Origin of the sequence: Caulobacter segnis (genome assembly GCF_023935105.1) — a bacterium.
Taxonomy (GTDB): domain Bacteria; phylum Pseudomonadota; class Alphaproteobacteria; order Caulobacterales; family Caulobacteraceae; genus Caulobacter; species Caulobacter segnis_B.
The window spans coordinates 1,787,213-1,896,130 of sequence record NZ_CP096040.1; the positions used below are offsets into that span (position 1 = coordinate 1,787,213).

Annotated in this window: 113 protein-coding genes, 1 other RNA gene and 4 pseudogenes (2 of these 118 only partly in view); 60 read left to right on the top strand and 58 right to left on the bottom strand. The window is 67.9% G+C overall.

Annotation, left to right across the window (positions count from 1 at the left end; translation table 11 throughout):
• Positions 1-108: the 5' portion of an electron transfer flavoprotein subunit alpha/FixB family protein gene (locus tag MZV50_RS08660; RefSeq protein ID WP_252634003.1), read on the bottom strand. Its footprint begins 834 nt before the window's first position; only the first 108 of its 942 coding nucleotides appear in the window; the start codon lies at positions 106-108; its stop codon lies off the left edge, out of view.
• Positions 108-854 carry an electron transfer flavoprotein subunit beta/FixA family protein gene (locus tag MZV50_RS08665; RefSeq protein ID WP_252634004.1) on the bottom strand — a complete coding sequence of 249 codons (747 nt, stop codon included), beginning with the start codon at positions 852-854 and terminating at the stop codon, positions 108-110. Before MZV50_RS08665 ends, MZV50_RS08660 begins: the two co-directional genes overlap by 1 nt.
• A 218-nt stretch (positions 855-1,072) precedes the next feature.
• Here MZV50_RS08665 and MZV50_RS08670 point away from each other — a divergent pair, with 218 nt between their 5' ends.
• Positions 1,073-1,384 (top strand): hypothetical protein, encoded by a 312-nt coding sequence (locus tag MZV50_RS08670; protein WP_252634005.1) that lies wholly within the window; start codon positions 1,073-1,075, stop codon positions 1,382-1,384.
• A gap of 69 nt (positions 1,385-1,453) precedes the next feature.
• Here the strand turns inward: MZV50_RS08670 and MZV50_RS08675 are convergent, their stop codons facing one another.
• Both MZV50_RS08675 and MZV50_RS08680 read right to left on the bottom strand, forming a co-directional pair.
• A complete protein-coding gene (locus tag MZV50_RS08675; protein ID WP_252634006.1) occupies positions 1,454-2,032 on the bottom strand; it encodes a cob(I)yrinic acid a,c-diamide adenosyltransferase in 579 nt (192 codons plus the stop codon).
• Positions 2,033-2,071: 39 nt separating this feature from the next.
• Positions 2,072-2,275 (bottom strand): twin transmembrane helix small protein, encoded by a 204-nt coding sequence (locus MZV50_RS08680; protein WP_252634007.1) that lies wholly within the window; start codon positions 2,273-2,275, stop codon positions 2,072-2,074.
• A gap of 398 nt (positions 2,276-2,673) precedes the next feature.
• On the opposite strand from MZV50_RS08680, the gene MZV50_RS08685 reads away from it, so the two are divergent.
• The 3 genes from MZV50_RS08685 (at position 2,674) to MZV50_RS08695 (ending at position 4,233) form a co-directional block, all read left to right on the top strand.
• On the top strand, positions 2,674-2,898 hold the full coding sequence (locus MZV50_RS08685) for a hypothetical protein (RefSeq protein WP_252634008.1): 225 nt from the start codon (positions 2,674-2,676) through the stop codon (positions 2,896-2,898).
• Positions 2,895-3,542: a TetR/AcrR family transcriptional regulator gene (locus MZV50_RS08690; RefSeq protein ID WP_252634009.1), complete on the top strand. Its 648-nt coding sequence runs from the start codon at positions 2,895-2,897 to the stop codon at positions 3,540-3,542. Before MZV50_RS08685 ends, MZV50_RS08690 begins: the two co-directional genes overlap by 4 nt.
• Positions 3,543-3,624: 82 nt before the next feature.
• Positions 3,625-4,233: a TetR/AcrR family transcriptional regulator gene (locus MZV50_RS08695; RefSeq protein WP_252634010.1), complete on the top strand. Its 609-nt coding sequence runs from the start codon at positions 3,625-3,627 to the stop codon at positions 4,231-4,233.
• A gap of 37 nt (positions 4,234-4,270) precedes the next feature.
• On the opposite strand, the gene MZV50_RS08700 is transcribed toward MZV50_RS08695, so the two are convergent.
• Positions 4,271-5,314, bottom strand: coding sequence for an NAD(P)-dependent alcohol dehydrogenase (locus MZV50_RS08700; protein WP_252634011.1), 1,044 nt, complete (start codon positions 5,312-5,314; stop codon positions 4,271-4,273).
• 198 nt (positions 5,315-5,512) lie between these two features.
• On the opposite strand from MZV50_RS08700, the gene MZV50_RS08705 reads away from it, so the two are divergent.
• Positions 5,513-6,421, top strand: coding sequence for an AraC family transcriptional regulator (locus MZV50_RS08705; RefSeq protein ID WP_252634012.1), 909 nt, complete (start codon positions 5,513-5,515; stop codon positions 6,419-6,421).
• A gap of 20 nt (positions 6,422-6,441) precedes the next feature.
• Here the strand turns inward: MZV50_RS08705 and MZV50_RS08710 are convergent, their stop codons facing one another.
• The 6 genes from MZV50_RS08710 to MZV50_RS08735 form a co-directional block, all read right to left on the bottom strand.
• Positions 6,442-6,648, bottom strand: coding sequence for a hypothetical protein (locus MZV50_RS08710; protein WP_252634013.1), 207 nt, complete (start codon positions 6,646-6,648; stop codon positions 6,442-6,444).
• Between the two features lie 109 nt (positions 6,649-6,757).
• Positions 6,758-8,974 (bottom strand): S9 family peptidase, encoded by a 2,217-nt coding sequence (locus MZV50_RS08715; RefSeq protein WP_252634014.1) that lies wholly within the window; start codon positions 8,972-8,974, stop codon positions 6,758-6,760.
• A 65-nt stretch (positions 8,975-9,039) separates the two neighbouring features.
• Positions 9,040-9,948: a polysaccharide deacetylase family protein gene (locus tag MZV50_RS08720; RefSeq protein WP_443984422.1), complete on the bottom strand. Its 909-nt coding sequence runs from the start codon at positions 9,946-9,948 to the stop codon at positions 9,040-9,042.
• Positions 9,949-10,086: 138 nt separating this feature from the next.
• Positions 10,087-11,325: an SGNH/GDSL hydrolase family protein gene (locus MZV50_RS08725; protein ID WP_252634015.1), complete on the bottom strand. Its 1,239-nt coding sequence runs from the start codon at positions 11,323-11,325 to the stop codon at positions 10,087-10,089.
• 256 nt (positions 11,326-11,581) lie between these two features.
• Positions 11,582-12,796 (bottom strand): MFS transporter, encoded by a 1,215-nt coding sequence (locus MZV50_RS08730; protein ID WP_252634016.1) that lies wholly within the window; start codon positions 12,794-12,796, stop codon positions 11,582-11,584.
• Positions 12,797-12,838: 42 nt separating this feature from the next.
• Entirely contained in the window at positions 12,839-13,405 is a 567-nt protein-coding gene (locus tag MZV50_RS08735; RefSeq protein WP_252634017.1) for a helix-turn-helix transcriptional regulator, read from the bottom strand.
• Between the two features lie 118 nt (positions 13,406-13,523).
• Here MZV50_RS08735 and MZV50_RS08740 point away from each other — a divergent pair, with 118 nt between their 5' ends.
• Both MZV50_RS08740 and MZV50_RS08745 read left to right on the top strand, forming a co-directional pair.
• On the top strand, positions 13,524-15,683 hold the full coding sequence (locus tag MZV50_RS08740) for a TonB-dependent receptor (protein ID WP_252634018.1): 2,160 nt from the start codon (positions 13,524-13,526) through the stop codon (positions 15,681-15,683).
• Positions 15,683-16,783 (top strand): PepSY-associated TM helix domain-containing protein, encoded by a 1,101-nt coding sequence (locus MZV50_RS08745; protein ID WP_252634019.1) that lies wholly within the window; start codon positions 15,683-15,685, stop codon positions 16,781-16,783. Before MZV50_RS08740 ends, MZV50_RS08745 begins: the two co-directional genes overlap by 1 nt.
• Positions 16,784-16,789: 6 nt before the next feature.
• On the opposite strand, the pseudogene MZV50_RS08750 reads toward MZV50_RS08745, so the two are convergent.
• Together MZV50_RS08750 and MZV50_RS08755 are read right to left on the bottom strand one after the other, a co-directional pair.
• Positions 16,790-16,885, bottom strand: a pseudogene (locus MZV50_RS08750) (hypothetical protein); the annotation flags it as partial.
• Positions 16,886-16,979: 94 nt separating this feature from the next.
• Positions 16,980-19,289: a TonB-dependent receptor gene (locus MZV50_RS08755; protein WP_252634020.1), complete on the bottom strand. Its 2,310-nt coding sequence runs from the start codon at positions 19,287-19,289 to the stop codon at positions 16,980-16,982.
• A gap of 228 nt (positions 19,290-19,517) precedes the next feature.
• Here MZV50_RS08755 and ettA point away from each other — a divergent pair, with 228 nt between their 5' ends.
• The 3 genes from ettA to MZV50_RS08785 all read left to right on the top strand — a co-directional run bounded on the left by ettA (position 19,518) and on the right by MZV50_RS08785 (position 26,595).
• Positions 19,518-21,185 carry an energy-dependent translational throttle protein EttA gene (gene ettA / locus MZV50_RS08760; protein ID WP_252634021.1) on the top strand — a complete coding sequence of 556 codons (1,668 nt, stop codon included), beginning with the start codon at positions 19,518-19,520 and terminating at the stop codon, positions 21,183-21,185.
• Positions 21,186-21,359: 174 nt separating this feature from the next.
• Positions 21,360-22,967, top strand: coding sequence for a hypothetical protein (locus MZV50_RS26495; protein ID WP_289781910.1), 1,608 nt, complete (start codon positions 21,360-21,362; stop codon positions 22,965-22,967).
• Between the two features lie 49 nt (positions 22,968-23,016).
• Positions 23,017-26,595 (top strand): hypothetical protein, encoded by a 3,579-nt coding sequence (locus MZV50_RS08785; protein ID WP_252634022.1) that lies wholly within the window; start codon positions 23,017-23,019, stop codon positions 26,593-26,595.
• A gap of 40 nt (positions 26,596-26,635) precedes the next feature.
• Here the strand turns inward: MZV50_RS08785 and MZV50_RS08790 are convergent, their stop codons facing one another.
• On the bottom strand, positions 26,636-27,043 hold the full coding sequence (locus MZV50_RS08790; protein WP_252634023.1) for a hypothetical protein: 408 nt from the start codon (positions 27,041-27,043) through the stop codon (positions 26,636-26,638).
• A 287-nt stretch (positions 27,044-27,330) separates the two neighbouring features.
• On the opposite strand from MZV50_RS08790, the gene MZV50_RS08795 reads away from it, so the two are divergent.
• Positions 27,331-28,293 (top strand): 2-hydroxyacid dehydrogenase, encoded by a 963-nt coding sequence (locus tag MZV50_RS08795; RefSeq protein ID WP_252634024.1) that lies wholly within the window; start codon positions 27,331-27,333, stop codon positions 28,291-28,293.
• Here the strand turns inward: MZV50_RS08795 and MZV50_RS08800 are convergent.
• Together MZV50_RS08800 and MZV50_RS08805 are read right to left on the bottom strand one after the other, a co-directional pair.
• Positions 28,290-28,531, bottom strand: a pseudogene (locus tag MZV50_RS08800) (hypothetical protein); the annotation flags it as partial. The gene MZV50_RS08795 and the pseudogene MZV50_RS08800 overlap by 4 nt on opposite strands.
• A gap of 10 nt (positions 28,532-28,541) precedes the next feature.
• Positions 28,542-28,832 (bottom strand): annotated as a pseudogene (locus tag MZV50_RS08805) (carboxymuconolactone decarboxylase family protein); the annotation flags it as partial.
• Between the two features lie 115 nt (positions 28,833-28,947).
• Between MZV50_RS08805 and MZV50_RS08810 the strand changes: the two are divergent.
• Positions 28,948-29,217, top strand: coding sequence for a winged helix-turn-helix transcriptional regulator (locus MZV50_RS08810; RefSeq protein ID WP_252634025.1), 270 nt, complete (start codon positions 28,948-28,950; stop codon positions 29,215-29,217).
• A gap of 46 nt (positions 29,218-29,263) precedes the next feature.
• On the opposite strand, the gene MZV50_RS08815 is transcribed toward MZV50_RS08810, so the two are convergent.
• A complete protein-coding gene (locus MZV50_RS08815; protein ID WP_252634026.1) occupies positions 29,264-29,647 on the bottom strand; it encodes a DUF4431 domain-containing protein in 384 nt (127 codons plus the stop codon).
• A 57-nt stretch (positions 29,648-29,704) separates the two neighbouring features.
• Here MZV50_RS08815 and MZV50_RS08820 point away from each other — a divergent pair, with 57 nt between their 5' ends.
• The 10 genes from MZV50_RS08820 (at position 29,705) to MZV50_RS08865 (ending at position 42,873) form a co-directional block, all read left to right on the top strand.
• The gene (locus tag MZV50_RS08820) at positions 29,705-30,079 is read left to right on the top strand and encodes a VOC family protein (protein ID WP_252634027.1); all 375 of its coding nucleotides are present in this window, start codon (positions 29,705-29,707) and stop codon (positions 30,077-30,079) included.
• A 43-nt stretch (positions 30,080-30,122) separates the two neighbouring features.
• Positions 30,123-31,115 (top strand): ArsR/SmtB family transcription factor, encoded by a 993-nt coding sequence (locus MZV50_RS08825; protein ID WP_252634028.1) that lies wholly within the window; start codon positions 30,123-30,125, stop codon positions 31,113-31,115.
• Positions 31,112-32,056, top strand: a complete 945-nt coding sequence (gene metF, locus MZV50_RS08830) for a methylenetetrahydrofolate reductase [NAD(P)H] (protein WP_252634029.1) — start codon at positions 31,112-31,114, stop codon at positions 32,054-32,056. The genes MZV50_RS08825 and metF overlap by 4 nt, the downstream gene beginning before the upstream one ends.
• Positions 32,053-32,925 (top strand): CAU/MBL1b family subclass B3 metallo-beta-lactamase, encoded by an 873-nt coding sequence (gene blaCAU / locus MZV50_RS08835; protein WP_252634030.1) that lies wholly within the window; start codon positions 32,053-32,055, stop codon positions 32,923-32,925. Before metF ends, blaCAU begins: the two co-directional genes overlap by 4 nt.
• Complete coding sequence (locus MZV50_RS08840) at positions 32,922-33,998, top strand: homocysteine S-methyltransferase family protein (protein WP_252634031.1); 1,077 nt, start codon at positions 32,922-32,924, stop codon at positions 33,996-33,998. The genes blaCAU and MZV50_RS08840 overlap by 4 nt, the downstream gene beginning before the upstream one ends.
• Positions 33,999-34,146: 148 nt before the next feature.
• Positions 34,147-36,819 (top strand): methionine synthase, encoded by a 2,673-nt coding sequence (metH, locus tag MZV50_RS08845; protein WP_436792214.1) that lies wholly within the window; start codon positions 34,147-34,149, stop codon positions 36,817-36,819.
• 91 nt (positions 36,820-36,910) lie between these two features.
• Positions 36,911-37,996: a YjgN family protein gene (locus tag MZV50_RS08850; RefSeq protein WP_252634033.1), complete on the top strand. Its 1,086-nt coding sequence runs from the start codon at positions 36,911-36,913 to the stop codon at positions 37,994-37,996.
• 10 nt (positions 37,997-38,006) lie between these two features.
• On the top strand, positions 38,007-39,107 hold the full coding sequence (locus MZV50_RS08855; RefSeq protein WP_252634034.1) for a M48 family metallopeptidase: 1,101 nt from the start codon (positions 38,007-38,009) through the stop codon (positions 39,105-39,107).
• Between the two features lie 64 nt (positions 39,108-39,171).
• Positions 39,172-41,343, top strand: coding sequence for a bifunctional diguanylate cyclase/phosphodiesterase (locus tag MZV50_RS08860; RefSeq protein ID WP_252634035.1), 2,172 nt, complete (start codon positions 39,172-39,174; stop codon positions 41,341-41,343).
• A gap of 66 nt (positions 41,344-41,409) precedes the next feature.
• Positions 41,410-42,873 (top strand): GH1 family beta-glucosidase, encoded by a 1,464-nt coding sequence (locus tag MZV50_RS08865; RefSeq protein WP_252634036.1) that lies wholly within the window; start codon positions 41,410-41,412, stop codon positions 42,871-42,873.
• A gap of 116 nt (positions 42,874-42,989) precedes the next feature.
• Here MZV50_RS08865 and MZV50_RS08870 read toward each other — a convergent pair whose 3' ends face one another.
• Positions 42,990-43,808 carry a hypothetical protein gene (locus MZV50_RS08870; protein WP_252634037.1) on the bottom strand — a complete coding sequence of 273 codons (819 nt, stop codon included), beginning with the start codon at positions 43,806-43,808 and terminating at the stop codon, positions 42,990-42,992.
• A gap of 269 nt (positions 43,809-44,077) precedes the next feature.
• Between MZV50_RS08870 and MZV50_RS08875 the strand changes: the two genes are divergently transcribed.
• The 5 genes from MZV50_RS08875 (at position 44,078) to MZV50_RS08895 (ending at position 48,019) form a co-directional block, all read left to right on the top strand.
• Positions 44,078-44,773: a J domain-containing protein gene (locus tag MZV50_RS08875; protein WP_252634038.1), complete on the top strand. Its 696-nt coding sequence runs from the start codon at positions 44,078-44,080 to the stop codon at positions 44,771-44,773.
• Between the two features lie 105 nt (positions 44,774-44,878).
• A complete protein-coding gene (locus MZV50_RS08880; RefSeq protein WP_252634039.1) occupies positions 44,879-45,178 on the top strand; it encodes a hypothetical protein in 300 nt (99 codons plus the stop codon).
• 102 nt (positions 45,179-45,280) lie between these two features.
• Positions 45,281-45,571, top strand: a complete 291-nt coding sequence (locus MZV50_RS08885) for a putative quinol monooxygenase (RefSeq protein WP_252634040.1) — start codon at positions 45,281-45,283, stop codon at positions 45,569-45,571.
• Positions 45,572-45,576: 5 nt separating this feature from the next.
• Positions 45,577-46,788 (top strand): acyl-CoA dehydrogenase family protein, encoded by a 1,212-nt coding sequence (locus tag MZV50_RS08890; RefSeq protein WP_252634041.1) that lies wholly within the window; start codon positions 45,577-45,579, stop codon positions 46,786-46,788.
• Between the two features lie 139 nt (positions 46,789-46,927).
• Entirely contained in the window at positions 46,928-48,019 is a 1,092-nt protein-coding gene (locus tag MZV50_RS08895) for an NADH:flavin oxidoreductase (RefSeq protein ID WP_252634042.1), read from the top strand.
• A 52-nt stretch (positions 48,020-48,071) separates the two neighbouring features.
• Here MZV50_RS08895 and MZV50_RS08900 read toward each other — a convergent pair whose 3' ends face one another.
• On the bottom strand, positions 48,072-48,869 hold the full coding sequence (locus MZV50_RS08900) for an SDR family NAD(P)-dependent oxidoreductase (protein WP_252634043.1): 798 nt from the start codon (positions 48,867-48,869) through the stop codon (positions 48,072-48,074).
• A gap of 109 nt (positions 48,870-48,978) precedes the next feature.
• Positions 48,979-49,890, bottom strand: a complete 912-nt coding sequence (locus MZV50_RS08905) for an SMP-30/gluconolactonase/LRE family protein (protein ID WP_252634044.1) — start codon at positions 49,888-49,890, stop codon at positions 48,979-48,981.
• A 351-nt stretch (positions 49,891-50,241) separates the two neighbouring features.
• Between MZV50_RS08905 and MZV50_RS08910 the strand changes: the two genes are divergently transcribed.
• Together MZV50_RS08910 and MZV50_RS08915 are read left to right on the top strand one after the other, a co-directional pair.
• Positions 50,242-51,261 carry a hypothetical protein gene (locus tag MZV50_RS08910; protein WP_252634045.1) on the top strand — a complete coding sequence of 340 codons (1,020 nt, stop codon included), beginning with the start codon at positions 50,242-50,244 and terminating at the stop codon, positions 51,259-51,261.
• Between the two features lie 65 nt (positions 51,262-51,326).
• Positions 51,327-51,809: a hypothetical protein gene (locus MZV50_RS08915; protein WP_252634046.1), complete on the top strand. Its 483-nt coding sequence runs from the start codon at positions 51,327-51,329 to the stop codon at positions 51,807-51,809.
• Positions 51,810-51,819: 10 nt separating this feature from the next.
• Here MZV50_RS08915 and MZV50_RS08920 read toward each other — a convergent pair whose 3' ends face one another.
• The 4 genes from MZV50_RS08920 to MZV50_RS08940 form a co-directional block, all read right to left on the bottom strand.
• On the bottom strand, positions 51,820-52,329 hold the full coding sequence (locus tag MZV50_RS08920; RefSeq protein WP_252634047.1) for a dihydrofolate reductase: 510 nt from the start codon (positions 52,327-52,329) through the stop codon (positions 51,820-51,822).
• Entirely contained in the window at positions 52,326-53,165 is an 840-nt protein-coding gene (locus MZV50_RS08925) for a thymidylate synthase (protein ID WP_252634048.1), read from the bottom strand. The genes MZV50_RS08920 and MZV50_RS08925 overlap by 4 nt, the downstream gene beginning before the upstream one ends.
• Before the next feature lie 201 nt (positions 53,166-53,366).
• Entirely contained in the window at positions 53,367-54,317 is a 951-nt protein-coding gene (locus MZV50_RS08935; RefSeq protein ID WP_252634049.1) for an SH3 domain-containing protein, read from the bottom strand.
• Positions 54,318-54,401: 84 nt separating this feature from the next.
• Positions 54,402-54,962 (bottom strand): DUF924 family protein, encoded by a 561-nt coding sequence (locus MZV50_RS08940; protein WP_252634050.1) that lies wholly within the window; start codon positions 54,960-54,962, stop codon positions 54,402-54,404.
• Positions 54,963-55,075: 113 nt separating this feature from the next.
• Here MZV50_RS08940 and MZV50_RS08945 point away from each other — a divergent pair, with 113 nt between their 5' ends.
• Together MZV50_RS08945 and ilvC are read left to right on the top strand one after the other, a co-directional pair.
• The gene (locus tag MZV50_RS08945) at positions 55,076-56,065 is read left to right on the top strand and encodes an RcnB family protein (protein WP_252634051.1); all 990 of its coding nucleotides are present in this window, start codon (positions 55,076-55,078) and stop codon (positions 56,063-56,065) included.
• A gap of 224 nt (positions 56,066-56,289) precedes the next feature.
• Positions 56,290-57,351 carry a ketol-acid reductoisomerase gene (gene ilvC / locus MZV50_RS08950; protein ID WP_289781911.1) on the top strand — a complete coding sequence of 354 codons (1,062 nt, stop codon included), beginning with the start codon at positions 56,290-56,292 and terminating at the stop codon, positions 57,349-57,351.
• Between the two features lie 85 nt (positions 57,352-57,436).
• On the opposite strand, the gene MZV50_RS08955 is transcribed toward ilvC, so the two are convergent.
• Positions 57,437-58,246, bottom strand: coding sequence for a CAP domain-containing protein (locus MZV50_RS08955; protein WP_252634053.1), 810 nt, complete (start codon positions 58,244-58,246; stop codon positions 57,437-57,439).
• 54 nt (positions 58,247-58,300) lie between these two features.
• On the opposite strand from MZV50_RS08955, the gene MZV50_RS08960 reads away from it, so the two are divergent.
• The 3 genes from MZV50_RS08960 (at position 58,301) to MZV50_RS08970 (ending at position 60,066) form a co-directional block, all read left to right on the top strand.
• A complete protein-coding gene (locus tag MZV50_RS08960) occupies positions 58,301-58,861 on the top strand; it encodes a nucleoside 2-deoxyribosyltransferase (RefSeq protein WP_252634054.1) in 561 nt (186 codons plus the stop codon).
• Positions 58,862-58,883: 22 nt separating this feature from the next.
• Entirely contained in the window at positions 58,884-59,234 is a 351-nt protein-coding gene (locus MZV50_RS08965) for a DUF2200 domain-containing protein (protein WP_252634055.1), read from the top strand.
• A 157-nt stretch (positions 59,235-59,391) separates the two neighbouring features.
• Complete coding sequence (locus tag MZV50_RS08970; RefSeq protein WP_252634056.1) at positions 59,392-60,066, top strand: hypothetical protein; 675 nt, start codon at positions 59,392-59,394, stop codon at positions 60,064-60,066.
• Between the two features lie 151 nt (positions 60,067-60,217).
• Here MZV50_RS08970 and MZV50_RS08975 read toward each other — a convergent pair whose 3' ends face one another.
• Positions 60,218-60,709, bottom strand: coding sequence for a hypothetical protein (locus MZV50_RS08975; RefSeq protein ID WP_252631528.1), 492 nt, complete (start codon positions 60,707-60,709; stop codon positions 60,218-60,220).
• 300 nt (positions 60,710-61,009) lie between these two features.
• Here MZV50_RS08975 and MZV50_RS08980 point away from each other — a divergent pair, with 300 nt between their 5' ends.
• Positions 61,010-61,525 (top strand): hypothetical protein, encoded by a 516-nt coding sequence (locus MZV50_RS08980; RefSeq protein WP_252634057.1) that lies wholly within the window; start codon positions 61,010-61,012, stop codon positions 61,523-61,525.
• A gap of 620 nt (positions 61,526-62,145) precedes the next feature.
• On the opposite strand, the gene MZV50_RS08985 is transcribed toward MZV50_RS08980, so the two are convergent.
• Positions 62,146-62,889, bottom strand: a complete 744-nt coding sequence (locus MZV50_RS08985; RefSeq protein ID WP_252634058.1) for a tRNA1(Val) (adenine(37)-N6)-methyltransferase — start codon at positions 62,887-62,889, stop codon at positions 62,146-62,148.
• A 98-nt stretch (positions 62,890-62,987) separates the two neighbouring features.
• Here MZV50_RS08985 and MZV50_RS08990 point away from each other — a divergent pair, with 98 nt between their 5' ends.
• Both MZV50_RS08990 and MZV50_RS08995 read left to right on the top strand, forming a co-directional pair.
• On the top strand, positions 62,988-64,013 hold the full coding sequence (locus tag MZV50_RS08990) for a polyprenyl synthetase family protein (RefSeq protein WP_252635213.1): 1,026 nt from the start codon (positions 62,988-62,990) through the stop codon (positions 64,011-64,013).
• A gap of 121 nt (positions 64,014-64,134) precedes the next feature.
• Positions 64,135-64,530 (top strand): YccF domain-containing protein, encoded by a 396-nt coding sequence (locus MZV50_RS08995; protein WP_252634059.1) that lies wholly within the window; start codon positions 64,135-64,137, stop codon positions 64,528-64,530.
• Here MZV50_RS08995 and MZV50_RS09000 read toward each other — a convergent pair.
• The 4 genes from MZV50_RS09000 to fumC form a co-directional block, all read right to left on the bottom strand.
• Positions 64,527-64,835 (bottom strand): CcdB family protein, encoded by a 309-nt coding sequence (locus MZV50_RS09000; protein WP_252634060.1) that lies wholly within the window; start codon positions 64,833-64,835, stop codon positions 64,527-64,529. The two genes, MZV50_RS08995 and MZV50_RS09000, sit on opposite strands and share 4 nt — an antisense overlap.
• 1 nt (position 64,836) lies before the next feature.
• A complete protein-coding gene (locus tag MZV50_RS09005; RefSeq protein WP_252634061.1) occupies positions 64,837-65,067 on the bottom strand; it encodes a type II toxin-antitoxin system CcdA family antitoxin in 231 nt (76 codons plus the stop codon).
• A 76-nt stretch (positions 65,068-65,143) separates the two neighbouring features.
• The gene (locus tag MZV50_RS09010; RefSeq protein WP_252634062.1) at positions 65,144-65,599 is read right to left on the bottom strand and encodes a GNAT family N-acetyltransferase; all 456 of its coding nucleotides are present in this window, start codon (positions 65,597-65,599) and stop codon (positions 65,144-65,146) included.
• A gap of 6 nt (positions 65,600-65,605) precedes the next feature.
• Positions 65,606-66,997 (bottom strand): class II fumarate hydratase, encoded by a 1,392-nt coding sequence (gene fumC / locus MZV50_RS09015; protein ID WP_252634063.1) that lies wholly within the window; start codon positions 66,995-66,997, stop codon positions 65,606-65,608.
• Between the two features lie 130 nt (positions 66,998-67,127).
• Between fumC and MZV50_RS09020 the strand changes: the two genes are divergently transcribed.
• The 3 genes from MZV50_RS09020 to MZV50_RS09030 are packed head-to-tail and all read left to right on the top strand — an operon-like array spanning position 67,128 to position 68,386.
• Complete coding sequence (locus MZV50_RS09020) at positions 67,128-67,448, top strand: YbjQ family protein (RefSeq protein ID WP_252634064.1); 321 nt, start codon at positions 67,128-67,130, stop codon at positions 67,446-67,448.
• A complete protein-coding gene (locus MZV50_RS09025; protein ID WP_252634066.1) occupies positions 67,449-67,988 on the top strand; it encodes a DUF1697 domain-containing protein in 540 nt (179 codons plus the stop codon).
• Positions 67,946-68,386: a RusA family crossover junction endodeoxyribonuclease gene (locus MZV50_RS09030; protein ID WP_252635214.1), complete on the top strand. Its 441-nt coding sequence runs from the start codon at positions 67,946-67,948 to the stop codon at positions 68,384-68,386. Before MZV50_RS09025 ends, MZV50_RS09030 begins: the two co-directional genes overlap by 43 nt.
• 15 nt (positions 68,387-68,401) lie before the next feature.
• Here the strand turns inward: MZV50_RS09030 and MZV50_RS09035 are convergent, their stop codons facing one another.
• The 7 genes from MZV50_RS09035 to MZV50_RS09065 form a co-directional block, all read right to left on the bottom strand.
• The gene (locus tag MZV50_RS09035; protein ID WP_252634068.1) at positions 68,402-70,564 is read right to left on the bottom strand and encodes a serine hydrolase domain-containing protein; all 2,163 of its coding nucleotides are present in this window, start codon (positions 70,562-70,564) and stop codon (positions 68,402-68,404) included.
• A 79-nt stretch (positions 70,565-70,643) separates the two neighbouring features.
• Entirely contained in the window at positions 70,644-71,417 is a 774-nt protein-coding gene (locus tag MZV50_RS09040) for a C13 family peptidase (protein ID WP_252634070.1), read from the bottom strand.
• An 8-nt stretch (positions 71,418-71,425) separates the two neighbouring features.
• Positions 71,426-71,896 carry a PaaI family thioesterase gene (locus MZV50_RS09045; RefSeq protein WP_252634072.1) on the bottom strand — a complete coding sequence of 157 codons (471 nt, stop codon included), beginning with the start codon at positions 71,894-71,896 and terminating at the stop codon, positions 71,426-71,428.
• A complete protein-coding gene (locus MZV50_RS09050; RefSeq protein WP_252634074.1) occupies positions 71,893-72,378 on the bottom strand; it encodes an SspB family protein in 486 nt (161 codons plus the stop codon). Before MZV50_RS09050 ends, MZV50_RS09045 begins: the two co-directional genes overlap by 4 nt.
• Positions 72,379-72,654: 276 nt before the next feature.
• Positions 72,655-73,019: a transfer-messenger RNA gene (ssrA, locus tag MZV50_RS09055) on the bottom strand.
• Positions 72,983-73,264: an Atu4866 domain-containing protein gene (locus MZV50_RS09060; RefSeq protein WP_252634075.1), complete on the bottom strand. Its 282-nt coding sequence runs from the start codon at positions 73,262-73,264 to the stop codon at positions 72,983-72,985. The genes ssrA and MZV50_RS09060 overlap by 37 nt, the downstream gene beginning before the upstream one ends.
• Positions 73,261-73,443 carry a hypothetical protein gene (locus tag MZV50_RS09065; RefSeq protein ID WP_252634077.1) on the bottom strand — a complete coding sequence of 61 codons (183 nt, stop codon included), beginning with the start codon at positions 73,441-73,443 and terminating at the stop codon, positions 73,261-73,263. Before MZV50_RS09065 ends, MZV50_RS09060 begins: the two co-directional genes overlap by 4 nt.
• A 186-nt stretch (positions 73,444-73,629) precedes the next feature.
• On the opposite strand from MZV50_RS09065, the gene MZV50_RS09070 reads away from it, so the two are divergent.
• The gene (locus tag MZV50_RS09070; RefSeq protein WP_252634078.1) at positions 73,630-74,538 is read left to right on the top strand and encodes an AraC family transcriptional regulator; all 909 of its coding nucleotides are present in this window, start codon (positions 73,630-73,632) and stop codon (positions 74,536-74,538) included.
• Positions 74,539-74,541: 3 nt separating this feature from the next.
• Here MZV50_RS09070 and MZV50_RS09075 read toward each other — a convergent pair whose 3' ends face one another.
• The 5 genes from MZV50_RS09075 to MZV50_RS09095 form a co-directional block, all read right to left on the bottom strand.
• Complete coding sequence (locus MZV50_RS09075; RefSeq protein WP_252634080.1) at positions 74,542-75,318, bottom strand: hypothetical protein; 777 nt, start codon at positions 75,316-75,318, stop codon at positions 74,542-74,544.
• 76 nt (positions 75,319-75,394) lie between these two features.
• Positions 75,395-76,234 (bottom strand): hypothetical protein, encoded by an 840-nt coding sequence (locus MZV50_RS09080; protein ID WP_252634081.1) that lies wholly within the window; start codon positions 76,232-76,234, stop codon positions 75,395-75,397.
• 3 nt (positions 76,235-76,237) lie between these two features.
• Positions 76,238-76,795 (bottom strand): acetolactate synthase small subunit, encoded by a 558-nt coding sequence (gene ilvN, locus MZV50_RS09085; RefSeq protein ID WP_252634083.1) that lies wholly within the window; start codon positions 76,793-76,795, stop codon positions 76,238-76,240.
• A 42-nt stretch (positions 76,796-76,837) separates the two neighbouring features.
• Positions 76,838-78,643, bottom strand: a complete 1,806-nt coding sequence (locus MZV50_RS09090) for an acetolactate synthase 3 large subunit (protein WP_252634085.1) — start codon at positions 78,641-78,643, stop codon at positions 76,838-76,840.
• A gap of 110 nt (positions 78,644-78,753) precedes the next feature.
• Positions 78,754-78,801 carry a hypothetical protein gene (locus MZV50_RS09095; protein WP_024265762.1) on the bottom strand — a complete coding sequence of 16 codons (48 nt, stop codon included), beginning with the start codon at positions 78,799-78,801 and terminating at the stop codon, positions 78,754-78,756.
• 174 nt (positions 78,802-78,975) lie between these two features.
• Here MZV50_RS09095 and MZV50_RS09100 point away from each other — a divergent pair, with 174 nt between their 5' ends.
• Entirely contained in the window at positions 78,976-80,064 is a 1,089-nt protein-coding gene (locus MZV50_RS09100) for a serine hydrolase domain-containing protein (protein WP_252634087.1), read from the top strand.
• 3 nt (positions 80,065-80,067) lie between these two features.
• Here the strand turns inward: MZV50_RS09100 and MZV50_RS09105 are convergent, their stop codons facing one another.
• Positions 80,068-80,553, bottom strand: a complete 486-nt coding sequence (locus MZV50_RS09105) for a CinA family protein (protein WP_252634088.1) — start codon at positions 80,551-80,553, stop codon at positions 80,068-80,070.
• Positions 80,554-80,645: 92 nt separating this feature from the next.
• Between MZV50_RS09105 and MZV50_RS09110 the strand changes: the two genes are divergently transcribed.
• Positions 80,646-81,191: a hypothetical protein gene (locus tag MZV50_RS09110; RefSeq protein ID WP_252634089.1), complete on the top strand. Its 546-nt coding sequence runs from the start codon at positions 80,646-80,648 to the stop codon at positions 81,189-81,191.
• On the opposite strand, the gene miaA is transcribed toward MZV50_RS09110, so the two are convergent.
• Positions 81,178-82,086, bottom strand: a complete 909-nt coding sequence (gene miaA / locus MZV50_RS09115) for a tRNA (adenosine(37)-N6)-dimethylallyltransferase MiaA (RefSeq protein ID WP_252634091.1) — start codon at positions 82,084-82,086, stop codon at positions 81,178-81,180. The genes MZV50_RS09110 and miaA overlap by 14 nt on opposite strands.
• Between miaA and serB the strand changes: the two genes are divergently transcribed.
• From serB to MZV50_RS09130, 3 genes are all read left to right on the top strand, one after another.
• Positions 82,067-82,945, top strand: a complete 879-nt coding sequence (serB, locus tag MZV50_RS09120; RefSeq protein ID WP_252634093.1) for a phosphoserine phosphatase SerB — start codon at positions 82,067-82,069, stop codon at positions 82,943-82,945. The genes miaA and serB overlap by 20 nt on opposite strands.
• On the top strand, positions 82,942-83,607 hold the full coding sequence (locus MZV50_RS09125; RefSeq protein WP_252634095.1) for an HAD family hydrolase: 666 nt from the start codon (positions 82,942-82,944) through the stop codon (positions 83,605-83,607). The genes serB and MZV50_RS09125 overlap by 4 nt, the downstream gene beginning before the upstream one ends.
• 94 nt (positions 83,608-83,701) lie before the next feature.
• The gene (locus MZV50_RS09130) at positions 83,702-84,814 is read left to right on the top strand and encodes an Mrp/NBP35 family ATP-binding protein (protein WP_252634096.1); all 1,113 of its coding nucleotides are present in this window, start codon (positions 83,702-83,704) and stop codon (positions 84,812-84,814) included.
• A 60-nt stretch (positions 84,815-84,874) separates the two neighbouring features.
• On the opposite strand, the gene MZV50_RS09135 is transcribed toward MZV50_RS09130, so the two are convergent.
• From MZV50_RS09135 to MZV50_RS09160, 6 genes are all read right to left on the bottom strand, one after another.
• The gene (locus MZV50_RS09135; protein WP_252634098.1) at positions 84,875-86,173 is read right to left on the bottom strand and encodes an outer membrane protein transport protein; all 1,299 of its coding nucleotides are present in this window, start codon (positions 86,171-86,173) and stop codon (positions 84,875-84,877) included.
• 229 nt (positions 86,174-86,402) lie between these two features.
• On the bottom strand, positions 86,403-87,308 hold the full coding sequence (locus tag MZV50_RS09140) for an SDR family NAD(P)-dependent oxidoreductase (RefSeq protein ID WP_252634100.1): 906 nt from the start codon (positions 87,306-87,308) through the stop codon (positions 86,403-86,405).
• Positions 87,309-87,518: 210 nt separating this feature from the next.
• Positions 87,519-89,198, bottom strand: a complete 1,680-nt coding sequence (locus MZV50_RS09145; protein WP_252634102.1) for an HWE histidine kinase domain-containing protein — start codon at positions 89,196-89,198, stop codon at positions 87,519-87,521.
• A gap of 158 nt (positions 89,199-89,356) precedes the next feature.
• Positions 89,357-90,364: an HlyD family secretion protein gene (locus MZV50_RS09150; protein ID WP_252634103.1), complete on the bottom strand. Its 1,008-nt coding sequence runs from the start codon at positions 90,362-90,364 to the stop codon at positions 89,357-89,359.
• 18 nt (positions 90,365-90,382) lie between these two features.
• Positions 90,383-91,150 carry an ABC transporter ATP-binding protein gene (locus MZV50_RS09155; protein ID WP_252634105.1) on the bottom strand — a complete coding sequence of 256 codons (768 nt, stop codon included), beginning with the start codon at positions 91,148-91,150 and terminating at the stop codon, positions 90,383-90,385.
• Complete coding sequence (locus tag MZV50_RS09160) at positions 91,147-92,343, bottom strand: ABC transporter permease (protein WP_252634107.1); 1,197 nt, start codon at positions 92,341-92,343, stop codon at positions 91,147-91,149. The genes MZV50_RS09155 and MZV50_RS09160 overlap by 4 nt, the downstream gene beginning before the upstream one ends.
• 260 nt (positions 92,344-92,603) lie before the next feature.
• Between MZV50_RS09160 and MZV50_RS09165 the strand changes: the two genes are divergently transcribed.
• The 6 genes and pseudogenes from MZV50_RS09165 to MZV50_RS09190 all read left to right on the top strand — a co-directional run bounded on the left by MZV50_RS09165 (position 92,604) and on the right by MZV50_RS09190 (position 98,226).
• Positions 92,604-94,589: a S46 family peptidase gene (locus MZV50_RS09165; RefSeq protein WP_252634109.1), complete on the top strand. Its 1,986-nt coding sequence runs from the start codon at positions 92,604-92,606 to the stop codon at positions 94,587-94,589.
• Between the two features lie 147 nt (positions 94,590-94,736).
• Positions 94,737-94,799, top strand: a pseudogene (locus MZV50_RS26565) (hypothetical protein); the annotation flags it as partial.
• A 278-nt stretch (positions 94,800-95,077) separates the two neighbouring features.
• Positions 95,078-95,599, top strand: coding sequence for an EF-hand domain-containing protein (locus MZV50_RS09175; protein ID WP_252634113.1), 522 nt, complete (start codon positions 95,078-95,080; stop codon positions 95,597-95,599).
• Positions 95,600-95,808: 209 nt separating this feature from the next.
• A complete protein-coding gene (locus MZV50_RS09180; RefSeq protein WP_252634115.1) occupies positions 95,809-97,089 on the top strand; it encodes a NupC/NupG family nucleoside CNT transporter in 1,281 nt (426 codons plus the stop codon).
• 38 nt (positions 97,090-97,127) lie between these two features.
• Positions 97,128-97,571 carry an endonuclease domain-containing protein gene (locus tag MZV50_RS09185; RefSeq protein ID WP_289781924.1) on the top strand — a complete coding sequence of 148 codons (444 nt, stop codon included), beginning with the start codon at positions 97,128-97,130 and terminating at the stop codon, positions 97,569-97,571.
• A gap of 37 nt (positions 97,572-97,608) precedes the next feature.
• A complete protein-coding gene (locus MZV50_RS09190; protein ID WP_252634119.1) occupies positions 97,609-98,226 on the top strand; it encodes a glutathione S-transferase family protein in 618 nt (205 codons plus the stop codon).
• 37 nt (positions 98,227-98,263) lie between these two features.
• Here the strand turns inward: MZV50_RS09190 and MZV50_RS09195 are convergent, their stop codons facing one another.
• Positions 98,264-98,716, bottom strand: a complete 453-nt coding sequence (locus tag MZV50_RS09195) for a PaaI family thioesterase (RefSeq protein WP_252634121.1) — start codon at positions 98,714-98,716, stop codon at positions 98,264-98,266.
• A 109-nt stretch (positions 98,717-98,825) separates the two neighbouring features.
• Here MZV50_RS09195 and MZV50_RS09200 point away from each other — a divergent pair, with 109 nt between their 5' ends.
• The 5 genes from MZV50_RS09200 to MZV50_RS09220 all read left to right on the top strand — a co-directional run bounded on the left by MZV50_RS09200 (position 98,826) and on the right by MZV50_RS09220 (position 102,255).
• On the top strand, positions 98,826-99,116 hold the full coding sequence (locus MZV50_RS09200; protein ID WP_252634123.1) for a DUF3253 domain-containing protein: 291 nt from the start codon (positions 98,826-98,828) through the stop codon (positions 99,114-99,116).
• Between the two features lie 40 nt (positions 99,117-99,156).
• Complete coding sequence (locus MZV50_RS09205) at positions 99,157-99,741, top strand: uracil-DNA glycosylase family protein (RefSeq protein WP_252634124.1); 585 nt, start codon at positions 99,157-99,159, stop codon at positions 99,739-99,741.
• On the top strand, positions 99,738-100,796 hold the full coding sequence (locus MZV50_RS09210; protein WP_252634126.1) for an alpha/beta hydrolase: 1,059 nt from the start codon (positions 99,738-99,740) through the stop codon (positions 100,794-100,796). The genes MZV50_RS09205 and MZV50_RS09210 overlap by 4 nt, the downstream gene beginning before the upstream one ends.
• Before the next feature lie 62 nt (positions 100,797-100,858).
• Positions 100,859-101,920, top strand: coding sequence for a Leu/Phe/Val dehydrogenase (locus tag MZV50_RS09215; RefSeq protein ID WP_252634127.1), 1,062 nt, complete (start codon positions 100,859-100,861; stop codon positions 101,918-101,920).
• A gap of 47 nt (positions 101,921-101,967) precedes the next feature.
• Entirely contained in the window at positions 101,968-102,255 is a 288-nt protein-coding gene (locus MZV50_RS09220; RefSeq protein ID WP_252634129.1) for a UvrB/UvrC motif-containing protein, read from the top strand.
• Here the strand turns inward: MZV50_RS09220 and MZV50_RS09225 are convergent.
• From MZV50_RS09225 to MZV50_RS09240, 4 genes are all read right to left on the bottom strand, one after another.
• Complete coding sequence (locus tag MZV50_RS09225; RefSeq protein ID WP_289781912.1) at positions 102,252-103,670, bottom strand: MFS transporter; 1,419 nt, start codon at positions 103,668-103,670, stop codon at positions 102,252-102,254. The genes MZV50_RS09220 and MZV50_RS09225 overlap by 4 nt on opposite strands.
• Positions 103,671-103,860: 190 nt before the next feature.
• A complete protein-coding gene (locus MZV50_RS09230; RefSeq protein ID WP_252634132.1) occupies positions 103,861-104,007 on the bottom strand; it encodes a hypothetical protein in 147 nt (48 codons plus the stop codon).
• A 27-nt stretch (positions 104,008-104,034) separates the two neighbouring features.
• On the bottom strand, positions 104,035-104,910 hold the full coding sequence (locus tag MZV50_RS09235; protein WP_252634134.1) for a transglutaminase family protein: 876 nt from the start codon (positions 104,908-104,910) through the stop codon (positions 104,035-104,037).
• A gap of 42 nt (positions 104,911-104,952) precedes the next feature.
• Entirely contained in the window at positions 104,953-105,621 is a 669-nt protein-coding gene (locus MZV50_RS09240) for a TetR/AcrR family transcriptional regulator (RefSeq protein ID WP_252634136.1), read from the bottom strand.
• Between the two features lie 132 nt (positions 105,622-105,753).
• On the opposite strand from MZV50_RS09240, the gene MZV50_RS09245 reads away from it, so the two are divergent.
• A complete protein-coding gene (locus MZV50_RS09245; protein WP_252634138.1) occupies positions 105,754-106,263 on the top strand; it encodes a surface-adhesin E family protein in 510 nt (169 codons plus the stop codon).
• Between the two features lie 4 nt (positions 106,264-106,267).
• Here MZV50_RS09245 and MZV50_RS09250 read toward each other — a convergent pair whose 3' ends face one another.
• Both MZV50_RS09250 and MZV50_RS09255 read right to left on the bottom strand, forming a co-directional pair.
• On the bottom strand, positions 106,268-106,783 hold the full coding sequence (locus tag MZV50_RS09250) for a hypothetical protein (RefSeq protein ID WP_252634140.1): 516 nt from the start codon (positions 106,781-106,783) through the stop codon (positions 106,268-106,270).
• Positions 106,784-106,833: 50 nt separating this feature from the next.
• Positions 106,834-107,814, bottom strand: a complete 981-nt coding sequence (locus tag MZV50_RS09255) for a glycosyltransferase (RefSeq protein ID WP_252634142.1) — start codon at positions 107,812-107,814, stop codon at positions 106,834-106,836.
• 156 nt (positions 107,815-107,970) lie between these two features.
• Between MZV50_RS09255 and MZV50_RS09260 the strand changes: the two genes are divergently transcribed.
• Both MZV50_RS09260 and MZV50_RS09265 read left to right on the top strand, forming a co-directional pair.
• Positions 107,971-108,318: a helix-turn-helix domain-containing protein gene (locus tag MZV50_RS09260; RefSeq protein ID WP_252634143.1), complete on the top strand. Its 348-nt coding sequence runs from the start codon at positions 107,971-107,973 to the stop codon at positions 108,316-108,318.
• 11 nt (positions 108,319-108,329) lie between these two features.
• On the top strand, positions 108,330-108,918 hold the 5' portion of the coding sequence (locus MZV50_RS09265) for a calcium-binding protein (RefSeq protein WP_252634144.1). The gene runs 842 nt beyond the window's last position; only the first 589 of its 1,431 coding nucleotides appear in the window; the start codon lies at positions 108,330-108,332; its stop codon lies beyond the right edge, outside the window.

The window sequence follows — 108,918 nt, forward strand, 5'->3', positions numbered from 1 at the left end:
GACCAGCACGTCCACGTCGCCCGAGATCTTCAGGGCGGCGGTGACGACCTTGTGGGTGCCGTCGCGCAGGTGCGCGTTGTCGTTATCGGCGACGACGAGAACAGCCATTACAGCACCCCCGCGGTGTTGAGCTTGGAAACCAGGTCAGCGGCGGTCTCGACCTTGATGCCGGCCGAGCGCTTGGCCGGTTCGGTGACCTTCAGGACCTTCAGGCGCGGCGCGACGTCCACGCCGTAGTCGGCGACCGTCTTGCTGACGATCTCCTTCTTCTTGGCCTTCATGATGTTGGGTAGAGACGCATAGCGCGGCTCGTTCAGGCGCAGGTCGGCCGTGACGATGGCCGGCAGGTCGACGTCCAGGGTCTGGAGGCCGCCGTCGACTTCGCGGGTGACCTTGGCGCTGGAGCCCGACACCTCGATGGCCGAGGCATAGGTGGCCTGCGGCCAGCCCAGCAGGGCTGACAGCATCTGGCCGACGGCGTTGTTGTCGCCGTCGATCGCCTGCTTGCCCATCAGGACCAGGTTCGGGTTTTCCTCGGCCACCACGGCCGCGAGCAGCTTGGCCACGGCCAGCGGCTCGGGATCGGCGTCGGTGGTGATCAGGACGCCGCGGTCGCCGCCCATGGCCAGGGCGGTGCGGATCGTCTCCTGGGCTTGCGCCGGGCCGATGCTGACGATGACGACCTCGGTCGCCACGCCCTTCTCCTTGAGACGCACGGCTTCTTCGACCGCGATCTCACAGAAGGGATTCATCGACATCTTGACGTTCGCAAGGTCGACACCGGTCTGGTCCGCCTTCACGCGGGCCTTGACGTTGTAATCGATAACCCGTTTGACCGGGACTAGGACCTTCATCGGTTTCCACCGCCTCCAGGCTGCTTTTTATCCTGCTTGGCATCCGACTTACCGCTTCGGCGCCGCAATGCAAGTTTCCCTTTGCGTAAGCGTAATGCGATAACGCGCGTATGGTTCAAACGGTTGTACGATTTTCTTGCGCGCGTGGTCCGGCCGTCTCGCGAAAGTGGCCTCGGGTCCCAATTCCCTTAAGGACGGAAAGGCGGTAAGGGGCCGCCATGAACAAGACTTTCACCCGCTTGAAGTACATCTTCCTGGGCCTGTTCCTGCTCGGCAGCGCCGGCGTCCTAGCCTATCACGGCCTGTGGGTCTGGCCGAAGGAACGCTGCGAGGCGCGGGGCGGGGCCTGGGCCGGCAAATGGCTGAAGTGCGGGACGGTCTATTCAATCGAAACCCTGACGCGCCGCCCGAAGGGGCTGCCGCCGATCAACGGGGAAAAGCCGGAAGCGGCCACCGCTTCCTCCACTTCCTCGGCGAAAGCCGGGGCCCAGGTCGAGCCCTCCGCTGTTGCGGATAAGCCGAAGCCGTAAGGCGCGATCACTTCAAACTCACCGGATGGATCTGGGTCCCGGCTTTCGCTGGGGAAGCGGAGTTTGGATCTACCGCGTCGCACCCGGCTTCCACAGCACGTCCGCCTTGCCCTTGTCGTTGCTCCAGCGGGCGGCGACGAACAGTAGGTCCGACAGACGGTTCAGATACTTGATCGCCGGCTTGCCGACGATCTCGCCCTCGGTCCCCGACAGCGCCACGCAGGTCCGTTCGGCCCGGCGGCAGACCGTGCGCGCCTGGTGCAGGGACGCCGCCGCCGACGACCCAGCGGGGAGGACGAAGGAGGTGAGGGGCGCCATCTCGCCGTTCAGCAGATCGATCTCGCGCTCCAGCCGCTCGACCTGGCTGTCCAGGATGCGCAGCGGCTCCCACTCGGGCTTGCCATGCTGTTCGGGCGTGGCGAGATCCGCGCCCAGGTCGAACAGATCGTTCTGGATCCGCTCCAGGATCGGGTCGAGCACGCTGTCGTCCGCCGTGTGCTGGCGCGCCAGGCCCACGGCGGCGTTGGTCTCGTCGACCCCGCCATAGGCCTCGACCCGCAGCGACGCCTTGCTGACCGGCGCGCCGGTGGCCAGGCGCGTCGAGCCGCCGTCGCCCGTGCGGGTATAGATGCGGTTCAGCGTGACCATGCGGTGTGGATCCTCGTTGCGCGAACAGGCCCGCGACGCTTAAGCGCCCTTGCGCCACCAGAAGGCGGCCGCGACCAGCACGATGATGGCAATGAACTGCAGCAGCACGCGCAGCCGCATCAATTTGTTCGAATAGGAGCGACCGAAGTCGCCGCCCCGGAAAAGCGCGTAGAGACCCGCCGCCAGGGCGACCAGGACCGCGAGCAGCGCGGCGGGGACGAGGAAGTCGAAGACGTGGTTCATGGGCGCGGAAGATAGGCCGGGCGGACGGCCCGCGCCATAGAGGCCGGAGCCGTAAGGGGCTGTTCCGGCGATGAAAATTGTCACCGGTTTCCTAGCGTCGGCGCGCCCTAGCCTTAAGGGCGCGACTCAGTTCGCTGACCACCGTCCGTTGAGTCAATTCGCCGAACCTGTTCGGTGAGCGCATTTGTCACAGTGACGCTCCGACAACGCTCTCATATGTACAAACAACGCCATTGTTCGGCGATTTTAGTTCGATTTCGCGGTTGCAATAGCCTCCCCCTAGCGTTATTGCGCCCGCTTCCTATTTCTTAGTGTGCGTTCGTTGAACACGATCAACCTCCCCCACCGCGGATCGGTTCGACGCTTTTCCACCCCAGCGGGGAGCAGGAGATAACCGCATGAGCGCTCGCCTAGCGAACGCCGCCGCGCTCTCCGCGTCCGATCGCGAAGAAGCCATGGCTGAAGTCCGCCAGCTGATCACCGACCTGCGCGACGCCGCGCAGGATGGCCGTCACCTGGCCCGCCGCTACGCCGACGTCCTTCAGAACGTCGTCGATGAATATTGCACTGAATTCGAGAAGCGCGCCGAAGCCGCTCTCGCCCGCCTGGAGGCCGCCGCATGAGCTTTGTGTCCGTCAATATCGAGTCCGCCACCGACTCGCCGGTGAAGCTGACCCGCCGGGCCCTCGCCAAGCAGCGCACCCGTGAGCGTGTCCTGGCCGCCGCCCGTCGCCTGTTCAGCGAGCGCGGCTACGAAGGCGCCACCATCCGTGACATCGCCCAGGCCGCCGGCATGTCGACCGGCGCCGTGTTCGCCAGCTTCGCCGACAAGTCGGAGCTGTTCGAGGAAATCCTGACCGCCGACTACGAAGTCATCTACGCCCAGATGACCCAGGCCGCGCGCAACGCCAAGACCGTCGACGAAGCCCTGATGGGCCTGTTCGGCGTCGCCTACGGCTTCCACGTCGAGCAACTGCCACTGCTGCGCGCCAGCATCGCGGTGTCGTGGACCCGTTCAGAAGCCGCCGAGCGCCGCGCCCGTACGGACCTGAAGCACATCTTCCGCCTGATCGGCGAAGCTCTGCAGCGCGGCGTCGACGAAGGTCAGTTGAAGAAGGATATCGACGCTAAGCTCTTGGCTGAGATCACCTGGGACGTGTATGTCGCCAACTATCGCCGCGCCGTCTATGACGGTTGGTCGGTGGAGGCTCTGCTGGCGCGGCTTTCGGAACAACTGAAAGTCATCTTCGCGGGCGCTCGCGCTTAACCAAGTCCGGAGACCGCTCCGTTCGGGGGAACGGAGCGGCTTCGATTCAACAATGACGCTGGCGTGTTCGAGGGGGACGTGCGTGGGCGTAAGAGATGATCAGAAGGCCGCGACGCGCGAGAAGGTTCTCGACGCCGCGCGTGACCTGTTCAACGAGGTTGGCTACGACGAGACCACCATCCGCGCCATCGCGGAGCGGGCGAGGGTCTCGGTCGGCAGCGTGTTCACCACCTTCGCCTCCAAGGCGGAGGTGCTGAGCCATGTCATGGATCATCGCCTGACCGAGCTCTACGCGGAGTTCGACCGGGTGGTGCCGTTCCTGCGGGGCAGCACGGCCGATCGCCTGTGCTCGATCTTCGCCATCCACTACGAGTTCGAGACCCGGCGGGTGAAGTTGTTCCTCGCCCACGTGGCGTCTTCGTACAATCCCAACAACGACCCGGGCGTCACGCCCTACGGCCGCAATCCGCGCCTGACCCAGATGCTGCTGGACGTCCTGGAAGAGGGCGTGCGCAAGGGCGAGGTGCGGGACGACCTGGACCTGCGCCTGATCGTCGACACCCTGAAGGCCGCCTACGCCTGGAACTACCGCATGACCGCGGCGGCCGGCGGAACCGTGCCGGCCGCGGAGATGTCGGCGGTGATGGACAAGCAGATCGCCGTGATCGCCGAGGGCTGGAAGCCGCTGTAGCCCCCTCTCCCGCGAGGGGAGAGGGGAGGCGACGTCCCTACAGCGTCGCCATGTCGATCACGAAGCGGTAGCGCACGTCGCTCTTGTGCATGCGCTTGTAGGCCTCGTTGATCTTGTCGATCGCGATGACCTCGATGTCGGCGACGATGTTCTTCTCGCCGCAGAAATCCAGCATCTCCTGGGTCTCCTTGATCGAGCCGATCATCGAGCCGGCCAGGGTGCGGCGGCCGGGGATCAGGGCGAAGGCGTTCAGCGTCGCCGGCTCTTCCGGCGCGCCGACCAGAACCATGGTCCCGTCGACCTTCAGCAGGCCCAGATACGCGCCCCAGTCCAATGGGGCCGAGACGGTGCAGATGATCAGGTCGAACGTGTCGGCGAGGGTCTCGAAGGTCTTAGGGTCGTTGGTGGCGTAGTAGTGCGACGCGCCCAGCTTCAGACCGTCGGCCTGCTTGGACAGGGTCTGGCTCAGGACCGTGACCTCGGCGCCCATGGCGTGGGCCAGCTTGACGCCCATGTGGCCCAGGCCGCCCATGCCCAGGATCGCGACCTTCTTGCCGGGGCCGGCGTTCCAGTGGCGCAGGGGCGAGTACAGCGTGATGCCGGCGCACAGCAGCGGGGCGGCGGCGTCCAGAGCCAGGTTGCCCGGGATCGACAGCACGTAGTCTTCCTTGACCACGATGTGATCGGAATAGCCGCCATAGGTCGGGGTGTCCGAGCCGGGTTCGAAGCCGCTGTAGGTCAGGACGAGGCCCGGCTGGTACTGCTCGCGGTCCAGGTCGCGGGCGGCCTTGCAGGTGACGCAGCTGTCGACGAAACAGCCGACGCCGACGGGGTCGCCTTCCTTGAACTTGGTGACATTGGCGCCGACGGCGGTGACCACGCCGGCGATCTCGTGGCCGGGGACGATCGGATAGACGCTCTGGCCCCAGCCGTTGTCGACCATGTGGATGTCGGAGTGACAGACGCCGCAGTACTTGATCGAGATAACGACGTCGTCGGGATTGGGGTCGCGGCGTTCGAACGAGAACGGCGCCAGGGGCGCGCCAGCGGCGGGCGCCGCATAGCCTTTAGCGGTGGCCATTCGGAGTATTCCTTGGATCTTTGGAAGGACGATCGGGGAGGATCGAACGGCCGGAGACATGCCACGTGTCGCGACGACCGCGTTACGCCGATCCTGCAAAGCTCATGCACGATCCTGCAAAAGGTGGCGAAGACGGTTTTCCCGCCTCTGGCGCGGGCGTAGAACGACGACGTTCCGAACAGCTGGAAAACCAAGCCCTTGAGCGCATCCGACACCGCCGACGTCTATGCCGAGATCGCCCAGCTGGTCGCCCGTTACGCCAAGGACGACGACCCGGTCTCGGTGATCGACGGCCTCTATCTGACGCGGCGCTGCTCGCCCAGCGGCACGCTGCACGTCGACCAGCGTCCCTCGTTCTGGCTGGTGGCCGGCGGGCGCAAGTGCCTGACCGTCGGGGACGAGGAGATGCACTACGGGGCCGGCGACTGCCTGCTGGTGGCCTTGGACATTCCGGCGACCGCGCGGATCACCCAGGCCAGCGAGGCCGATCCGCACCTGTGCGTGGGCGTGGCGATCAACCCGGCTCGGCTGGCCGAACTGATCGGCCGCCTGCCGGAGCAGGCGTCGAAGACGCAGGGCGGCATGCGCGGCGTGGCGGTCACGCCCGCCTCGCGAGAGCTGCTGGACGCCACCCTGCGGCTGTTGCGGCTGCTGGAGCGGCCACACGACATCGCCGCCATGGCCCCCTTGATCGAGCAGGAGATCCTCTATCGCCTGCTCAGCGGACCCTGCGGCGCGCGTCTGTTACACATCGCCATGGCCGAGGGCCAGGGCCAGCGCGTCACCCGCGCGGTGGCCTGGCTGCGCGAGCATTTCGCCCAGCCGCTGCGCATCGAGGCCCTGGCCGAGCACGTGGGCATGAGCGAGAGCTCGCTGCACCATCACTTCAAGGCGGTCACCAACATGACGCCCATGCAGTACCAGAAGCAGTTGCGGCTGTATGAGGCCCGTCGCCTGATGCTGGCCGAAGGGCTGGACGTCGGCGCGGCCGGCTACAGCGTCGGCTATCAGAGCCCGTCGCAGTTCAGTCGCGAGTATCGCCGCCTCTATGGCCTATCGCCGGCCCGCGACGTGGAGGCCCTTCGCTCACCGCTGGCGGCGGAGTAGGGCGTGTCGGGCTCTGCGATCTAGTGCAGCGTGGCGCCGGGCGGCATCCAGTTGGTGAAGGCCCGCGCCTCCTGGGCGTCTCGCGCCTCGGCGTGGGCCATGTCTTCCAGCGCCATCGCCGCCAGCAGCCAGTCCTCGAGTTCGGCGGCCGTGGCGTGGCCTTGCTCGATCGCTTGCTGCATGACGTCGATCAGCCAGTCGACGGTTTCGTCGGTCGTCTTGGTCATGGCGCTATCCTCGTTAACCCTGAAGATAGCCACGGCCTGGCTTGAAGGCTCTGCGACATAAGGTCGGAGGCTGGCGCGCCCTTCGCGGGGCGAAGGGCGCCCGCGCGGACTACTGGCCCTTCAGCTTGCGGTCGAAGAACTCCAGGTGCGTCTTCAGCACGCTGAGGCCCTTGGTCTTGCTGCGCGGCGCGCTGTGGCGCTCGCCGGGATACAGCGCCATCTCGAATGGGATGGCCTTGGCCTGGAGGGCCGAGATCAGCCGGGTGCTGTTCTCGAAGATCACGTTGTCGTCGGCCATGCCGTGCAGCAGCAGCAGGCTGCCAGGCTTCAGCTTGTCGATCCGGGTGTTGAGGTCGGAATAGGCGTAGCCGGCCTTGTTCTCGTCCGGCTTGCCCATGTAGCGCTCGGTATAGGCGGTGTCGTACAGGCTCCACTCGGTGGGCGGAGCGCCGGCCGCGCCGGCCTTGAAGGGGGTGTTGTCGGCGGTCATCAGCATCAGGGTCATGAACCCGCCGTACGACCAGCCCATCACGCCCATCTTGCCCGCGTCGACATAGGGCAGGCCGGCCAGGAACTTGGCGCCCAGCAACTGGTCCTCGACCTCGACCGTGCCGAGGTTGCGGTCCAGGGCGCGCATAAACTTGGCCGAGCGGTTGCCGCTGCCGCGGTTGTCCACGCGGAAGATAACGTAGCCGGCTTCCAGATAGGTGCGCTCGGACGGGCTCTGCCAGTTGCGCTTCACCTGCTGGGCGTGGGGGCCGCCATAGACCGCGAGGATGGCCGGATACTTCTTGGCCGGGTCGAAGCCCTGCGGCTTGAGGATCTCGTAGTGCAGGGTCTCGCCATCCGAGGCCTTCAGCGTCCCGTATTCCGGAACCGGCAAGGTCGAGGCGTAGGGCCAGTAGGGATGGCCTTCAGCCAGCCGGTTTTCCTCGATCCAGCGCACGCGCTTGCCGGCGTTGTCGTAGAGCGCGGTCTGGGGCGGGGTCTTGGGGTCCTCGTAGGTGCCGGCGAAGGCGCCGCCGCTGGCCGCTACCTTGGCCGACCACCAGCCGCCGGCCGGGGTCAGGGCCTTGGGCCTGCCTGGCTTCGCATAGCTCACTTCGTAGAGGCGGCGTTCCAGTGGGGTGTCCATCGAGGCGGTGAAGATCGCCACCTTGCGCGCCTCGTCGACGCCTTCGAGGGCCGACACCGGCCAGTCGCCCTTGGTCAACTGCGCGATCAGCTTGCCGTCGGCGGCGTGGCGATAGAGGTGGTTGTTCCCGTCCTTCTCGGACGACCACAGGAACGTGCCGTCCTTCAGGGGCGTGAAGTCGTCGCGCGCCTCGACCCAGTGCGGATCGGTGTCGCTCAGGATGGTCTTGCCCGCGCCGGTGGCGGCGTCGAAGGCGATCAGGTCCAAGGTCTTCTGGTCGCGCGACAGGCGCTGGGCGTAGACGGTCTTGCCGTCGGCCGACCAGTCGACGCGGGCCAGGTAGATGTCCTGGTTCGCGCCCAGGTCCAGCTTGCGGATCTGGCCCGAGGCCAGGTCACGGACATAGAGCTCGACCACGGCGTTGGGGCGGCCGGCGCGCGGATAGCGTTGCTCGACCACGGTGGCGCCGCGCGGGCCGATGTCGGCGCGCGGCACGATGTCGACGGTGCTCTCGTCGACGCGGGTGTAGACGATGCGGCTCTCGTCCGGGCTCCACCAGTAGCCGGTGAAACGATCCAGCTCCTCCTGCACGACGAACTCGGCCGTCCCGAACGACAGGGCGTCCTTGCCCTCGGTGGTCAGGGCCGTTTCGGCCCCGCCCGACAAGGGCTTGATGTAGAGGTTCTGGTCGCGGACGTAAGACACGTAGCCGCCCTTGGGCGAGACCTTGGCGTCGACCTCGTCACCCGGGGTCTGGGTCAGGCGCGTGACCTTGCCGTCGGCGACGCTGTCCAGATAGAGGTCGCCGTCCAGCGGCACCAGGACAAAGCGGCCCTGCTTGTCCCAGCTGTACTCGACGATGCCGCGGGCCGAGACGCGGGCCCGTTCGCGGCGAGCCTTCTCGGCTTCCGATAGCTCCTTGGCGCCCGACGACAGGGCCGCGCTGTCGATCAGGCGATAGGGCTCGCCGCCCTTCACGTCGGCCGCCCACAGGTCCTGGACGTTGGCCGCCTCGGGCTTGGCCTTCAGATAGGTGACGCGCTTGCCGTCCGGCGACAGCGCCACGCCCTTGGCGGTCGGGCCCGACAGCGCCGGATCGGCGAAGATGCGTTCCGGGGTGAGTTTTTCCGCCAGGGCAGGGGTCGACAGGGCGAGGACGGCCGCGAGCGCCGTCAGCGAGGGGCTTTTCATGGCGCGGGACGCTATGCGCGAGCGGGGCCGTTGTCAGCAGGGAAGTTGTTTCAGCGTTGCAACGCCTACCGGCACATTTCCGAGACGGTCTTCAGGTCGATCGGCAGCGGCGGGACGGGCAGGCCCTTGGCCTTCAGCGCGTCCTCCAGCGTCGTCGGCTCGGGCGGCAGGCTGGGATCGATGTCCGTCCGATAGAACGGATGGCTTTCGGCCTTCTCCAGGGTCGTGAAGCCGAAACCCTTGTCCTGGTACAGCTGAAACAAGCGGTCGGCCATGCGGGCTTCGAAGGCGCCGCCGTGCATCAGCAGGACATAGGGAATGTCCTTGCCGTACAGGGTCTTGGCCATGTCCCGCGAGCGGTCGGCGACGGCGGCCGCGCCGTCCAGATAGATCTTCTCCAATTGTGCGATGGCGGCCTGGTCGCCCTTGGCCACGCACCGGGCGTAGGGATCGCTGAACGCCCAGTCGCCGAAGCTCATCGTCACGCTGGCGATCTTGTAGTGGTTGGCCGCCAGCCAGCCGCGCACGGCCAGACGCTTCTCGGGCGTGTCGCCCTCGGACAGGAACGGATAGCGCAGCCAGCGCCAATCCTGGTCGCCCATCAGGGCCTGCAGCATCGGCTCATTGCGGGCGATCTCGGCCGTGAACTGTTCGGGTGTCAGGCTGGCGAGGTTCGGGTGTGACCAGGTGTGGTTGCCCAGCGGCTGACGGGCTTGTCGCCACAGCGTCAGGGCCGCGCCGGAGCCGGGCTCGCGTTCGGTCTGGACGCCGTTGATGAAGCCGAACGCCGGCGCCTTGGCCTTGGCCGAGGCCCTCAACAGGTCAGTGGCGACCTGGGTGCGGGTGACCCCGGGCGGCAGCGCCGCGTGAGCCGGCAGGTCGTCCCAGGTGAAGGCGATGACGGGCCTGTCGGCGGCCCATGCCTGAGAGAGGGGGGCGGTGGCGCCCAGCACGGCCATACTCGCCACGATCACCCCAGTTCCCGTCTTCCCGGCGAAAGCCGGGACCCAGATCGAACCCAGAGTATTGGCGAGTTTGGCTGAGGTCTTGGGCGCGAACACGTCTGACTCCCTGGATGGATCTGGGCCCCGGCTTTCGCCGGGGAAATCGGACTACCTGTTGGTCTTGTCCGTATCGAACAGGCTCAGCGGAATCGCGTCCGCCATGGCCTTGTAGCCGGCCAGGTTGGGATGCAGGCCGTCATTGTCATAGGCCGGCAGCAGGAAGGTCGGGCGGGCCGGGTCGCGCAAGGCCTTGTCCCAGTCGACGACGCCATCGAAGTTTCCGGGCGCGCGGATGAAGGCGTTGATCGCCTGGCGGTCGGCCTCGCTCTCGGGGGCGGGGTGGTAATAGGCCGAGCCGGAATAGGGCAGGATGGTCGCGCCGATCACCTTGATCCCCCGCGCATGGGCGCGATCGATCATCTGGCGGTAGGCGGCGACGACCTGCTCGACCAGGGCTTTGTGCGCCTCCGCCGTGGCGGGTGCGTCGCGGGTCAGGACGCCCAGGTCGTTGACGCCTTCCAGCAGGATCACGTGGGTGACGCCAGACTGCGAGAGGACATCGCGCTCGAACCGGGCCAGGGCGTTGGGGCCCAGGCCGTCCAGCAGGACGCGATTGCCGCCGATGCCTAGGTTCAGGACGCCGATGTTCCGGCCCTTCAGCCGGTCGACGAGGCCGTCGGTCCAGCGCAGGTTGGTGTCGGGCTGCACGCCATAGCCGTCGGTGATGCTGTCGCCGAACGCGACGACGGCCCGCGCCTTCCTGTCCGGGACGACGTCGACGCTGGAGATCTGGAACCAGCGGTCGGCGGTCTTGGCCCCTGGCAGGTCGGCGTCGGCCGTGTGGTCGCCGGCCAGGACATAGGAAGTCGCCCGCGAGCCGGGGTGGCCGGTCTGGACGCTGGGCGCGGCGGCGTAGTGCAGGCTGATGGCCAGCGAGGTCAGCGGCGCGACCTTCAGCATGACCGGGTCGGACCAGTAGTCGGCGCCGGCGGGAATGGTCACCTCGCCGCGACCCGAGAAGGTGAGCGCGCGGTCGGTGGCCGGGTCGATGCGGGCGGAGTTCAGCGCCGCCGACACCGCGACGCGGGCGGCCTTGATCGTCAGCGGCTGGGTCCCGAAGGCGTTGGACAGGCGCACGCGGATCTTGTCGCCGCCGATCGACAGCCGAACGACCTGGCGCAGGGTGGCGTCGGGATAGTCCTGCGGATCGAGGCTGTTCTTGGCGTCGGGGGCCAGCTGGGCGCTGGCCCAGGCGCCGACCCACTTGGGGGTCTGGGCATGCGCGGGCAGGGTAAGCGCCAGGGCCAGGCCGAGGGCGGCGAAAGCAGGCCGCGCGAGCATCTTCATCGACGTTTTCTCCCGCTCCGACTTGTTGCCGGTAGCGGTAACATTGGTATGACCTCCGGGCCTTGTCGTAAAGCGCCGAGGCAGAAAAGTGCGTCAGGTCGCCGCGTTCGATAAGAATCGCTTGCACCTGCACCCGTGTTAGCGCTACCAACATCCCGTGAGGTGCCGAGCGCCTCTGCCCTTCCTGGGCGTTTCCTCCCTATAACTTTCAGCCCGGTCGTTTGGCCGGGCTTTTCTTTTGCCCGGACTCCTGGCTTCAGGCGGCGGTTTCCGGGGCGAGAAAGGCCTCGTCCTCGGGCGATTTCGCGCGGCCCAGGCGCTCTGCGGTCAGGATCGCCGCCAGCATGGCCAGCGCCAGGACGGCGACGCAGACGCCCAGGCCCTGCCAGCCCCACCGTCCCACGACCAGCCCGCCCAGCGGTGGACCGATCAGCGCGCCGCCGGCGCCGAACTGGGTCAGGAGGCCGTTGGCGGCGGCGATACGCGGATCGTCGGGCGCGGTCGCGCCGGCCAGGCCCGGCAGGCGGGCGAAGACCAGCGGCGAGGCGATCCCGCTCAGCAGCAAGGCCAGGCCCGCCACCAGGGTGACCGCCACGGCATCGCCGGCGACCGACGGATGGAAGATCAGGGGCGCGATCACGGCCGTGGCCAGCAGCGCCGGAACGACCGTCAGGACCACGCGGCGCGGCGCGGACGGTGCGCCGTGCAGGATCCGCACCGCGATGGCCGAGGCGGGCAGGGCGGTTAGCGAAACGAGGCCCGTGGCCAGGCTGGCGCCGGACAGCGACGCGCCCACCCGTTCGATCAGGAAGCTGGGCAGCAGCATGGTCAGGGCGCAGACGAAGACGGTGTAGAGGCCGAAGCCGAAGGTCACGACCACGGCCGCCGGACGCGGCAGGACCATCCTGGCCGCGCCGCGAACGCCCGCGCCCTGCCGCGCCGCCGCGACCAGGCCTAGGGCGCACAGGCCGGCCCACAGAAGGAGCGCGGTCTTGGGGCTGGTCAGGGCGACGGCCACGCCGGTCACGCCGCTGCCCAGGGCGACGCCGACCGGGACGAAGGTGCTCCACAGCGCCAGGGCCGCTCCGCGAATGCGCTCGGGGGCGATGGCGACGATCATGGTCGGGGCGGCGATCACCACCAGCACATAGCCCAGCCCCTCGACCGCGCGGGCGGCGAACAGCAGGGCGACGTTGGGCGCCAAGGCCTCGACGACGCTGCAGGCCAATAGCACGGAGAGGCCCGCCAGCAGGAAGCGGCGGCCGCCGAACCGGCCCAGGGCCAGGCCGCCGACCATGCCGAACACCGCGCCGCCGATCTCCAGCAGCGACACCAGCAGGCCGACCTGGGCCAGCGACAGGTGGAACGTCTCGCGCAGCGCCGGCGCCAGGACGGCGATCTTGGGCAGCTGCGCGGCGGCCAGCACCCCGATCAGCCAGAGCGCGACGATGTTCAGCCATGTCCGGATCATGCCGCTGCATAGGGCGGTCCGCCCGCGCGCGACACGTAAAAATTATGCGTCGACGCCGTCCAGGCTGCCCAAGGTGGTGGCCAGGCGTCCGATCCGGCCGTCCGACAGCGGAATGGTTTCCCATTGCAGCAGGCCCGGCTGGACCGGGACCTCGGCGCTGCCGTTGGCGCCGGTGCGGAAGCAGGTCCGCTGGTAGGGCCGTTCGAACCAGCCGCTGTCGGCCAGGCCGTCCTCGGCGGCGGCGATCTCGGGACTGGCGAAGCGCCAGAGCGAGGTGTCGAGATAGGTCCCGAGGTCGATATTCCAGGTGGCGGCGCGGACCGGTGAGGCGGCCAGCAGCCGGTGGGTGGCGTCGCAGACCAGATGCACGGACAGGGTGGAGCTCTCGACCAGCCGCTTGAGCACGGCGTCGCCGCGATGGTCGGCCCGCGCCGCGATCAGGGCGGTGATGCGCTGGCGATGAACCTCGTCCGGCGCCTGCGCGCCGCTTTCCCAGCGTGACACGGTCGCCTGCGAGACCGTCAGCAACTCGGCCAGATGGCCCTGCTTGACGCCGTTCAGGCGGCGGAACCGGCGCAGCGCTCGCCCGACGGGAAGATCGTGCAACATGTCCAAGCGTAGCCGGGGCGGGCGGCGGGGCCAAGCGTCGCCTTAATTTGATCGACGATATTGCAAATCAGTCGCAAAAGTTATACCCGCCGCCGGACCTTCGTTGTCCGGATCCGTCATGTCGTCTCACGTCCTTCGCGCCCATCGCCTCGCCGCCGTCTCGTTGTTGGCCCTGGCCTGCGCCACCGCCGCTCACGCTCAATCGGGAAGGGCGGCCGATACCGACGTCGACCAGATCGTGATCACCGCCGCGCGCACCAACCTGCCGGCCAGCGCCCTGCCGCTGACGGTGGACGTGGTCGACAACGAGGCCCTGTCGCAGCAGGTGGCGGTCAGCGGTTCGATCGTCGACGCCATCTCGACCCTGTCGCCGTCGTTCTCGCCCACGCGCCAGAAGCTGTCGGGCGCGGGCGAGACCCTGCGCGGCCGCTCGCCGCTGTACGCGATCAACGGCATCCCGCAGTCGACCCCGATCCGCGACGGTTCGCGTGACGGCTACACGATCGACCCGTTCTTCATCGACCGCGTCGAGCTGATCTACGGTTCCAACGCCCTGCAGGGCATCGGCGCCACCGGCGGCGTGGTCAACCAGGTGACGGTCGGTCCGCCCAAGGAAGACGGCGTCTCGGGCAAGATGCTGGTCCAGTCGACCCTGGCCGGCAAGCTGGGCGACGCGGTCGGCGGCAAGGTCGCGGGTCTTGTCGGCTGGCGAGACCAAGCCTTCGACGCCACTGTGGGCGTCGCCTATGACGCGCGCGGCGCCTTCTATGACGCCCATGGCCGCCGCATCGGCATGGACAACACGCAAGGCGACGTCCAGGATTCCAAGACCCTGTCGATCTTCGGCCGCTTCGGCTGGCAGATCGCGCCCAGCACGCGCCTGGACGTCGTCGCCAACCGCTTCGAGCTGAAGGGCGACGGCGACTATGTGACCGTCACCGGCACGGCCGCCGCGCCGACCGATGGCAATCGCGCCACCCGCCTGCCATCGACGGCCTATCGCGGCGTCGTTCCCGGCACGCCGGCCTCGGGCCGGGTCGAGACCCTGTCGGCCGCCTTGGTCGATGACGACCTGTATGGCGGCGTGTTGAACGCCCAGGTCTTCTTCAACCGCACGCGCGACACGTTCGGCGGCGACAAGAACGCCACGTTCCAGGACGTCAGCATCGCGCCGTCGGGCACGCTGTTCGACCAATCCTCGAACCGCTCGCGCAAGCTGGGCGCGCGGGTCAGCTACGAGCGCGCCGTTCCCGGGATCGAGGGCCTGACCGCCACCGCCGGCCTCGACGCCCTGACCGACACGACCTCGCAGGTCCTGACCGCCACCGGCCGCGCCTGGGTGCCGCCGACCAAGTTCCAGAGCGTCGCGCCCTTCGTACAGGGCAACTACGCCCTGTTCGACGGCAAGCTGCGCCTGGCCGGCGGCGTGCGTTTCGAGAATGTCGAGCTGAAGGTCGACGACTTCACGACCCTGGCCTTCTACGGTTCGCGCAAGGTCGGCGGCGGCCATCCCGACTTCAAGGCGACCCTGGCCAACGGCGGGGTGGTGTTCGAGCCGGCCAAGGGCGTGCGCCTCTACGGCAGCTACGCCGAGGGCTACACCGTGCCGGACGTCGGCCGCATCCTGCGGTCCATCAATGTCGCCAATGTCGACGTCGACACCTACCTGGCCGTCGAGCCGATCGTGTCGAACAACCGCGAACTGGGCGCCGAACTGAAGCGCGGCCCGTTCGACGCCAGCGTCGCCTATTTCTGGTCCTCGTCGAAACTGGGTCAGCTGCTGGTCAAGAACGCCGGCGGCATCTTCGACGTCCAGCGCCAGCGCGTGGCGATCGAGGGCCTCGAGGTCAATGTGAAGGCCAGGACGCCGGTCTCGGGCCTGGAGCTCTCGACCGGCTACGCCCGTCTGCGCGGCAAGACCGACACCAACGCCGACGGCAAGACCGACACCGACCTGGACGGCGCCAACATCTCGCCCGATCGCCTGAACCTGGCGGCCGACTATCAGACGGGCAAGTGGGCCCTGCGCGCACAGATGCAGAAGTACATCTCGCGCAACATGCAGAACACGCTCGTGAAGGACGACTTCGAGGGCTACACGGTCGCCGATGTCTTCGTGCGCTACGCCCTGCCGGTCGGGGCCGTGTCGCTGGGCGTCCAGAACCTCTTCGACAAGCAGTACCTGACCTACTACTCGGACACGACCTTGCCGACCAAGGACAAGATCTATGCCGGCCGCGGCCGCACCGCGACGATCGGCTGGGAAGCCCGCTTCTGATGAAGACCCTGCGCCTGCTGCACCGCTGGACCGGCGGCCTGATCGGCCTACTGCTGGCGCTCCTGGGTTTCACCGGCGCGCTGCTGGTGCACGAGGACGCCTTCCTGCGCGCCACCGTGCCCCATGCCGCCGACGTTCAGCGGCAGGACACCGCGACCCTGGCGGCGATGGCGACCAAGGTCTTCGCCCAGCAGGATCGCCCGCGCTCGGTCGTGCTGGCGACCCAGCGGCTGGGTGTGCACCGCCTATATTACAAGGATGAGCGGGGAGCCTATGTCGACCAGGACGGCGGCCCCGTCCTGGCCTGGACCTCGAACTGGGCGCGGCCCGAGGCCTGGCTGTTCGATTTCCACCACCACCTGTTCAACGGCGACGCGGGCGAGATCGTCGGCGGCGTCGCCGGTCTGGCGGGCCTGGGCTTCGTGGTCACGGGCCTGATCCTGTGGTGGCCGACGCGGCGGATGTTCCATGTCCGCGCCTGGCCCCGGATGATGAAGCGGGCGGCGATCGTCCACCATCACCGCGACCTGGGCGTGCTGGTCGCGCCGCTGCTGATCCTGTCTCTGACCACCGGCGCGGCCATGAACCTGAAGTGGTTCTCGCAGGCCCTGCGCGCGCCGTTCACGCCGCCGGCGGTGATGGAAAAGGCCTCTGCCGCGCCCAAGATCAAGGGCGGCAAGCTGGCCAGGGATCTGGATTGGGCGACGGTGATCGGTCAGGCCCAGGCCCGCTTCCCCGGCGCCGAGGTGCGGACCCTCGGCCTGCCCGCGAAGAAGGACGGACTGATCGCCATCCGCCTGCGCCAACAGGCCGAGTGGCTGCCCAACGGCCGCAGCATGGCCTGGTTCGACCCGGCGACGGGCAAGCTGGTCGCCAGCCGGGATGGCCTGGCCCAGCCGCTGGGCGCGCGTATCGCCAACGCCGACTATCCGCTGCATGCGGCCAAGGTCGGCGGCCTGGCCTATCGCCTGGTGATGACGGTGTCGGGCCTGGCCCTGACCCTGCTGGGCACGCTGGCGGTGGTGACCTTCTGGGGCAATCCGGCGGGAACGCCCAAGCGGCGGAAGAAGGCGGCCGCTAAGCCGGCGCCAGCGATCTAGGCCAGGCTACGGCTGATACTTGCCCCCTCCGCGCCTTCGGCGCTCCTCCCCCGGAGGGGGAAGAAGGTCAGTGCGCACCTTCCGCCCCCTTTGGGGGCGGACGACCGCGAAGCGGTCAGGTGGGGGCTGGGGCGTCGGCCGAAAAAACGGCCGGGAGGTTCCCCTCCCGGCCTTCGTCGTTTGATCTCGGAAGATCCTAGAACGTCTTCTTCACCGACAGGTAGAATTGACGCGGCGCGGCCGGCAGGACCGTCATGGCCTCGCCGTTCGGATCGCTGTTGACGAAGCCGCCCGAGCCGATGGTCGAGATGTAGTCCTTGTCGGTCAGGTTGGTGATGTTGGCCTGGATCTCCAGGCCCTTGCCCCAGCCCTCGTCGCCGAAGCGATAGCCCAGGGTCAGGTCGGCCACCGTGGTCGAGGGCGCCAGGCCGCCGATGTTCTCGTAGGTGTAGTAGCGCTTGTCGGTATAGGCCAAGCCCAGCTTGCCGAAGAAGCCGGCCTGGTCGAACGCCAGCTCGCCCTTGAAGATGTTCTTGGGCGTGTTGACGACGGTCTTGCCCTTGGTATGGGCCTTCAGCGTGCCGTCCTGGGCGACGACGTCGTCTTCGTACTTGGAGTCGTTGTAGGTGTAGGCGCCGTAGAGGCTCCAGGCGTCGGTCAGGCGATAGGTGCCCGCCAGTTCCAGGCCCTTGGTCTCGACCGAGCCGACGTTCGACAGCACCGGGGCGTTGCCCTGGATCGACGAGCCTTGCTGGATGGCCAGAATGCGGTTGTCGAAGGCCACGTGATAGACGGCGGCCACGCCCTGGAAGCGCTCGGTGCGATAGCGGGCCCCGCCTTCGAAGGTCTTCGAGCTTTCCGGCTTCAGCTTCGTGGCGACGTAGTTGACGTTGTCCTGGTTCAGCGAGCTGAACGGACCCGAGGTGGCCGCCGAGACATAGGCGCCCATGTTCTCGGTATAGCCGCCGAACACCTCGAAATCAGGCGAAGCTTTCCAGACGAAGCCGGCCTGGGGCAGGAAGTTGTCCTTGCTCTCGATCTCGCCCGCCAGCGGGTTGCCGACCACGGTCTGGACGTTGTTGGTCACCTTGATCGACTTGAAGCCGAAATTGACCTTGAAGGCGTCGCTGATCGTCCACTCGTCTTCCAGGTGGCCGGTCGTGGTCTTGGTCTCGAACCTGTACTGCCACTGGGTGACGAACGGGTTCGACTGGAAGTCCAGCGGATCACGCGACGGCGCGGCGGCGGTCTCGGCGTAGAAACGGCGAGCCTGGTTGAAGTGGTTGATCTCGTGCCAGAAGCCGCCGCTCAGGCGGTGCGCGCCGACGTCGACCGTCAGGCCGGCGATGATCCCGCCGCGGTCGATGTCATACTCTGTGGTTCGGATCGACAGCGGGGCGGCGGTGGAACCGGCCGTACCCCAGCCCGGGCTCGGAACATAGGGCGTGTACCACAGGCCCTGGCCCTTGTTCTTGTGCTGGTAGGCGGTGGCGTCCAGCTTGACCCGGTCGGTGAGGTCGAGGTTAAGCGACGCGCCGTAGAGGTCGTCGTTCCGCACGCCCGCGCCGGCGTAGTAGGCGTCGTCCACGGTCTTGAACGGCGCGGGAAGCGTGGCGCCCGGCGTGTTGTAGGCGGCGGCCGCCGCGATCGCCAGGCCCCAGTTCGGTTGGGTGTTGTCCCAGTCGCGGCCCAGGCGCTTGATCATGTCGAACGACAGATCCTGGTAGTCCTGCTCGCGGCGTTCCGAGCGATGATAAAAGCCGGTCAGGTCGCCGCGTCCGCCCAGCGGCATGACCAGCTTGGCGTCGTACTGGCGCTGCTTCTGCTCGCCGCCGCCCTTCCACTTGTCGGCCTTCTGGTCGGCGACCGAGATGTAGCCGCGCAGGCCGCCCAGCTGTTCGATCTCGCCGGTCTCGAAGCGACCGAACACGCGGTGCATGTTGTCCGAGCCGCCCGTGACGTCGATCTCGCCGCCCATCGTCGACTGCGGGTCGCGCGAGAAGAACTGCAGCGTGCCGCCCAGGTTCGAGGTCGAGGCGGTGCCCAGCGCGCCCGCGCCCTGGGCCAGTTCGACGCGACCGATGTTTTCCGAGGCGATGGCCCGGCTGATGTGCAGGCCGTTGTGGTTGCCGTAGCTCATGTCGCCCAGCGGCACGCCGTCCAGGGTGAAGCCCAGTTGGTTCTGATTGAAGCCGCGGATCGAGATGCGGGTCGACCACTCGTAGGCGCCGAACGCGTCGGCCGACTGGAAGGTGACGCCCGGCAGTTTGTCGATCGCCTTCAGGGCGCTGGTGCCGGCGGCTTCCAGGCCGATGGCGTCGTCCTTCAGCGTCTGGACCTGGCGGCTCTGGCCTTGGCCGATGACGATGACGGCGTCGACGTCGGTGTTCTCGGCGGGCGCGGCGGCCGGCGCGGCGGCGTCGGCGGTTTCGGCGGAGAAGGCCGGCGCGGCGGTCACGATCAGGAGCACGCCCGCGGCGGCCCCCAGCATCAGGTGGTTCTTCATAAGCTTTATCCCCTCGCCGACGCGGGGAAGCATCGGCTTGGGAAGCTCGGCTAACAGCGGTCGACGACGGGGCGGCGACGGTTCCATGTCGACTGTTCGACACTGGCGCGACGGCTTGATGACGGCTGGCCGCGAAGGATCCGTCCGCCGCGATTGCGCGAAGCCGCCCGGACCGCTATTTCAGCGCCCAATCCCCGAAACCCTCGTCCAGCGAGAACGCGAGCCCTCATGGCGCAGCAATACATTTTCCAGATGCAGGGCCTGACCAAGGCCTATCCCGGCGGCAAGAAGGTCTTCGAGAACATCTGGCTGTCGTTCTATTCCGACGCCAAGATCGGCGTGGTCGGCGTCAACGGCTCGGGTAAGTCGACCCTGCTGAAGGTCATGGCCGGCCTGGACAAGGAATTCTCGGGCGAGGCCAAGGCCGCCGACGGCATCAAGCGCGGCTACCTCCCGCAGGAGCCGGTGCTGGATCCGACCCTGGACGTCTGGGGCAACGTGATCGCCGACTGCGAAGACAAGAAGATCTTCGACAAGTACAACGCCCTCGCGGCCCAGCTCGGCGAGGAATACACCGACGAGCTGATGGAAGAGATGACCAAGCTGCAGGAGGTCATCGACGCCCGCGACCTGTGGGACATCGATTCCAAGGTCGAGATGGCCATCGACGCCCTGCGTTGCCCGCCCAACGACGCCAATATCGAAAGCCTGTCGGGCGGTGAGAAGCGCCGCATCGCCCTGGCCCGCCTGCTGCTCAGCAAGCCCGACATGCTGCTGCTCGACGAACCGACCAACCACCTGGACGCCGAGTCGGTGGCCTGGCTGCAGCACCACCTGGAAGAGTTCCCAGGCTGCGTCATCCTGGTGACCCACGACCGCTACTTCCTGGATCAGGTCACCAAGTGGACCCTGGAACTGGATCGCGGCAAGGGCATCCCCTACGAGGGCAACTACTCCGGCTGGCTGGAGCAGAAGCAGAAGCGCGTCGTCCAGGAGCAGTCGGAATCGGAAGCCCGCCAACGCGCGCTCACCCGCGAACTGGAATGGGTCCGCAGCTCGCCCAAGGCCCGTCAGTCCAAGTCGAAGGCACGTCTGGCCAGCTACGAGGAAATGGTCGCCGCGCAGGAGAACGCCCGCGCCGCCCAGACCCAGGCCCATATCCAGATCCCGCCCGGCCCGCGCCTGGGCAATGTCGTGCTCGAGGTCAACGGCCTGGAGAAGGAGTACGGCGACAAGGTGCTGTTCAAGGACCTGTCGTTCCGCCTGCCGCCGAACGGCATCGTCGGCGTCATCGGCCCGAACGGCGCCGGCAAGTCGACCCTGTTCAAGCTGATCACCGGCCGCGAACAGCCCGACCAGGGCACGGTCAAGGTCGGCGAGACGGTCAAGCTGTCGTATGTCGACCAGTCGCGCGACGCCCTCGACCCGAACAAGACCATCTGGGAAGAGATCAGCGGCGGCACCGACGTGATGGTTGTCGGCAAGCGCGAGATCAACAGCCGCGCCTATGTCGGCAGCTTCAACTTCAAGGGCGGCGACCAGCAGAAGAAGGTCGGCCTGCTGTCGGGCGGTGAGCGCAACCGCGTCCACCTGGCCAAGACCCTGGCCACCGGCGGCAACCTGCTGCTGCTCGACGAACCGACCAACGACCTGGACATCGAGACCCTGCAGGCCCTGGAAGAGGCCCTGGAAGAGTTCGCCGGCTGCGCCGTGGTCATCAGCCACGATCGCTGGTTCCTGGACCGCCTGGCGACCCACATCCTGGCCTTCGAGGGCGACAGCCACGTCGAATGGTTCGAGGGCAACTTCGAGATGTACGAGGAAGACAAGAAGCGCCGCCTGGGCGCCGACAGCCTGATCCCCAAGCGCATAAAGTTCCAGAAGTTCGCGCGGTAATCCGTCGTCGGACGAAGCTGGAAGAAGACCGGAAGGCGGTGGGGAAACCCGCCGCCTTTCCGCTTTTTGAGCTCAACCTCAAGTTTGACGAAACCCCGGCCGACCTCTACCCTGGTCGCGCTTGGGTAGTGGGGTGAGGGGCGGCGTTGCGTATCGATCTCGTGGACTGCGGCCATGGCGGATAATCCTGGCTACATCCAAGGCACGCCGCTCGACGACGTGCTGACCGGCACGGACCTCAACGAGTCCATCGAGGGCTTGCTGGGCAACGACCTCATGTACGGCAAGGGTGGCGTCGACCAGCTTTGGGGCGCGGGCGGCGACGACCTCTATGACGGCGGCGATGGCGATGACTACGCCCAGTTCTTCAAGTCGAACATCGGGATCCGGGTCGATCTGGCGATCAAGGGGCCTCAGAACACCAACGAGGGGCGCGATACCTTCGTCTCCATCGAAGGCATCCTGGGCTCGGCCTACAACGACGTCTTCAAGGGCGACGACGGCCCCAACGCACTCCACGGTTACGACGGCGACGACGTCATCGAGGGACGGGGCGGCGACGACTTTCTGGTCGGCGGCAATGGCGCCGACGAAATCCATGGCGGCGACGGCGCCGACGACATCACGGGCGGTAACGGAAACGATCGTCTCTATGGCGACGCCGGCGACGACCTATTCTGGGTCGAGTTCGGCGCCGACCTCTATGATGGCGGGACGGGCTCCGACAAAATCTTTTTCCCGGCCCCGACCGCCGGCGTCACCCTGGACCTAGCGCTGACCGAGCGGCAAGAACTGGCGCCCAGCATGGTGGCCACCTTGCTGTCCATCGAGAACGTCCAGGGCACGCAGTTCAACGACAGGATGCTGGGCAACGCGCAGGACAACACCTTCTGGAGCGAGGGTGGCGACGATGTCATCGATGGTCGTGGCGGCTATGACACGGTCCTGGTCTACGCCCGGTTCGAAGAGCTCAAGATCCAGTGGACCACGGACGGCTGGAAGGTCACCGACATCCGCGCCGGGTCGCCCCAGGGCGCCGATCTGTACCGGAACATCGAGAATCTGCAGTTCAACGGTGGGAGCATCTATCTCGGCGACGGCATGCCGCTGATCGTTGGCAATATCCTGCGCCTGAACGCGGACAAGGCCGCCAACTACGCCGCCGATCTCACCTTCGAGCTGAACCAGGAAACGCTCACGCCCCAGACGGCCTTGAACGAGGCGATCAAGACCGCGGCCGCGACGACCTCGGTCGCATCACTGGCCTACCAGTTCTTCACCGGAAAGATCCCGGGCCAGGCGGGAATTGACTTCCTGGTGTCGCCCACCGGTCCGAACCCGACCAACCTGAACAGCAGCTACTACGCCCAGTTCGACACCGTGAACCGCTACATCAACTTCGCGGTGAACCTGGGCAAGAACGGCGAGGGCAAGGACGCGTTCGCGGCCAAGTACGGCAGCCTCAGCCTCTTCGACGCGACCCGGGAGGCCTACAAGGCCATCTTCGGCGCGACCCCGACGGACGCCAAGATCCACGCCCTGATCGATACGCGCACCGATTATCTGGCCAGCTACGGCGGCGACGGCGCCGGCGGCATCGGGACCAAGGCGGCGATGGTCGGCTTCCTGCTGGCCGCCGCCGCGACCGAGGACGTCGGCGTCATGGCCCGCTCGAACGACGCCTGGCTGGCCGATCTCGCCGATGGCGAGGCGCCGTTCGCGGTCGATCTACTGAGCCCATCCAACGGCTACTACAAGGCCGATTTCATCTTCGGCGGCTGACGCCGACCCCAGTTCACCCCATGCCCGGCGTCGCCGAGGGATCATCACAGTGGCCTACATCTACGGCACCGCCGCCAACGAGACGCTGATCGGAACGTCCGGCGACGACACCATCAACGGTAACGGCGGCGACGACCAGATCTTCGGCGGCGCCGGCAACGACCAGATCTCCGCCTATGAGGGGCGCGACCGCCTTGAAGGCGGAGATGGCGACGACACGCTCTATTCCGGCGGTGGCGACGATATCCTGCTGGGCGGCGCGGGCGCCGACTATCTGGTGGGCGGCTACGGGCGCGATACGCTGGATGGCGGGGATGGGGCCGACCGGATCGCGATCGAGTTCGACGAGTCCGTCGACACCCTGACGGGCGGTTCGGGCGCCGACGTCTTCGAGACCTACATCTGGTCGGGTGTCGGCTACGGCGGCGCCACGATCAGCACGCGCGACGTGATCACCGATTTCTCGATCGCCCAGGGCGACACGCTTTCACTGGGCGTCAACGGCGGGCGGCTGTCCGGGAACGGCGACTATCTTCTCTGGTTCGGGGCGATCACGACGCCAGGCTTCAGCCTGGTCGCCGGCGCGGCGCTGCCGGACGCGCCCGATCCCGGTTTCGTCTCGGTGTCGACCTGGACCAGCGGCGGGTCCAGCTACCTGATCATCGACACCAACAGCAACGGCGTGCTGAACGACGGCGACGTCGTCATCGAATTCCAGGGCGCGCCGGCGCTCACGACGAATGCCTTCAAGGCGGGGACCTTCACGGCCGTGGTCGGCACGGCGAGCGCCGACACCTGGATCGGGGGCGCGGACGCGGACATCTATTTCGGCTTCGGCGGCGATGATGTGATCAGCGGCCAGGGCGGCGCGGACCAACTGTCCGGCGGGGCGGGGAACGACACCCTGAACGGCGGCGCCGGCGCGGACGTCCTGCTGGGTGAGGCTGGCGACGACACGCTGAACGGCGACGACGGCGACGACGTGCTTTCCGGCGGCCAGGGCGGAGACACCCTGAACGGCGGGGCAGGGAACGACACGCTGTTCGCCGGCCAGATGGGCTTCAATGGCTATGCCGACAGCTTGGGCTCGGTGAACCGGCTCAACGGCGGCGACGGCGACGACAAGCTCTATGCCAGCAGCGGCAAGGACATCCTGGACGGCGGGGCGGGCAATGATCTGTTGACCGTCGCCTATGGCGAGGAAATCCCGGGCGACATCTTCAACGGCGGCGACGGCGACGACGAGATCAACGCCTCCAACGTCACGATGGATGGCGGTGCCGGCGCCGACAGGTTGTGGATCAAGACCGGCAACATCATCACCGGCGGCGCCGGGGCGGATATGTTCTACGCCCGCTACAACGACTTCTGGACCTGGGGCCAGTACGGCTTCAGCACCATCACCGACTTCAACGCCGCCGAAGGCGATCGCATCGATCTCGGCGCCGTCACCGACTACACGATCGGCTCTCTGGTGTTCCGCGGCGCGGTGACGACCGCGAACTTCTCGGTGACGCTGGGCCAGCGCTACGACACGGACGACCTGGGCGAGGGCGCCACCCAACTCTGGACCTGGTCGACGGCGGACGCCACGTACCTGTTCATGGACCTGGACCACGACGGTGTGATCTCGGACCAGGACATGGTCGTGAAGTTCTCGAATAAGGCTGCGATCAGCGCCACCAGCTTCAAGGAAAACTACTTCACCGCGACCCTTGGCACGAGCGGGAACGACACTTTCACCGGGAGCGCTGGGGGTGACGTCTATTATGGCATGGGCGGCGCCGACCAGATCCATGGCGGCGAGGGCGGCGACATCCTGAGGGGCAACGCCGGGGACGACAGCATCTGGGGCGACGCCGGCGACGACAATATCCTAGGTGGCGACGGTAACGACACGCTCGATGGGGGAGCTGGCGCCGACCATATCGCTGGCGGCCTAGGCAGTGACGTGATCCGCGGCGGGGACGGTGACGACGATCTCTATGCCGGTCTCGACTTCAACAATGTGTCCGGCGACGCCAACGCGGTGGACGTGATCTACGGCGACGCCGGCGCCGACCGCATCGTCGGCGTTCCCGGCGTGCGCGGCGAGTTCCACGGTGGTGATGGCAACGACTCGATCTACGGCAGCGGCCAGCTGTTCGGCGATGCGGGCGACGATTCCCTCCAGGCTGGAGACGCCGGCGCGGTCATCCACGGCGGGGACGGCGCCGACCAGATCCATGGCGGTGCGGGTCCGGCCACGATCTACGGCGACGCCGGCGCGGATTCGATCTACGGCAGCATGCGGGCGGATGTGATCTACGCCGACCTCGGCGACAACTACGTCTACGGAAGCGACGGCGACGACCAGATCTTCCTAGGCGCCGTGCGCGTGGGCGAGACCCAGCGCATCTACGACATCAGCGGTGGCGCGGGCGACGACACCTTCAGCATCCAGGTCGCGCTGGGCAATACCACCGCCGTGCGGATCGGTGGCGATATCGGTGTCGACACCCTGGATCTTCGCCTGGCCAAGACCACCGTGACCGTCGATCTCGGCGTCACGGGCTCGCAGGACACGGGCATGGGCCTGGTGGTATTGCAGAGCATCGAGGCGGTGCAAGGGGGCGACTTTGGCGCGACGTTGAAGGGCGACGGCGCCGACAATCGACTGCTGGGCGGCGCCAGCGCCGATACGCTGAGCGGTGGCGGCGGGAGCGACATCCTCGTCGGCAACGGCGGCGCGGACGTGCTGGACGGTGGCGATGGTGTCGATGTCGCGCAGTACTTTGGTCTTTCCACCAACTACAGCTGGACGACGGCCGCCGATGGCTCGGTGGTGGTCAAGGACCTGCGCGCCAATTCGGCGGATGGGACCGACACGCTGAAGAACGTCGAGCTGCTGCGGTTCTCGGATCGCTCCGTGCTGCTGACCTCGGTGACCGCGCCAGCGGCGAACGACACGGCCTTTGCCTCGATCCTGCGGACAACGTTGAATGGGGCGCTGCAGTCGGGGCCTTACGCCGACCTGGCGCTGAAGATGACAACCAGCATCTCGGCGGCCGAGGCCGCGCAATTGGTGGTGAAGGCGGCCGTCTCGACGACCTCGGTCGCGTCGCTGAGCTATCAGTTCTTTACTGGCAAGGTTCCGAGCGGCGGCGGGATCGACTTCCTCATCTCGCCGACCAGCGCCAACGGCAACAATCTCAACAGCGCCTACTACGCCCAATTCGACACCGTGAACCGCTACATCAACTTCGCGGTGAATCTGGGCAAGAACGGCGACGGCAAGGACGCGTTCGCGGCCAAGTACGGCGCATTGTCGCTCTTCGAGGCCACAAAGCAGGCCTATGCGGAGATTTTCGGCGGCACGCCGACGGACGCAAAGACGCACGCCTTGATCGACACGCGCGTGGATTACCTGGCCGCCTATGGCGGCGACGGCGCGGAGGGCATCGGCACGAAGGCGGCGATGGTCGGCTTCCTGCTGGCGGCGGCGGCCACGGAAGGGCTGGGCGTCATGGCCCGGTCCAACGAGGCGTGGCTGACCGACCTGGCGGACGGCTCCGCGCCGTTCGCGGTCAACCTCGTGGATCCAGCCAACGGCTATTACAAATCCTACTGGAGCTACAACGGCGGCTGATCGCCCGGGACGGCGCGGGGCCGTCCCGGCGCGTGCGGCTCTATTTAGGCTCGGTCGCGGGCGGGGTGGGCATGGCGGGATCGCCCGGTTGCGGCGCGGCGTTGGTCGGCGGCGTGACCGGCAGGCTGGGTGGCGCGGCGGTGGGGGCCGGGTTCACCGCGGTGTCTGTCGGCATCGGCATGGCCGGCGCGCTGGTCGCCGGATCGCTGGCCGTGGCGGGGGCGGTCGCGGCCGTGTCGGCGGACATGCCCGTCGAGGCCGAGCCGGCCCACCAGTCCTTGCTGGCCCGCGCCTTGGGCGAGGCCTTCATATAGGCGTCCAGCTGATCGTAGGGGACCGGCACCTTGGGGCCGGCGACGGTTGGCGATTTCTTCTGGGCGGCGAGGGCCGAGCCGCCGGCGACCAGCATCGAGAGCGCCGCGGCAGCGGCGAGCGTCTTGGTCAACATGGAGGTTTCTCCGGGTGGAAGCGCCATCATGGCGCCGCAAGCAAAACCCCTGACGGCCTGGGTTGTTCACAGCTTGGCCGTGCGAACGGAACCGTCGCGCGTCGGACCGGTTTTCGTGGCGGGCGCGATGTCGTCGCGGCGGGGCGTCACCACAGCGTGATCGGTCTCCCGCTGGCGGTCGAAGGGCCCGCTGCTTAGCTCTGGATAAGCGCTCCGAGAGGAGTAGCTTTGGTCTCGCAACGCCAATGGTCCCGCCGGCCACGCGCCGGCCTCCATGGAGGACACGCATGCCGCAAACCCCCGCCGCCGACAAACCACGCGTGCTGCTGTCGCACGAGATGCTCATGCCGCTGCAGCCCTTGCTGGAGAGCGCCTACGAGGTGCATCGGCTGTGGGACTATCCCGACCCCATGACCTTCCTGGAAGGGCCGGGGCGACGGGTGCGGGCCATCGTCCACGCGGGCGAGATGACGCTCAGCCGCGACATGCTGTCGGAGATGCCGCAATTGGGCCTGATCGCCTGCGTCAGCGTCGGCTATGACGGGGTCGACGTGCCCTGGTGCAAGGCGCACGGCATCGCCGTGACCCATTCGACGGGCCTCAACGCCTCGGACGTCGCCGACCACGCGGTGGGTCTGGTCCTCTCCGCCTGGCGCGGCATCGTCGAGGGCGATCACCGCCTGCGCTCGGGTCACTGGACCCACGCCGAACGGATGGCCCCACGCCACGGCCTGCGCGGCCGCAAGGCCGGCATCGTCGGCCTGGGCTATATCGGCGAGGCGGTGGCCACGCGCCTGCAGGCCTTCGAGATGAAGGTCGCCTGGTGGGGGCCGCGCCCCAAGGAGAGCGACTATCCCCGCGCCGACAGCCTGATGGCTCTGGCCCGCGACAGCGACGTCCTGGTCGTCTGCGCCCGGCCCGACGCCGCCAACCGGCGCATGATCGACAAGGCGGTCATCGAGGCGGTGGGCCCGCAGGGGCTGATCGTCAACGTGGCGCGCGGCTCGCTGATCGACGAGGACGCCCTGATCGAGGCGCTGAAGGCCGGGACGCTGGGCATGGCGGCCCTGGACGTCTACGAGCACGAGCCGACATCGCCCGCGCGCTGGGTGGGTGTGCCGCACACGGTGCTGACGCCGCACACGGCCGGGGCGACCCTGGACAGCATTCCGGCCATGGTCAGCCTGACCCTGGAGAACCTGCGCCGCTACTTCCACGGCGAACCGCTGGCCAGCCCGGTCGCGGCCTAGGCGGGGAGGGGCGCGGCGAAGGCCTCCGGCGCCAGCCGCAGGCCGTTCGCCAGCAGGCTGACGGTCCGGTAGAAACCGGCCACCATCATGAGTTCGATCCGAGCCTCTTCGGAGAAAGCTTCGGAGAGGCGCGCCCAGAGATCGTCGTCGATGTCGGCGCGGGTGTTGACCGCGTCGCAGAAGGCGACCAGCAGCGCCTCGCGCGGGGCCCAGCAGGCTGCGATCCCCGGCGCGACGGTGGCTCGAAGTTGCTCGGCGTCGAGGCCGGCCGCCTCGGCGAAGAGCGCGGCGTGCACGCCCCACTCGTAACCGCAGCCGTTCAAGGCGCAGGTCCGGTGGATGACGATCTCGCGCTCACGCAGGGTCAGATGGCCAGGGTCCAGCAGGCCGCCGCTGGTGAAGCGTCCGAACAGCCGCTCGTCTCGCGCCAGGGTGCGGAACAGCGACAGCGGCTGCTCGCCGGGCGTCTTCAACTGTTCGAGCGTCCGGGCGACGGTGGGCGGATAGGGCGCTGGCGCGGGTTCGATCCTGGGCGACATCTGAAATCCTCCATGCTACAAAATTTGTATCATGCAAGATCGCGGCGACGCTACAGAAAATGAAGCGCCCCTTCCGGGCCGTCCCGTCCGCGGCTCGGAGACCGGCAAGCCGATCATGGCGGCGCTGGACCTGCTGGGGCGACGCGGCGCGCTTCGCATTCTGTGGGAGTTGCGGGAGGGGCGCGTCCTGACTTTTCGCGCCCTCCAGGCGGCGGCCGAGTTGCCGCCCGGAACGCTGAACAAGCGGCTGGCCGAGCTGCGCGCCGCCGACGTGGTCGCGGCGGAGGGCGGCTACCGCCTCAGCCCGCGCGGGACGGATCTGATCGTCGCGCTCTGGCCCCTGCTGAGGTGGTCGGACGAGTGGGCAAGCGCCATCGGGCTCTGACCTCGCCATCTCGCCGAGGCTCGCGACGCCGGCGCGTTTCAGACCGCTAGCGCTTTCTCAGCTTGGCCCCCTCCAGGAGGATGGGGGTGTGGTGGTGGCCGCTGATCGCGCTCATGAAGGCGCCCTCGGCGATCACGGTCTTGCCCAGCAGCGGGCGGTAGCGGGCGAAGTCGCTGGGCTGGAACATCAGCTGGATCTCGCGCAGGTTCCTGGCGCCTTCGCCAGTGTCGGGGTCGGTCGGGTCCTGGGCCACACAGATCGGGCGCGGCAGGCGCAGCAGCCAATAGCGCTCGGGCTGGTCGCCGGCCTTGACGGACTCGAAGTTTGGCGGCCCGGCGAAGGTGCGCGCGACCACGACACCTTCCAGCCTCTGATGCCCGGCATGCGGCAGACAGACGGAGGCGGCGAGCAGGGCGGCGACGAGCGGCATGGCGAAATTCCGAACCGTGCTAAGAGTGAGAGCATCGCAAGGCTTGGAGGCTTGATCGTGGCCAAGGTGTTGGGGCTGGGTGGAATCTTCTTCAAGGCCGAGGACCCCAAGGCCGTGCGCGACTGGTACGCGCGGGTGCTGGGGTTCGAAGTCCATGACTGGGGCGGGGCGGTGTTCGAGGCTCCCAAGGCCAGCCAGGCGACTTGGTCGCCGTTCGCCGCCGACACAGACTATTTCGCGCCTTCGGCCGCGCCGTTCATGATCAATTTCATCGTCGATGATATCGACGGGATCCTCGCCCGGGCCGCCGCCGAGGGCGTCGAGCCGCTGGGCCGGCAGGATGAGGGCTATGGCCGGTTCGCCTGGCTGATGGACCCGGCCGGGGTGAAAATAGAGCTCTGGGAAGCCGCCAAGGCCGACCCCGAGGCATAATTTCCTCTTGCCAAATCGGACATAAAGATATCTTTATGTCCTTATGAAGCTGTCCGCTGAACAGGTCGTCGAGGTGCTGCGCGCCGCCGGCGAGTCCACGCGCCTGCGACTGCTGGCCCTGCTGGCGGCCGAGGAGCTGTCGGTGCTGGAGCTGTGCCGCATCCTCGACCAGAGCCAGCCGCGCGTGTCGCGACATCTGAAGCTGCTGGCCGAGGCGGGCCTGGTCGAGCGCTTTCCGGACGGGGCCTGGGTGTTCTACCGCCTGGCCGCCAAGTCATCCGGCCGGTTCCTGGTCGAGCAGGCGCTGGACCTGATCGACGACGCCGACGAGGTCGTCCAGTCCGACGCCGACAAGCTGGCCGCCGTCCGGGCCGAACGCTCGATGGACGCCCAGGCCTATTTTGCCCGCAACGCCGCCCGCTGGAACGAGATCCGCTCCCTCTATGTCGACGAGGCCGAGGTCGAGGCCGCTATCCTGCGCGCGACCGGCGAGGGGCCGTTCGACGAGCTGGTCGACCTGGGCGCGGGCGCGGGCCGCATGCTGACCCTGCTGGGCAAGCGCGCGGGCAACGCCCTGGGCCTGGATCTGTCGCAGCAGATGCTGAACATCGCCCGCCACGAGGTGGCCAAGGCGGGCCTGGCCAGCTGCGAGCTGCGTCACGGCGACATTTTCCGCACCGGCCTGCCGGGCGGATGCGCCGACCTGGTGACCGTGCATCAGGTGCTGCACTACCTGTCTGACCCCGCCAACGCCGTGACCGAGGCCGCGCGGCTGGTGACGCCCGGCGGCCTGCTGCTGATCGCCGACTTCGCGCCGCATGATCATGAGTTCCTGCGCGAGGTGCATCAGCACCGCCGCTTGGGCTTCGACGATATCGAGATCGTCACCTGGCTGCAGGCCGCCGGTCTTCAGCTGGAAAGCAACATCACCCTGCCGCCGACCACGGCCGAGGGCCTGACCGTCAAGATCTGGACGGCCCGCCGTTCCCCTCTCAGGGAATTGGGCCATCTGGCCGCCGCGAGGAACGCCGCATGACCCTTCCGCCTATCCGCCGCGTGATCGGTCCCGTCGCCCGCGCGGGTGAACGCACCGCGCGGCCGCGCGTCTCGTTCGAGTTCTTCCCGCCCAAGACCCCGGCGATGGAAGACGCCCTGTGGCAGGCCATCACCCGCCTGGCCCCGCTGGATCCGGCCTTCGTCTCGGTGACCTACGGCGCCGGCGGCTCGACCCGCGAGCGCACCCACCGCACGGTCAAGCGCATCCTGGACGAGACCCGCCTGAAGCCGGCCGCCCACCTGACCTGCGTCGGCGCCAGCCGCGAGGAAGTCGACGAGGTGATCCGCGAATATTGGGAGACGGGCGTGCGCCACATCGTCTCGCTCCGGGGGGACCCTCCGCCCGGAGAGGGCGGCATCGGCGGGGTCTATGTCCCGCGCGCCGATGGCTACGCCAACGCCACCGAACTGACCAAGGCCATCCGGGGCTTGGCGCCGTTCGAGGTGCTGGTCGGGGTCTATCCCGAAAAGCATCCGGAGAGCCCGTCGATCGAGCACGATATCGATGTGCTCAAGCAGAAGATCGACGCCGGCGCAACGCTGGGCATCAGCCAGTTCTTCTTCGATCTGGACGCCTTCCTGCGCTACGTCGACAAGGTCCGCGCCGCCGGGATCACCATCCCGATCGTGCCGGGGATCATGCCGGTCACCAACTTCAACGGCCTGAAGAAGATGTCGGCCGCCTGCCAGACGGCGATCCCGTCCTGGCTGGCCAACCTGTTCGAGGGCCTTGACGACGACGCCGAGACCCGCCGCCTGATCGCCTGCTCGGTCGCCACCGAGATGTGCGCCAAGCTGCAGGAGCAGGGCTTCGAGGACTTCCATTTCTACACCCTGAACCGGGCCGATCTGGTCTACGCCATCTGCCGCGTGCTGGGCGTGCGCGAGACGGCTCCGACCCCGGCGGAGGCTGCCGCATGAAGCGCGTTCTGATCTCTCTGGCCTTCGCCCTGACGGCGACGATGGCTCCGGCCGCCCAGGCGGACGACAACGCCAACTGGATGCGGCCGATCAAGCCCTACCGCGTGGTCGGCAACATCTACTATGTCGGGTCCGAGGGTCTGTCGGCCTGGCTGATCACCTCGTCGGAAGGCCACATCGTGCTGGACAGCGGTCCGTCGGCCGCGGGCGGCAAGCTGATCGAGCGCAACATCGCCACGCTGGGCTTCCAGCTGGCGGACGTGAAGGTGCTGATCAACACCCACGCCCACTACGACCACGCCGGCGGCCTGGCCCAGCTAAAGGCTGATATCCCGACGGCCAAGCTGTGGATCTCGCGCGGCGACGAGCCGGCGATCGAGCAGGGCCACCACATCGGCGACAACGAGAACGGCCCGACGCCGATGCAGCCGGTCAAGGTCGACAAGACCTTCGGCGACGGCCAGAAGCTCAAGGTGGGCGAGACCACCCTGATCGCGCACCTGACGCCGGGCCACACGATCGGCTGCACCACCTGGACCACGGCGGTGGTCGAGAAGGGGTGGCCGCTGAGCGTGACCTTCCCGTGCTCGCTGTCGGTGGCCGGCAACGTGCTGGTCGGCAACAAACAGCACCGCAATATCGTCGCCGACTATCGCGAGAGCTTCATCAAGATGCGCGCGATCCCGACCGACGTCCTCCTGCCCAGCCACGAGGAGCAGGGCGACCTGCTGGCCAAGCGCCAGAAGATGCTGCGCGGCGATCCGAACGCCTTCATCGATCCCGCCGAACTGGGACGGTACGTCGACGGCTACGAGGCCGCCTTCAATAAAGCGCTGACGGGCCAGCAGGCGGCGGGAGCCAACCGATGACCGACCTTTCGATCCGCGCCAATCGCGTCGCCACCCTGAAGGCCGCCGCCAAGCGGAAGATCCTGATCCTGGACGGCTCGTGGGGCGTGATGTTCCAGAAGAAGGGGCTGTCGGAAGCCGACTACCGGGCCGAGCGCTTCGCCGCCTACAACGGCCAGATGAAGGGCAACAACGACATCCTGTGCCTGACCCGGCCGGATCTCGTCGCCGAGCTGCACGACGCCTATTTCGCGGCCGGCGCCGACATCTCCGAGACCAACACCTTCTCGGGCACCACGATCGCCCAGGCCGACTATCATCTGGGCGAACAGGACGTCTGGGACATCAATTACGAAGGCGCCCGCATCGGCCGTTCGGTCGCCGACCGCTGGAACGCCCAGAACCCGGAGAGCCCGAAGTTCATCGCCGGCTCGATCGGGCCGCTGAACGTCATGCTGTCGATGTCGTCGGACGTGAACGATCCGGGTGCGCGCAAGGTGACCTTCGACCAGGTCTACGCGGCCTATCGCCAGCAGGTGGACGCCCTCTATCAGGGCGGGGTCGACCTCTTCCTGATCGAGACCATCACCGACACCCTCAACTGCAAGGCGGCGATCAAGGCCATCCTGGACTGGCGCGACGAGGGCCACGAGGAGCTGCCGATCTGGATCAGCGGCACCATCACCGACCGCTCGGGCCGCACCCTGTCGGGCCAGACGGCCGAGGCGTTCTGGAACAGCGTCAAGCACGCCAAGCCGTTCGCCGTGGGCTTCAACTGCGCCCTGGGCGCGGATCTGATGCGGCCGCACATCGCCGAGATGGCCCGCATCGCCGACACCCTGGTCGCGGCCTATCCCAACGCCGGTCTGCCCAACGCCATGGGCCAGTATGACGAGCAGCCGCACGAGACCGGCCACGCCCTGCACGAATGGGCCAAGGACGGCCTGGTCAACATCCTGGGCGGCTGCTGCGGCACGACCCCGGACCACATCCGTCACGTCGCCGACGAGGTGCGCGGTGTCGCGCCGCGTCCGATCCCCGAGCGCCCCAAGGCCATGCGCCTGGCGGGGCTCGAGCCGTTCGAGTTGGCTTAGAACTTTCTTTTTCCTGCCTTCCTGGGCCTTGTGCCCAGGACCCAGTTTTCCGCTGACGCGGAGCCCGACGTTCCAGGCGCTGAGCTAGCGGCGCCCTGGGTCCTCGCCACAAGGGCGAGGAAGGCGGGTTTATTTGGATCGACCGACCATGAGACCCGTCTTCGTCAACATCGGTGAGCGCACCAACGTCACCGGCTCGGCCAAGTTCAAGAAGCTTATCATCGACGGCCTCTATCCCGAGGCGCTGTCGGTCGCGCGCCAGCAGGTCGAGGCCGGCGCCCAGGTCATCGACGTCAATATGGACGAAGGCCTGCTGGACAGCCAGCAGGCGATGGTCACCTTCCTGAACCTGATGGCCGCCGAGCCCGACATCGCCCGCGTGCCGGTGATGATCGACAGTTCCAAGTGGGAGGTGATCGAGGCCGGGCTGAAGTGCGTCCAGGGCAAGGCGATCGTCAATTCGATCTCGATGAAGGAAGGCGAGGAGAAGTTCCTCGAACAGGCCAAGCTGTGCCTGCGCTACGGCGCGGCGGTGGTGGTCATGGCCTTCGACGAGGTCGGCCAGGCCGACACCGAGGCGCGCAAGGTCGAGATCTGCGAGCGGGCCTACAACACGCTGGTGGACAAGGTCGGTTTCCCGCCCGAGGACATCATCTTCGACCCCAACATCTTCGCCGTGGCGACGGGGATCGAGGAGCACGACAACTACGCCGTCGACTTCATCGAGGCCACGCGGCGCATCAAGCAGATGCTGCCCTATGCTCGGGTGTCGGGCGGGGTGTCGAACGTCTCGTTCAGCTTCCGTGGCAACGAGCCGGTGCGGCGGGCGATCCACTCGGTGTTCCTGTACCACGCGATCAACGCCGGCATGGACATGGGCATCGTCAACGCCGGCGACCTGCCGGTCTATGACGACATCGACCCGGTGCTGCGCGAGGCCGTCGAGGACGTGATCCTCAACCGCCCGCAGCGCGATCCGGTCCAGACCAATACCGAGCGCCTGGTCGACATGGCCCCGCGCTACAAGGGCGAGAAGGGCGCGGCCCAGCAAGTCAACCTGGCCTGGCGCGACGGCACGGTCGGCGAGCGCATCACCCACGCCCTGGTCAACGGCGTCACCGAGTTCATCGAGGCCGATACGGAAGAAGCGCGCCTGGCCGCCGAGCGTCCGCTGCACGTCATCGAAGGCCCGCTGATGGACGGCATGAACGTCGTCGGCGACCTGTTCGGCGCGGGCAAGATGTTCCTGCCCCAGGTCGTGAAGTCGGCCCGGGTCATGAAGCAGGCCGTGGCCTGGCTGATGCCGTTCATGGAGGCCGAGAAGGAAGGCCAGGTGCGTAAGGCCGCCGGCAAGGTGCTGATGGCGACCGTGAAGGGCGATGTCCACGACATCGGCAAGAACATCGTCGGCGTCGTCTTGCAGTGTAACAACTACGAGGTCGTCGACCTGGGCGTCATGGTGCCCGCCGACCGGATCCTCGAGGAAGCCAGGAAACATCAGGTCGACATGATCGGCTTGTCGGGCCTGATCACGCCCTCGCTTGACGAGATGGTGTTCGTGGCCGCCGAGATGGAGCGCCAGGGCTTCGACATCCCGCTGCTGATCGGCGGCGCTACCACCAGCCGCACCCACACCGCGGTCAAGATCGAGCCGGCCTATCGCCGGGGTCCCACGACCTATGTCGTCGACGCCAGCCGCGCGGTGGGCGTGGTCTCGGGCCTGTTGTCCGAGGGCGAGCGTGACCGGATCATCGGCGAGACCCGCGCCGAATACGTCAAGGTGCGCGAGCAGTACGCGCGCGGCCAGACGACCAAGGCCCGCGCCTCGATCGGCCAGGCCCGCCAGCGCGCCTTCGACATCGACTGGAGCGGTTACGTCCCGCCCAAGCCGGCCTTCATCGGCACGCGGACCTTCGAGCCGAGCCTGGCCGAGCTGGAGCCGTTCATCGACTGGTCGCCGTTCTTCGCCAGCTGGGAGCTGGTCGGCCGCTATCCCCAGATCCTGGAGGACGACATCGTCGGCCAGGCCGCCACCGACCTCTACCGCGACGCCCGCGCCATGCTGGACAAGGTGATCGCCGAGAAATGGTTCGGGGCCAAGGGCGTGATCGGCTTCTGGCCGGCCCAGGCCCAGGGCGACGACATCGTGCTGTATACGGACGAGACCCGCACGGCCGAGTATTCCCGTTTCCACACCCTGCGCCAGCAGATGGACAAGGGCGAGGGCAAGACCAACGTCGCCCTGTCCGACTTCGTCGCGCCGATCGGCGAGGGGGCGGACTATGTCGGCGGCTTCGCCGTCACCGCCGGCCATGGCGAGGACGAGATCGTCAAGACCTTCAAGGACGCCGGCGACGACTACAGCGCCATCATGGCCAGCGCCCTGGCCGACCGCCTGGCCGAGGCCTTCGCCGAGTGGCTGCACTACAAGGCCCGTGTTGAGCTGTGGGGCTACGCGCCCGACGAGGCCGCGGACACCGAGGTCATGATCGCCGAGAAGTACCAGGGCATCCGTCCCGCGCCCGGCTATCCGGCCCAGCCCGACCACACCGAGAAGGGCACGCTGTTCAAGCTGCTGGACGCCGAGGCGGCCACGGGCCTGAAGCTGACGGAGAGCTACGCCATGACCCCCGGCGCGGCGGTCTCGGGCCTCTATTTCAGCCACCCGCGCGCGCACTATTTCGGGGTCGGCAAGATCGACGCCGACCAGGTCGAGGACTACGCCCGCCGCAAGGGCTGGGACGTGGCCACGGCCGAGCGGTGGCTGTCGCCGATCCTCAACTACGATCCGGCGGCGCGGTCGCGCGACGCTGCGGCCTGACGGGTCGCTATCTGAGGTTGACCTGGCGCTGAAATCCCAGGAGGCTCGCCGCGTTCGCACTCCAGGCGGACGGGTAAACTCGGGAAGCTTCATGGACGGCGCGACTTCGCCTGTAACGACGCCGGCGGCCGGCGAAACCCTGACCTTTGGCCAGACGATCGAGCCCAAGAGCTTCATCGGCCTGAGCCTGAAGAACGGCCTGCTGAACATCGTCACGCTGACGCTGTACCGCTTCTGGGGCAAGACCGAGGTGCGGCGGCGCGTGTGGTCGCACGTCACCCTGAACGGCGAGCCCTTCGAATATACCGGCCGGGGCAAGGAGCTGTTCATGGGCTTCCTGCTGGCGACGCTGTTCGTCGGCGTGCCCTATCTGGCGCTGATCCTGGCCATCCAATTCGTCAGCCCGTTGTTCACCCTGCTGCTGATCCCGGTCTACATCGTGATGATCATGCTGATCGGCATGGCGATCTTCATGACCTACCGCTACCAGGCCAGCCGCACGATCTGGCGCGGCGTGCGGTTCCACCTGAGCGGCAAGGCCACCAACTACGGCCTGGTGTATCTGGGCTATGGCCTGGTCAATGCGGTCTCGCTGGGCTGGTTCAGCCCGGCCATGACCATGCGCCTGTCCGAGCGGATCTGGAGCCAGATGGCCTATGGCGATCAGCCACTGAGCTGGAAGCGGGCCGAGCAGAACAATCTGTATGGCCCCTTCGCGATCGCCTGGGTCGTGGGCTTCGCCGGTTACATCGCGTTGCTGGCGCTGATGATCCCGATGGCCGTGAAGGCCGGGCGGACGGGCGTCGAGCCCGGCGCGGCCTTCGTGCTGAAGATCTACGGTTACGCCTTGGTCTACACCCTGATGGTGGTGCTGGCCTCGGTGCCCTATCACGCCGCCGTCCTCCGGGAGATCGGCGCCTCGATCAGGATCGGTGAGGCGCGCCTGCGGCTGGACGTGAAGGGCGGCGAGCTGCTGGGCCTGACCATCAGCAACATCCTGATCGTGCTGCTCAGCCTCGGCTTCCTGCAGCCCGTGGCCATGGCGCGGACGGTGAAGTTCCTGATCTCGCGCCTCTCGGCCGAGGGAACGGTCGCCTTGGCCGAGGCGCATCAGGCGCCGCGCGGACCCAAGACCGGCGAGGGCCTGGCCGACGCCTTCGACGTCTCGCCGTTCTGACGGCACTGACGTGCAAGGGCAGCTGTATGACGGCCGCGTCGCCCGGCCCTGGGCGGTCGAGGTCACGATCGAAGGCGGTCGTGTCATCGCCCGCGCGGTCGAGGACGCCGCGACCGGTGTCGACTGGCCGCTGGACGAGGTGCGCGAGATCTCGCGTTCGGACGGCCGCTACGGGCTGTCCCGCGCCGACGAGGACGCCCGTCTGGTGGTCGACGCGGAAGCCTGGCGCGCCCTGGCCGGGCGTTCGTCCGAGGCCATCGCGCGGCGGGGCAGGGGGCGTGAGTGGCGGCTGGTCGGCGGCCTAGTGGCCGCGGGCCTGACCTTCGCGGCCGTGGTGTTCATCGGCGTGCCGATGGCCGCGCGGCCGCTGGCCGCACGCACCCCGCTGGCGCTGGAGGCCCGGTTCGGCGCGAACATGGAAAAGCAGCTCAGCGTGCCGTTTCGCGCCTGTTGGGACGGTTCGGACTCGGCCGCTCTGCTGCGGGACCTGGGACAGCGCTTGGGCGAGGCTGCGAACGCGCCGTTCCCGATCCGCGTCAAGGCCGTGCGCGCGCCCTTCGTCAACGCCTTCGCTCTGCCGGGCGGCACGATCCTGGTGACCAGCGAGCTGATCCAGCAGGCGCATGGGCCCGATGAACTGGCCGCCGTGCTGGCGCATGAGATCGCCCATGTCGAGCGCCGCCACGCCATGCAGGCCGCCTGGCGCGCGATGGGGGCGGGCCTGCTGCTGGACGCCGTGGTCGGCGGCGGCAGCGGCGCCGGGCAACAGCTGATCGTGCTGGCCGGCGGCTTCGCCGACTATCGCTTCAGCCGCGCCCTGGAGGCGGAGGCCGACGACCGGGCCATCCAGATCCTTCAGGCCGAGGGCGTCTCGACCCAGGGAATGGCCGACTTCTTCGGGCGGATGGCCAATCGCGGCGACGACCCGCGTCTGCGCCAGGCGGCGGAGTGGTTCAAGACCCACCCCGACACCGCCGGCCGGGCCGAGAAGGCCCGCCGCGCGGTCCGGCCGGGGCGGCCGGCTTTGTCCGACGACGAATGGGATGTGCTGGATCGGGTGTGCCGCGTCTTGCCTCCGCCAAAACCCAAATCGCGTAACGACGTGCGGTAGAGCTTACGGAATAAGGATTTCCGCAACCGTTCGGGTGAAGGATGCGCCATCTCAGGGGAATGGGATGGACCGCAGGAATATCGAGCTGAAGATCTTTGGCCTGGTCGCCGGCATGGCGGCGGGCATGATCCTGCTCGCCGGCTTCGCCCTGACCATCGCGGCCCGCCACGCCGACACGCGCGAGCGCGACTACGAACAGACCTTGGTCGGCAACGGCCTTCGCCAGCGCGCCAAGGAAATCCAGGCCGCGCTCAATCCCTACATCATCTGGGACGAGGCGATCATCAAGCTGGACAACCGGTTCGATCCGGCCTGGGCCAGCCAGAACATCGGCCAGTCGGTCGGCGGCGCCCTCGGCAACGAGGTGGTGTTCGTACTCGACGCAGACAACAAGTCCATCTACGGCCATGTCGCCGGCAAGGACGTCCCGCCGACCGCCTACGCCCGCTACGGCGGCCGCGCCACGCGGCTGATCGAGAAGGTCCGCGAGATCGAGGCGGATCCCAAGAAGGTCGCCGAACTGCGCGCCGTGCACCGCAGCCGCGTCACCCTGGTCGGCGACGACCCGATGCTGATCACGGTGTCGCTGGTCCGACCCGACCTCAAGGCCAGGACGCGGGGGCCGCGCGCGCCGCTGCTGGTCACCGGCACGCCCGTCGCCGACAGCGTGGTCAAGGCGTTCTCGGACCGCTTCCTGCTGCACGACGCCCGCATCCAGGTGGTCCAAGACACGCAACTGGCGACGCCGGCCGCCCAGCGCGTGATCGGCAAGACCGCCGATGGCCGCCGCATCGTGATGCGCTGGACGCCCCGCAAGCCGGGCGAGGAGTTGCTGCGATCGGCCTCGCCGATTCTGGGCGCGGCCCTGCTGGCCGCCGTGGTCGGCTCGATCCTGCTGTTCCGGACCACCCGCCGCGCCGTCAAGAAGCTGCTGCTCAGCGAAGCCGAGGCCAAACACCTGTCGCTGCACGACCCGCTGACCGGCTTGGCCAACCGCACCCTGTTCACCGACCGCCTGGTCCACGCCCACGCCCTGCTGCGTCGCAAGTCCGGTCTGCTGGGCGTGCTGTGCATCGACCTCGACCGGTTCAAGGAAGTCAACGACAGCTATGGCCACGACGCCGGCGACCAGCTGATCCGCGAGGTCGCGCGCCGGCTGAAGACCATCTGCCGCGACACCGACACCATCTGCCGCCTGGGCGGCGACGAGTTCGCCATCATCCAGCCCGACACCACCCCGGCCGGGGCCGCGGCTCTGGCCCAGCGGGTGGTCGAGGGCCTGTCGGGCGAGGTCGACCTGACCATCGGCCGCGCCGAGCTGTCGTGCTCGGTGGGCGTGGCGGTGGTCTCCGACGCCGAGCAGGGCCAGGCCGAGCTGCTGCGCCAGGCCGACGTCGCCCTGTACCGCGCCAAGGAAGGCGGCCGCGGCCGCTACTGTTTCTTCGAACCCGAGATGGACGCGGCCCTGCGCCTGCGCAAAGGCCTGGAGCGCGACCTGCGCACGGCCCTGGAGACCGAAGCGCTGAAGGTGGCCTACCAGCCGCTGACCGACGCCAGGGGCCAGATCATCGGCGTCGAAGCCTTGGCCCGCTGGACCCATCCCGAGCGCGGCGAGATCGCGCCGGCCATCTTCATCCCGCTTGCCGAGTCCTGCGGCCTGATCGGCGCGGTCGGCTCGGCCGTGTTCCGCCGCGCCTGCTACGACAGCCTGCGCTGGTCGGGGCTGGAGGTCTCGGTCAATGTCTCGGCGCTGCAGCTGGCCGACCCGGGCTTTGTCGACGACATGGTCGCCGTCCTGGCCGAGACCGGCGCGCGCGCCGACGTCTTCATGCTGGAGATCACCGAGACCGCGCTGCTCAAGGACAGCGACGGCGTCCACGAGGCCTTGCGTCGCCTCAAGCGCCTGGGCTTCCGCCTGGCCCTGGACGACTTCGGCACCGGTTACGCCAGCCTCGCCTATCTGCGCCGCCATCCGATCGACAAGCTGAAGATCGACCGCTCGTTCGTCTCCAGCCTGCCGGGCAATAGCGAGAGCCTGGCGGTCGCCAGCGCCATCGTCAGCCTGGCCAAGTCGCTGGGCCTGAAGACCACGGCCGAGGGCGTCGAGACCCAGGGCCAGTTGGACGCCTTGATCAAGCTGGGCTGCGCCGAGTTCCAGGGCTTCCTGCTGGGACGCCCGATGCCGGCCGACGCCATCGGCGACGTGATCGCTGGCGCGCGCGAGACCGTGCGCTAGCTTTTGCTAGTCAAACGCGGAGCCGCCCCGCATCCTTCCCCTCAACGAACAAACGGGGAGGGGATGATGGAACGGTCAGGTGTCAGCCGCCGAGCCTTGGGAGGGCTCGCGCTCGGCGGGGTCTTGGGCGGCGCGGCCATGGGGCTTTCGGGGTGCGAGAGGCCGGCCGAAACCGACCTGAAGCCGAAGAGCCGTCAGTTTCCGAAGGACTTCATCCGGGGCGTGGCCAGCGCCGCTTTCCAGACCGAAGGGGCGCAGGATGTCGACGGGCGCGGGCCCAGTGTCTGGGACGTGTTCGAGAAGGTCCCCGGCCACGTCAAGGACGGCTCGGACGCGACGGTCGCCACCGACAGCTATCGCCGCTTTCAGGAGGACGTCGATCTGATCGCCGGGGCGGGTTTGGACGCCTACCGCTTCTCGATCAGCTGGTCGCGAGTCCTGCCGACGGGCGAGGGCGCGGTGAACGCGGCGGGACTGGATCACTATTCCAGACTGGTCGACGCCTTGCTGGCCAAGGGGATCGCGCCTTACGCCACGCTGTTTCACTGGGACCTGCCCCAGGCGCTGCAGGCCAAGGGCGGCTGGGCCAACCGCGACACCGCCCTGCGGCTGGCCGACTACGCCCAGGCCGTGGTCGGGCGACTGGGAGATCGGCTGAAGAACTACATCATCCTCAACGAGGCCGCCGTGCACGCCGTCGTCGGCCACGTGCTGGGCGAACAGGCCCCGGGGCTGAAGGACGTCAACCTGCTGGGCAAGGTCGTCCACCACATGAACCTGGGCCAGGGGCTGGCCATCCAGGCGCTGCGGGCGGGAGGACGGGACCTCAACATCGGCACCACCCTGGCGCTGCAGCCCTGCCGGCCGGCGGGCGGCCCATGGGCGGTCTGGAATCGCCTGGCCTCCGACGGCCTGGACGCGCTGTGGAACAAGGCCTGGCTGGATCCGCTGCTCAAGGGGACCTACCCCAAGGCCATGGACGACTTCCTGAAGGGCGGCGTCGTCCATGACGGCGATCTCGCCACCATGCGCCAGCCGGTCGATTTCGTGGGGGTAAACTACTACGCGCCGGTCTATGTGCGGCTGGATCTGGCCGCGCCTGGCAAGATCGCCATGGCCGCCCCGCCCAAGGGCGCGGAGCTGGACGCCTTCGGCCGCCACATCGACCCGTCGGGCCTCTATGAGATGCTCGACCGCGTTCGCCGCGAATACGGCGCGCCCAAGACGCTGGTCACCGAGAACGGCTGCTCGGACCCGTTCGGGACCGGCCCGGCCATCCTGGACGACCAGTTCCGCATCACCTATCTGCGCCGCCATCTCGAGGCGGTGCTGGCCGCCCGCGAGGCCGGCTGTGACGTGCGCGGCTATTTCGAATGGACCCTGATCGACAACTTCGAATGGGACCTGGGCTACACGTCCAAGTTCGGGCTGGTGGCGATGGACCGGACGACCGGCGTGCGCACGCCCAAGGCGTCCTACGCGTGGTTCAAGACGCTGGCGGAGAGCGGGGTGTTGCCATCCTCCCCCTAGCGGGGGAGGTGGGCGCGGAGCGACCGGAGGGGGAAGGGTTGGAGAGCCGGCCTCTTCCCCCCCTCCGTCGTCTCTTCGAGCCGACACCTCCCCCGCTAGGGGGAGGATTTCCGGTGCTAATCCCCCTTGCAGATCAGCACGTCGCGGCCGCCGCGCTTGGCGGGGACCAGGCTGCCGGCGCAGGGGATCGGGTTGACCGGATCGACGATCACCTCGTTGCCGCCGATCGGGGGCAGTTTCTTGGCCGCCGGCTTGGTCTCGGCTTTCGCGGCCTTCACGGGAGCGGTCTTGGCCGGCTCGGCCTTGGGCGTCGCGACGGGTTCGGGAGCCGGAGCGGGCGGAGCGGCTTCCGCGGCCGGCTGTGGCGCGGGCGCTTCCGGTTGCGGCGCGGGCGTCTCGGGGGGCGGCGCCTGGGTCGTGGCCGAGGCGCTGTTGAAGTTCAGCGCCTTGCCCAGGATGGTCGACTTGGTCTCCAGGGTCTTGGCGCGCTTCTCGCAGTCGCCTGGCGGGCTCCAGCTCATCCACATCTGGGCCAGGCGAGCCTTGCTCACCGAGTCGGCGCCCTGCCAGATGGCCGCGCCGCGCTTGACCTGGGCGCCGCCATATTCCGAGATCGGGCGCGGACTGGCCTTCTCGGCCGCGGTGATCGCCGAGGCGAAGGTCTTGAGGTCCTTCTGGGCCTGGGCGCGCAGTTCCGGATAGGTCTTCAGCGAAGCGGCGACGCCGTCGGGGCCCGGGAACGCCTTCTCGATCCGCGTCACCTCCGGCATCACGCGGTCGTAGAGATTGGCGTAGCCGCCCAGGGCGCCGTAGCACCAGGCCACATAGCCATACTCGTCGGTTGGCGGAGCATTCGGGCCTTGGGCGGCCGCTTGCCCCCCCGTTTGGCTGTCCTGGGCCAGAAGCGCGAGAGCGAGGAGGAGGGCGTTCGCCATGCGGGCGGAAGTCCTTTCGAATTACGAAGCGTCGTGACTAGAGCATTTCGGTCCGGAATGGGACCTTAGCGTGATCGATCTGGTGCAAGCTGAGCCGTAAAACGAACGAGCCGGCGAAACGCTCCACCTTAAGGGAATGACCTTTCGCCGCATTGCGGGAAAGTCATGTGAACGATCATTCTCATTGTGCTAGAAGCGCGGTGACGAGGTGATCCGCTTCGCCCCGTCATGCGTAGTTCAACCATTCGTCGCTGGTTTCGAGGCGCTTCATGACCTTCTGGCGCAACATCGCGAGCATCGCCGCCCGCCGTCTGGATCTGGCCGACTGCACCGAGTGCCCGGCCGGCCTGCCTGGCGAGGACCCGGCCTTCTCGACCGCTGTGACCGCCTTGGGAGCCAAGCTGGCCAAGGTCGACGGCCGCGCCGACGGGCACGAGTTCGCCGCCTTTACCGAAGTGTTCCAGCCCGACCCGGCGTCCGAACCGAACATCCACCGTTTCTACGAACTGGCCCGCCAGACCGCCCACGGTTTCGAGAGCTACGCCAAGCGGCTGGCCAAGCGCTATTCCAGCTGCCCGCAGCTGCTGGAGGACGTGGTCGACGGCCTGTTCCACATCGCCAAGTCCGACGGAGTCGTGACTCAGGACGAGCTGGACTATCTGGCGCGGGTGTCCGCCCTGTTCGGCATGTCGCCCCTGGCCTTCCGTCGGCTGCGCGCGACCCATCTGGGCGTCGGAGCCGACGACCCTTACGCCATCCTGGAAGTGCCGGCCGACGCCGACGACGCCACGGTGCGCAGCGCCTGGAAATCGGCCCTGTCCAGCGCCCACCCCGACCGCGCTCGGGCCCGGGGCCTGCCGACCGAGTTCATCGAAGTGGCCGAGGCCAAGGCCGCCGCCATCAACGCCGCCTTCTCGACGGTCATGCGCGAACGGCGGGAACTGGGTCTTGCCGCGGCGGGTTGACGAGACAATCTGTCTTAAGACGTCCCGTCCCTAAGGGGCGGAAAAGACTTTTCATCCGCGCCCGGCGGGTGTTCAGTCATCATTCAGCGCTGATGACTATCTTCATTGAGCATCAGCGCGAACGAAAGGAACACGATGAGCACCGTCGCTGCTTCGCCCCTACGGAACCTGGCCTGGATCACCGGCGCCCTGGCGACGTCGGCCGCCGTGGTGATCGGAGCGGTGCTCGCGGTGGTCTTCGCCGCCACCGTGGTGGTGGTCGGCTTCATCGGCAGCGCCCTGTTTGGCTTGGCCGCCTTTGCTCTACGCGGCCGCAAGCCCGCCCAGGCCGACGACGGCCTGATCGAAGCCCGCAACGTCGGCGGCCACTCGTGGGTCGCCTACGGCTGGAACGAGCGCCCGTAAGGAAGCTTTTTCTCTCTCTGTAAGAGAGGGATCTCACGCGCCCCTTGCTCCCCGCTCATCGGCGCCTCATCTTGCCTTTCAAACAAACGTTGGGAGGCAAGCATGATCGGTGTCGTCGCGACCCTGAAGGTCCAGCCGGACAAGTCGGCGGACTTCGAGAAGGTGTTCCTGGGCCTGCAGAACAAGGTGAAGGCCAACGAGCCGGGCTGCCTGATGTACCAGTTGACCAAGTCGCGCACCGAAGAGGGCGTCTACAAGGTGCTGGAGCTGTACGCCTCGGCCGACGCCCTGAAGGCCCACGGCGGCTCGGACTATTTCAAGGCCGCCGGCGCGGCGATGGGGCCGACCATGGCCGCCGCGCCCGTCATCGAGTATCTCGACGCGGTGGAGTAGGGCGCATGGACCTGGCCTTCTCGCCCGAGGATCTGGCTTTCCAGCGGGAGGTCCGCGACTGGATCGCGACCGCCTATGACGACGGCCTGAAGAAGCAGCTCTCCCAGTCCAAGAACGGCTATCTGGACAAGGCCGGCCAAGTGGCCTGGCAGAAGAAGCTGTTCGAGCGCGGCTGGGCCGCGCCCGACTGGCCGGTCGAACTGGGCGGGGCGGGCTTCACGCCCTCGCAGCGCTACATCTTCAACATGGAGATGAGCCTGGCCGGCGTGCCGACCTCCTCGCCGATGGGGCTGAAGATGGTCGCGCCGGTGATCATGGCGTTCGGTTCGGACGAACAGAAGGCCCAGCACCTGCCGCCGATCCTGCGGTCCGACATCTGGTGGTGCCAGGGCTATTCCGAGCCGGGCTCGGGCTCGGACCTGGCCAGCCTGCAGATGAAGGCCGAGCGAGACGGCGACGACTATGTGCTGAACGGCTCCAAGATCTGGACCACCCACGCCCAGTGGGCCGAATGGATGTTCTGTCTGGTCCGCACGTCCAGCCAAGGGCGGCCTCAGGAGGGCATCTCGTTCCTGCTGCTGCGCATGGACACGCCGGGCATCCAGATCAAGCCGCTGCCCACCCTGGACGGCCCGCCCGACGGCGAGCAGGAGATCAACCAGGTCTTCTTCGACAATGTCCGCGTGCCGGTCGCCAACCGCATCGGCGAGGAAAACAAGGGCTGGACCTACGCCAAGTACCTGCTGGAGTTCGAGCGCGGCAACGCCTATGCGCCGGGCCTGATGAACATGCTGGGCAAGGTCAAGCGCATCGCCGCCCTGGAGCGGGCCGACGACGGCGGGCGGCTGATCGACGACGCGGCCTTCCGCGAGAAGATCGTCAATCTGGAGATCCAGGTGGCGGCGCTGAACGCCACCGAGCTGCGGATCTTCTCAGGCCGCACCACCGGCAAGGCGATCGGCCCGGCCTCGTCGATGCTGAAATGCGTGGGCTCCGAGCACCAGCAGGCGATCACCGAGCTGACCCTGGAGGCGGTCGGGACCTACGCCGCGCCGTTCGTCCAGGATACGTGGAGCCAGAGCAACGAGGGCCGGGCCGGACCCGACTACGCGGCCCCGGCGGCGCCGGCCTATTTCAACTACCGCAAGGCCTCGATCTACGCGGGCTCCAACGAGATCCAGCGCAACATCATGGCCAAGATGGTGCTGGGGCTGTGATCGAGATCCTCCTCATCCCGGCTCACCGCCGAGCCGCGGTCGGGTGACGATAACTGTGGGTGTTCCAGTTTTTCTGTCTGGCGCGCGGTGCGAACAAGTGTTTGGATCGCGCGCAACCTAATTCGCTTCGGACCCTCCCATGTCGCTCGACGCCCTGTTCAAGCCCTTCCAGTTCAAGTCGCTGAAGCTGCCCAACCGGGTGGTGATGGCGCCGATGACGCGGTCGTTCTCGCCGGGCGGCGTGGCCACCGACGATGTCGCCGCCTACTACCGCCGCCGCGCGGAAGGGCAGGTGGGCCTGATCGTCACCGAGGGCACGGGCGTGGCCCGTCCGGCCTCGCTGAACGACGCCAACATCCCGCGCTTCCACGGCGACAAGGAACTGGCCGCCTGGAAGAAGGTCGTCGACGAGGTCCATGCCGCGGGCGGTCTGATCGCCCCGCAGCTGTGGCACGTCGGTTCGGCCCAGGGGAAGGACAAGCTGGGCAAGGTCGATAGCCCCTCGGGCATCTCCAAGGCCGGCGGTGAGCCCTTCACGACGCCGATGACCGACTCGGACGTCGCCGACACCATCGCCGCCTTCGCTACGGCCGCCGCCGACGCCAAGCGCCTGGGCTTCGACGCCATCGAGCTGCACGGCGCCCACGGCTATCTGATCGACCAGTTCTTCTGGAACGGCACCAATGTCCGCGACGACCACCTGAACGGCCCGACCATCGCCGAGCGCAGCAAGTTCGCCGCCGAGATCCTCAAGGCCGTGCGCGCCGCCGTCGGTCCCGACTATCCGGTGATCATCCGCCTGTCGCAGTGGAAGCAGCAGGACTTCGCGGTCAAGAACGCCGAGACGCCGCAGCTGTTGGAAGCCTGGCTGCAGCCGCTGGCCGACGCCGGCGCCGACATCTTCCACTGCTCGCAACGCCGCTTCTGGGAGCCGGAGTTCGAGGGCAGCGACCTCAACTTCGCCGGCTGGGCCAAGAAGCTGACCGGCGCCCCGACCATCACCGTCGGCTCGGTGGGCCTGTCGGGCGAGTTCATCGCCGCGTTCGGCGGCGAGGGCAGCCAGCCCGCCTCGATCGACGGCCTGCTGGAACGCCTGGAGCGCGGCGAGTTCGACCTGGTCGGCGTCGGCCGGGCCCTGCTGCAGGATCCCGAGTGGGTCGTGAAGATCCGCGACGGCCGCAACGACGAACTGAAGAACTTCGAACGCGCGGCGCTGGGGACGCTGTACTAGGGCGGCGCAACAAATCCTCCCCCGCTAGGGGGAGGATTTTAAGCCTGACGGTCTAAGCGATCGTCGTGACCAGGCCGCCCTCGGCCTTCAGCGAGGCGCCGTTGGTGGCCGCCGACAGCGGGCTGGCGACGTAGGCGACCAGGCTGGCGATCTCCTGGGGCTCGATCATCCGCTGCAGCAGCGACGACGTGCGGTGCTTCTCGAAGAATTCGGCTTCGTGCTCCTGGGGCGTGCCGTCCGGATTGGCCGAGACGCTCTTGAGGAACTCGAAGATGCCGGCGGCGCGGGTCGGGCCGGGCAGGACGGAGTTGACCGTGACGCCGGTGCCCTTGGTCTGCTGGGCCATGCCGCGGGCGACCGCCAACTGGGCGCTCTTGGTCATGCCGTAGTGGACCATCTCGCCGGGGATCGCGAGACCGGACTCCGAGGAGATGAAGATCACCCGGCCCCAGTTGCGTTCCAGCATGCCGGGGAAGTAGCCGCGCGACAGGCGCACGCCGCTCATCACATTGACGTCGAACAGGCGCAGCCAGTCCTCGTCCGGGATGTCGGCGAAGGCCTTCATCTCGTATATGCCCAGGTTGTTGACCAGGATGTCGACGCTGGGGAGGGCCTTGAGGATCGCCGCGGCGCCCTCGGCGGTGGCCGCGTCGGCCAGCACGCCCTCGACCTTGGCGCCGCCCGGGAGGGAGGCGCGGATGTCGGCGACGGCCGCGTCCAGCTTGTCCTGGGTGCGGCCGGTGACGAACACCTTGGCGCCCTCGGCGGTCAGGGCGCGGGCGATCTCCAGGCCGATCCCGGCCGTCGCGCCGGTCACCAGCGCGGTCTTGTCGTTCAGTTTCAGGTCCATCGCTGGGCTCCATTGTTTGACGGAGCCTCAGATGGGAGGGCTGCGCCGTCAAACTACGCCTTAGCCCGGAACAGGACTTGTGAATTGAACGCACAAGTCCACGCACACCCTAGGCGTTGAAATTCAGCTTCAGCCCCGGACGCGGCCAGCGGCACTTGTAGAGCTGGCCGGTGCCCGAGGCCGTGATCCACGCATCGCGCATGTCCTCGCCGCCGAAGCAGATGTTGGTCACGATCACGTCCGGGAAGGCGAAGTGCTCGGTCGAGCCGTCCGGGTCGAAGGCGGTGATCCCGCCGTTGATGATCGTCGCCACGCAGACCTTGCCGCCGGCCTCGACCGCCAGGCTGTCCAGCAACTGGTAGCCCGGCAGGTTGCAGACCACGTTGCCAGGCTGCAGGGGCAGGGGATCGGCCAGCACGCCGGGCGCGGCCACGTCGAACGACCACAGGCGGCCCAGCATGGTGTCGGCCATGTAGACCGTCTTCTCGTCGGGCGAGAGGCCCACGCCATTGGGCGAGACGAAGTGATCGCGCCAGCGGACGATCTTCGAGCCGTCCGGCAGGGCGTAGTACAGGGCGCCATACTTCTTGCCTTCGGGCGTCGAGCAGCCGTGGTCGGTGAACCAGAAGCCGCCCTGCTTGTCGAAGACCAGGTCGTTGGGACCCACGAGCGTCTTGCCGTCGCACGCGGTGTAGAGGGTGGTGATCGCGCCGGTCTTCAGGTCGACCCGCTGGATGTAACCGCCCGTGTGCTCCGGCGGGGTGGGGCCTGGAATGTTCAGCCCGTTGGCCTCGAAGAACTGGAAGCTGGCGCCGTTGTTGGTGACGTAGATCGCGCCGTCCGGGCCGATCGCCGCGCCGTTGGGACCGCCGCCGGTGTTCGCCACCGTCTCCTTGCGACCGTCGGGCCAGACCCGGGTCAGGCGCTGGCCCTGGATCTCGGTGAGGATCACCGAACCGTCGGCCATGGCGACCGGGCCCTCGGGGAATAGCAGACCGTCGGTGACCAGCTGGATGTCCATAGCGCATCTCCCTTGCCGCCTCTGAACGGGCGCTGGGGATGACTATAAACGCCCGTTTGAACCTCGCTAGGGCGCCGTTCGGGTAACCGTGTCGCGCGGGCCACAGCAACCGCCACGCGTGCGATAACGACGTTCGCGGGGCTTGTGGCGAGTCGTCGATCGTGGGATCAGCACGCCCTCATCCAAGCTCCAGGGAGCCGATCCGCCGCATGACCCTCGCCGCCGCCCAGACCAACGCACCGCCGAAGGCGGGTTGGCGCGCGCCGTCGAAGCCGTGCCGCCGATCCGTCGCCCGCCCCCTGCGCACCTACCGCTAGCCGCGGCCGTTCCGGCCGCCGCCGGAGCTCTTAGATGACCGTCCAGTCTCTCGCGAGTTCGACCCTTGTCGCCTCGCCTCTGCTGCGCCTGATCGCGCCGCCCTACGCCGAGGTGCTGGCCGCCCTGTGGCCCGCGCCGCACGCACCGTTCGTCACCGCGACGGCGGCGCGGCGACACCTGATCTGCCTGATGCTGGCGGCCGAGCCCTTGGGCGGGCCGCCGATCGACGTCACGCGCCTGATGGACCTGCCGATGCGCAAGGCCATCCGCCTGACTCTGGAGGGCGTCGCGCCCGATGGCCTGCGCCGGGCCCTCGAACACCTGGGCGAGATCGCCTGGGCGCCCGAGGACTATCGCGCCCTGGTCCATCTGCTGGCCGATCCCGCGCCGGCCAAGACCCTGCGCCACGCCGAGGCGATCACGCCCGACCTGGTTCGCGCCCTTACGGCGTTGCCGGCCGACGTGCGCGAGATCGGTGGCGTCGCCCTGCGCGTCACGCCCGCCCAGGCGACCCTGCTGGCCGAGGCCCACGCGGTGCTGGCCAAGCGCCTGTCGCCCGACCTGTTGGCCCAGCGGGTGGCGGCCTGGGGCCATGTTCCCACGCCCAAGGCGCTGTTCGCCCTGGTCGCCGACGACTTCCGCCGCGAACTGCCGCCGCCGCCCCATCCGGGCACCGAGCGCCTGCGCCCCCTGGAGACCGCCGCCGCCATTCGCGACGCGGCCCGACGCTACCGCAACTGCCTGGCCAACTATGTCGACCACGCCGTCGACCGGCAGAGCGCGATCTACGAGTGGCTGCCCGCGCCGGGCGCGGTGGTCGAGCTGACGCCCGACGCCTTCTTCGGCTGGCGGCTGGATCAGGCGCGGCTGGAGAACAACAGGTCGGTCGACGAGGTGACCCGCGAGGCCATCGTCGCCGAACTGCGCGGGATGGGCGTGCATGTCGGCCGCGGCGCCTGGCAGATCCGCCGGGCCCTGGAGCGCGCGGCCTCGCCGAAGTTCGAGCTGGAAACCGTGGATGCGGCGATCGCGGACTATTTCACCGATGACTGAGGCCTTGCGCGCGCCACGATTTCGCGGTGAGCGTGGGGCGAAGTACGGATAGGGGATTCTCGAGGATGCGCGCATCTGTGATGGCGGTGACGGCGGCGGGGCTGATGCTGACGGGCTGCGCGGACCTTCCCTCTGCGCCGTGGTCGAAGTCGGCGGCCATGCCGACGCGGCCCAGCTGTCCGGCGATGACGAACGAGGCTTGGGCCCCGATCGTCGACCGCGCGATCCACAAGACCTTCGATCGCGATCTCCAGAAGCGGTTCGGCGACACCGCGGTCCATAAGCGGATCGCCTGGGGCAAGGATGACAAGGGTAACACCGTGATCGCCGCCCAGCGGATCGGCCCGGCCAAGTACGCCATGCCCGCCCTCGATCAGGGCGGCGAGGTCGAGGTCGTGTTCCAGCCCTGCACGGGCAAGCTGCTGAAGACGCGCAAGCTGGCGAACCTGGAGAAGACGCCCAGGCTGATGTCGGAAGACAGCGCGCCGGCTCCCGAAAAGCCTTCACCGCCGCGAAAGCGGGGGTTCAAATGGCCCTGGAAGTCGTGACGGGCAGGCTCTAGCGCCGTTCCAGCACCCTGAAGACGAAGGCGTGATCGTCGCCCTCGCCGGCGGGGTGTTCCTCGCGGCGGACCTCGGTCCAGGCGCTCTCGTCGAAGTCGGGGAAGCGGACGTCGCCCTCGACCCGCGCGGCGACCTCGGTCAGGTACAGACGCTTGGCTTTCGGCAGGGCCAGCTCGAACAGGGCGTGGCCGCCGATCACGCAGACCTCCTCGGCCCCGTCGTCCGCCGCCTGCTCCTTGGCGATCTGGACAGCTTCCATCCAGGTCTCACAGGCGATCGCGCCTTCGGGCTCGAAGCTCTGATCCCGCGACAGAACGATATTGGTGCGGCCGGGCAGCGGCTTGCGGGGCAGGCTGTCCCAGGTCTTGCGGCCCATGATGATCGGCTTGAACAGCGTATTGGCCTTGAACAGGGCCAGGTCCGACTTCAGTCGCCAGGGCAGGTCGCCGTCCCGACCGATCACCCCGTTGGCGGCGCGGGCGACGACGATGGCGAGGTGGATCAAACCGAAACCTCGGCCTTGATGTGCGGGTGGGCCTGGTAGCCCTCCAGCGTGAAGTCCTCGTATTCGAAGCCGAACAGGTCGCGCTTGTCGGCGATCTTCATGGTCGGGAAATCGAACGGTTCACGCTTCAGCTGTTCGCGGGCCTGGTCGAGGTGGTTCAGATACAGGTGCGCGTCGCCGAAGGTGTGGACGAATTCGCCCGGCTGCAGGCCCACGACCTTGGCGACCATCAGCGTCAGCAGGGCGTAGGACGCGATGTTGAACGGCACGCCCAGGAAGACGTCGGCGCTGCGCTGGTAGAGCTGGCAGCTCAGCTTTCCGTCGGCGACGAAGAACTGGAACAGGCAGTGGCAGGGCGGCAGGGCCATGTCGTCGACATCGGCCGGGTTCCAGGCCGTGACGATGTGGCGGCGGCTGCTGGGATTGGTCTTCAGGTTCTCGACCAGGGCCGAGATCTGGTCGATCACGCGGCCGTCGGGCGTCGCCCACGAGCGCCACTGCTTGCCGTAGACAGGGCCGAGGTCGCCGTTCTCGTCGGCCCACTCGTCCCAGATGCGCACGCCGTTGTCCTTCAGATAGGCGATGTTGGTGTCGCCCTTCAGGAACCACAGCAGCTCGATGATGATCGAGCGCAGGTGCAGCTTCTTGGTCGTCAGGACGGGGAAGCCCTTGGCCAGATCGAAGCGGATCTGCCGGCCGAACACGCCGAGCGTGCCGGTGCCCGTGCGGTCACCGCGCTGGACGCCGTGCTCGAGGATGTCGGCGAGCAGGGCCAGGTACTGCCGCTCGGGATGGTCGGCGGCGGCTTTTGCGGGGGCGAGGACGGCTTCATGCATGGCGCACGAATTGTGGTCGCGAATCGCGGCGTTGAACACTGCGGCGTCTCGAGCCGTCCACAGGACCGCTAGCGTTTTCCATCAAATGCGTGTCATCCCGGCCGCAGTTAAGCGGAGACCCGGGATCCAGGGGCAACCGCGCGGCGCCGGCCCCTGGGTCCCGGATCGGCCCTAGGGCCGTCCAGGATGACACGATTTGGATTACTTGCTCGGCGCCAGGCCGGTATTCAGCACCCAGCCGACGTTGTCGTTTTCGTCGGCGACTTCCCACCACAGCTCCTGCTGCTTGCCGGTCGGATAGACGATGGCGCCGGCGGGGAGGGTGCGGATCAGCTTGCCGCCGGCCACCGGGGTGGCGCGCATGGCGATCGGGCGCTGGGCGGCGAAGGTCTTGGTCGGCGCGGCCGCGGCGGCCGGACCGGCTTCCGACAGCAGGCCCAGGTCGCCGATCATCTTGGAATAGGCGTTGATGAACGACAGGGTGACGATGCGGCCGATGTCGGTGTCCTCGTAGCCGCCGCCAACGGCGCCGCCCCAGCCGATGCCGCCGCCGGCGCCCCAGCCGATGTCGTTCTTCACCGCGTAGCCCTCGGCCACCGACGTGGTCTCTGTGGTGCGGACATTGGTCAGCGACAGGACGGTGTTGGCTTCCAGCTTCTTGGTCTTGATGCCGCCGACCAGGCCGCCGACGCGACCGCCGATGATGCCGCCGATGGCGCCGGCCACCGCGCCGCCGCCGACATTGCTGTTGCTGCCCTGGACCTCGGCGACCAGCACGTAGTCGGCCGCCTTGACCTGGCCCTGGCCGACGTTGCTGCCGCGCTGCAGGCCCAGATTGCCGCCGATGTTGCGTTCCTTCTCGGCCGCGCTGAGGCCGACGCCGCGATCGACCAGATTGAAGCAGCCCGACCGCTGGACGATGGCGCGCAGCACCTTCTGCGGCGAGGCCAGGTTGTACTGCGTCCAGCCGCGAGGATCATCGCCGTCGACGATCGACAGGGTGCCCAGCTTGCGCGAGCACCGCGGCACCTCGCCGGAGGCCTGGGTCTGCATCTGCTGGCCCTTGCTGGCCTTGGCCTGGGCGAAGGTGGTCGCCGGCGTCAGGGCGGTAAGCGCCAGGCCCATGGCCAGCGCGCTGCGAATAGCTTTCATACGTTGGTATTCCCCGAAATGGTCCCCGGACTTGCGGCCCCACCCTACAGGCGACGCCCGGTCGCGCCAAGATTGAGCCGCCCGTTAACCCGCGAACCCGCCTTCGTCGAGGAATTCGCGCTCGGCGTCGGTTGTCTTGCGACCAAGGCCGGCGTTGCGGTGCGGAAAACGGCCGAACCGGGCGATGATGTCGCGGTGGATCAGGGCGTACTTCATCGACTCCTCGTCGCCGGTGTCGGCCTGCAGGGCGGCGAACAGCTGGACGCTGAATTCCTGGTCGACCAGTGATTCCGAATGCTCGAACGGCAGGTAGAAGAACCGGCGCAGGTCCGCCTCGATGGACGGGTCCTGGTCGTGGCCGGCGGCGATGGCCTCGTGGGCGAACATCCGCGCCAGCGGGTCGGTGGCGAAGGCGTGCGGGGTGTCGCGGTACATGTTGCGCGGAAACTGATCCAGCAGGATCAGCAGGGCCAGCGCCCCCTCGGCCGTCTCCGCCCAGCCGTCGTAGCGGCGCATCGAGGCGCGATAGTGGGTCTGCTCGAACTTCAGGGCGATGGCGGAGTCGAAGGCCTGGTCCTTGGCGAACCACTTGCGGGGGCCGGCCTGGCGCCAGAAATGGACGACATCGTTGGGATGCGCGCGCATCGGGGGGCCTCCTCAGGCGCTATTCTTCCGTTCAAGCCCGGTTCATCCGGCGAGTCCGAGACTGCTATCAAGGGACAAGCCCGGGCCGCGCTTCAAGGCCCTCGGAGTAAGAAATGAAACGTCTGATCACGACTGCGATGGTGCTCTCGCTACTGGGCGGCGCCGCCGCCCAGGCCGGGGCCGCCGGCGCGGTGGTTGGCCAGCAGCAGGCGCAGCGCGACCAGCGTGGCGGCGACGGCCCCAGGGGAGACCGTGGCGGCGATCGCGGCGGCGCCGATCGGGGCGATCGTGAGGGGCGGCAAGGCGGCGACCGCAGCGGCGATCGCGGCGGTTGGAACCGTGGCGGCGGCGATCGTCCTCAGGCTCAGCCCCAGGGCCAGCCGCAGAACAATGGCGGCTGGGATCGCGGCGATCGCGGCGGCGACCGTGGCGGCCGGCCGGACTGGAACCGGGGCGGCGATCGTCCGCAACCCCAGCCTCAGACCCAGCCCCAACCTCAGACCCAGCCTCAACCGCAGAACAACCCCGCCAGCGGCTGGAATCGTAACGACAACCGCCCCGGCGGCTGGAACCGCGACGACAATCGCGGCCCCCGTGGCAATGATGGTCGTGGCAATGATGGTCGCGGCAACGACAACCGCCCCGATCGCGGCGGCTGGGATCGCGGCGATCGCGACCAGAACCGTCCCGGCGGCTGGGACCGCAACAACGGCCGTCCTGGCGGCTGGGACCGAGGCGACCGCAACGACAATCGCGGCGGTTGGGATCGCGGCGATCGTCGCCCGGGCCAGGGCCAGTTTCGTGACCGCGACCGTGGCCGTCCGCACTACGACCGCTACAGCTATCGCCCCAGCTTCCACGCGGCGCAGCGCTATCGCGTTCCGGCCTACCGCTATCCACGCGGCTGGTATGTCCGCAGCTGGTCGTTCGGCGACTACCTGCCCGGCGGCTGGTATGGCAGCTCGTACTATCTGGATTGGTGGCGCTACGACCTGCCGCAGCCGCCGATCGGCTGCGAGTGGGTCCGGGTCGGCGACAACGCCATCCTGGTCGATGTCTGGAGCGGCCAGGTCCTGAGCGTCTATTACGACCTGTTCTGGTGACGCTCGCGAGCGGTCGAGGCGGGGCGGAGGAGCGATCCTCCGCCCCGTTTCTTTGGCCCCGCCGCGCGACCGCCGGACACCCTTTTCCGGCGCCGGCATGGCGCGCGATCGCGCGAGCGACTAAAACGTGGCCGCGAAGGCCCTGGCATTTCGGCGTTCTGTCGGCTTCACCTTGACGAAACGGCAAAAAAACGCTCAAACGCCCGGCCTTTGTCGCTACGACGTTGCGTCGGGCGACCTTGATTGACCAGTCCTGGAGAAAAAACATGCGCGTCTACTACGACCGCGACGCCGACATCGCCCGCATCTTGGACAAGAAGATCGCGATCGTAGGCTATGGTTCGCAAGGTCATGCGCACGCTCTCAACCTTCGGGACTCGGGCATCAAGAACGTCGCCGTGGCGCTGCGCGCCGGTTCGCCGACCGCCAAGAAGGCCGAAGGCGAAGGCCTGAAGGTCATGACCGTCGCCGAGGCCGCCGCCTGGGCCGACCTGATCATGATCCTGGCTCCGGACGAGCATCAGGCCGCGATCTACAAGCACGACATCGCCCCCAACATCCGTGACGGCGCGGCCCTGCTGTTCGCCCACGGCCTGAACGTCCACTTTGGCCTGATCGAGCCGAAGGACACCATCGACGTCCTGATGGTCGCGCCGAAGGGCCCGGGTCACACCGTGCGCGGCGAGTACCAGAAGGGCGGCGGCGTGCCCTGCCTGATCGCGGTGCATCACAACGCCACCGGCAACGCCCACGACCTCGGCCTGGCCTACGCCTCGGCCATCGGCGGCGGCCGCTCGGGCATCATCGAGACAAACTTCCGCGAAGAGTGCGAAACCGACCTGTTCGGCGAGCAGGCCGTCCTGTGCGGCGGCACCGTCGAGCTGGTCCGCGCCGGCTTCGAAGTGCTGGTGGAAGCCGGCTACGCGCCCGAAATGGCCTATTTCGAGTGCCTGCACGAGCTGAAGCTGATCGTCGACCTCATGTACGAGGGCGGCATCGCCAACATGAACTACTCGATCTCGAACACCGCCGAGTACGGCGAGTACGTGACGGGTCCGCGCATCATCACGCCGGAAACCAAGGCCGAGATGAAGCGCGTGCTGGAAGACATCCAGTCGGGCAAGTTCGTCCGTGACTTCATGCTGGAAAACCAGGTCGGCCAGCCCTCGTTCAAGGCCACGCGCCGCCGTTCGGCCGAGCACCAGATCGAGGAAGTCGGCGGTCGCCTGCGCGACATGATGCCCTGGATCGCCAAGAACAAGCTGGTCGACCAGACCAAGAACTAAGGCCTCACGGCCATCGCGTTTTAGTACCGAGTAAATCCCACGAGACCCCGGTCGCTCCCAAGCGGCCGGGGTTTTCGTTTGCGTCTCACCCCAGCACGAACACCGGCCCCCAGGCGACCTGATAGCGGTGCTCGCCGGAGGACAGGTGCGGGCGCAGCTGCCAGGCGCCGGGAGCCAGCACGCTGGGCGGGCGGCCTTCGACATAGGTCGTGGTCAGCACCTCTCCGCCGGGTTCGGAGACCGAGAACTGCCGGATCGCCGGAGCGGCGTTCGACAGGGCGCGGGCGATCTCGTCGCTGGAGCCCACCCGGAGCGGGGCGGGGCCGGCCAGGCGGGCGGCGACCTCGGCATAGGCCCCGACCGCAATGACGCGCGGGCCCTGGCGCAGCACGCCGTAGCCGACATGGGTGAAGCCCGGCTGCAGCAGATTGGCGCGATGGCCGGGGCTGTCGCGCCACTGACCCATGATCTGGTCGGGCCGCACCGCGCCGGACGCGTTCAGGCGCATGGCGATGTTCTCGCCCGGCGCGCCGACCAGGTCGCGGGCCAGGAGGCCGACGCGGCTGGCGGCGGAATAGCCCTCTCGGGTCACGTGGTCGAACACGCCGGTGACGGCCATGTCGGCGGCGTGGGCGCGGGCGGCCAGCGACAGGCCCCGGTCCCAGGCCAGCGGCGACGGCCCCTCGCGACGCCGGAAGATGTTGTTGAGGTCCAGCAGGGTCTCTTCGAAGTCCGGGTCGAAGTCGCCGTCCGGCGGATCGCCCAGCAGGCCGCGCAGACGGCGCTCATAGGCGATCCAGGGCTGGGCGGGGGCGGCCCGGACGCGCGTCGGGACAGGCGTGGCGACGATGGCGAGGCCGGCGGCCAGCAAGGTTCTTCGCGCGATCAACTTCATTCCGTCGTCCAACAGACATTGACACCGTGGCCCCGGAGCCAGACGTAAAGACGCATGCGTCCTGTCCGTTCCCTATGGCTGGCCGGCCCCGAGGCCTGGCTCCCCGACACCGAAGCCCAGACCGCCCGGCAAAGGGCGCTCTGCCTGGAAGCCGGCCTCGAGCCCCTGACCCCGGCCGCCATGCCGCCGGGCCAGGGCGGGGACGAGCTGGAAGCCCGCCAGTTCTATGCCGCCCGCATGGCGCAATTGCGCCAGGCCGACGCGGGGGTCATCAACCTGACGCCGTTCCGAGGACCCTCGGCCGACACCGCCGCGGTGTTCGAGGCCGGGGTGCTGGCTGGCCTGGGCAAGCCGACCTTCGCCTATCTGAACGTGACTAGCGAGGTCCAGGCCGAATACGTCGCCCGCGTCGACGCCATCCTGGGCGCGACCCTGGACGAGACCGGCGTCTGGCGTGACGGTGACGGCTGCGTGATCGAGGACAACGGCCTGCCCGAGACCGTCATGCTGTGGGGCGAGGCTCGCCGCCTGTTCGTGATCGTCACCCCGGACCCGCTGCGCGACCTGACCGGCCTGGAGCTGTGCCTGCAGGCGCTGGCGCTGTACGCGGAGTAGGACGGGAGGGGTGGGAGGAACAATGGCTGGACATCGGATCTACACGACCAGTTTCGCCAGCGTGTACCCGCTCTACGTGGCCAAGGCCGAGCGCAAGGGGCGGACCCGGGCCGAGGTCGACCAGATCATCCTGTGGCTGACCGGCTACGGGCCCGAAGCGTTCGAGGATCAGCTGGCCCGGAAGACCGACTTCACGACCTTCTTCGCCGAGGCCCCCGCGCTGAACCCCGCGCGCGCCGAGATCAAGGGCCTGGTCTGCGGCGTCCGCGTGGAAGAGGTCGCCGAGCCGCTGATGCGCGAGATCCGCTACCTGGACAAGCTGATCGACGAGCTGGCCAAGGGCAAGGCGATGGAGAAGATCCTGCGGGGGTGAGGTCCGCTCTCGGAAGGCGCGTCGTCGGGGAGCAACGGCTGAACCTGGTCCAATCGACCGCGCGAGGCGCTCTGGACGGACATCGATGGCGGCGCGGGGTGGATACTCGAACGTCGATGGAGCATGCTCGCGAAGGGCTTCATCGACAGGGCGCGCCATGATCTGGATGTCATCGAAGCCGTTGGTCGTCAGTCTTGGCCTGTATGCCTTGTTCGCGCTCACGCCGATGGCGGCTCACGCGCAGGCGACCTCGCGGACGTGTTCGGGACAGGCCGGGGAGACGCCGGGTCCGGCCTGCCTCGTCGCGCACCAGGCGCTCGGCGCGCTGCCCCCAACGCCGCTCTACTGGAACATCTATGCCTTCACCGACGTCCAGACGGCCGAACGGGCGAAGCCGCCGCACGGCGCGATCGTACAGGCCTTCGGGAAGGTCTGGCTGTTCGATGTGGGCGCCAAGGGCGGGCAGATCGTCAGGGGCGATCACCTGGCCGACGTCGGGCCGCTGCCGATCGAAGCCACGCAGGGCGACTTCAGCGCCGAGTATCTGAAGTCGACCTTCGCGCCTGGCATGACCGCGCCGGTTCATGTGCATTCCGGCCCCGAGGCGTTCTACGCCATCAGCGGCGGGAGCTGCCTGGAAACGCCTGATGACGTTCAGGTCGCCCGAGGCGCGGGGCATTCGCTCATGGTCCGACGCGGCCCGCCCATGCTGCTGATGGCGATCGGCCACGAGCCCCGACAGGGGTTCGCCTTGATCCTCCACGCCGAAGGCAGCCCGCCCACCACCCTCACTTCGGCTTGGACGCCCAAGGGCCTGTGCCCGAGAGAGTAGCGACGGGTAAGGTCCGGCTTGGGTGGTGAACCGAAGTCGGCAGCACGCCGCTAACCGGACCTTGGCTCGGATGATCAAGCATCCATTGGGCGTGGAGCGGACGAGGACGCCTGCGCGGCATTATTGAGTTGAACGGGGATGATCATGCGTCTTAGCGCGGCAATGCCGAATCCGAAATAGACTGCTCAAACAATACTTCTCGATTATCATTGACCCTCAGAATGACACTCTCGAAGCTATCACCTTTATCATAGATATTGATATAGTATTTTACCGTGTATATAGCGTCTTGCGGCAGCAACCCAGCGTTCAGCATGGGCAGGCAGGTATTCAGGTTGGACACGCTGTAGATGCCCCTACTGGCGTAACAGTCCAGTGCGATCGTTTTGCCGTCAGTGGTAGTGAATCTTATTGGCCTTCGAGCCGACGGGTTAAACGAGCCGTCAAAGTGGCCTTGCACGGTGACAATCTCAACGTCCGCCGCTGGTTGCCAACGCGCTGCTTTCGTTGTGCGCTCGAGCCGCTGAATCGTCGTGTATACGGCAAGTCCGCCAATACAGACGACGGGCACCATAAGTATTACGTCACGGACTGTGGCACCGATGCTTCTGGGTCTTCCCGACCCGTAGTTGTCGCGGCCCATCAGTCCCTCCACCGGCCTGCGTGGCCCGACCCTGCGGCATGCCGCATATACCAGCTTGTGATCGGCCACAGCGACCTTTCTGCTACCGCCTTAAGGCCAGGAAGGCCTCAAAGCCTTGACGCGGTCTTTTCCCGCCTCGTGACGATGGCCGCGGCGATAGCGGTTGACGAGGCGATTCCAGCCTGTGGAGTGAAGTAGACTTCCGGGAAGCCGTTTAGCGGACATACCGAACTGCCGTGAAGGGTCGAAAGCCGTCGTTTGAGCCGCTAGCCATGGGTTATGGCCAATCTATGATGCCCTATGCGCCAGCTTTTCTCGTTCAAGCCAACGTCGATGATCGCCGCCTTGCTCCTGGCCGCTTGCGCCGTTCCCGCTCGGCATGATGCGGGGCCGCGTGAGACATGGGGCTTTGCAGCAGCAAGCGAAGCGTGGCCGGCCAAACTCATCTATGGGCTCGACAACACTGACGTGGTCTCTCTCGGCTTCACCTGCCATGCCGGGTCAGGCCGTGCTCAGATCGTTGTCTTCGTTTCGGAGGAGGAAGAGACCTGGCCGGAAAGACTGGAACTGCACAGCGGCAAAGCCCGGCAGACATTTGATCTTATCCCGCCGGTCCAAGCGGATCTTCCAGTGCTCAACGCGGATATTGATCCCGCTTCACCCCTGGCCGCCGCATTCGCTCAGACAGGCCAGCTAGAGAGCACGATGGGCGGCGTCAGGCGGAGCCTCGGGGCTGCTGACAATGGCGAGCGCCGCGCGGTATCGGACTTTTGGCGCAGTTGCGTCGGCGATCGTTCCTCAAAGCCAAACCGCTAACTGGGATACTGCCGGCGTCCTTGGGTTCGATCTGGACCCCGGCTTTCGCCGGGTGTTTTGGGCGAGCACGGGGATTGAGCGTGCTGAATGATCCGTGTTCGCGAGATCGCAGTCAGCGAAATCAATCGCTTATCGATTTTAGACGCCTCTGAATGATCCGCGTTCAAAACCGCCCCCATACTGATCGCTGTCCCCGTCGCAAGGGGAGGGCGCTTGGATCCGGCCCAAAGCGGCGGCGGGGACAGGCTGAGCGGGGCCGCGTGGTCTCGAAGCGGTCCGGACCGGGGTCTGTTCGTTGGATAGATCCGGGATCCCGGGAAGGACCGCAGAGAGGCGAGCGCGGAGCGACAGGGCGGTGATCGATCCAAAGCCGCCTATCGTGGATCGTCGGGACCGATACGGAAAAGCCGTTCGGTTCGGTCCGCGCCCGTCCGGGGGCTATGGGGTCCCGAGCTCAAAACGCTCACGCCCCCCCATCCTCACGGGCAAGAACAGCCTGGCGGAGCGGACGTCCGAGCCGAAACGCAAACAAACACTCACGGTCTCCGGGTTCGCCCGGCCGCTCCGTCGCCTCCCCACACCTTCAGCGGCTGCCCGCGTGAAGCGGGAAAGCCGTGACCTCACCACGCCAGCGCCGCTTCGCCCCGCAGGATCGCTTCGGCCTCGGCCGAATGTTTGCCGCCCTCGCGGTCGTGCAGGACCAAGGGCGGCAGCAGGACCAGCGGGGCCTTGCCGGTCTTGATCGCCCGGACGATCACCCGCTTGGCCGGGGCGTCGGCGAACGGCGCGACCGGGCGGATGCGGAACGAGCCGGCCTTGGGCGACAGCAGTTGGAGGATATCGGCCAGGCGGTCGGCGCGGTGGATCAGGGTGATCGTCCCGCCCTCGCGCACCGCCTTCAGGCAGAAGCCCGTCCAGGCCGTCAGGCCGCCATCGGCCATCCAGGCGCCGCTCTTGGCCGGGGCGGGGGCGCGCAGGGTCGCCGGGTCGTCGAAGAACGGGGGATTGGCCATCACCGCGTCGAAGCAAGGCAGGTCCAGGGCGCGGAAGCCGGCCTCGACATCGCCCTGGACGACGGCGACTCGCTCGGCCAGACCGTTCAGCGCCGCATTGTCGGCGGCGAGGGCGGCGGCGACGGAATCACGCTCCACGCCCTGGAAGATCGCGCCGGGCCGGCGAGTCGCCGCCGCCAGCAGGGCGCCGCCCACACCGCATCCGGGTTCGAGGACGCGCTGGCCGGGCAGGGCGTCGCAAGCGGCCGCCAGCAGCGCCGCGTCCATGCCGGCCCTGTATCCGTCGGGCTTCTGGCGCAGCCGCACCCGGCCGCCCAGAACCCGGTCCTCCGTCACCTGCTGATCGTCCAACGCTTTCAGGCCTTGTGCTCTCCTTGACCCTGACCTATCCCGCCACCATTGTCCCTCGCAACGGTTCGTGCGGGGAACGCCGCTAGGAGACGATGGTTTTGGACGCAGCGACAGCGACCCTCCCCCGGACGTCGGGCTCGGTGGATCGTCTCGTGCGCCTCGCCGAGGCCGACATGAAGGGCGTCAACGCCCTGATCACCGATCGCATGCAGAGCGACGTGCCGATCATCCCGGCCCTGGCCGAGCACCTGATCGCCGCCGGCGGCAAGCGCCTGCGGCCGCTGCTGACCGTGGCCGCCGCCCGCCTGGCGGCTTCGGATGGGGCCGGCTCGGAGAACGACCACTGCCTGAAGCTGGCCGCGGCCGTCGAGTTCATCCACACCGCCACCCTGCTGCACGACGACGTGGTGGACGGCAGCCAGCTGCGTCGCGGCAAGGTCGCCGCGCACCTGATCTGGGGCGCGGCCCAGAGCGTGCTGGTCGGCGACTTCCTGTTCGCCCGGGCCTTCGAGCTGATGGTCGAGACCAACTCGATGAAGGCGCTGGAGATCCTGGCCCGCGCCAGCCGTGTCATCGCCGAGGGCGAGGTGCTGCAGCTGATGCGCAGCCACGACCTGAACCTGTCGCAGGCCGTCTATCTGGAGATCATCCAGGCCAAGACCGCCGAGCTGTTCGCCGCCGCCTCCGAGGCTGGCGCGGTCTCGGCCGGGGTCGACGCGGCCAAGGCGCAGGCGCTGAAGGCCTACGGCCTGAACCTGGGCCTGGCCTTCCAGCTGGTCGACGACGCCCTGGACTACGGCGGCACGACCGAGGCCCTGGGCAAGAACGCCGGCGACGACTTCCGCGAAGGCAAGGCGACCCTGCCGCTGCTGCTGGCCATCGCCCGCTCCGGTCCCCGCGAGGCCGAATTCTGGGAACGCGCCATCGGCCGCCGCGAGCAGACCGAGGCCGATTTCCGTCGGGCCCGCGAGCTGATCGTCGGCACGGGCGCCCTGGACGCCACCCTGGACCTGGCCGCCGACTATGCCGACAAGGCCAAGGCGGCGCTGGCGATCTTCCCGGCCAACGACTGGCGCGGGGCTCTGGAAGACCTGGCCGACTTCGCCGTCAGCCGCAGGACCTGAGCGGGTGACGCGCGGCCTGCGGTGAATTCGGCGTAATCCGGGCCTGGCGATCTTCACAGCGGGGCCGGACGGAACCACGTACGGGGCGCTGGCCTTTTAAGGCCTTCGAGAGGGCGACGACGTGATCCGTTTCATTCTGAACGTTCTGTGGTTCATCTGCGGCGGCCTGGTCACCGGCCTGGGCTGGCTGCTGGCCGGCGTGCTGCTGGCCATCACCATCGTGGGCCTGCCCTATGCCGGCGCGGCCTTTCGCATCGCCGGCTTCGCCTTCTGGCCCTTCGGCAAGGAGATCGTTCATCGCGAGATCCTGGGCCGTTCCGACATCGGCACGGGACCGCTGGGGACCGTGCTGAACGTGATCTGGTTCATTCTGGCCGGCTGGTGGCTGGCCCTGGGCCACGTGATCGTCGCGGTCGCGGAAGCCATCTCGATCATCGGCATCCCATTCGCGATCAAGGACCTGCAACTGGCCTACATCGCCCTGGCCCCGATCGGCCGGGACGTGGTCCGGCGCTAGAAGCCGGTGAACAGGCGGTCCAGCGCGCGCCGGATGGCGTCTTCTTGCTGGGCCAAGCTGCCGGCGCGACGGCGTAGAATCGTGGCCGAGACGCTGAAAAGTTCGCTGACAACCAAGGTAAGCGGTTCGCCCGCGATCTCGACGCGGACTTCCAGGTCGCCCACCGCGCGTTCGGCGTCGTTAACCGCTGGCGCGACAACGACCTCCGAAAGGTCGAGAAGATGGTGCGAAGAGAGAACAACGAGGAACGGCGCGATCGAGCGTGTCTCTGGAGACGCGTTCGCATAGGCGTCGAACTGTCTCAAGTTACCACTTTCTGAAATGGTCCGAGATCAGTCCGCGCCGAGCAATCCGCGCATTGTGGTCCGCGATCGCCTCAGCGTTGTCCTCGGCCCAGCGGCGGGCGCGTTCTTCGGCTCCGGCCGGATCGACCTTCTGAAGATGCAGGCGAAGCTGAGTTTCGCTCATGCCGGCGACCGAGATCCCGAGCCGCTCGGCCTGGGCCAGCAGTTCCGGATCGATGTGCGGCGCGTTCATGGGGCGAGAGGCTAGCACGACGTGCTCCTGGCTCACAGCGGAGCGGCCAGTTTGGCGAGTGGCGGCGGGAAATCAACTATGAATTGATATGGAGTGCGGCGCGTCGCATCACGTGCGTCCAGGGCCCGCTCGTATCCGCCACAAACCCCTGCGCTTCCCAGAACGGCCCAGAGGCTTCCGAGGCCCCGGCGTTGACCGTGAGCAGCCGCACGCTATCGAAGCCCTCGTGGATCAGGGCCGAGGCGAGGGCGGTCGCCACGCCCCTCCGGCGCATGGCGGGGCGGACGTAGAAGCGGCGCAGACGGCGCGCGGGTTCGGAGGACGCGGGTTCGACGGTCATGCCGCCGACCCCCGCGAGCTCTCCAACCAGATACGCGGCGAGGAGGGCCTCGCCGTCGTCCTGGAAGCGTGCGCCCTTGGCCCAGCCGTCGGCCAGCAGGGCCATGTTGCGCACGCCTTCGCCGGAGGCCTCGGCGACCAAGTCGTCGAAGCCGTCCGGCAGCTCGTCGAAGATGCGGACGAGCTGGAGCAAGTCGGATCAGCCCGGCGAGACCATCTTTTCCGGACGGACGTACTGGTCGAACTCCTCGTTCGTCAGGTAGCCGCCGCCGACGGCTTCTTCGCGCAGCGTGGTGCCGTTCTTGTGGGCCGTCTTGGCGATCTTGGCGCAGATGTCGTAGCCCAAGCGGCCGTTCAGGGCCGTGACCAGCATCAGGCTGTTCTCGACGCCCTTCTTGATGTTGTCGATGCGCGGCTCGATGCCGACGACGCAGTTGTCGGTGAAGCTGACCGCCGCGTCGGCCAGCAGGCGGACCGACTGCAGGAAGTTGTAGGCCATCACCGGGTTGAAGACGTTCAGCTCGAAATGGCCCTGGCTGCCGGCGAAGGTCAGGGCGGCGTGGTTGCCGAACACCTGGACGCAGACCTGGGTGAGGGCCTCGCACTGGGTCGGGTTGACCTTGCCTGGCATGATCGACGAGCCCGGCTCGTTCTCCGGCAGGGACAGTTCGCCGAGGCCGGCGCGGGGGCCCGAACCCAGGAAGCGGATGTCGTTGGCGATCTTGAACAGGCTGGCGGCGACCGTGTTGATGGCGCCGTGCGAGAACACCATGGCGTCGTGGGCGGCCAGGGCCTCGAACTTGTTCGGGGCGGTCGTGAACGCGAGGCCGGTGATCGAAGCGATGGCCTCGGCCACGCCCTCGGCGAAGCCGATCGGGGCGTTCAGGCCGGTGCCGACGGCGGTGCCGCCCTGGGCCAACTGCATCAGCTTGGGCAGGGTGCTCTCGATGCGCTCGATGCCGTTGGCGACCTGCTGGGTATAGCCGCCGAACTCCTGGCCCAGGGTCAGCGGGGTGGCGTCCTGGGTGTGGGTGCGGCCGATCTTGATGATGTCTGCCCAGGCCTTGGTCTTGGCCTCCAGGGCGGCGTGCAGATGCTTCAGGGCCGGCAGCAGGTCATGGACGATCTGCTCGGCGCAGGCCACGTGCATGGCCGTCGGATAGGTGTCGTTCGACGACTGGCTCATATTGACGTGGTCGTTCGGGTGGACAGGCTTCTTGCTGCCCATCACCCCGCCCAGGATCTCGATCGCGCGGTTCGAGATCACCTCGTTGGCGTTCATGTTCGACTGGGTGCCCGAGCCCGTCTGCCAGACGACCAGCGGGAAGTGGTCGTTCAGCTTGCCTTCGATCACTTCGTTGGCGGCCTGGACGATGACGTCCTTCAGACCGGCGTCCAGCTTGCCCAGCTTGAAGTTGGTCTCGGCGGCCGCGCGCTTGACGATGCCCAGGGCCCGGACGACCGGCAGGGGCTGCTTCTCCCAGCCGATCTTGAAGTTGCCCAGGCTGCGCTGGGCTTGGGCGCCCCAGTAGCGGTCGGCGGCGACTTCGATGGGGCCGAAGGTGTCGGTCTCGGTGCGCGTGGCGGTCATGCGGCGGTCTCCGGAAAAACGGTCGAGCGCGGTCTAGACCTTGGGGACCGGCTTCGCAACGGCTCCAAGCGCAATGGCATGGTGCGGCGCAACGGCGTTGGCTATATCGAAAGCGACCCAGGAGACGCCCATGATCGTCACGACGACCAACGACCTGATCGGCTATCGCATTGTCGAGCACCTGGGGCTGGTGAGGGGCGTCACCGTCCGCTCGCGCAGCGTCATCGGCAATATCGGCGGCGCGGTGCAGTCGATCTTCGGCGGCAACATCACGATCTACACCAAGCTGGCCGAGACAGCGCGGCAGGAGGCCTACGACCTGCTGGTCGCCCATGCCCGCGAGGTCGGCGCCAACGCCATCCTGGCCATGCGCTACGACGCCAACGAGATCATGGATGGGATCACCGAGGTCCTGGCCTACGGTACGGCCGTGAAGGTCGAGGCCCTCTAGGTGGCGGCGTTCGTCGCCTTTCCGCGCTCGATCAACACCGGCAAGCGCAAGGTGTTGAAGGAGGATCTGCTGGGCGTCGCCCAGGATATCGGCTTCAAGGAAGCCAAGACGTATCTGGCGAGCGGCAACCTGCTGCTGTGGGGCGATCACGCGGGCGGTGAGGATCTGGAGCGCCGGCTGGAAGACGCCCTGGAGGCCCGCATGGGCTTGCGAACCGAGTTCATGGTCCGCGCATCGGAAGACCTGAGGCGGATCATCGACGGTAATCCGTTCGAGGCCGAGGCGCGGGACCATCCCAGCCACGTGATCGTCAATTTCCTGAAGGTCCCGCTGCCCGGCGGCGATGAGGAAATCCTGCGGACGGCGAACACCGGTCCGGAGCGCTTCGTCGTGGCGGCGCGCGAACTCTATGTCGATTTCCCGATCAGCATCGCCGACTCGCTGCTCGACCGGGATTGGAAGAAGACCAAGCGCAATCCGGTCGGCACGACGCGGAACTGGAACACCGTGCTGAAGCTCGCCGAGATGCTGGGCGCATGACCTTGTCGCTGGACGGCGCCGACTGGACCCATCACGGCAAGGTCCGGGCTCGCGAGGCCGACGGCGCGCTGACCCTGGTGGTCGACGGCCTGACCACCCAGGGCAAGTACTACAAGCCGCTGATCTACGAGTTCTTCCGCAAGTCCTGGCGCGGCGCGCGGCCGGCCTGGGGCGAGTTCAGCGTCGAGATCGGCATGGAATATGTCGGCGAACCGCCGTGGATGGACCTGGATAACCTGGCCAAGGCGCTGCTGGACGCCATCAAGGGCTATGCCTTCCACGACGACGCTCAGGTCGCCCGGCTGCTGGTCGAGCGACGGCCGGGCGAGCGCGAGCGGATCGTCATCCAGGTGCGGAAGCTGGACACGAACCTCATGCGCCGGACGCTCGAGGGCTGAGGCGATCCTGGCTCGTCAGCTCCAGGGCAGCAGGTAGCCCCAAAGGCCCAGCAGGACCGCCAGGAACACGAACAGCAGGGCGGTGAAGGTGAAGGCCACCTTGCGCCAGCCGCTCCAGCTGTCGACCCGCCGTCCGCCGCGCCAGACCATCGGCAGGGCGCCCAGGGTCAGGATGCTGAGCACCGCCGCGACCAGGGCGCAGGCCGAGCCGCTGAGCAGCCAGCCGCTGGGCCAGCCGAAGAAGACGTTGGTCTGGTCGCTGGCCTTGGCGGCGAACACGCCCATGCAGGCGGCCGAGATCAGCCAGAGCACCGACTGCATGGTCTGCATCTGGCTGGCGCGGGCCTGGACCGGGGTCTGGCGCGCCTCGCGGCGGTTGCGGACCATCGCGCCCAGGACCGTGGCGGCGCTGGCCAGGCCGGCGATCACCGCCGTCCAGATCAGCAGATTGGCCGAGCGGAAGAAGCCGATCCGCTCGTAGGTGGACCAACCGCGCGCGGCGTAGAAGCGCGAGGGGCGGTCGCCATTGGGATCGAAGACCAGGGTCAGCGGGCCGTCGATGGCCTTGAACACGCCCGGGTGGTCCGTGCCGTTGAACAGGGAGCCGACGCCGCCCTCGATGATGCTGAGGCGGCCGTCTGGCGTCGCCCGCACCGTCGCGCGGCCGATGATGCGGTTAGTGAAGCCCTCCAGTCCGCCATAGGCCCGGCGGGTGGTCAGATAGTCACCTTCGTAGGCGCGGGCCTGATCGTAGGTCAGCGCGCTGGCGGGCGGCACGGCGGGGGCGTCGGCGTAGAAGTGCTCGATGATCGTCGAGGGTAGGGTGGCGGGCAGGTTCGCGCCGCTATCGGTGTTGGCCGAGACGAAGATGCCCAGGCCAAGCTCCGGAACGATCACCAGGTTCGAGTGGAAATAGAGGGTGGCGCCGCCATGGCCGAAGCCGCGTCGACCGCCGGGCAGGGCGATGTCCATGAAGCCGGCGTTCCAGCCGGCCGCCTCGGGCGCGGGGCGATACATCGGCGTGCGGAAGGCCAGGGCCGTCTTCGGCGAGAAGATGGTCCGGCCGTTGAGGGTTCCGCCATTCAGCAACAGGGTCATGTAGCGAGCCATGTCGCCGGCGGTGCTGGAAGCCGAGGCGGCGGGCGCGATCTGGCCCATGAACTCTCGCGGGCGGGTCTTCCAGCCCATCGGCGTCCACGAGAAGCCGTCCGACAGCTCGGCCGCCAGGGCCTCGTTCATCGGCGCGGGCAGGCGGTCGTTCCACGGCCGGGCCTCGCGGAAGGTCGTGTGGGTCATGCCAGCGGGCAGGATGATCTCCTGGCTGATCAGCTCCTCGTAGGGCTTGCCGACCACGTTGGCGACCGCCGCGCCGGCCAGGGCCGCGCCATAGTTGGAATAGCTGGGCAGCAGGCCCGGCTCGCGCACCCGGCGCGGGCGTTCCTGGCGCAGATAGTCGTTGAGCGGACGCACGCGATTCGGATCGCGCTCGAACAGCTGGCCCAGCGCGCGGTCCTCGAACCCGGCCGTGTGGGTCATCAGGTCCTTCAGCCGAACCGGTGTCTTCTTGCCCTGGTCCTTCAACTGAAGCGGCTCGGGCAGGTAGAGGTTGACCGGACCGTCCAGGCGCATGCGACCAGCCTCGATCTCGTTCATCAGGGCGATCCAGGTGAACGTCTTGGAGATCGAGGCGACCCGGAACAGGGTCTTGTCGGGATCGACGGGGCGACGCTGGTCGAGGTTGGCGAAGCCGTAGCCCTTCTTCAGCACGACCTGGCCGTTCTGGACCACCGACAGGGTGACGCCGGCGATGTGGTCGCGACTCATCGCGCGGCGCACGACGCCGTCGACGAAGGCTTCCAGTTGCGGGCCAGGCAGGGGCGCGGCGGCCGCCAGGACGGGCGTGGGCGTCTGCGTGGGTGTGACGGCGGCCGGCGTCGGCGTCGCGGTCGGCGCGGGCGGCACGAGCGAGGCGGGCGTCGCCGCGGCGGAACGAGCCGCCGGCCCCACGCGGCGCGGACGCAAGCTGTTATAAGGGCGCGGCGCGGTGTTCAGGACCGGTTCGGCGGGCGCGGCGGGCGGCGGCGAAGCGTCCTGCGCCCGCGCCTCGGATCCCCCCCAGGAGCAAAGTGCGATGAAGGCCGCCGCGAAGGCGGCTGCGGACGAAACGCGCAACGTCAACGATGTCCCCTGGGTGAAGCGGAAAACTTCCAGGGTTTTGTGTAACGCGCTGGCGGCCAGGGTCAAACCCGATCACCGGTCAAGGGGCGCCAGACTTGCCGCGATTGAAGGCGTAGAGGGGCAATATCGGCCGCAGAGCGGCGCCTATCCACACCTGCGGCTCGGACGCTGGCTCGGCCCCCGTCTCCTTTTCCTTGCGCGCCACGCAGGCCTGGACGCCCGCCCCGAGGGTCGCGAAGTCGTGGGCGCCGGGAAGGGTGGAGAGGAAACAGTCGTCGAAATACGGGTACTTGTCGTCCTCGCCGCAGCCGAACGAGGCGCGATCGGCGCGAGCGGCGGTCAGGATCAGGCGGTCGCCTTTCTGCAGCGGCGGGATGAACACGCCCGAAAAGCAGGCGGAGATCACCACCACGCTGGGGCGCCCGGGGCAGGCGTCGTTCAGCATCGCGGCCAGCAGTTGGGGGCGAAGCATGGTCTCGCCGAGAACCGCGCCTTCGGGACTGCCGTGCGAGCTGATGTAGAACAGGCAGCCGGCCTTGGCCTTCTGGGCTCGGACCCGCAGGGCGTCATGGATGGCGCGGGCGTCCGCCCGGCCAGGCGAATCGGCGGGATAGCGTTCGGGGCGCACCGAGAACTGCTGGATCGCGGACTTGTCGAAGCCCAGCTCGACCAGCGCCCTGGAGACGTCGCGGCGGGCGTTGTCGAACGCCTCGGTCGTGCCGGCGGAATGGGCGTGGAAGTCGCCGGCCACCACCACGGCGGTCCAGTTCGAGAATGGTCCGGCCGCGCGCGCGGCCTGCGGCGGGGCGAAGAGCAGAGCCAGAAGTCCGATGACCACAGCCGCTCCGCGCATGACCGTTCCTACTTCTTGAAACTGGAAAAGGGAGTCGGGATCGCCGTGCCCGTCGACTTGGCCAGCAACCGCCCCTCGGCGTCGTGGAGTTCGCCTTCCATGAAGCAGACCGTGCGGCCCCATTTCACGACACGGCCAACGCCACGCAGCGCGCCGGGCATGGCCGGGCGCAGGAAGCTGGTCTTCATCTCCAGGGTGGGGACGACGTGGGTCATGCCCGAGGTGATCATGCCGGCCACCGACATGCACTCGTCCAGCATGGCGCAGACGTATCCGCCCTGGATTTGCCCCATCGGGTTGCAGAGCAGCTCGGCGCGCGCGGTGAAACCGACCTCGACCTCGCGGTCGGCCTGGCGCACGGCCAGCAGTTCGAAGCCCAGGGTTCGGGATCCGGTCGGTTGGTTCTTGGATGCGCGAAAGCGCGCGAGGATCGCCTCGTCGCTCAGGGTTTGAGGAGCGTCCGAGGCGATGTCGCTCATTTCTTCCGGAACTGGTCCAGGGAGACGATCTTGGGACCGTCGTCGCCCGCCGGGGCGGGGGTCTTGTCCTCGGGTTCGGCTTCCGGTTCCGGCTCGTCCTCGACGATCTCGGGCGGGGCGAACTGCAGGGCGAACTGGACCGACGGATCGTAGAAGCGAGTCAGGGCCGCGTAAGGCACCGACAGGCGCTTGGGCTGGCCGCCGAACTTCAGCGTGACCGAGAAGAAGGCGTCACCGGGCGCCAGGTCCCAGTACTGGTGCTGCAGGACGATGGTCATCTCGTCCGGATACTTGCCCAGCAGGTCCTGCGGGCCCGAGACGCCCGCCGCCTTGGTCTTGAAGGTGATGTACAGGTGGTGCGGCTCGGGCAGGCCGCCCGGAGCGGCGGCCTTCTTCAGGGCCGCCTTGACCACGCCGCGCAGGGCGTCCTGGGCCATGGCCTCGTATTGCATGAGGTCTTCGGGCGGTTGAGTCTGGGACATGCGCGGGGTCGGTACTTCGAACTGGAAACGAAGCCGCGAACGTAGCGCGTCGGAGGCTTCGCGCAAAGCGGGTGACTGCGGAATCCCACTGGTCGCAATCGATGTCATTCACAGCGCTGTGAGGAACGTGGAGGGATTCTGTTGGCAGGCTCCCCCAAGCCTTCTCAAAAGAGAGGAGGGAGCCTCGGCGACGTGGTGGAAAGTGGAGGGATTCTGTTGGCAGGCTCCCTCAAGCCTTCTCGAAAGAGAGGAGGGAGCCTCGGCGACGTGGTGGAAAGTGGAGGGATTCTGTTGGCAGGCTCCCTCCGGGCCCCGCCTAGGGATCTGAACCCCTAGGACTTAAGAGGCGAATTCACCTGCACCGCATTACGCGGCGACGGCGAACTCTTCAGCGAAGTTATCGTTCGCATTTAGAAAAATGACCCGAAACGGTGGATCAAGCCGAGGAAAAGCAGACACCTTTACACGTCTGTCGATGCTGATCGGCCCCATGCAGTCCCATGATAACTTGGGAGAGATTGGTGGAGCCGCCGGGAATCGCACCCGGGTCCAGTCCGCTTATTACGTGCGCGTTTATTCCCATAGTTCGGCCGAAGCCGGACAGTCACAATATAGGGGCTTCGACCTCGGTATGGAAGGCCGAACGCTGGACTGTCCCCAGGCTGAGGCGGCCGTCGGACAAAGTGCCGCTCACGACCGCGCCGTGATCCTCGAACAGCTTCAGGGTTTCGCCGACCAGCACGTAGACGCCGGTGAAGACGTCGGCGAAGTCGTCGCGGGTCTCGATGAAGCGGCCGTCGGCGCGCAGTTCCAGCGAGATGTGGCCGTCGGGCGAGGTCCAGACGCCGGCGACGGGGATGTGGGGAACGATGGCGGACATCATCATCGGGTGATGCTCCCTATCTGGAAGGCTTGGGTCTGGAAGGCTTGGGTCTGGGCGCCCGGGGCGGGCGAGGCGGAAGGGAGCGTGGCGGTCGCGGCGGTCAGCGCGGCCGTCCCGCCCAGCAGGGCGGCGACGAACCAACGCGGAGCCGTCACGCCGCGTCGGGGCGTGTAGCGTCTCATCACGAGCTCTGATTTTGGGAGTTGCCGCGTCGGGGAGCGGAACGAGGCCACTATGGGGCATCAACTCGTCCAGCCGGTAGACCGATGCTCCGACATGATTGCACGAAAATCCAGAAGCGAACGGCGTCGCGTGACGGAGGATCGTGCAAGGCTTACAAATAGCCTCGCTCCAGGAAGGGAAATTTCATGAGCACGCGCGAGGCGTTGGCTGCCCTGATTGAACGATTCGCGCCGGATGAAGGTCCGGTCGAGACCTGCTGCCCCAGGGTCAATCTGTACCGCGTGCACGCGCCGACCGAGCCCATGCACGCCGTGCACGACCCGTCCTTCTGCGTCCTGGCCCAAGGTCGCAAGCGCGTGCTGGTGGGCGAGGCCATCCATGAATACGACGACCTCAACTTCTTCCTGTCGTCGATCGACGTTCCGGTGGCCGGCCAGGTGATCGAGGCCTCGATGGAGAAGCCGTATCTGGCCTTCCGCATCGTACTGGACGCCAACCTGATCAGCGAGATGATGATGGAGTGCGGCCTGGCCACTCGGCTGGACGCGGCCGCGCCGCTGGTCGGCGGCATGTCGGCGGGCGCGATGACGCCGGAGCTGTTCGACGCCGCCTGTCGGATGCTGCGGTTGATGGACACGCCCGAGGACGCGCCCGTCCTGGCGCCGTTGATCGAGCGCGAGATCCTCTATCGCCTGCTGACCGGCCCGCAAGGGCCGCGCCTGGCCCAGATCGCCCGCCGCGACGGCCGGCTGCGCCAGGTCAATCGGGCCATCGGCTGGATCAAGCGCAACTTCGACCAGCCGTTCAGCATCGACGTCGTGGCCGAGGAAGCGCGGATGAGCGCCTCGGCCCTGCATCAGCACTTCAAGGCGGTGACCTCGCTGTCGCCGCTGCAGTACCAGAAGCAGATCCGCCTGCAGGAAGCGCGGCGGCTGATCCTGGTCCAGCGGCTGGACGCCGCCACGGCCGGCCATACGGTCGGCTATGACAGCGCCTCGCAGTTCAGCCGCGAATACGCCCGGCTGTTCGGCGCGCCGCCGCTTCGAGACGTGGCGCGCCTGCGCGAACAGCCGGAGCAGATGGCGGGGGCTTAATGGTCAGGGCAGGGCCGACCAGGGCACGGTGACCTTGTCGTCGCCCTGCCCCCAGAAGGTGACGGTCTGGGCGCTGGAGTCCACGGTGACCCTGTAGACGTAGCGCGCGCCGTTCTGGGTGTTGTTGGCCAGCACCTGATTGTTGGGACCGTAGGTGACGAGACCGTAAGCGACGCGGTTGTCGATGAAGCTGAAGGCCCAGGTCGTGTGGCCCTTGTACTGCACCACCGGGCAGGTCGGACTGGACTCCAGCGTGTTCGGCCCCTTCAGGCACGTGACCTTCAGGCCGCCGGGAATGGGCGGTGGCGCGTTGGCCGGAACCTGCGCCACTTGCGGCGCGGCGGTCGGCAGGCTGCTCCAGGCGACGTCGACCTTGGCGTTGGCCTGGCCCCAGACGCCGACGGTCTGCGACGCCGGATCGACGGTCATCTTGTAGACGTAGCGCGCGCCGTCGCGCGTGGTGTTCTTGATGAGGTTGGCCTGGCCGTCGTACGTGACGATCCCGTAGGACACCCGGTTGTCGATGAAGCTGAAGGCCCAGGTGTACAGGCCCTGATACTGGATGACGGGGCAGGTGGGGCTGGACTGCAGGCTGTCGGGGCCAACCATGCAGGTCACCTTCATGCCAGCGGGGGGCGGCGGCGCGCCCGTCGCTGGGATCTGGATGATGGTCGGCGTGGACTGCGCCCAGGATGCGACCGGCGCGACGACAGCGCATAGCGCGGATGCGCCGATCAGTGTGGTCTTCAACGCATGGGTGACTGCGATACGCGTTGTCATGGCGTCCCTCCCAGGATCGATGATGGAGGGACGATAACGGCGTTATCCGAATAAAGCTGTGAGTTGTATCACATTGCTATTCTAGTGATGGCGGTGGCTCGGGTTCGGAGTCCGGGCCCACCGGAACCGCCGGCGGCTGGGGTCGGTTCGATTCTCCGGCTTTCAGGACGCCGCCCGCGGCTATCAGGTCCTCATAGGCCCTCTGCTGACGCGAGAAGTCTGCACCCCTGGGCAGCACTGCGTCGAAGCGCGGGTCGCGGCCGACCGCTGCCCCGACCGCCGCCGCCAGGATCCGCGCGATCGAACCGACCTCGGCGTCGTCGCAGGCGCGGCGCAGATGGCGGGCCTGTCCCGGGACCAGCAGGGTGACGTCCCACGAGACGCCGTCGACGCACAGGGCGGACACCGCACCGCCGCCATAGTCGACGATCACCGCGCGCGGCTGGCTCCAGGCGGGATCGGCGGACACGGTCCTCAGCGGCGCGATCTGGGCGTCGGCGAGTTCGGCGTCGATGTCGACGCGGCGGCCGATCTCGGGGGTGCAGCAGCCCAGGCCCGCCCGGGCCTGGACGAAGGCCCGACCGTCGCGACGCAGGGTGACGCGGATGACGGCCTGGCGCACGCCCCGCGCCGGGCGGGCCCAGACCTCGAGGATGACCTCGCCGCGCTTGACGATCTGGCTCTGAAGCGGCTGCAAGCCCCAGAGCCGATAGAGCAGGGGCTCGACGCCGTTGTCGATCGGAATGGGGCGCTCGTCGCGGCCGAGGCGACGATTGTACAGCGGCTCGACCTCGGGCGGCGGGCGGGGAACGTCCGGTGACCACCAGGTCGCCGGGTCGGGGAGCGGCGCGGGCGGCGGGGCCTGCTGGACGGCGAGGGTCAGCCCCGCGATCAGTCCTGCCCAGCCGCCGCTCATGCGCTACATCCCTTCGACGCCCCGCTCGATGGAAAGGACCCCCGTGCGGGAAAGTTCCACCAGGCCCAGCGGGCGCATCAGGTCCAGGAACTTGTCGATCTTGGACGGCGCGCCCGAGATCTCGAACACGAAGCTCTCCAGCGTGGTGTCGACCGGCTTGGCGCGGAAGATGTCGGCGACGCGCAGGGCCTCGACGCGATCGGCGCCCGAGCCACGCACCTTGACCAGGGCCAGTTCACGCTCGACGCCGTTGGGGTCGCGGGTCACGTCATGCACGCGGCGGACGTTCACGACCTTGTTCAGCTGGGCTTCGATCTGGTCCAGCACCTGACGGGTGCCGCGCGTCACCACGGTGATGCGGCTGGTGTGGGCCTTGCGGTCGGTCTCGGCGACCGTGAGGCTCTCGATGTTGTAGCCGCGCGCGGCGAACAGGCCGACCACGCGGTGCAGGACGCCCGGCTCGTTGTCGACGAGCAGGGCGAAGGTGGCGGTCTGCTCGGCCTGACCCGTGGGGCTAAGGTCGTAGGCCGAGGCGGGAGCGGGTTGGACGTTGGCGGTCATGGATCGCTTCTATGCCAAAGGGATGCCGAAGGGCGAGAGGGCTTAGACCAGCCCTGCGCCGTCCTCGCCGATGACATTACCGATGTCCTCGACCTCGCCCATGATCATCTCGTTGTGAGCCTTGCCCGACGGGATCATCGGCAGGCAGTTCTCGTGCTTCTCGACGCGGCAGTCGAAGATCACCGGCTTGTCGCTGTTGATCATCTCCAGGATCTTGCCGTCCAGCTCGGCTGGATCATCGCAACGGATGCCGTGGGCGCCGTAGGCCTCGGCCAGCTTCACGAAGTCGGGCAGGCTGTCCGAATACGAGTGGCTGTAACGCTCGCCGTGCAGCAGCTGCTGCCACTGGCGGACCATGCCCATCCACTCGTTGTTCAGGATGAAGATCTTGACCGGCAAATCGAACTGGATCGCGGTCGACAGCTCCTGGATGCACATCTGGATCGAGGCTTCGCCGGCGATGTCGACGACCAGGCTCTTGGGGTGGGCCAGCTGCACGCCCAACGCGGCGGGCAGGCCGTAGCCCATGGTGCCCAGGCCGCCCGAGGTCATCCAGCGGTTCGGCTCCTCGAAGCGGAAGAACTGCGCGGCCCACATCTGGTGCTGGCCGACTTCCGTGGTGATGTAGACGTCCTTGTCCTTGGTCAGCTCGTACAGGCGCTCGATGGCGTACTGCGGCTTGATGACGGTGTCGGAGCGCCGGTAGTTCAGGCACTGGCGGGCGCGCCACTGGTCGATCTGGGCCCACCAGTCGCTCAGGGCGGCCTTGTTGGGCTGGTGGCCGCCGGCCTTCCAGGCGGCGATCAAATCTTCCAGAACCGAGCCGGCGTCGCCGACGATCGGCAGGTCGACGCGGACGTTCTTGTTGATCGACGAGGCGTCGATATCGATGTGGATCTTCTTGCTGCTCGGCGAGAAGGCGTCCAGGCGGCCGGTGACGCGATCGTCGAAGCGGGCCCCGACGCAGATCATCACGTCGCAGTCATGCATGGCGTTGTTGGCCTCGAACGTGCCGTGCATGCCCAGCATGCCCAGCCACGCCGGATCGGCCGCGGGGAAGGCGCCCAGGCCCATCAGGGTCGAGGTGACCGGCGCGCCGGTCAGGGCCGCGAACTCGCGCAGCGCCTGGCTGGCCTTGGGGCCGGCGTTGATGACGCCGCCGCCGGTGTAGAAGATCGGGCGGCGGGCGCCGGCGATCATTCGGGCGGCCTCGGCGATGCGATTGGCGTCGCCCTTGGTCTTCGGCGCATAGGCGTGGCTGGAGGCGACCTCGGTCGGGCCATAGTATTCGCCCTTGGCGAACTGGACGTCCTTGGGGATGTCGATCAGCACCGGACCCGGACGGCCGGTGGTGGCGATCTTGAAGGCCTCGTGGATGATCTGGGGCAGGTCGCGGACGTCTTTGACCAGGTAGTTGTGCTTGGTGCACGAGCGGGTCATGCCGACCGTGTCGGCTTCCTGGAAGGCGTCGGTGCCGATCAGGTGGGTGGGGACCTGGCCGGTGATGACGACCATCGGGATGGAGTCCATCAGGGCGTCCATGATGCCGGTGATAGCGTTGGTCGCGCCGGGGCCTGAGGTGACCAGGACGACGCCCGGCTTGCCCGAGCTGCGGGCATAGCCCTCGGCGGCGTGGGTCGCGCCCTGCTCGTGACGAACCAGGATGTGCTGCAGGCGCGGCTCGTGGAACAGGGCGTCATAGATCGGCAGGACCGCGCCGCCCGGATAGCCGAACAGGACCTCGACGCCCTGGTCCACGAGGCCGCGAACCACGATCTCGGCGCCGGTCATGGCGCGATCTGCGGTGTCGGCGGGAGCCTTGCTCTCGATGGTCTGGTGGGCGGTCATGGGACGGATCCGATGGGAAAGGGCGGGAAGCGGGAAAGGTGAAGCTGGAAAAGAAAAAAGGTCCCGAAGGACCTTTGCGCGCGCGACCGAGCTACGACGTGACTTCTAGGTCACCCCGCGAACGGCCGCTCCATAAGTACGATCATGGTTTTGCGCACGAGTCTTGCTCCAAAGCTACGGAAAGGGTGATGGCATGCGTCCGGCGGAGCGTCAAGGCGCTGTTTGTCGCAAGGTTGTGCCTTTTCGGGGCGGTGTGACCTTACCGGACTTTCACGTGACAGGGGCAGGTTTTCCCCGTCACGGTCGCGCTCTCGCAAGGCAGGAGTGGCTTGATGCTCGGACGACGCGATTTTCTGGCCGGCGCGGCCGCGCTTTCCGTTGCCGGGACGGCGTCCGCCAAGGTGTTGTCGGGTAGCGCGGCGGACCGAGCGGTCGATGATTTTCTCAAGACCCACGCCTTCCAAGGCGTGGTGCTGATCGGTCGGGCGGGCAAGTCTGTCTACTCGCGCACCGTCGGCTTCGCCGACATCGAGGCCCAGCGGCCGGCCAGCCTGGACACACCGTATCTGATCGCCTCGATCTCCAAGTGGCTGACCTCGATCGCCCTGCTGCGCCTAGCCGAGGCCGGCAAGCTGGACCTGGATGCGCCCATCCTCCGCTGGCTGCCCGACTATCGCCCCGACACCGGCGCCAAGGTCACTCTGCGCCAGCTGATGAGCAATATCAGCGGCGTCCCCAATGGCTTCACGCCCTGGACCAAGGCCAATCCGGATCCCGACCTCTTCAAGAAGACCTTCACGACCGCGCAGGCCGTGAAGCTGTGGTGCTCTGGCGACCTGATCTTCGAGCCGGGGACGAAATTCGACTACCAGACGACGACCTGGATCATCGTCACCGCGATCATCGAGGCCGTCACCGGCAAGACCTACGCCCAGGCGATGGCCGAGCTGGTGCTGACGCCGCTGGGCCTGTCGCGCACCTGGCCCTCGGACCCGCCGGACATCGCCGTCTCGTACCTGACGATCGAACCGCCGACGCGCAAGCCGATGGAGCGTTTCCCGTTCATGGCCGCCAGCGGCGGCTTCGTCAGCACCGCGGGTGACCTGCTGAAGGCCGCGCACGCGGTCTTCGACAAGGGTTTCCTGCCGCCTGGGCGCGAGCGCGAGTTGCTGACCGTCAACTGGCCCGATCAGAATTACGCCCTGGGCGGGCGGATAAAGACGCTGTTCACCGACGGCATGCCGCGCGCCTTCGCCTGGGAGACCGGCAATGCGGCCGGCTATCGCTCGGTGCTGGGCCACAGGTTCGACGACCAGACCACCGTCGTGCTGCTCAACAATACCAGTATCAGCCAGAAGGCGATGGACGCGCTGGCCTACGCCCTGTTCGCGACCATCCCGCCGTGGGTGGTCTCGGGCTGAGGGTCAGGCCTCGAGGGTCTTGGCCAGCAGCTCCAGCGCGGCCGCCGCGAACGCCCGCATGTTGGCGGGACGCTCGGCCGAGCCGGTCTCCAGCGTGTCGCTGACCGAAACCTCCTCGCCGACCACGGCCATGCAGCAATGGCCCGGGGCGTCGCCATAACGGTTGCCGTCCGGACCCGCCGCGCCGGTTTCCGACAGACCCCAGGTCGCCTTCAGGTTCTTGCGGGCCACACGGGCCAGCATCACCGCATAGGGCTCGCTGGCCGAACGCAGGCCATCCATGGCCTTCTGCGGGATATCCATCAGGGTCAGGCGCGCCCGGGCCGTGTAGACGACCGCGCCCCCCAAATAGAACTTGGACGCCCCCGGCACGGCCAGCAGGGCCGCCGAGATCAGGCCGCCGGCCGAGGACTCGGCGATGGCCACGGTCTCACCCCGAGCGATCAGGCGTTCGGCGACGCGTTCGGCGAGGGCGTTGAGATCGGGCATCGGGTTTCCTTCGGCTGTCGAACTTCTCCATAGGGGCAAGTCGCGGGTCTGCAAACACAGGCTATCGCCAAGATTGAGCGGTTGTGCTCACCATGGCCAAGCTCAACCTGGAGATCGTCTTGCTCGTCCAAGCCGCCCCGCCCCCCGCCGCGACTGCGCCCGCCACGCCCCAGCCTCCGCAACTGCAACGGCTGGCGCCGGTCACGCAGAAGGCCAGGGCGCTGACGCTGGCCAAGGGTGGCCGGACCGAGAACGCGGTCGTGCGCTACCAAATCTTCCTGCGCACCATCGCCAAGCCGGGCGCGGTACCGGCGACGCCCGAGGGAGTGACGGTGTCGGCCATCCCCTGCGCCTGGATCGTGGAGTCCTATCTGCAGCGCGACCTCTGTTTCTATTCGATCACTGGCCTGCTGGGTTGTGAGGAGGGCGCCACCAAGCCGTTGCAAGCCGTCGAGAACGGTCAGGCCGACCTGCCGGCCGGCACGACCTGCGAGGTCTTCGCCAAGCCGGTGACGGCGGCCGAAGATCGGGTGATCGCGACCCTGGACCGCCTCAAGGACCAGATGTTCGACGAGGATTACCAGTTGGCGGTCAAGCCGCGACTGATCCGCGGCGGGACGACCGTCACGGAGCGCTGACGGCGCCTCCGGGCAGCCTGGTCCAATCCGGGGTCTGGTTGCGAAACCAGGTCAGCTGACGCTTGGCGTAGCGGCGGGTCTCCTGCCGGGCCGCGTCCAGGGCCTGGTCCAGCGTGGTTTCGCCGCGCAGATGGGCGGCGAGTTCGCGATAGCCGACCGCCTTGAGCACGGGGAGGGCCGGATCCAGGCCTCGCGCTTCCATGGCCCGCACCTCGTCCAGTGCGCCTTGCTCGACCATCACCGCCAGGCGGGCGTCGCAACGGGCGTAGAGCTCGGCGCGCGGCGGATCCAGGACGACGCCCGTCCAGCTGCCCGGCGCCAGGGCCGGCCTAGTGTCGGTCTGCCAAGCGGTCAGCGACTTGCCGGTCGCGATGGCTACGGCGTGGGCGCGCACCAGGCGCTGGCGGTCGCCGGTTTCGATGCGAGCCTCGGCCTCGGGATCCAGGGGCTTCAGGATTTCGCGGAACGCTTCCTCGCCGCGCGCGGCATACAGCAGGCCCGAAATCTCCCGCTGGGTCTCGGGCACCGGCGGCACGTCGGCCAGACCATGGGTCAGGGCCCGGAAATAGAGGCCGGTGCCGCCGACGATGATCGCCGGATTGCCGCGCGACTTGATCTCGGCCAGGACCTTGGTCGCCGCTTCGAGCCAGCGACCGACCGACCAGCCGATGGCCGCGTCGACCACCTCGAACAGATGATGCGGGGCGCGGGTGGTCTCTTCCAGCGACGGCCCAGCGGTCAGGACCCTCAGGCCTGCATAGATCTGCATGGAGTCGGCGTTGACGATCTCGCCGCCGGTCCGTTCGGCCAAATCCAGCGCATGGGCGGACTTGCCGCTTGCGGTCGGGCCCGCGATCAGCCAGATGCGGGGCGCGATGTCCGAACTCTCCACCATTCCGACCGTCCTCACCATCGTTGGGGCGAACCCCGACGCCTACGCACAAGCCGTTTCGCGCGTCGAAGCCAGGCTGTCCAGCCGCCGCGAGGATCTGGGGCCATTGGCCGCCGACGTCTTCGTCGAGGGTGGCGACCTGGAAGGCCTGAAGGCCGACCTCGAGGACCTGTCGGTCGACTTCGCCATTCAGCCCATCGAGAACCGCCGCAAGCGCCTGCTGATCGCCGACATGGACTCGACGATCATCAATGTCGAATGCCTGGATGAGCTGGCCGATTTCGCCGGGGTCAAAGAACAGGTCTCCGAGATCACCGAGCGCGCGATGCGCGGCGAGCTGGCCTTCGAGGGCGCCCTGCGCGAGCGGGTCGGCATGCTGAAGGGCCTCGGCGTCGAGGCGCTGCAAGCCTGCTACGAGCAACGGGTCCGGCTGAACCCGGGCGCCGAGATCCTGGTCCGCACCATGGCCAAGCACGGCGCGCGTTGCGCCCTGGTCTCGGGGGGCTTCACCTTCTTCACCAGCCGGGTGGCGGAGGCCGCGGGCTTTCACCTGAACCGCGCCAACACCCTGATCGAGTTGGACGGCGCCCTGACGGGCCAGGTCGGTGACCCGATCCTGGGCAAGGAAGCCAAGCTGGCCGCTTTGAATGAGGAAACCGCCGCGCTGGGTCTGACGCCGGTCGACGCCCTGGCCGTGGGCGACGGGGCCAACGACTTGGCGATGATCGAGGCCGCCGGCCTGGGCGTGGCCTATCGCGCCAAGCCGATCGTGGCGGCCCAGGCCGACGCCAAGGTCGACCACACCGACCTGACGACCCTGCTGTACTTCCAGGGCTACAAGACCGAGGACTTCCACAAGTGAGTTTCCCCCGCCGCGTCGACGCGGTCGTCTTCGACATGGACGGCCTGCTGCTGGACACCGAGATCGTCTATCGCGCGGCGATGATCGAGGCGGGCGACGTCTTCGGCGTCCAGTTCACCGGCGAGACCTACGCCTCGATGGTGGGCAAGACGACGCCGGAGTGCGGGATCATGCTGCGCGACCTGTACGGCGAGACCTTCCCGGTCCAGTCCTATTTCGAGCGGGTCTGGTCCGACGTCGAGGACCTGCTGGCGGCCGAGACCAAGCTGAAGTCCGGGGTGATCGAAATCCTCGACTATCTGGACGACCTGGGCCTGCCCCGCGGCATCGCGACCTCGAACGGCATGGTCGCGGTCGAGAAGTACCTGGGCCGCTTCGACCTGCTGCGTCGCTTCAACGCGGTGGTGGCCCACCAGGACGTGACCAAGCACAAGCCGAACCCGGATCCCTATCTGCTGGCGGCCCAGCGCATCGGCGTCGACCCGGCCCATTGCCTGGCGCTGGAGGACAGCCACCCTGGCGTTCGCGCCGCGCACGCGGCCGGCATGATGACGGTGATGGTCCCCGACATCCTCGATCCCAACGAGGAGATGCACGACAAGTGCATTCACATCGCCGACAGCCTGCACCACGTCATGGACCTGCTTAAAGCGTCGGTCTGATCGTGGGACGGCGCCCCCTAAGGGGTGTCCCAGGCTTGTAAATGCCGCTGGTCGCGCGGATATGAGGGCCCCTTGAAGACGAGGCCCGACTGACGTGACCGGCGCAACTCCCGCTACCCCCGACGACGCCCGCGCGGCGCTGGACCGCATCGCCGATCCGGCCAGCGGGCAGGGGTTGGTCGCCGCCGGCCTGGTGCAAGGGTTGGTGGTCCGCGAGGGCCGCGCCGGCTTCATGCTGGAGGTCCCGGCCAGCCGGGTGGCCTCGTACGCCTCGGTCCGCGAGGCCGCCGAGAAGGCCCTGGCGGCGCTGCCGGGGATCCAGACCGCCCAGGTCGTGCTGACCGCCCAGGCTGCCGAGGGCGCGACCCGGGTGCGCAAGGGCGCCAAGGTCACCGAGGATCCGCAGGCCCGAATGGTCCCGCCGCCCGAGGCCGAGAAGCCCGCCCATGTCCGCCACGTGATCGCCGTGGCCTCGGGTAAGGGCGGGGTGGGCAAGTCCACCATCTCGACCAACCTGGCGGTCGCCTTCGCCAAGATGGGCCTGCGCGTGGGCCTGCTGGACGCCGACATCTACGGCCCCTCGGCCCCCAAGATGATGGGCGTCGACGGCGATCCGCTGTTCGAGAACGAGAAGCTGCAGCCGCTGCTGGCCCATGGCGTCAAGGTGATGTCGATCGGCTTCATCGTCGACGAGGGCCGGGCGATGATCTGGCGCGGCCCGATGGCCTCGTCGGCCGTGCGCCAGCTGATCCACGACGTGGCCTGGGGTTCGGAGAATGCGCCGCTGGACGTGCTGGTCGTCGACCTGCCGCCGGGCACCGGCGACATCCAGCTGACCCTGGTCCAGAAGCTGCGCATCGACGGGGCGGTGCTGGTCACCACGCCCCAGGAGATCGCCCTGATCGACGCCCGCCGCGCCGCGGCGATGTTCGAGAAGACCGCCACCCCGATCCTGGGCCTGATCGAGAACATGGCCTTCTTCGCAGATCCCTCGACCGGCGCGCCGATCCCGATCTTCGGCGAGGGCGGCGGCGTCGCCGAGGCCGAGCGGCTGAAGGTTCCGCTGCTGGGCCGCGTGCCGATCGAGATCGCCGTCCGCCTGGGCGGCGACCAGGGCGTCCCGGTGGTGATCTCCGAGCCGAAGGGGCAGGCGGCTCAGGTGTTCGGCGAGGCGGCAGGCTTGCTCTGGAAGACGATCGAGCCCTGACAGCAAAAAGCCCGCCCGGATCGCTCCGGGCGGGCTTGTCGTTTCAGCGGTGCGCCAGCCCTAGAAGCTGAAACGCGCGCCGGTCGACAGCACGACGGCCGAGCCGGTCACGTCGCCATTCAGGCGAACGACCGAGCTGGTCGCGGTGGTGTCGGTGCGGTTGATCTTGCTGTCGTCGAAGCTGATGTAGTTGATCGCCGCGTCCAGCTTGATGTTGTCCGTCGCGGCCCAGGTGGCGCCGGCGGCGTACATCATGCGGTCGCCGTCCGGCACGCGGGCGGTGCGGCCGACGTCCGGGGTCGGGGTCGGGTCGTACTGGACGCCGGCGCGCAGGGTCAGGCGCGGCGAGGCCTGGTAGTCGACGCCGGCGGCGTAGGTCGTCACGTCCTTGTAGTTCTGGGGGCTGGTCGACGAACCGCCCGGGAAGGTGACGCGGATGGCGTCGAACTCGCCCCAGCCCACGCGGCTGGCGGAGGCGTTCAGGGTCCACTGATCGTTCACCGCCCAGCGGAGGCCGAGGTTGGCGATCCAGGGCAGGGTGATCTTGGCCTGGCCGTCGGTCGAGAAGTTGTTGGCGGCCGGGATCGGGGCCAGCAGGCCGGCGACCGTCACGGTGCCATCCAGCTTCTGGTCGATCTTGCTGCGGTAGCTGGCGCCGATCGTCAGGCTCTTGGACGGGTGGATCTGCGCGCCGACGGTGTAGCCATAGGCCCAGCCGTCGCCCTTCAGCGACTGCGAACCATCGGCCTGCAGCGGCGAGATGTTCGGCAGGGCGTTGGTCAGCTCGGCGTCGGCGTAGAGGGCGGTGACGCCCACGCCCAGGTCGATCATGTCGTTGACGCGATAGGCGATGACGCCGTCGACATTGATCGTGCGCAGGTGCGACTTGAGCGCGTCGTAACGCGTCCAGCTGTCGGCGTTGTATTCGGTGGTGAAGTTGTAGGGCGCGGCGACGGACAGGCCCAGCGACAGCTTGTCATTGACCTTGAACGCCACGCCGCCGTTGGGAACGACGCCGTCGTTGATCGGGTCGAAGGCGGTGTTGGCGCCGCCCACGGGCGTGGTCAGGCCGGTCGGCGGGACCGGACGGGTGATCGTCGAGCCGCTGTTGGTGACCTTGGAATCGACCTGGATCAGGTTCAGGCCGAAAGCGGCCTCGCTGCGCTCGATGCCGGCGATCGAGGCAGGGTTCCACCACAGGCTGCCGACACCCTTGTCGGCGACTTCGCCCGAATAGGCGCGGCCGGTGCCGCGCACCGATTGTTCCTGCAGATAGAAGGCCGAAGCGGAGGCCTGGGAAGCGGCGGCGAGCGCCAGCAGAGCGACGCCGGCGGCGAGGCTGGTACGCGAGAGAGACATGGGACTACGACCTTCTTGGGGAGGAAGAGGCTGGTCGAACACCTGTTGGGTGATCAAGGAGCGCCGCCTTTAACGCATCTGCTCAAATAGCGTTGCTATAAATTGATAGAGCGGTGAATTTTGTCAGTTTTGTTAAAGAAACGGGGGCTCGAGGCCCCCGTATCAATCGTCGTTATGTCAAATGTGGCGAGAATGCAGGTATTCGAGCAATCACGTTCCTTCCGTAACGTCAGCCTCCCGCCATCTTCCGGAAGAACTTCTGTCCCTGTTCCCCACCGTTGAAGTAGGCCTTCTGGCCATCCTCGGCAGTGATCTTGTCCCAGTTGTCACGGACCTCTTCGGCCGAGAGGCCGCCTTCGCCGAGGTAGACGCCTTCGGTCTCGTAGATCCGCGACAGAGCGAAGGCCCCGGCGCCGGCGGTCAGGATCGCGCCGGTGGGGGCCTCTTCCGAGCACAGATAGACGACGCCCGGGGTGACGTATTCGGGGGCCAGCTTGGCCAGCACCTCCGGCGGCATCAGGCCCTCGGTCATGCGGGTGGCCGCGACCGGGCTGATGGCGTTGATCTTCACGTCGTTCTTGGCGCCCTCGAGCTTGAGGGTGTTCATCAGGCCCAGCACCGCCATCTTGGCCGCGCCGTAGTTGCTCTGGCCGAAGTTGCCGTACATGCCCGACGACGAGGTCGTCACGACGATGCGGCCGTAGTTCTGGGCCTTCATGATGTCCCAGACCGCCTTGATCGGCTTGAAGGTGCCGAACACGTGCACCTGCATGACCAGCTCGAAGTCGGCCAGCTCCATCTTGGTCAGGGTCTTGTCGCGCAGGATGCCGGCGTTGGCGATCAGGATGTCGATGCGGCCCCACTTCTCCAGGGTCGTCTTGACCATGTCGGCGACGCCGGCGTCGTCCGTGACCGAAGCGCCGTGGGCGATGGCTTCGCCGCCAAAGGCCTCGATCTCGGCCACGACCTTCTGGGCCGCTTCGGACGAGCCGCCCGAGCCGTCGACGCTGCCGCCCAGGTCGTTGACCACGACCTTGGCCCCGCGACGCGCCAGCTCCAGGGCGTGCTGGCGGCCGAGCCCGCCGCCGGCGCCCGTCACGATCGCCACCTTGCCGTCGAAGCGGATGTCCGTCATGCCCGTAGTCTCCCTCAAACGCGTGTTTGGTTTGGCCGTGTTGTGCGGCGCGGGAGAGGGGAGGTCAAGGGCGTGCGCGCTCGCCCTCACGCGGCTGGCCGCTGAAGCGATGGAAGGGACGGCGAGCGCCCGGGCGACGCCCGCAGTTGGGTAGAGTTGTTACCGTTTCGACGAAGCCAGACGCTTCACGTAGGCCCGACCAGGTCGCCGTCAGGCGATCAGTCGTCTCGCTGCCTCGAGCAGCTGCTCGGTCGCGAACAGCTTGGGCAGCAACTCCACCTCGTCGAAGCCGACGGGCAGCGAGTCGCGGCCATAGCCGCTGACGAAGGCGAACGGGATCCGGGCTCTGGCCAGCGCCGAGGCGATGTCGTCGACGGCGTCCCCGTGCAGGTCGGCGTCCAGCAGGGCCGCATCGATCCTGAACCGGTCCACGAACTCGAGCGCGGCGACGGCGTCGGCGGCGGGGCCGATGACCGTCGCGCCGACGTCTTCCAGCTGGCTGACGATCTCCATCGCCACCAGCGGCTCGTCTTCGATCACCAGAACCCGCTTGGCCTGCAGGGGCTTGGCGTCGCGGCCGCCGAGCGCGGGGGCGAGACCGGCCCGGGGCGAGGCTTGCTGGCCTGCTGGCGTGTCGATCATACGATCGTCGCTGGACGGATCGCCCGGCAGCGGAAAAGCGATGTCCCAGCGCCCGCCGCCCGCCTCGACGGACATCTTCGCCTCACCGCCGGCGCCGCGCACGCTGGCCTCGATCAAGCGCGTGCCGAAGCCGCGCCGGATCGGCGACTTGACCTTGGGTCCGCCCCATTCGGTCCAGCGCAGGTCCAGGGTCTGCCGACCCAAGGTCCAGGCGATGGTGACGCCGCCCTCCGGTTTCGACAGCGCGCCATATTTGAGCGAGTTCGTCCCGAGCTCGTGCAGGATCATCGCCATCTTCGTCATGGCCGTAGCATCCAGGTAGACGTCGGGTCCCGAGGCGGAAATCTGGGCTTCGTCCACCGGACCCAGATTCATCTGGTCCGCGACCAGCGCCCGCAGCTGCGTGCCTTTCCACTCGCTGGTGCTGAGCTGCGAATGGACGCGGGACATCGACTGGATGCGGCCGCTGAAACTCTCGACGAAATCCTTCGGATCGTCGCTATGCCGAAGGGTCTGCGAGGCGATCGCCTGCACCGTCGCCAGCATGTTCTTGACGCGGTGGCTGAGCTCGCCCGTCAGCATGGTCTGCAGGGCCTCGGTTTCTCGCAAGGTCTCGCAGGTCCTGGCCAGGGCCTGCTCGCGTTCGCGCAGGGCTTCCTCGGCGAGGGTGCGGTCCAGGATGTCGGCGGCCTGGCGTGCCAGGATGTCCAGCAGGCGCAGGTCGCGCTCGGACGGCTGGTGCGGATAGGCCCAGTGTGTGGAGATCATGCCCAGAAGGGCGCCGGTCCGCGACAGCAGGGGCGTCGTCTGGGCCGAGCGGATACCTGTGCGGCGGAAGGCCAGCAGGTCTTCGGTGCCGGCGATCTCGTTCCAGGTCTCGAAGTCCGGAATGATCGCGCGCTGGCCGGATTTGACGGCGGCCGTGCAACTGCTGTGCGCGGCGGGGCCGACCCACTGCCAGAAGCCCACCGCTTCGGGCGGCAGGCCGCGCGAACACAGCAGTTTCAGCTCACCGCCATGGCCGGAGGTGTCGCCAGCGGGCATGAGCAGTTGCATGGTGCCGAACTGCGAGCCGGTGATCGAAATCGCCGCGTCGACGATCTTGCCGTAGAGCTCGAAGCGATCCTGCTCGCCGATCAGGGCCACGCTGATCGAGTGGAGGAGTTCGATATCGGAAAGGTCGTTCTGGGCGGCGCCGGTCCGGGCCTGGCGAGTGCGGATAGGAACGACCTGCAGCGCGTTTGTCATGAATGCCCCCAATGCTCCGTACGCGTCGCGACCGGCGCATAGGGATCATCAGAGCGTGAGCGCCTCAGAGGCCAAAGGCTTGCGTGCCCGAGAACCGATATTGGGCATGCCGGGCGAGCGCGACGGCGAGCCCGCCGCCGCGCTTGCGGTAGTCACCCCTAAGCCTTCTTCTTCGTCATCCCACCAGCCACCGGCGCGGCGGGCTTATCCCGCTTCACGCCCGCCTTCTGGCCCGGCTTCATGAACTTCACCAGCACGCGCTGGCCGACCAGCAGCGGGGCGCCGTCGGCGCTGACCACCACCTCGACGACGCGTTCGTCGCTGCGCTGGCTGGGGTCGTCCGAGGCCAGCTTGCGGGCGCCGAAGACGGCGGCGCGGCGCAGGACCTTGCCGGTGTAGGTCAGGTCCGGATTGCTCTCGGGCTGGATCTCGACCTCCTGGCCGATCTTCACGTTGGGGATGTCGGCCTCGACGATCTCGGCGCGGACGATGCGCTGGGTGTTCGGCTCGAGGTCGAACATCGCCGTGACGTTCAGGGTCGAGGCGCCGGCGCCCGGATTGGCCTGGCGGCGGGCGATGCGGCCGTCGGCCGGGGCGCGGATGATCGTCAGTTCCTGGTTGTACTGAGCCTGGGCGACCTGGGCCGAGGCCACCTGGATGGCCGCCTGCTGGGCGCCGATATTGGCCTGAGCCGAGGCGATCTGGTCGCGGGCCGCGTCCAGCCGCTGGGCGGCGACATAGTTCGAAGCGCTCAGCGCCTGCAGGCGATTGTACTCGCGCTGCGCGGTGCGCAGCTGCACCTGGAAGAGCTGCAACTGGGCGCGGGCCGAGGCCAAGGCGGCTTGGGCGGTCTGGGACGCCAGGCGGACATCGTCGTCCTCCTGCTTGGCCAGCGGCTGGCCGGTCTTCACGACGTCGCCTTCCTGGACATAGACGTCGCGGACGATGCCCTGGCGGCGGGCGGCCACCTGGATCACGCCGCCCTCGACATCGGCCTTGCCCTGGGCGATCGCCGCATAGGGGGAGGGCTCCTCCTGGGCGGCGGCCGCCTCGAGCTTCTTCTTTTTCTCGGCCGCCTGGCCCTTCATGTAGAAGACGCCGCCGCCGAGCAGCAGCGCGACGACGAGGACGATGTAGAAGGCGGGTCGGCGCAGGAAGCCGGGCATCGTGTTATCCCCCAGAAATCAGTGGCTGAGCGACGCAGGATTGGCGTCGGGCGTTCTCCGCACGTCGTCCAGGATCTTGCCGTCCTCGATGTGGATGACGCGGTCGGCATAGGCCTCCAACCGCGGGTCGTGGGTTACGCAGATCACCGCCGCGCCGCGCTCGGTGGCGGCCGCGCGCAACAGCTTGATCACCGTTTCGCCGCTTTTGCCGTCCAGGGCCGAGGTCGGTTCGTCGGCGAAGATCAGGTTCGGGTTCTTGGCCAGAGCGCGGGCGATGGCCACGCGCTGCTTCTCGCCGCCCGACAGTTCGGAGGGGCGCTGGTTGACGCGGGGGCCAAGGCCCACCGATTCCAGCGCCGCCTGGGCCCGGCGGGCGGCCTCGCCCTTGCCGACGCCCTGGTACTTCAGCGCGGTCATCACCTGTTGCTTGGCCGTCAGGGCCGGGAACAGGTTGAAGCCCTGGAAGATGAAGCCGCAGTGGTCGAGACGGAACTTGTCGATCTTGCCGCGTGACAGCGCCCAGAGATCGTCGGCCTCCAGCGCCGCCACGTGGCCCTCGTCGGGCTTCAGCAGGCCCGACAGCGCCGCCACCAGCGTCGACTTGCCCGAGCCGGAGGGGCCCATGACCATGGTCACGTCGCCGTGCCTAGCGTCGAAGTCCACGCCCTTGAGCACCTCGATGAAGGTGCGGCCGGTCTTGAAGCGCTTGACCAGTTTCTTGGCCTCGAGCGCCGTCTCGCCGCGCTTGTGCGCGTTGTTCCCAATCTTTTCGCCAAGGGGGGTCATCGCAGCAGATCCGCGGGTTGGCTGTTCTTGAGGATGCCCAGCGACAGGAAGCCCGACACCATGGCGATGATCACGAGGAACCCGGCGACCACGATGATCAGGGTCGGCGGGAAGTACATCGGCACCCCGCCGGCCACCGCGATCAGCGAGACCAGCCAGGTCAGCAGACCCGCGGCGACCACGCCGACGATGCCGACCCAGAAGCTGAGCTCCATGACGATGTTGCGCAGGTCGCCCATCGACACGCCCAGGGCGCGCAGCGAGGCGAACTCCTTGATATTGGCCATGATCGCGCCGCGCAGGGTCTGCCAGGTGATGATCACCCCGATCAGCAGGCCCAGGAAGGCCGAGAAGCCGAGGATGATGCCGATGATCTGGTCGTCCAGCATGGCGTTGGCGTTGGCGTCGGCCAGTTCCTGGCGGGTCCAGGCGCGGAACTTGCCGTCGGCCTTCTTGTTCAGCTGAGCCGCGACGATCTCGGCGCGGGAGGGATCCTGGATCTCGACCATCAGCGGGCCGACGCGCTGGCCGGTGTCGGCCTCGCCCAGCATCCGCAGGGTGTCACGCGACATGACCAGCGTCGGCTGGATGATGTTCGGATAGCCCTTGGTGACGACGGCGACATAGACGGTCTTGCCGTTGTAGAGGGCCTTGTCGCCCTTCTTGACGCCCAGGCGCTTCAGCGCCGTCTCGTCGATCGCCACGGCGTAGGGGCGGCGCAGGGCCTCGATCATCGACTGGGTGTAGTCGGTCGGCACGGTCACGTAGCCGGGGATCGCGTCGATCACCGTGACGTTGACGAACTCGCTCTTGCGGGCCGAGCCGCCGCCCTTGCCCTTACCGGCGCGCTTGGCGCGGGCCTCTTCCTTGGCCTGTTGCTCGGGCGACAGGATGTTCTGGAAGCGACCGCCAGAACCGTCCAGCGGCGCGACCTGGGTGACCTCGGGGTGGCTGTAGACCAGTGGGATCATCCGGCGCGGCAGGCCCGAGGGACCGCCGAACAGGGCTTTCGCGCCCGGGCCCAGCACCATGATGTCGGCGCGGGCGCGGTCGATCTGCGCGGTGAAGCCCTTGCCGATGCCGACGAAGATGCCGACCTGAGCCAGGATGAGCAGGCCCGAAAAGGCCAGGGCGACCACGGCCGCCATGTAACGTCGCCACTCGTAGAGAAGAGTGGCCAAAGCCAACGACATCCGGACTCTTGCTCCCCCAAACCGATGGTTGCAGCAATGAACGGCGATCGCCCAACGTCCAAGTTAAATCGGGGTAAGGCGCATTTCAGGGACGAAATATCTACTTGAAACGAGGAAGGGGGTGGTTGGGCGCACCTGTCGGGTCTAACCACCACCCAGTGCAGCGCTCGAACACGCCCTTCACGATCCTTGGCGCCGCGTCTGGCCTGGCGCTGGCGCTGGGGCTTGCCGCGCCTCCGTCAGCGCGAGCGGACGAGGGCATGTGGACCTTCGACGGGATTCCGGTCGCGAGAATCGAGGCCGCCTACGGGGTGACCCTGGACCGGACCTGGCTGGACGCCGTCCAGGCGTCGGCCGTGCGGCTGACCAACGGCTGCTCGGCGGGACTGGTCAGCGGCGAGGGGCTGGCCGTCACCAACGGGCACTGCGTCGCCGACTGCGCCCAGGCGCTGTCCAGCTCCGGAGACGACTACGTCCAGGACGGCTTCCTGACGGAGGCGCGCGAGGACGAGCGCAAGTGCCCGGGCCTGCAGGCCGAGGTGCTGCTGACCATCATCGACGTCACCGACCAGGTGCGCCTGGCGTCCGAGGGCAAGGCGGGGCGCGACTTCGTGCAGGCCCGCGACGGGGCCCTGGCGGTGGCCGAACTGGCGGCCTGCGGCCAGGACCAGACGCTGCGCTGCCAGGCGATCGGCTTCTTTCGGGGCGGGCAATACAAGGTCTACAAGTACCGTCGCTACAACGACGTGCGGTTGGTCTTCATGCCGGAGATGGCGTCGGCCTCGTTCGGCGGCGATCCCGACAACTTCAACTTCCCCCGCTACGCCTTCGACATCGGCTTCGTGCGGCTTTACGTCGATGACGCGCCGGCGGCGACGCCGACCTTCCTGCCCTGGCGCGGCAAGCCGCCGGCGGACGGCGAGCCGACCTTCGTCGTCGGCAATCCGGGCTCGACCGAGCGCCAGCTGACGGTCGCCCAGCTGGAGACCCAGCGCGACGTGGTCCTGCCGATGCTGCAGCTGCAGCGGGCCGAGCTGCGGGGGCGGCTGATCCAGTTCGGACGCGACGACGCCGACCAGGCCCGCGCCGCCAGCCAGGCCCTGGCTTGGGTCCAGAACAGCTACAAGCTCAGCGTTGGAAAGCAGGCGGCCTTGAACGATCCGGCCTTCCTGGACGCCAAGCGGGCCGACGATGCCGCGCTGCGGGCCAAGGTCGCCGCCGACCCGAAGCTGGCCGACACCACGGGCGCCTGGGACGAGATCGCCAAGGCCCAACCCGCGGCCGCCGACCTCTTTCCCGCCCTGCGCATGCTGGAGACCGGCGCGGGCGGTGGCTCGGAGCTCTACTACTATGCCCGCCTGTTGGTGCGGGCCGCGCTGGAACGGGCCAAGCCCGAGGCCGAACGCTTGCCGGAATATGCCGACGCCCGCCTGCCGCTGATCGAGCGCAAGCTGGCCGATGCGCCGCCGATCGATCCCGCGCTGGAGCGGATCTATCTGGAGCACTGGCTGCTCAAGACCCGCGAAGCCTTGACCGTCGATGCGCCGCGGGTCCGGGCCCTGCTGGGCCGCGACAGTCCCGAACGGCTCGCCGAGGCGCTGTCCGGCAGCGCGCTGTCCGATCCCGAGGTCCGGATGGCGCTCTGGAAGGGCGGGCTGGCGGCGGTCGAGGCCTCGGACGACCCGCTGGTGCGCTTCGTTCTGCGCGCCGATCCGATCGCCCGCGCCGCCCGGGCGGCCTATGAGGCGCGGGTTTCTGGACCGGTCGATATCGCCGCCGAGAAGATCGCCAAGGCTCGCGTCGCCGTGCTGGGCGACGGCGCCTATCCGGACGCGACGTTCTCGCTGCGGCTGTCCTACGGCAAGGTCGCCGGCTGGAAGGCGCGGGGGGAAGCGGTCCGGGCCACGACGACCTTCGCCGGCTTCTACGACCGGGTGACCGGTGTCGAGCCGTTCGCCGCCGCGCCGCGCTGGCTTGAGGCCAAGGGGCGGCTGAAGTCCGACACCGTGTTCGACTTCGTCAGCACCAACGACATCATCGGCGGCAATTCCGGCTCGCCGGTGCTGGACGCCAAGGGGCGGCTGATGGGGGTGGCGTTCGACGGCAACCTGCCGTCGCTAGGCGGCGCCTACGGCTATGACGGGGCGCGGAACCGGACCATCTCGGTCTCGGCCGTCGCGATCGTCGAGGCCCTTTCCAAGGTCTACGGGCGCGACGCCCTGGTGAAGGAGCTGACCGGCCGCTGACGCCGGGCCAGCGACTTCGTTTCATCGCCGCAACACGCGGAAACCTGGAACATTTTTGGCTGCTTCCCGGGGGCGCCGGCCTTTCGGCGTCTTCAACAGAGGGAGAGCGATATGAGCGTCACCAGCGCGATATCCTCTACGAGCCTTATGCAGCTGCGCCAGCTGCAGCAGGCGTCGGTCTTCAAGACCGCCGATGCCGACGGCGATGGGCAACTGTCGCAGACCGAATTCCAGTCCATCGGGCAAAATGTGCAGGGCTCGGGCCAGTCCAAGGGACCGCCGCCCATGCGCGGGGGCGGCGGGCCGGGCGGGAATTTCGCCGGCGACACGTTGTCGGCGCTGCTCTCGACCCAGTCGGTCGACGACGTCGCCAGTTCGGTGATGTCGGCCGGCGACACCGATGGCGATGGCCTGTTGAGCGCCGGCGAGATCTCCACGGCCCTGGCCGCCAACGCCCCTCGGACGCGCCGGCGGACGCCAGCGGCAAGATGGCCTCGGACATCGTGTCGGCCCTCGACAGCGACGGCGACGGCAGCCTGTCGACCGACGAGATCGCCAGCGCCATTTCCAACGCGGCGTCGAACGCGTCCTCAGCCCAGGCCATGGACGGTCCGCCGCCGGGCCCGCCACCCGGCGGCGGCGCGGGCGGGGCCGGCGGTTCCAGCGGCGTGTGCGAGAGCCTGGACACCAACCAGGACGGCGTCGTCTCGGCCGAGGAATTGGCCGCCGCCAACGGCGCTGACAGCACGGACGCCACGACCAGCGCCGCCTCCGACCTGATCAAGGCCGCCGACCAGGACGGCGATGGTTCGCTGAGCGGTGGCGAGTTCTACGCCATGCTCGACCAGAGCAAGGACTCCAGCACGACCGGCTCGACCTCGTCCCTGACCAGTCTGCTGTCGGGCTCCACGGCCGCGGTCGATCTGATGCAGAAGCTGCTGGCGCAGCTGGACACGGCGCTAACCTCGTCGTCCAGCACGGCGAGCAGCGGGACCAGCGTGACAGCCTAATCCCTCGACGTGTCATCCCGGATCGATCCTTCGGGACGTCCGGGATGACACGAAGGTTGTGGTAAGAAGCTTCTGACTTAGGCGTCTGGCGCCTTCCTTAACCATTTCCTAAGCAAGGCGCTTGCGTGGGACGGCTGACTTGGTGTCATGCTTCGCCCCTTGGTCGGCGTCGCGGGGGCGTCGCCTCTTTGTAAGGTCTCTTCGTCTTGATGTTCCGTCCCGAGAACGTCCAGGCCCTGGCAGGTCTGGCGCTCACTTTGGGCCTTTGCTGGCTCGTTTCCGAGAATCGCAAGCGATTCCCCTGGGTTCTGGCGATCGCCGCCATCATCGTCCAAGTTCTGCTGGTGCTGGTCCTGTTCGGCCTGCCCCAGGCGCGGCAGCTGCTGCAGGGCGTCAACGGCGCCGTCGAGGGCCTGGCCAGCTCGACCCAGGCCGGTACGGCCTTCGTGTTCGGCTTCCTGGCCGGCGGCGACCAGCCCTATCCGGTCAGCAATCCGGGCGCGGGCTTCATCTTCGCCTTCCGCGTCATGCCGGTGATCCTGGTGGTCTGCGCCCTGTCGGCGCTGCTGTGGCACTGGAGGATCCTGAAGTGGGCCGCCCAAGGCTTCGGCTTCATCTTCCAGAAGACCCTGGGCCTGCGCGGTCCGCCGGCCCTGGCCACCGCCGCCACCATCTTCATGGGCCAGATCGAAGGCCCGATCTTCATCCGCGCCTATCTGGACAAGCTGTCGCGCTCTGAGCTGTTCATGCTGATCACGGTCGGCATGGCCTGCGTCTCGGGCTCGACCATGGTCGCCTACGCCACCATCCTGTCCGGGGTGCTGCCCAACGCCGCCGCCCACGTGCTGACCGCCTCGATCATCTCGGCCCCGGCCGGCGTGCTGCTGGCCCGGATCATCGTGCCGTCCGATCCGATGGAGAAGGGCGCCGACCTGGATCTCGCCGCCGAGGACAAGACCTACGGCAGCGCGATCGACGCCGTGATGAAGGGCACCACCGACGGCCTGCAGATCGCGCTGAACGTCGGCGCGACCCTGATCGTGTTCGTGGCCCTGGCCACCATGGTCGACAAGATCCTGGGCGCCATGCCCCCGGTCGGCGGCCAGCCGCTGAGCATCGCGCGCGGCCTGGGCGTGGTCTTCTCGCCCCTGGCCTGGTCGATGGGCGTGCCGTGGAAGGAAGCCGGCACGGCCGGCGGCCTGCTGGGCGTGAAGCTGATCCTCACCGAGTTCACCGCCTTCATCCAGATGTCGAAGGTCGGCGGAACCCTGCTGGACGAGCGCACCCGCATGATCATGACCTATGCGCTGTGCGGCTTCGCCAACATCGGCTCGGTCGGCATGAACGTGGCCGGCTTCTCGGTGCTGGTGCCCCAGCGCCGTCAGGAAGTGCTGGGCCTGGTCTGGAAGGCGATGATGGCCGGCTTCCTGGCCACCTGCCTGACCGGCTCTCTGGTCGGCCTGATGCCGAGGGCGCTGTTCGGGCTTTAATCGACTAAAGGTTGCTTCATCTTCTCCCTTCCCCTCTGATGGGGAAGGGTTGGGGATGGGGTGACAGCGTGTCCGAAGGAACTCCGAGACCTCGACACGCACCTGGCGCGGTGAAGCGCGCCCGTCGTCTCCGAAGGGAAATGACCCTGAGCGAAAAGAACCTGTGGAAGGCTCTTCGCGCTTTGGATCTGCATATCCGCCGCCAGGCGCCGATTGGGCGCTACGTCGTCGACTTCGTCCAGCACAGCGCTCGTCTCGTGATCGAAGTGGACAGCGGCTGGCACGATCACCCTGCAGCTCAGTTGCGCGATTCCGAGCGGGACGCCTGGCTCTCCGAGCAGGGCTATCGGATCATGCGTGTCCGCGATGGCGAAGCGACAGGTAACCCGTATCTCGTGGCCGAGCGCGTCGCGGCGGAAATTCAGCGGTCACCCCCATCCCAACCCTTCCCCCATCAAGGGGGAAGGGCTTTCGTTCCGTGACGTAAAGGGCGCATCCTTCCGTCCAGGGGAGGACAACATGAAACTCTACGACAGCCGCCGCGCGCCCAATCCTCGCCGGGTCCGCTGGTTCATGGCCGAGAAGGGGATCGAGGACGTTGAGATCGTCGACATCGACATCTTCGGCGGCCAGCATCACCAGCCCGACTACCTGGCCAAGGCCGGCCTGCCCAACGTGCCGGCGCTAGAGATCGACGAGGCGACGACGATCACCGAGTCGGTGGCCATCTGCCGCTATCTGGAAAGCGTCTATCCCGAGCCGAACCTGTTCGGCCGCGACGCGCGCGAGATCGCCGTGATCGAGATGTGGACGCGGCGGGCCGAGATGCTGCTGTCGACGCCGCTGATGATGGCCGTCCGCCACGGCCATCCCGCGTTGGCCGCCATCGAGACCCAGATCCCCGAGGTGGCCGAGTCCAACCGCAAGGCCGCCGAGCGGGCGCTGAAGGTCTTCGACCGCCGCCTGGCCGAGAGCGCGTTCATCGCCGCCGACCGCCTGACCATCGCCGACATCCTGGCCGTCACCGGCATCGACTTCGCCCGCATGGTCCGCTTCCGCCCCGACGCCGAGCTGGTTCACGTGAACCGCTGGCTGAAGGCGATGATGGAGCGGCCGGCGTCCAAGGCGGGGGTTTAGATATCAAAATCCTCCCCCGTTAGGGGGAGGATTTGGGTCAGCGCGCCCGGATCTTCTTCACGACGCCCGAGAAGTTGAGCATCGGTCCCGACCCCGTCGAGATCAGCCCGCGCACGAACAGCAGCGAACCGCCGGCCTTGATCACCTCGCCGGTCGAGGTGATCAGGTCGCCGGGCCTGGCCGGGCCGATGAACTCGCCGTTCAGGCTGACGGTCACGGCGCGGCTGTCGGCCAGGGCCTTCCAGCCGATCGCGAACAGGGAGTAGTCGGCGAAGGTCATCATGCAGCCGCCGTGCATGAAGCCGCCGCCGTTCATGTGCTTCTTCTCGGCGCGGAAGGCGGCGGTGACGCGGCCCTCGGCGTCTTCCTTGAAGTAGAACGGGCCCGACTGGTCCTCGAACGGATCCATGCCCTGCCAGGTCCGCCAGCCGGCCCATTCGCCGGTCTCGACCAGGCGCGGGCCGCTCCAGATGTCGTTGCCGCCGTCCATTTTCCCATCCCCTCCGCGTCTTGTTATCTGTGTTCAGCTAGAAGGACGCGGCGATCAGCGCAAGCGGTCGGTCTCGCCTCTGCTGACAATCCATGGCAAGGGAGCGCCCATGAGCTCCCCGATCCAAGACACCATCCTGTCCCAGCTGGCGGCGCTGCCTGAGGGCAAGTCGATTGATCCGATGAACGTCGCCAAGGCGATCCAGCCCGAGCGCTGGCAGCAGATCCTGGGCCACGTGCGCACCAACGCCATCGAGCTGGCCCGCGAGGGCAAGGTCGTGATCTTGCGCCACAACAAGCCGGTCAATCCTGAGAAGTTTCGGGGCGTCTACCGGATCCGCACGCGTCTTGAAGGCGATCCGATCAGCTTCGAGGAAGAAGCCGGCGGCGACGAGGACTAGTCAGGCTTGGGTTTTGGCGCGCGGCGCCTAAATCCTGGCCATGCCACTGGATGCGCTCCTCTCCGACATCGCCGCCTGCCGGGCCTGTGCGCCGTATCTGCCGCATGTTCCCCGGCCAGTGGTGCGGGTGCGCGAGGAGACGAAGATCCTGATCGCCGGCCAGGCGCCCGGAAGGATCGTCCACGAGACCGGCCTGCCGTTCAACGACCGCTCGGGCGATCGCCTGCGCCAGTGGATGGGCGTCGACCGTGAGACCTTCTACGGTCGGCCCGAGATCGGCGTGGCGGCCATGGCCTTCTGCTTTCCAGGCACTAATCCCAAGGGCGGCGACTATCCGCCGCCACCGCGCTGCGCTGCGACCTGGCGGGCGGGGCTGCTGGCGCAGTTGCCCAAGGTCGAGCTGACCCTGCTGGTTGGCAGCTACGCCCAGGACTGGGCGCTGCCGGGGCGAACCGGCAAGACCATGACCGAGACCATCGCGCGCTGGCGTGAGTTCGGGCCAGAGGTCCTGGTCCTGCCGCATCCGTCCTGGCGCAACACCGCCTGGCTGAAGCGCAATCCGTGGTTCGAGGCCGAGGTCGCGCCCTATCTTCGCCAACGGGTCGCGGACATTCTGGCGACATGAACCGCCGCGCCCTGATCCTGACCGCGTCCGCCGCCGTGCTGTCGGCCTGTGCGCCGCTGCGGCAGGGGCCGGGCTTGGCGGCTCTGGGCTTCCGCGGTCCCCGGCTCACGGACGCGCATTTCGTCAGCTTCGACGGCGCCCGGCTGGGCCTGATGCGCTGGCTGCCGGCGGGGGAGCCAGATTGGGTCGTGGTCGGCCTGCACGGCATGAACGACTACGCCAACGCCTATCACCTGGCGGCCGAATGGTGGGCGGGCAGGGGGATCGCCACCTACGCCCTCGACGTCCGCGGCTTTGGCCGCTCACCCGAACGGGGCGTCTGGGCGCCGACCGAGCTCGTCTTGGACGATGTCCGCGCGCTGGTGACGACGGTGCGCGAGCGGCATCCGAACGCCCGGATCGCCCTGGCCGGGATCAGCATGGGCGGCGCGCTGGCCATCAGCGCCATGGCCTCGGACCATCCGCCGCCGGTCGACAAGCTGATGCTGTTCGCCCCCGCCGTCTGGGGCTGGTCGAACCAGCCGCTGCCCAACCGCATGAGCCTGTGGGTCACCGCCCACACCGTCGGCCAGTGGGTGGTCAAGCCGCCGGACTGGCTGGTCCGTAACATCGCCGCCTCGGACAATATCGACGAGCTGCGCCGCATGGGCCGCGACCCGCTGATGATCTGGGGCGCGCGTTCGGACACCATCTATGGCCTGGTCGGGCTGATGGAGCGGAGCTGGAGATCGACGGGCGGCATCGCGGTCCCGACCGCCTGGTTCTATGGCGCGCGCGACCAGGTCATTCCGCGCGAGCCGACCGTCGAGGCCGTGGGTCGCCTGAAGCCCGGCGCGCGGACGGCCTATTACGCCAATGGCTATCACCTGCTGCTGGTCGACAAGCAGGCCATCAACGTCTGGGGCGACGCCGAGGCCTTCCTGCGCGACGCGCCGGGTCCCTGGCCGCCGTCGGGCGCGCTGCCTATCCCGTCCAGCATCGCGGCCATGACAGCGTTGGACCCGCCTAAGCCCAAGAGACGCAAGTCGTCGCAGCGTCAAAGCGCGGGCTTGTGAGACGCGGCGTGGGGGCGTACACCCCGCGCCGAGTTCATTCTAGCTGACGCGAGACCGACGGCATGACCTTGTTCGATTCCCCCGATTTCGAGGGGCATGAAGGCGTTCACGCTTTCTTCGACGAAAAAACTGGTCTGAAGTCGATCATCGCGATCCACTCGACCGCCCGCGGCCCGGCCGCCGGCGGCTGCCGCATGTGGGACTATTCCAGCGCCGACGCCGCCCTGACCGACGCCCTGCGCCTGTCGCGCGGCATGTCCTACAAGAACGCCATGGCCGACCTCGACTTCGGCGGCGGCAAGGCCGTGATCATCGGCGACAGCCGCAGCCAGAAGACGCCGGAGCTGTTCGAGGCGTTCGGGCGCGCGGTCGAGAGCCTGGCCGGACGGTACTGGACCGCCGAGGACGTCGGCGTCTCGCCGGCCGACCTGGAAAGCACCCGCAAGACCACCCGCTTCGTCGCCGGCCTGGAAGGCCACGCGGCCGCCTCGGGCGATCCGTCGCCGGTCACCGCCGAGGGCGTGTTCCGGGGCGTCCGTCTTTGCGTCGAGCGCGCCTTGAACCGCGACCTGAACGGCGTCCATATCGCCATCCAGGGCGTCGGCCATGTCGGCGCCTATCTGGCCGAGAAGCTGCACGCCGCTGGCGCGGTCCTGACCATCGCCGACGTCAACCAACAGGCCCTGAACGAGGTCGCCGCCAAGACCGGCGCGACGATCGTTCCGGCCGACGCCATCTTCGACGTCGAGGCCGACGTCTTCGCCCCGTGCGCCTTGGGGGGCGCCATCTCGGCCGCGACGCTGCCGCGCCTGAAGGTCAAGGTGATCGCCGGCGGGGCCAACAACCAGCTGGCCGACGCCATGATCGGCCAGACCGTGTTCGATCGCGGCATCCTCTACGCCCCGGACTATGTCATCAACGGCGGCGGCATCATCAACGTGGCGGCCGAGATCCGCGCCCTGGAAGCCGGCGGTGCGTTCGACGGCGCGTGGGTGGCCGGCAAGCTGGACCGCCTGGCCCAGACCCTGGCCGAGGTCATCGACCAGTCGATCGCCGAGAAGCGGCCAGCCAATCTGGTCGCCGACGAGATCGCCCGCGCCCGTATCGCGGCGGCGCGGGGCTGAACCCGGACTTCGCGCGTTCTCCCTAGGCTAGGTCCAGGGAGACGGCGATGTCGCATTTCGACGACTTGAAGGCGCAGATGGAAGCGGCGGTCGCCGCTCAGGACTTCGAGACGGCGGCGAAGCTTCGCGACCAGATCGGCGCCATCCAGCACAGCGCCATGGTGCGCGATGTCGAAGACCCGCCGCAGGCCTCCTATTTCCAGCGCCAGGTCCCGGGCCGAATGGGCCTGGGCACGGACCAGCCCGTCCCCAAGAAGCCGGAAGGCTGGGTTCCGCCCCGCAAGCCGGATCCGATGACCGCCGGCCACGCTCGGGGTAGCCGCCGCAAGGCCTAGGCGCGCTTGCGACCGCTGATCGCCGCGCCTGCGTCCTTGTCCAGCGCCAGATAGACGGGCAGGGCCAGCAGGGTCACCAGGCCGATCGCCACGAACGGCAGGGTGAAACGGTCGGGCGTCAGCGCGCCATCGGCCCCGCGCGCCACGTGCAGCATGACGCCTCCGAAACTGACGCCCAGCGCCAGGCCGATCTGCTGGGTCACCGCCGACAGGGTCGAGGCCGCCGCCGTCGAGGTCTCGGGCACGTCGGCATAGGCGATGGTGTTGGCGGCGATGAACTGGTTCGAGCGGCAGAACCCGCCCAGGGTCAGGACGGCCATCATCGCGACCATCGGCGTGGCGTGGCCGAAGAAGCCCGGGGCGGCGGTGAACAGCGCCGTCAGGGTCACGAACACGGTCAGCGCGGTGCGGAAGCCGAAGCGCTTCAGTCCGGCCGCGGCGAACGGGCGGGCGACCAGCACGCCGACGCCGGTCGCCAGGGTCACGACGCTGGCCTTCAGCGGGCTCCAGCCCAGGGCGACCTGCAGCAAGAGCGGCATCAGGAAGGGGCTGGCGCCGATGCCCAGCCGCACCAGTGTCCCACCCAGCAGGCTGGCGCGATAGGTGGGATAACGCAGCAGTGTCAGGTCCAGGATCGGCCGGCCGGTGCGCTTGCAAATCCGCAGGTAGAGCGCGCCGCAGGCCAGCGACAGCGCCAGCAGGCCGACCTGGGCCCAGGGCGGGAAAAGGTTCACGCCGGCGGTCTCGGCCACCACGACCAGACCGCTGATCGCCAGGGCCGACAGGATGAAGCCGGGCGTGTCGAAGCGACCGAGGTCGCGGCGCGGCTGGCTCCTGGGCACGAAGCGCAGGACGGCCACGGCGCCCAGCAGGCCGATGGGCAGGTTGATGTAGAAGATCCACGGCCAGTCGGCGACGCTCAGCACCAGGCCGGCGATCGGCGGACCGATCAGCGGACCGACCAGGGCGGGCATGGTGAACCAGCCCATGGCGGTCAGCAGCTTGTCCTTGGGCGTAGCGCCGACCACGATCAGCCGCGCCACCGGCGTCATCATCGCCCCGCCCATCCCCTGGACGATCCGCGAGGCCACCAGCGCCTCCAGGTCTCGCGACAGGCCGCAGAGCGCCGAACCCAGCAGGAACACGCCCATCGCCGACAGGAAGACCCTGCGCGCGCCGAATCGTTCGGCCGCCCAGCCGCTGGCCGGGGTGAACACCGCCAGGGCCAGGATGTAGGACGTCAGGGCCAGCTTCAGGTGGATCGGGTCGACCGCGAAGGCGCGCGCCAGGGTCGGCAGGGCGGTCGACAGGGATGTGGAGTCGATGAACTCCATCAGAAGCGCGCTGGCCACAGCGATCGAGACGAGACGCGTCGACAGCGGGGAGGGAGCGGGCTCTGACGGTTGATCGGACACGAGGGCGCTTTACGCTCAAGGGCCGCGAGGGTCCAGACGCGCGCCGGTCACATCCTTTCAGAACCGAAACAACGCGGACGCGGCGAGCGGCTGGACCATACACCGAACCCAGCCGCTCGCGGCGACTTCGGTCGCGCCGGCCCGTCGATCAGCCCCGGCCATTGAAGAAGGTCCGAAGGGAGATTGCGTCCTAGTGCCCCGGGCGGGGCTCGAAGGTGCGCTTTTCCTTCAGCTTCATGCATTCCTTGTCGGGCTTCTGGCCGTGCTGGGCCTTGGGCTCGGACTTCGGGAAGCACAGGCCTTGCATCGGGTTCTGGTTCTGGAAGCCGCTGGTCATGCTTCTTCTCCCGTACGCTTCAGACTATCACGCGGCGCGGTCGATTTCGTCGATCAAACGCACGTCCACGGAGACGTGAAGGCGCGCGCTTCCCGGATCGCCGATGATCGCGCCCGACACGGGTAACGCCTGAGCGGGGGTCCTGGTGGCGGCGACGCGGATCAGGTCGGGCGACTCGGCCAGCCCGTTGGTCGGATCGAACTCCAGCCAGCCCAGGTCGGGCAGGAACACCTCGCACCAGGCGTGGGTCGCGCCGGCCCCGCGGATCTGGCTGCCGGGCGAGTGGATGTAGCCCGTGGCGAACAGGGTCGCGTAGCCCAGTCGGCGCAGACCTTCGACCATCAACCAAGCCAGGTCGCGGCAGGCCCCGCTGTGCTTCTGCAGGGTTTCGACGGGCGTCTGAACCCCTTCCTCTTCGCGAACGCGGTACTCGAACTGCTGGTGGATCAGTTCGTTGATCCGCAGCAGGAAGGCCAGGGCCGGTTCGTCGCGATGAGCCTGCAGGCCGCGCAGCCAGCGCAGCAGCACCGCGTCCGGATCGTCGGTGACGGGGGCGATGAACGGCTCCAGCGTGGCGCGGTCCTCGCGCGAATAGACGATCGGCGTCAGGGTGTCGGGGTTCTCGATCCGCTGCGGGACCAGCGGGGCTGGGTAGCGGTCGATCACCAACTCGCTGGCCACCCGCATGGCGTCGGACTTGCCCTCGGGTTGGAAGATGCAGACGCAGTTGCCGTTGGCGTCGTAGCTCCAGCGGGTTCCGCCGGGCGGATAGAGACGCAAGGAGGCCTCGACGATGCGCAAGGCGTGGCTGTCGCGAGGCCGGATCAACAGCCGCTGCGGTCCGAACCGCACCGGCCGTTCATAGTAGTACCGGGTCTCGTGAAGGATCCGCAGCCGTCCCATGCCGGAGCCCAACGCGCCGGCATGGGACCGGTTCCTACCGCGTCAGGCGCGGAAGCCGGCCTCGGCGAACGAAAGCATGCGCTCCAGCAGGGCGACGACGTCGGCCTCGCTGGTCTGGCCTTCCGACAGCACGTTCAGGCGGTCGAACTCGGCGAAGCGGTTGTTGTGCAGCATGCCCAGGGTGAAGTGCAGCCGCCAGTAGACGTCTTCCGGCGACAGGTCCGGACGGGCGCGCAACAGGGCGTCGGAGAAACGGCGCAGGTGCGAGACGTCGGTCTTCAGCACGGTGCGGATTTCGTCGGTGCCCTCGCTGCGGGCGCGGATCAGGAACTGCAGCGAGATGCGGCGCTCGTGATCCGGCGCCAGCCAGCGCAGGGGCGGCGTCAGCAGGGCGGCCAGGATGTCGCGCACGGGCGGGGCACCGGCGTTGCGGTCGTTGGCCTCGTGCAGCATCTTGGCCCGCTCGCGGTTGAGCTCAGCCGTGCGACGCTTGAAGATCTCGAACAGCAGCGCGTCCTTGGACCCGAAGTGATAGTTCACCGAGGCCAGGTTCACGCCGGCGGCGGCGGTGATGTCGCGCACCGAGACGTTCTGGAAGCCGTGCAGCGCGAACAGGCGCTCGGCGGCGACGAAGACCAGGTTCTTGGTGGCGGCTTCGGTCTCGGCGGCCTCGACTTCTTGAGAAGCGGCGGCGTCGGTGGTCGGACTCACTACGTATTCCCCTTTACCCGTAGGGAACTCTTACGGCTGTTCGAAATTGGCGCAAGCGTCAAGATCACCGCCGGTGGCGTATGAGCGCGTTCGCGTTTAGGCTTTTCGCGTCGAATGCGCGGGGAGCGGGCAATGATCGGCATGCTGATGACCGCGATGCTGCTGGCGGGACAGGCGGCGACCCCGCCGCCGGCGGAGCCCGGCGCCGCGTCCAAGGTCGATTCCGTGACGATCACCGCGCCCGGCCAATCTTCCGCGCCGCCGCCGAAATGGTCGCCCCGGATCGAGGGCATCGGCTGGCCCTATCTGGGCGTGGGCCAGGACAAGGACGTCATCACCTTCGCCAAGACGGGCAAGACGCCGGCTGGGCAGGCCTGGCAGCGTGTCTGGGTGCGCCACGAGTTCCGCGCGCCGCGGACGGAAGCGGGTCTGACCTATCGCTCCGAGCGCATGGCCCAGGACGTCGATTGCCAGGCGCGGACCTTCCGCAGCCTGGCGGTCTATCGCTATCCAGAGAATAATCTCCAGGGCGCGGAGACGGCTTACGCGTTCGAGCAGCGCGACTGGACGAAGCCCGAGCCGGGCGCCTTCGACGAGAGCGTGGTCGAGGCCGCCTGCATGAAGCCCCTGGTGGCGGGGTAGGGGGTTAGCGCCGCACGACCTGGCGTCGCTGGACGCCGGGATCGACCGCCAGGTTCCAGAGATAGACCTGCCGGGCCCTGGACCCCGGCGACAGGGCCTTCAGTCCGCCGACCTGATCCTTGGTCAGGCGGAACCGGTGATAGCCGCGCTCGCCCAGGCACTTGGCCAGCGGTTCCTGCAGCTGGCTGGAGATCTCGCGCCAGGGCCGGGTCATGCGCTGGGGATTGGGCGCGGTCGCGTCGACCATCTCGCGCATCGGCATGTCGACGTCCTTCTCGGCGTCGGGGATCACGATATTGCTGGAGAAGACCAGGTCGACCTGCGGATAGTCGACCGGCGCGTCCTGACCCACGCGATAGGCGCATTCGACCGCGTCGGTGCGGTATTGCAGGAAGGACACGCCCGGCTGGCCCCAGCTCTCGTCGCCGCGCTGGCGTTGGGCCGAAGCGGTCGTCGTGTTCAGCAGGGCGCAGGCGAGAACTGTCAGGGCGACGACGGTCGGGGCGGTGGACGGACGCATGGCTGGATCATTCTTCGGATGATCCAATGGGCTTCAGCCCGCCCGTTTCGTCAAGCGCCGGGAGCCGCGGCCGCCAGGCGCTCGGCGGGACGGCCCATGCGGCCGCGGCGCAGTTGGCGCAGCAGCGGCCGACCGACGGCCACGCCTAGGATCAGCGGGGCGAGCGCCAGGGCCAGGGCCTTGCGGCGCTTGCTGTCGGCGCGCTTGAGGAAGTAGCGGACCAGGCCGCGACCCTTGTGCCACTCGATGACCAGCGGGTTTTCCTTGCTGGTCGAGCCGACGTGGACGATGCGGGCGTTGGGCTGGAACAGCACGCTCCCGCCTTGCCGGCGCGCCCGCCAGCACAGGTCGACGTCCTCGACGTGCAGGAAATAGCCTTCGTCGAAGCCGCCCAGGACGTGGAAGTCGGACGCCGACATATAGAAGCAGGCGCCCGAGATCGTAGGGGTGTCCACCGGGTAGGGCGGCGGGGGCTCACCCTCCCGGTGGATCTCGAAGCGGCGCAGCGGGGGCAGAGTGGCGCTAAGCTTCGAGAGGGTAAGCAGGGTCGTGACGGGCGTGATCTCGCCGCGCCGCGCGCCCCGCTGTTCGGTGCCGTCCGTGTTGAACACCCGCGCCCCGACGATGCAGGGCGAGGGGCGATCGCGCCCGGCGTCTGCGAGGGCCGCGATCGCGCCGGGCGTCAGGAAGGCGTCGGGATTGAGGAAGACCAGGGATTCGCCCTTGGCCGCCGCCGCGCCCAGATTGGCGGCGCGGGCGAAGCCGATGTTGCCCAGGCCCTGCAGCAGGCGCACGCGCGGCTCGCGCCGGGCCAGTTCGCGCAGCCAGGCCGCGTCGGCCAGGGACGAGCCGTTGTCGACGATGATGAATTCCTCGACCAGAGGCTCGGCCAGGACATGGCGAACGCTCTCCATCAGGGCGGGGCCGGTCATGTAGACGACCATCACCAACGACAGGCGCGGCGTGATCGCCAATGTCCCGTAGGAGGGCGCGGCGGCGCGGGAATGGGCAGGGTCGATCGAAACGTACATGCGCCTGCTTCGTTCAAAATAGTTGCGTAAAAACTGTATGTGGATTGATGATGGTCCGCAAGGCCTCGCGAACGGCCGACATTCGATTGTTGCGTTTTTATGCAATGTGTAACAACTAGGGAGCGCCCGACTGTTGGGCGCGAAAGCGGCTGTGCGATGTCAAGAACGGCGATGAATCCCGCCAAGGCGGCGTTGACCAAGTCCCTTCGTCGCGAGGCGGGGCGTTGGCTCAAGGCCGCGCGTGAGGCCGCGGGCCTCACCCAGGCCGAGTTGGCGGAAAAGACAGGACTGCGGTATTACACCTTCGTTTCCCAGGTGGAAAACGGCCTCGGGCGCGTGCCGATCGAGGCTCAGGCCGTCTGGGCCGAAAGCCTGGGACTCGATCCGGGGCCTTTCGCCCGCACATTGCTGAGATATTACGAGCCCGAACTGCATCGCTTGCTGTTCGACGGCATGGCCGACGAGGCCGAGCCGGTCGTCAACGAGCGGGCCGCGCAGGCCTGACGAGACGATAGATGGGTGAGATCCTAGCCTTCAGCCCGCGGCCGCCGGCCAGCGACTGGTCCGCCAACGAGCGGGGCCTGCTGATGTTGCTCACCCAGCAACTGGCGTCGACCTATGGCGAGGTCGACGGGGTGTTCGGCCAGACCGACTCCGGCGATCCCTGGTATGTCGTCACCGACGAGAACCAGGACGTGCTGGTGCACATCGCCCGCATCGATGGCCAGTTCGTGGTGCACGACGCGGCCGTCGACATGTTCCACCAGGTCGGCAGCCTGTGGGGCGCCCTGCGCCAGGTTCTGACCTCGACCGTCGACGACCCCGGCGGCGTGGTCGTGGCGTTCAATCCGTCCAGCCGCGAGGCGCAGTCGTTCCTGTCGCTGGTCATCGCCGTGGGCCTCTATCTGGAGCTTCGCGGCGTTGAGCTGGGCGAGGCCGGCCGCCTGAACTTCGAGAACCTGCCGCGCGTCGACGACCCGGCGATCGAGGGCGTGGCCTCCAAGCTGATCGCGGCCCTGAATCTCGAGGCGGACCGCGCCCCCGCCCACGGGACGACGCCGGCCGCCGCCGCGGCGACCGGGGAGGCCCCCGGCGCGCAGCCCG

What these genes read in the sequence shown, in the direction of transcription:
- MZV50_RS08850 (WP_252634033.1), top strand. Translation starts at nt 36,911, where the DNA reads ATGGACGGCGCGACTTCGCCTGTAACGACGCCGGCGGCCGGCGAAACC.
- serB (WP_252634093.1), top strand. Translation starts at nt 82,067, where the DNA reads ATGTCCGAACTCTCCACCATTCCGACCGTCCTCACCATCGTTGGGGCG.
- MZV50_RS08745 (WP_252634019.1), top strand. Translation starts at nt 15,683, where the DNA reads ATGAAGACCCTGCGCCTGCTGCACCGCTGGACCGGCGGCCTGATCGGC.
- MZV50_RS09020 (WP_252634064.1), top strand. Translation starts at nt 67,128, where the DNA reads ATGATCGTCACGACGACCAACGACCTGATCGGCTATCGCATTGTCGAG.
- MZV50_RS09050 (WP_252634074.1), bottom strand. Translation starts at nt 72,378, where the DNA reads ATGTCCCAGACTCAACCGCCCGAAGACCTCATGCAATACGAGGCCATG.
- MZV50_RS08670 (WP_252634005.1), top strand. Translation starts at nt 1,073, where the DNA reads ATGAACAAGACTTTCACCCGCTTGAAGTACATCTTCCTGGGCCTGTTC.
- MZV50_RS08955 (WP_252634053.1), bottom strand. Translation starts at nt 58,246, where the DNA reads ATGAAGTTGATCGCGCGAAGAACCTTGCTGGCCGCCGGCCTCGCCATC.
- MZV50_RS08935 (WP_252634049.1), bottom strand. Translation starts at nt 54,317, where the DNA reads ATGAAAGCTATTCGCAGCGCGCTGGCCATGGGCCTGGCGCTTACCGCC.
- MZV50_RS09110 (WP_252634089.1), top strand. Translation starts at nt 80,646, where the DNA reads ATGGCCAAGCTCAACCTGGAGATCGTCTTGCTCGTCCAAGCCGCCCCG.
- MZV50_RS08970 (WP_252634056.1), top strand. Translation starts at nt 59,392, where the DNA reads ATGATCTGGATGTCATCGAAGCCGTTGGTCGTCAGTCTTGGCCTGTAT.
- MZV50_RS09230 (WP_252634132.1), bottom strand. Translation starts at nt 104,007, where the DNA reads ATGACCAGCGGCTTCCAGAACCAGAACCCGATGCAAGGCCTGTGCTTC.
- MZV50_RS09195 (WP_252634121.1), bottom strand. Translation starts at nt 98,716, where the DNA reads ATGGACGGCGGCAACGACATCTGGAGCGGCCCGCGCCTGGTCGAGACC.
- MZV50_RS08885 (WP_252634040.1), top strand. Translation starts at nt 45,281, where the DNA reads ATGATCGGTGTCGTCGCGACCCTGAAGGTCCAGCCGGACAAGTCGGCG.
- MZV50_RS09135 (WP_252634098.1), bottom strand. Translation starts at nt 86,173, where the DNA reads ATGTCTCTCTCGCGTACCAGCCTCGCCGCCGGCGTCGCTCTGCTGGCG.
- MZV50_RS09250 (WP_252634140.1), bottom strand. Translation starts at nt 106,783, where the DNA reads ATGCGTCCGTCCACCGCCCCGACCGTCGTCGCCCTGACAGTTCTCGCC.
- MZV50_RS08895 (WP_252634042.1), top strand. Translation starts at nt 46,928, where the DNA reads ATGTCGCTCGACGCCCTGTTCAAGCCCTTCCAGTTCAAGTCGCTGAAG.
- MZV50_RS08870 (WP_252634037.1), bottom strand. Translation starts at nt 43,808, where the DNA reads ATGGCGAACGCCCTCCTCCTCGCTCTCGCGCTTCTGGCCCAGGACAGC.
- MZV50_RS09255 (WP_252634142.1), bottom strand. Translation starts at nt 107,814, where the DNA reads ATGTACGTTTCGATCGACCCTGCCCATTCCCGCGCCGCCGCGCCCTCC.
- MZV50_RS09075 (WP_252634080.1), bottom strand. Translation starts at nt 75,318, where the DNA reads ATGACAACGCGTATCGCAGTCACCCATGCGTTGAAGACCACACTGATC.
- MZV50_RS08815 (WP_252634026.1), bottom strand. Translation starts at nt 29,647, where the DNA reads ATGCCGCTCGTCGCCGCCCTGCTCGCCGCCTCCGTCTGTCTGCCGCAT.
- MZV50_RS09090 (WP_252634085.1), bottom strand. Translation starts at nt 78,643, where the DNA reads ATGACCGCCCACCAGACCATCGAGAGCAAGGCTCCCGCCGACACCGCA.
- MZV50_RS09040 (WP_252634070.1), bottom strand. Translation starts at nt 71,417, where the DNA reads ATGCGCGGAGCGGCTGTGGTCATCGGACTTCTGGCTCTGCTCTTCGCC.
- MZV50_RS09180 (WP_252634115.1), top strand. Translation starts at nt 95,809, where the DNA reads ATGTTCCGTCCCGAGAACGTCCAGGCCCTGGCAGGTCTGGCGCTCACT.
- fumC (WP_252634063.1), bottom strand. Translation starts at nt 66,997, where the DNA reads ATGACCGCCACGCGCACCGAGACCGACACCTTCGGCCCCATCGAAGTC.
- MZV50_RS09045 (WP_252634072.1), bottom strand. Translation starts at nt 71,896, where the DNA reads ATGAGCGACATCGCCTCGGACGCTCCTCAAACCCTGAGCGACGAGGCG.
- MZV50_RS09065 (WP_252634077.1), bottom strand. Translation starts at nt 73,443, where the DNA reads ATGAGACGCTACACGCCCCGACGCGGCGTGACGGCTCCGCGTTGGTTC.
- MZV50_RS08860 (WP_252634035.1), top strand. Translation starts at nt 39,172, where the DNA reads ATGGACCGCAGGAATATCGAGCTGAAGATCTTTGGCCTGGTCGCCGGC.
- MZV50_RS08905 (WP_252634044.1), bottom strand. Translation starts at nt 49,890, where the DNA reads ATGGACATCCAGCTGGTCACCGACGGTCTGCTATTCCCCGAGGGCCCG.
- MZV50_RS09140 (WP_252634100.1), bottom strand. Translation starts at nt 87,308, where the DNA reads ATGACGGACATCCGCTTCGACGGCAAGGTGGCGATCGTGACGGGCGCC.
- MZV50_RS08795 (WP_252634024.1), top strand. Translation starts at nt 27,331, where the DNA reads ATGCCGCAAACCCCCGCCGCCGACAAACCACGCGTGCTGCTGTCGCAC.
- MZV50_RS09205 (WP_252634124.1), top strand. Translation starts at nt 99,157, where the DNA reads ATGCCACTGGATGCGCTCCTCTCCGACATCGCCGCCTGCCGGGCCTGT.
- MZV50_RS08945 (WP_252634051.1), top strand. Translation starts at nt 55,076, where the DNA reads ATGAAACGTCTGATCACGACTGCGATGGTGCTCTCGCTACTGGGCGGC.
- MZV50_RS09200 (WP_252634123.1), top strand. Translation starts at nt 98,826, where the DNA reads ATGAGCTCCCCGATCCAAGACACCATCCTGTCCCAGCTGGCGGCGCTG.
- ettA (WP_252634021.1), top strand. Translation starts at nt 19,518, where the DNA reads ATGGCGCAGCAATACATTTTCCAGATGCAGGGCCTGACCAAGGCCTAT.
- MZV50_RS08740 (WP_252634018.1), top strand. Translation starts at nt 13,524, where the DNA reads ATGTCGTCTCACGTCCTTCGCGCCCATCGCCTCGCCGCCGTCTCGTTG.
- MZV50_RS08940 (WP_252634050.1), bottom strand. Translation starts at nt 54,962, where the DNA reads ATGCGCGCGCATCCCAACGATGTCGTCCATTTCTGGCGCCAGGCCGGC.
- MZV50_RS09100 (WP_252634087.1), top strand. Translation starts at nt 78,976, where the DNA reads ATGCTCGGACGACGCGATTTTCTGGCCGGCGCGGCCGCGCTTTCCGTT.
- MZV50_RS08725 (WP_252634015.1), bottom strand. Translation starts at nt 11,325, where the DNA reads ATGAAGATGCTCGCGCGGCCTGCTTTCGCCGCCCTCGGCCTGGCCCTG.
- MZV50_RS08675 (WP_252634006.1), bottom strand. Translation starts at nt 2,032, where the DNA reads ATGGTCACGCTGAACCGCATCTATACCCGCACGGGCGACGGCGGCTCG.
- MZV50_RS09070 (WP_252634078.1), top strand. Translation starts at nt 73,630, where the DNA reads ATGAGCACGCGCGAGGCGTTGGCTGCCCTGATTGAACGATTCGCGCCG.
- MZV50_RS08680 (WP_252634007.1), bottom strand. Translation starts at nt 2,275, where the DNA reads ATGAACCACGTCTTCGACTTCCTCGTCCCCGCCGCGCTGCTCGCGGTC.
- MZV50_RS08925 (WP_252634048.1), bottom strand. Translation starts at nt 53,165, where the DNA reads ATGCATGAAGCCGTCCTCGCCCCCGCAAAAGCCGCCGCCGACCATCCC.
- MZV50_RS09210 (WP_252634126.1), top strand. Translation starts at nt 99,738, where the DNA reads ATGAACCGCCGCGCCCTGATCCTGACCGCGTCCGCCGCCGTGCTGTCG.
- MZV50_RS08915 (WP_252634046.1), top strand. Translation starts at nt 51,327, where the DNA reads ATGCGCGCATCTGTGATGGCGGTGACGGCGGCGGGGCTGATGCTGACG.
- MZV50_RS08875 (WP_252634038.1), top strand. Translation starts at nt 44,078, where the DNA reads ATGACCTTCTGGCGCAACATCGCGAGCATCGCCGCCCGCCGTCTGGAT.
- MZV50_RS08980 (WP_252634057.1), top strand. Translation starts at nt 61,010, where the DNA reads ATGCGCCAGCTTTTCTCGTTCAAGCCAACGTCGATGATCGCCGCCTTG.
- MZV50_RS26495 (WP_289781910.1), top strand. Translation starts at nt 21,360, where the DNA reads ATGGCGGATAATCCTGGCTACATCCAAGGCACGCCGCTCGACGACGTG.
- metH (WP_436792214.1), top strand. Translation starts at nt 34,147, where the DNA reads ATGAGACCCGTCTTCGTCAACATCGGTGAGCGCACCAACGTCACCGGC.
- MZV50_RS08910 (WP_252634045.1), top strand. Translation starts at nt 50,242, where the DNA reads ATGACCGTCCAGTCTCTCGCGAGTTCGACCCTTGTCGCCTCGCCTCTG.
- MZV50_RS09190 (WP_252634119.1), top strand. Translation starts at nt 97,609, where the DNA reads ATGAAACTCTACGACAGCCGCCGCGCGCCCAATCCTCGCCGGGTCCGC.
- MZV50_RS08890 (WP_252634041.1), top strand. Translation starts at nt 45,577, where the DNA reads ATGGACCTGGCCTTCTCGCCCGAGGATCTGGCTTTCCAGCGGGAGGTC.
- blaCAU (WP_252634030.1), top strand. Translation starts at nt 32,053, where the DNA reads ATGAAGCGCGTTCTGATCTCTCTGGCCTTCGCCCTGACGGCGACGATG.
- MZV50_RS08865 (WP_252634036.1), top strand. Translation starts at nt 41,410, where the DNA reads ATGGAACGGTCAGGTGTCAGCCGCCGAGCCTTGGGAGGGCTCGCGCTC.
- MZV50_RS09155 (WP_252634105.1), bottom strand. Translation starts at nt 91,150, where the DNA reads ATGACCCCCCTTGGCGAAAAGATTGGGAACAACGCGCACAAGCGCGGC.
- MZV50_RS08825 (WP_252634028.1), top strand. Translation starts at nt 30,123, where the DNA reads ATGAAGCTGTCCGCTGAACAGGTCGTCGAGGTGCTGCGCGCCGCCGGC.
- MZV50_RS09150 (WP_252634103.1), bottom strand. Translation starts at nt 90,364, where the DNA reads ATGCCCGGCTTCCTGCGCCGACCCGCCTTCTACATCGTCCTCGTCGTC.
- MZV50_RS09060 (WP_252634075.1), bottom strand. Translation starts at nt 73,264, where the DNA reads ATGATGATGTCCGCCATCGTTCCCCACATCCCCGTCGCCGGCGTCTGG.
- ilvN (WP_252634083.1), bottom strand. Translation starts at nt 76,795, where the DNA reads ATGACCGCCAACGTCCAACCCGCTCCCGCCTCGGCCTACGACCTTAGC.
- MZV50_RS08755 (WP_252634020.1), bottom strand. Translation starts at nt 19,289, where the DNA reads ATGAAGAACCACCTGATGCTGGGGGCCGCCGCGGGCGTGCTCCTGATC.
- MZV50_RS09145 (WP_252634102.1), bottom strand. Translation starts at nt 89,198, where the DNA reads ATGACAAACGCGCTGCAGGTCGTTCCTATCCGCACTCGCCAGGCCCGG.
- MZV50_RS09245 (WP_252634138.1), top strand. Translation starts at nt 105,754, where the DNA reads ATGATCGGCATGCTGATGACCGCGATGCTGCTGGCGGGACAGGCGGCG.
- MZV50_RS09005 (WP_252634061.1), bottom strand. Translation starts at nt 65,067, where the DNA reads ATGAACGCGCCGCACATCGATCCGGAACTGCTGGCCCAGGCCGAGCGG.
- MZV50_RS08965 (WP_252634055.1), top strand. Translation starts at nt 58,884, where the DNA reads ATGGCTGGACATCGGATCTACACGACCAGTTTCGCCAGCGTGTACCCG.
- MZV50_RS08960 (WP_252634054.1), top strand. Translation starts at nt 58,301, where the DNA reads ATGCGTCCTGTCCGTTCCCTATGGCTGGCCGGCCCCGAGGCCTGGCTC.
- MZV50_RS09160 (WP_252634107.1), bottom strand. Translation starts at nt 92,343, where the DNA reads ATGTCGTTGGCTTTGGCCACTCTTCTCTACGAGTGGCGACGTTACATG.
- MZV50_RS08715 (WP_252634014.1), bottom strand. Translation starts at nt 8,974, where the DNA reads ATGAAAAGCCCCTCGCTGACGGCGCTCGCGGCCGTCCTCGCCCTGTCG.
- MZV50_RS08685 (WP_252634008.1), top strand. Translation starts at nt 2,674, where the DNA reads ATGAGCGCTCGCCTAGCGAACGCCGCCGCGCTCTCCGCGTCCGATCGC.
- MZV50_RS08900 (WP_252634043.1), bottom strand. Translation starts at nt 48,869, where the DNA reads ATGGACCTGAAACTGAACGACAAGACCGCGCTGGTGACCGGCGCGACG.
- MZV50_RS09080 (WP_252634081.1), bottom strand. Translation starts at nt 76,234, where the DNA reads ATGAGCGGCGGCTGGGCAGGACTGATCGCGGGGCTGACCCTCGCCGTC.
- MZV50_RS09165 (WP_252634109.1), top strand. Translation starts at nt 92,604, where the DNA reads ATGTGGACCTTCGACGGGATTCCGGTCGCGAGAATCGAGGCCGCCTAC.
- MZV50_RS09220 (WP_252634129.1), top strand. Translation starts at nt 101,968, where the DNA reads ATGTCGCATTTCGACGACTTGAAGGCGCAGATGGAAGCGGCGGTCGCC.
- MZV50_RS08700 (WP_252634011.1), bottom strand. Translation starts at nt 5,314, where the DNA reads ATGGCCACCGCTAAAGGCTATGCGGCGCCCGCCGCTGGCGCGCCCCTG.
- MZV50_RS09260 (WP_252634143.1), top strand. Translation starts at nt 107,971, where the DNA reads ATGTCAAGAACGGCGATGAATCCCGCCAAGGCGGCGTTGACCAAGTCC.
- MZV50_RS08690 (WP_252634009.1), top strand. Translation starts at nt 2,895, where the DNA reads ATGAGCTTTGTGTCCGTCAATATCGAGTCCGCCACCGACTCGCCGGTG.
- MZV50_RS08840 (WP_252634031.1), top strand. Translation starts at nt 32,922, where the DNA reads ATGACCGACCTTTCGATCCGCGCCAATCGCGTCGCCACCCTGAAGGCC.
- MZV50_RS08975 (WP_252631528.1), bottom strand. Translation starts at nt 60,709, where the DNA reads ATGGGCCGCGACAACTACGGGTCGGGAAGACCCAGAAGCATCGGTGCC.
- metF (WP_252634029.1), top strand. Translation starts at nt 31,112, where the DNA reads ATGACCCTTCCGCCTATCCGCCGCGTGATCGGTCCCGTCGCCCGCGCG.
- MZV50_RS08810 (WP_252634025.1), top strand. Translation starts at nt 28,948, where the DNA reads ATGGCGGCGCTGGACCTGCTGGGGCGACGCGGCGCGCTTCGCATTCTG.
- MZV50_RS09235 (WP_252634134.1), bottom strand. Translation starts at nt 104,910, where the DNA reads ATGGGACGGCTGCGGATCCTTCACGAGACCCGGTACTACTATGAACGG.
- MZV50_RS09105 (WP_252634088.1), bottom strand. Translation starts at nt 80,553, where the DNA reads ATGCCCGATCTCAACGCCCTCGCCGAACGCGTCGCCGAACGCCTGATC.
- miaA (WP_252634091.1), bottom strand. Translation starts at nt 82,086, where the DNA reads ATGGTGGAGAGTTCGGACATCGCGCCCCGCATCTGGCTGATCGCGGGC.
- MZV50_RS08730 (WP_252634016.1), bottom strand. Translation starts at nt 12,796, where the DNA reads ATGATCCGGACATGGCTGAACATCGTCGCGCTCTGGCTGATCGGGGTG.
- MZV50_RS09175 (WP_252634113.1), top strand. Translation starts at nt 95,078, where the DNA reads ATGGCCTCGGACATCGTGTCGGCCCTCGACAGCGACGGCGACGGCAGC.
- MZV50_RS08790 (WP_252634023.1), bottom strand. Translation starts at nt 27,043, where the DNA reads ATGTTGACCAAGACGCTCGCCGCTGCCGCGGCGCTCTCGATGCTGGTC.
- MZV50_RS09215 (WP_252634127.1), top strand. Translation starts at nt 100,859, where the DNA reads ATGACCTTGTTCGATTCCCCCGATTTCGAGGGGCATGAAGGCGTTCAC.
- MZV50_RS09185 (WP_289781924.1), top strand. Translation starts at nt 97,128, where the DNA reads ATGGGGAAGGGTTGGGGATGGGGTGACAGCGTGTCCGAAGGAACTCCG.
- MZV50_RS08665 (WP_252634004.1), bottom strand. Translation starts at nt 854, where the DNA reads ATGAAGGTCCTAGTCCCGGTCAAACGGGTTATCGATTACAACGTCAAG.
- MZV50_RS08735 (WP_252634017.1), bottom strand. Translation starts at nt 13,405, where the DNA reads ATGTTGCACGATCTTCCCGTCGGGCGAGCGCTGCGCCGGTTCCGCCGC.
- MZV50_RS08710 (WP_252634013.1), bottom strand. Translation starts at nt 6,648, where the DNA reads ATGACCAAGACGACCGACGAAACCGTCGACTGGCTGATCGACGTCATG.